This window comes from Frondihabitans peucedani (assembly GCF_039537585.1).
Lineage (GTDB): Bacteria > Actinomycetota > Actinomycetes > Actinomycetales > Microbacteriaceae > Frondihabitans > Frondihabitans peucedani.
Window position 1 is genome coordinate 168,864 of sequence record NZ_BAABAU010000003.1, and the last position, 111,664, is coordinate 280,527.

The 111,664-nt window shown below is 71.1% G+C and carries 106 protein-coding genes, 4 tRNA genes and 1 riboswitch (2 of these 111 only partly in view); of the genes, 39 read left to right on the forward strand and 71 right to left on the reverse strand.

Annotated features, from left to right (window positions below; all coding sequences use genetic code 11):
• Positions 1-333, reverse strand: partial view of a response regulator transcription factor gene (locus tag ABD733_RS12225; protein WP_344797031.1) — the 5' portion only. It extends 306 nt beyond the left edge of the window; only the first 333 of its 639 coding nucleotides appear in the window; its start codon is at positions 331-333; the stop codon falls past the left edge of the window.
• Between the two features lie 45 nt (positions 334-378).
• Positions 379-1,845 carry a sensor histidine kinase gene (locus ABD733_RS12230; RefSeq protein ID WP_344796580.1) on the reverse strand — a complete coding sequence of 489 codons (1,467 nt, stop codon included), beginning with the start codon at positions 1,843-1,845 and terminating at the stop codon, positions 379-381.
• A gap of 225 nt (positions 1,846-2,070) precedes the next feature.
• Between ABD733_RS12230 and ABD733_RS12235 the strand changes: the two genes are divergently transcribed.
• Positions 2,071-2,556 carry a Dps family protein gene (locus tag ABD733_RS12235; protein WP_344796582.1) on the forward strand — a complete coding sequence of 162 codons (486 nt, stop codon included), beginning with the start codon at positions 2,071-2,073 and terminating at the stop codon, positions 2,554-2,556.
• A 108-nt stretch (positions 2,557-2,664) separates the two neighbouring features.
• Here ABD733_RS12235 and ABD733_RS12240 read toward each other — a convergent pair whose 3' ends face one another.
• From ABD733_RS12240 to ABD733_RS12260, 5 genes are all read right to left on the reverse strand, one after another.
• Positions 2,665-4,125, reverse strand: a complete 1,461-nt coding sequence (locus ABD733_RS12240) for an amidohydrolase (RefSeq protein WP_344796584.1) — start codon at positions 4,123-4,125, stop codon at positions 2,665-2,667.
• Positions 4,122-4,736 carry an FMN-binding negative transcriptional regulator gene (locus ABD733_RS12245; protein ID WP_344796586.1) on the reverse strand — a complete coding sequence of 205 codons (615 nt, stop codon included), beginning with the start codon at positions 4,734-4,736 and terminating at the stop codon, positions 4,122-4,124. The genes ABD733_RS12240 and ABD733_RS12245 overlap by 4 nt, the downstream gene beginning before the upstream one ends.
• 4 nt (positions 4,737-4,740) lie before the next feature.
• A complete protein-coding gene (locus tag ABD733_RS12250; RefSeq protein ID WP_344796588.1) occupies positions 4,741-5,808 on the reverse strand; it encodes an Fpg/Nei family DNA glycosylase in 1,068 nt (355 codons plus the stop codon).
• Positions 5,808-6,293 carry a ribose-5-phosphate isomerase gene (locus ABD733_RS12255; protein WP_344796590.1) on the reverse strand — a complete coding sequence of 162 codons (486 nt, stop codon included), beginning with the start codon at positions 6,291-6,293 and terminating at the stop codon, positions 5,808-5,810. Before ABD733_RS12255 ends, ABD733_RS12250 begins: the two co-directional genes overlap by 1 nt.
• Positions 6,294-6,371: 78 nt before the next feature.
• Positions 6,372-6,992, reverse strand: a complete 621-nt coding sequence (locus ABD733_RS12260; protein WP_344796592.1) for a mycothiol-dependent nitroreductase Rv2466c family protein — start codon at positions 6,990-6,992, stop codon at positions 6,372-6,374.
• Between the two features lie 54 nt (positions 6,993-7,046).
• On the opposite strand from ABD733_RS12260, the gene ABD733_RS12265 reads away from it, so the two are divergent.
• From ABD733_RS12265 to ABD733_RS12285, 5 genes are all read left to right on the forward strand, one after another.
• Positions 7,047-8,528, forward strand: a complete 1,482-nt coding sequence (locus ABD733_RS12265) for a purine-cytosine permease family protein (protein WP_344796594.1) — start codon at positions 7,047-7,049, stop codon at positions 8,526-8,528.
• On the forward strand, positions 8,525-9,085 hold the full coding sequence (locus ABD733_RS12270) for a cysteine hydrolase family protein (protein WP_344796596.1): 561 nt from the start codon (positions 8,525-8,527) through the stop codon (positions 9,083-9,085). Before ABD733_RS12265 ends, ABD733_RS12270 begins: the two co-directional genes overlap by 4 nt.
• 93 nt (positions 9,086-9,178) lie before the next feature.
• A complete protein-coding gene (pepN, locus tag ABD733_RS12275; RefSeq protein WP_344796598.1) occupies positions 9,179-11,746 on the forward strand; it encodes an aminopeptidase N in 2,568 nt (855 codons plus the stop codon).
• A gap of 177 nt (positions 11,747-11,923) precedes the next feature.
• Positions 11,924-13,039 (forward strand): mechanosensitive ion channel family protein, encoded by a 1,116-nt coding sequence (locus tag ABD733_RS12280; protein WP_344796600.1) that lies wholly within the window; start codon positions 11,924-11,926, stop codon positions 13,037-13,039.
• Positions 13,036-13,521, forward strand: coding sequence for a globin (locus ABD733_RS12285; protein ID WP_344796602.1), 486 nt, complete (start codon positions 13,036-13,038; stop codon positions 13,519-13,521). The genes ABD733_RS12280 and ABD733_RS12285 overlap by 4 nt, the downstream gene beginning before the upstream one ends.
• A gap of 10 nt (positions 13,522-13,531) precedes the next feature.
• Here ABD733_RS12285 and ABD733_RS12290 read toward each other — a convergent pair whose 3' ends face one another.
• Both ABD733_RS12290 and ABD733_RS12295 read right to left on the reverse strand, forming a co-directional pair.
• The gene (locus ABD733_RS12290) at positions 13,532-14,389 is read right to left on the reverse strand and encodes an NAD-dependent epimerase/dehydratase family protein (RefSeq protein WP_344796604.1); all 858 of its coding nucleotides are present in this window, start codon (positions 14,387-14,389) and stop codon (positions 13,532-13,534) included.
• Between the two features lie 82 nt (positions 14,390-14,471).
• Positions 14,472-15,149 carry a DUF8185 domain-containing protein gene (locus ABD733_RS12295; protein WP_344796606.1) on the reverse strand — a complete coding sequence of 226 codons (678 nt, stop codon included), beginning with the start codon at positions 15,147-15,149 and terminating at the stop codon, positions 14,472-14,474.
• A 21-nt stretch (positions 15,150-15,170) separates the two neighbouring features.
• Between ABD733_RS12295 and ABD733_RS12300 the strand changes: the two genes are divergently transcribed.
• Complete coding sequence (locus tag ABD733_RS12300) at positions 15,171-16,070, forward strand: acyl-CoA thioesterase (RefSeq protein WP_344796608.1); 900 nt, start codon at positions 15,171-15,173, stop codon at positions 16,068-16,070.
• Positions 16,071-16,114: 44 nt separating this feature from the next.
• On the opposite strand, the gene ABD733_RS12305 is transcribed toward ABD733_RS12300, so the two are convergent.
• The 6 genes from ABD733_RS12305 to msrA form a co-directional block, all read right to left on the reverse strand.
• Positions 16,115-16,588 carry an acyl-CoA thioesterase gene (locus ABD733_RS12305; RefSeq protein WP_344796610.1) on the reverse strand — a complete coding sequence of 158 codons (474 nt, stop codon included), beginning with the start codon at positions 16,586-16,588 and terminating at the stop codon, positions 16,115-16,117.
• A 2-nt stretch (positions 16,589-16,590) separates the two neighbouring features.
• Positions 16,591-18,273: an energy-dependent translational throttle protein EttA gene (gene ettA, locus ABD733_RS12310; RefSeq protein ID WP_344796612.1), complete on the reverse strand. Its 1,683-nt coding sequence runs from the start codon at positions 18,271-18,273 to the stop codon at positions 16,591-16,593.
• Positions 18,274-18,378: 105 nt separating this feature from the next.
• Positions 18,379-18,882, reverse strand: a complete 504-nt coding sequence (locus tag ABD733_RS12315; protein ID WP_344796614.1) for a DUF6993 domain-containing protein — start codon at positions 18,880-18,882, stop codon at positions 18,379-18,381.
• A 44-nt stretch (positions 18,883-18,926) separates the two neighbouring features.
• Complete coding sequence (gene ssb, locus ABD733_RS12320; protein WP_344796616.1) at positions 18,927-19,514, reverse strand: single-stranded DNA-binding protein; 588 nt, start codon at positions 19,512-19,514, stop codon at positions 18,927-18,929.
• 91 nt (positions 19,515-19,605) lie between these two features.
• A complete protein-coding gene (locus ABD733_RS12325; protein WP_344796618.1) occupies positions 19,606-19,818 on the reverse strand; it encodes a methyltransferase in 213 nt (70 codons plus the stop codon).
• Between the two features lie 46 nt (positions 19,819-19,864).
• Positions 19,865-20,392 (reverse strand): peptide-methionine (S)-S-oxide reductase MsrA, encoded by a 528-nt coding sequence (gene msrA, locus ABD733_RS12330; protein WP_344796620.1) that lies wholly within the window; start codon positions 20,390-20,392, stop codon positions 19,865-19,867.
• A gap of 55 nt (positions 20,393-20,447) precedes the next feature.
• Here msrA and ABD733_RS12335 point away from each other — a divergent pair, with 55 nt between their 5' ends.
• The gene (locus ABD733_RS12335) at positions 20,448-21,467 is read left to right on the forward strand and encodes an aldo/keto reductase (protein WP_344796622.1); all 1,020 of its coding nucleotides are present in this window, start codon (positions 20,448-20,450) and stop codon (positions 21,465-21,467) included.
• Between the two features lie 101 nt (positions 21,468-21,568).
• Here ABD733_RS12335 and ABD733_RS12340 read toward each other — a convergent pair whose 3' ends face one another.
• Positions 21,569-23,251: an alpha-keto acid decarboxylase family protein gene (locus ABD733_RS12340; RefSeq protein WP_344796624.1), complete on the reverse strand. Its 1,683-nt coding sequence runs from the start codon at positions 23,249-23,251 to the stop codon at positions 21,569-21,571.
• Between the two features lie 105 nt (positions 23,252-23,356).
• Here ABD733_RS12340 and ABD733_RS12345 point away from each other — a divergent pair, with 105 nt between their 5' ends.
• Positions 23,357-23,806, forward strand: coding sequence for an Lrp/AsnC family transcriptional regulator (locus ABD733_RS12345; protein WP_344796625.1), 450 nt, complete (start codon positions 23,357-23,359; stop codon positions 23,804-23,806).
• Positions 23,807-23,872: 66 nt separating this feature from the next.
• On the forward strand, positions 23,873-24,175 hold the full coding sequence (locus ABD733_RS12350) for a hypothetical protein (RefSeq protein WP_425552915.1): 303 nt from the start codon (positions 23,873-23,875) through the stop codon (positions 24,173-24,175).
• A 31-nt stretch (positions 24,176-24,206) separates the two neighbouring features.
• On the opposite strand, the gene ABD733_RS12355 is transcribed toward ABD733_RS12350, so the two are convergent.
• From ABD733_RS12355 to ABD733_RS12375, 5 genes are all read right to left on the reverse strand, one after another.
• Positions 24,207-24,279, reverse strand: a tRNA-Arg gene (locus ABD733_RS12355).
• A 117-nt stretch (positions 24,280-24,396) separates the two neighbouring features.
• Entirely contained in the window at positions 24,397-26,523 is a 2,127-nt protein-coding gene (locus tag ABD733_RS12360) for a glycosyltransferase family 39 protein (protein ID WP_344796627.1), read from the reverse strand.
• A complete protein-coding gene (locus tag ABD733_RS12365) occupies positions 26,520-27,860 on the reverse strand; it encodes a bifunctional glycosyltransferase family 2/GtrA family protein (RefSeq protein ID WP_344796629.1) in 1,341 nt (446 codons plus the stop codon). The genes ABD733_RS12360 and ABD733_RS12365 overlap by 4 nt, the downstream gene beginning before the upstream one ends.
• 141 nt (positions 27,861-28,001) lie before the next feature.
• On the reverse strand, positions 28,002-28,271 hold the full coding sequence (locus ABD733_RS12370) for a thioredoxin (RefSeq protein WP_344796631.1): 270 nt from the start codon (positions 28,269-28,271) through the stop codon (positions 28,002-28,004).
• Positions 28,272-28,350: 79 nt separating this feature from the next.
• Positions 28,351-28,632: an oligoribonuclease gene (locus tag ABD733_RS12375; protein WP_344796633.1), complete on the reverse strand. Its 282-nt coding sequence runs from the start codon at positions 28,630-28,632 to the stop codon at positions 28,351-28,353.
• Between the two features lie 79 nt (positions 28,633-28,711).
• Here ABD733_RS12375 and ABD733_RS12380 point away from each other — a divergent pair, with 79 nt between their 5' ends.
• The 5 genes from ABD733_RS12380 (at position 28,712) to ABD733_RS12400 (ending at position 32,001) form a co-directional block, all read left to right on the forward strand.
• Positions 28,712-29,149 (forward strand): MarR family winged helix-turn-helix transcriptional regulator, encoded by a 438-nt coding sequence (locus tag ABD733_RS12380; protein WP_344796635.1) that lies wholly within the window; start codon positions 28,712-28,714, stop codon positions 29,147-29,149.
• Positions 29,150-29,253: 104 nt separating this feature from the next.
• Positions 29,254-30,456: an MFS transporter gene (locus ABD733_RS12385; RefSeq protein WP_344797034.1), complete on the forward strand. Its 1,203-nt coding sequence runs from the start codon at positions 29,254-29,256 to the stop codon at positions 30,454-30,456.
• A gap of 238 nt (positions 30,457-30,694) precedes the next feature.
• Positions 30,695-31,318, forward strand: a complete 624-nt coding sequence (gene orn / locus ABD733_RS12390) for an oligoribonuclease (RefSeq protein ID WP_344796637.1) — start codon at positions 30,695-30,697, stop codon at positions 31,316-31,318.
• 58 nt (positions 31,319-31,376) lie between these two features.
• Positions 31,377-31,449, forward strand: a tRNA-His gene (locus ABD733_RS12395).
• Positions 31,450-31,719: 270 nt separating this feature from the next.
• A complete protein-coding gene (locus tag ABD733_RS12400) occupies positions 31,720-32,001 on the forward strand; it encodes a metallopeptidase family protein (protein WP_425552922.1) in 282 nt (93 codons plus the stop codon).
• Positions 32,002-32,017: 16 nt separating this feature from the next.
• Here the strand turns inward: ABD733_RS12400 and ABD733_RS12405 are convergent, their stop codons facing one another.
• From ABD733_RS12405 to ABD733_RS12420, 4 genes are all read right to left on the reverse strand, one after another.
• Complete coding sequence (locus tag ABD733_RS12405) at positions 32,018-32,632, reverse strand: nucleoside/nucleotide kinase family protein (RefSeq protein WP_344796641.1); 615 nt, start codon at positions 32,630-32,632, stop codon at positions 32,018-32,020.
• Positions 32,625-33,419 carry an energy-coupling factor transporter transmembrane component T family protein gene (locus ABD733_RS12410; protein ID WP_344796643.1) on the reverse strand — a complete coding sequence of 265 codons (795 nt, stop codon included), beginning with the start codon at positions 33,417-33,419 and terminating at the stop codon, positions 32,625-32,627. Before ABD733_RS12410 ends, ABD733_RS12405 begins: the two co-directional genes overlap by 8 nt.
• The gene (locus ABD733_RS12415) at positions 33,416-34,966 is read right to left on the reverse strand and encodes an ABC transporter ATP-binding protein (protein WP_344796645.1); all 1,551 of its coding nucleotides are present in this window, start codon (positions 34,964-34,966) and stop codon (positions 33,416-33,418) included. Before ABD733_RS12415 ends, ABD733_RS12410 begins: the two co-directional genes overlap by 4 nt.
• A 2-nt stretch (positions 34,967-34,968) precedes the next feature.
• Entirely contained in the window at positions 34,969-35,619 is a 651-nt protein-coding gene (locus tag ABD733_RS12420) for an ECF transporter S component (protein WP_344796647.1), read from the reverse strand.
• Positions 35,612-35,720: riboswitch (TPP riboswitch) on the reverse strand. It overlaps the preceding gene by 8 nt.
• Positions 35,721-35,771: 51 nt before the next feature.
• Here ABD733_RS12420 and ABD733_RS12425 point away from each other — a divergent pair.
• Entirely contained in the window at positions 35,772-36,938 is a 1,167-nt protein-coding gene (locus ABD733_RS12425; protein WP_344796649.1) for a BPSS1187 family protein, read from the forward strand.
• On the opposite strand, the gene ABD733_RS12430 is transcribed toward ABD733_RS12425, so the two are convergent.
• Positions 36,922-37,884 (reverse strand): NAD-dependent epimerase/dehydratase family protein, encoded by a 963-nt coding sequence (locus tag ABD733_RS12430; RefSeq protein WP_344796651.1) that lies wholly within the window; start codon positions 37,882-37,884, stop codon positions 36,922-36,924. The genes ABD733_RS12425 and ABD733_RS12430 overlap by 17 nt on opposite strands.
• 97 nt (positions 37,885-37,981) lie before the next feature.
• On the opposite strand from ABD733_RS12430, the gene glgX reads away from it, so the two are divergent.
• From glgX to treZ, 3 genes are read left to right on the forward strand one after another with little or no spacing between them, the layout of a single operon-like run.
• The gene (gene glgX / locus ABD733_RS12435) at positions 37,982-40,099 is read left to right on the forward strand and encodes a glycogen debranching protein GlgX (protein ID WP_344796653.1); all 2,118 of its coding nucleotides are present in this window, start codon (positions 37,982-37,984) and stop codon (positions 40,097-40,099) included.
• Entirely contained in the window at positions 40,096-42,456 is a 2,361-nt protein-coding gene (treY, locus tag ABD733_RS12440; protein WP_344796655.1) for a malto-oligosyltrehalose synthase, read from the forward strand. The genes glgX and treY overlap by 4 nt, the downstream gene beginning before the upstream one ends.
• Positions 42,456-44,204 (forward strand): malto-oligosyltrehalose trehalohydrolase, encoded by a 1,749-nt coding sequence (gene treZ / locus ABD733_RS12445; protein WP_344796657.1) that lies wholly within the window; start codon positions 42,456-42,458, stop codon positions 44,202-44,204. The genes treY and treZ overlap by 1 nt, the downstream gene beginning before the upstream one ends.
• A 51-nt stretch (positions 44,205-44,255) precedes the next feature.
• Here treZ and ABD733_RS12450 read toward each other — a convergent pair whose 3' ends face one another.
• From ABD733_RS12450 to ABD733_RS12475, 6 genes are all read right to left on the reverse strand, one after another.
• Positions 44,256-44,918, reverse strand: a complete 663-nt coding sequence (locus tag ABD733_RS12450; protein WP_344796659.1) for a lysophospholipid acyltransferase family protein — start codon at positions 44,916-44,918, stop codon at positions 44,256-44,258.
• 44 nt (positions 44,919-44,962) lie between these two features.
• Positions 44,963-45,673, reverse strand: a complete 711-nt coding sequence (locus ABD733_RS12455) for a sortase domain-containing protein (protein ID WP_344796661.1) — start codon at positions 45,671-45,673, stop codon at positions 44,963-44,965.
• A gap of 1 nt (position 45,674) precedes the next feature.
• A complete protein-coding gene (locus ABD733_RS12460; protein WP_344796663.1) occupies positions 45,675-46,880 on the reverse strand; it encodes a family 8 glycosyl hydrolase in 1,206 nt (401 codons plus the stop codon).
• A 6-nt stretch (positions 46,881-46,886) separates the two neighbouring features.
• A complete protein-coding gene (locus tag ABD733_RS12465; RefSeq protein ID WP_344796665.1) occupies positions 46,887-47,753 on the reverse strand; it encodes a DUF4397 domain-containing protein in 867 nt (288 codons plus the stop codon).
• 103 nt (positions 47,754-47,856) lie between these two features.
• A complete protein-coding gene (locus ABD733_RS12470) occupies positions 47,857-49,851 on the reverse strand; it encodes a glycosyltransferase family 39 protein (protein ID WP_344796667.1) in 1,995 nt (664 codons plus the stop codon).
• Entirely contained in the window at positions 49,848-51,395 is a 1,548-nt protein-coding gene (locus tag ABD733_RS12475; protein ID WP_344796669.1) for a glycosyltransferase family 2 protein, read from the reverse strand. The genes ABD733_RS12470 and ABD733_RS12475 overlap by 4 nt, the downstream gene beginning before the upstream one ends.
• A gap of 236 nt (positions 51,396-51,631) precedes the next feature.
• On the opposite strand from ABD733_RS12475, the gene ABD733_RS12480 reads away from it, so the two are divergent.
• Together ABD733_RS12480 and ABD733_RS12485 are read left to right on the forward strand one after the other, a co-directional pair.
• On the forward strand, positions 51,632-52,636 hold the full coding sequence (locus ABD733_RS12480; RefSeq protein ID WP_344796671.1) for an aldo/keto reductase family protein: 1,005 nt from the start codon (positions 51,632-51,634) through the stop codon (positions 52,634-52,636).
• 121 nt (positions 52,637-52,757) lie between these two features.
• Positions 52,758-53,315 carry a YceI family protein gene (locus ABD733_RS12485; RefSeq protein ID WP_344796673.1) on the forward strand — a complete coding sequence of 186 codons (558 nt, stop codon included), beginning with the start codon at positions 52,758-52,760 and terminating at the stop codon, positions 53,313-53,315.
• 1,234 nt (positions 53,316-54,549) lie between these two features.
• Here the strand turns inward: ABD733_RS12485 and ABD733_RS12490 are convergent.
• The gene (locus ABD733_RS12490; protein WP_344796675.1) at positions 54,550-55,668 is read right to left on the reverse strand and encodes a hypothetical protein; all 1,119 of its coding nucleotides are present in this window, start codon (positions 55,666-55,668) and stop codon (positions 54,550-54,552) included.
• Between the two features lie 97 nt (positions 55,669-55,765).
• Between ABD733_RS12490 and ABD733_RS12495 the strand changes: the two genes are divergently transcribed.
• Positions 55,766-57,640 carry an adenylyl cyclase gene (locus ABD733_RS12495; protein WP_344796677.1) on the forward strand — a complete coding sequence of 625 codons (1,875 nt, stop codon included), beginning with the start codon at positions 55,766-55,768 and terminating at the stop codon, positions 57,638-57,640.
• Here ABD733_RS12495 and ABD733_RS12500 read toward each other — a convergent pair.
• The 3 genes from ABD733_RS12500 to ABD733_RS12510 all read right to left on the reverse strand — a co-directional run bounded on the left by ABD733_RS12500 (position 57,627) and on the right by ABD733_RS12510 (position 59,172).
• Complete coding sequence (locus ABD733_RS12500; protein ID WP_344796679.1) at positions 57,627-58,196, reverse strand: P-loop NTPase family protein; 570 nt, start codon at positions 58,194-58,196, stop codon at positions 57,627-57,629. The genes ABD733_RS12495 and ABD733_RS12500 overlap by 14 nt on opposite strands.
• A 53-nt stretch (positions 58,197-58,249) precedes the next feature.
• Positions 58,250-58,537, reverse strand: a complete 288-nt coding sequence (locus ABD733_RS12505; protein WP_344796681.1) for a putative quinol monooxygenase — start codon at positions 58,535-58,537, stop codon at positions 58,250-58,252.
• Between the two features lie 173 nt (positions 58,538-58,710).
• Positions 58,711-59,172 carry a GNAT family N-acetyltransferase gene (locus ABD733_RS12510; RefSeq protein ID WP_344796683.1) on the reverse strand — a complete coding sequence of 154 codons (462 nt, stop codon included), beginning with the start codon at positions 59,170-59,172 and terminating at the stop codon, positions 58,711-58,713.
• Between the two features lie 177 nt (positions 59,173-59,349).
• On the opposite strand from ABD733_RS12510, the gene ABD733_RS12515 reads away from it, so the two are divergent.
• From ABD733_RS12515 to ABD733_RS12525, 3 genes are all read left to right on the forward strand, one after another.
• Complete coding sequence (locus tag ABD733_RS12515; protein ID WP_344796685.1) at positions 59,350-59,907, forward strand: TIGR03086 family metal-binding protein; 558 nt, start codon at positions 59,350-59,352, stop codon at positions 59,905-59,907.
• Between the two features lie 86 nt (positions 59,908-59,993).
• On the forward strand, positions 59,994-61,712 hold the full coding sequence (locus ABD733_RS12520; protein ID WP_344796687.1) for a long-chain-fatty-acid--CoA ligase: 1,719 nt from the start codon (positions 59,994-59,996) through the stop codon (positions 61,710-61,712).
• Positions 61,713-61,804: 92 nt separating this feature from the next.
• Positions 61,805-62,293 (forward strand): Rho termination factor N-terminal domain-containing protein, encoded by a 489-nt coding sequence (locus tag ABD733_RS12525; protein ID WP_344796689.1) that lies wholly within the window; start codon positions 61,805-61,807, stop codon positions 62,291-62,293.
• Here ABD733_RS12525 and ABD733_RS12530 read toward each other — a convergent pair.
• A complete protein-coding gene (locus ABD733_RS12530) occupies positions 62,290-63,231 on the reverse strand; it encodes an oxygenase MpaB family protein (RefSeq protein WP_344796691.1) in 942 nt (313 codons plus the stop codon). The genes ABD733_RS12525 and ABD733_RS12530 overlap by 4 nt on opposite strands.
• A 35-nt stretch (positions 63,232-63,266) precedes the next feature.
• Positions 63,267-64,088, reverse strand: a complete 822-nt coding sequence (locus tag ABD733_RS12535) for an SDR family oxidoreductase (protein ID WP_344796693.1) — start codon at positions 64,086-64,088, stop codon at positions 63,267-63,269.
• Between the two features lie 97 nt (positions 64,089-64,185).
• Between ABD733_RS12535 and ABD733_RS12540 the strand changes: the two genes are divergently transcribed.
• Positions 64,186-65,868, forward strand: coding sequence for a long-chain-fatty-acid--CoA ligase (locus ABD733_RS12540; protein WP_344796695.1), 1,683 nt, complete (start codon positions 64,186-64,188; stop codon positions 65,866-65,868).
• Here the strand turns inward: ABD733_RS12540 and ABD733_RS12545 are convergent.
• The 4 genes from ABD733_RS12545 to ABD733_RS12560 are packed head-to-tail and all read right to left on the reverse strand — an operon-like array spanning position 65,843 to position 69,365.
• Positions 65,843-66,439: a hypothetical protein gene (locus ABD733_RS12545; RefSeq protein WP_344796697.1), complete on the reverse strand. Its 597-nt coding sequence runs from the start codon at positions 66,437-66,439 to the stop codon at positions 65,843-65,845. The genes ABD733_RS12540 and ABD733_RS12545 overlap by 26 nt on opposite strands.
• 9 nt (positions 66,440-66,448) lie before the next feature.
• Entirely contained in the window at positions 66,449-66,889 is a 441-nt protein-coding gene (locus tag ABD733_RS12550; protein WP_344796699.1) for an SRPBCC family protein, read from the reverse strand.
• Positions 66,889-68,352, reverse strand: a complete 1,464-nt coding sequence (locus ABD733_RS12555) for a phytoene desaturase family protein (protein WP_344796701.1) — start codon at positions 68,350-68,352, stop codon at positions 66,889-66,891. The genes ABD733_RS12550 and ABD733_RS12555 overlap by 1 nt, the downstream gene beginning before the upstream one ends.
• The gene (locus tag ABD733_RS12560) at positions 68,349-69,365 is read right to left on the reverse strand and encodes an SDR family oxidoreductase (RefSeq protein WP_344796703.1); all 1,017 of its coding nucleotides are present in this window, start codon (positions 69,363-69,365) and stop codon (positions 68,349-68,351) included. Before ABD733_RS12560 ends, ABD733_RS12555 begins: the two co-directional genes overlap by 4 nt.
• Positions 69,366-69,537: 172 nt before the next feature.
• Here ABD733_RS12560 and ABD733_RS12565 point away from each other — a divergent pair, with 172 nt between their 5' ends.
• Positions 69,538-69,858 carry a DUF7882 family protein gene (locus ABD733_RS12565; RefSeq protein ID WP_344796705.1) on the forward strand — a complete coding sequence of 107 codons (321 nt, stop codon included), beginning with the start codon at positions 69,538-69,540 and terminating at the stop codon, positions 69,856-69,858.
• Between the two features lie 24 nt (positions 69,859-69,882).
• Here ABD733_RS12565 and ABD733_RS12570 read toward each other — a convergent pair whose 3' ends face one another.
• Positions 69,883-70,275 (reverse strand): DUF3054 domain-containing protein, encoded by a 393-nt coding sequence (locus tag ABD733_RS12570; protein WP_344796707.1) that lies wholly within the window; start codon positions 70,273-70,275, stop codon positions 69,883-69,885.
• Positions 70,272-70,937: a spermidine/putrescine ABC transporter substrate-binding protein gene (locus tag ABD733_RS12575; RefSeq protein ID WP_344796709.1), complete on the reverse strand. Its 666-nt coding sequence runs from the start codon at positions 70,935-70,937 to the stop codon at positions 70,272-70,274. The genes ABD733_RS12570 and ABD733_RS12575 overlap by 4 nt, the downstream gene beginning before the upstream one ends.
• 118 nt (positions 70,938-71,055) lie before the next feature.
• On the opposite strand from ABD733_RS12575, the gene ABD733_RS12580 reads away from it, so the two are divergent.
• Entirely contained in the window at positions 71,056-71,232 is a 177-nt protein-coding gene (locus ABD733_RS12580; RefSeq protein ID WP_344796710.1) for a hypothetical protein, read from the forward strand.
• Positions 71,233-71,252: 20 nt separating this feature from the next.
• On the opposite strand, the gene ABD733_RS12585 is transcribed toward ABD733_RS12580, so the two are convergent.
• The 3 genes from ABD733_RS12585 to ABD733_RS12595 form a co-directional block, all read right to left on the reverse strand.
• A complete protein-coding gene (locus ABD733_RS12585; RefSeq protein ID WP_344796712.1) occupies positions 71,253-72,500 on the reverse strand; it encodes an MFS transporter in 1,248 nt (415 codons plus the stop codon).
• A gap of 13 nt (positions 72,501-72,513) precedes the next feature.
• Positions 72,514-73,095, reverse strand: a complete 582-nt coding sequence (locus tag ABD733_RS12590) for a helix-turn-helix domain-containing protein (protein ID WP_344796714.1) — start codon at positions 73,093-73,095, stop codon at positions 72,514-72,516.
• Positions 73,096-73,201: 106 nt separating this feature from the next.
• The gene (locus ABD733_RS12595) at positions 73,202-73,624 is read right to left on the reverse strand and encodes a VOC family protein (protein ID WP_344796716.1); all 423 of its coding nucleotides are present in this window, start codon (positions 73,622-73,624) and stop codon (positions 73,202-73,204) included.
• 170 nt (positions 73,625-73,794) lie between these two features.
• On the opposite strand from ABD733_RS12595, the gene ABD733_RS12600 reads away from it, so the two are divergent.
• Positions 73,795-74,964, forward strand: coding sequence for an SGNH/GDSL hydrolase family protein (locus ABD733_RS12600; RefSeq protein WP_344796718.1), 1,170 nt, complete (start codon positions 73,795-73,797; stop codon positions 74,962-74,964).
• A 273-nt stretch (positions 74,965-75,237) separates the two neighbouring features.
• Here the strand turns inward: ABD733_RS12600 and ABD733_RS12605 are convergent, their stop codons facing one another.
• The 8 genes from ABD733_RS12605 to mnmA form a co-directional block, all read right to left on the reverse strand.
• Positions 75,238-76,050: a DUF3097 domain-containing protein gene (locus ABD733_RS12605; RefSeq protein WP_425552923.1), complete on the reverse strand. Its 813-nt coding sequence runs from the start codon at positions 76,048-76,050 to the stop codon at positions 75,238-75,240.
• Between the two features lie 82 nt (positions 76,051-76,132).
• Positions 76,133-76,714 carry a hypothetical protein gene (locus tag ABD733_RS12610; RefSeq protein WP_344796722.1) on the reverse strand — a complete coding sequence of 194 codons (582 nt, stop codon included), beginning with the start codon at positions 76,712-76,714 and terminating at the stop codon, positions 76,133-76,135.
• Between the two features lie 34 nt (positions 76,715-76,748).
• A complete protein-coding gene (gene gatB / locus ABD733_RS12615; protein WP_344796724.1) occupies positions 76,749-78,257 on the reverse strand; it encodes an Asp-tRNA(Asn)/Glu-tRNA(Gln) amidotransferase subunit GatB in 1,509 nt (502 codons plus the stop codon).
• Positions 78,257-79,801: an Asp-tRNA(Asn)/Glu-tRNA(Gln) amidotransferase subunit GatA gene (gene gatA, locus ABD733_RS12620; RefSeq protein ID WP_344796726.1), complete on the reverse strand. Its 1,545-nt coding sequence runs from the start codon at positions 79,799-79,801 to the stop codon at positions 78,257-78,259. Before gatA ends, gatB begins: the two co-directional genes overlap by 1 nt.
• Complete coding sequence (gene gatC, locus ABD733_RS12625; protein ID WP_344796728.1) at positions 79,798-80,097, reverse strand: Asp-tRNA(Asn)/Glu-tRNA(Gln) amidotransferase subunit GatC; 300 nt, start codon at positions 80,095-80,097, stop codon at positions 79,798-79,800. The genes gatA and gatC overlap by 4 nt, the downstream gene beginning before the upstream one ends.
• A 209-nt stretch (positions 80,098-80,306) precedes the next feature.
• Positions 80,307-81,830, reverse strand: coding sequence for an alpha/beta hydrolase (locus ABD733_RS12630; protein ID WP_344796730.1), 1,524 nt, complete (start codon positions 81,828-81,830; stop codon positions 80,307-80,309).
• 130 nt (positions 81,831-81,960) lie between these two features.
• Entirely contained in the window at positions 81,961-84,219 is a 2,259-nt protein-coding gene (gene ligA, locus ABD733_RS12635; protein ID WP_344796732.1) for an NAD-dependent DNA ligase LigA, read from the reverse strand.
• 8 nt (positions 84,220-84,227) lie between these two features.
• Complete coding sequence (gene mnmA / locus ABD733_RS12640) at positions 84,228-85,373, reverse strand: tRNA 2-thiouridine(34) synthase MnmA (RefSeq protein ID WP_344796734.1); 1,146 nt, start codon at positions 85,371-85,373, stop codon at positions 84,228-84,230.
• A gap of 38 nt (positions 85,374-85,411) precedes the next feature.
• Here mnmA and ABD733_RS12645 point away from each other — a divergent pair, with 38 nt between their 5' ends.
• From ABD733_RS12645 to ABD733_RS12655, 3 genes are all read left to right on the forward strand, one after another.
• Positions 85,412-86,677, forward strand: coding sequence for an MFS transporter (locus ABD733_RS12645; protein ID WP_344796736.1), 1,266 nt, complete (start codon positions 85,412-85,414; stop codon positions 86,675-86,677).
• A 34-nt stretch (positions 86,678-86,711) separates the two neighbouring features.
• Positions 86,712-86,793: transfer RNA gene (locus ABD733_RS12650), tRNA-Leu, on the forward strand.
• 114 nt (positions 86,794-86,907) lie between these two features.
• On the forward strand, positions 86,908-87,600 hold the full coding sequence (locus tag ABD733_RS12655) for a DedA family protein (protein ID WP_344796738.1): 693 nt from the start codon (positions 86,908-86,910) through the stop codon (positions 87,598-87,600).
• Positions 87,601-87,699: 99 nt separating this feature from the next.
• Here ABD733_RS12655 and ABD733_RS12660 read toward each other — a convergent pair whose 3' ends face one another.
• The 3 genes from ABD733_RS12660 to murI are packed head-to-tail and all read right to left on the reverse strand — an operon-like array spanning position 87,700 to position 89,963.
• Positions 87,700-88,332: a non-canonical purine NTP pyrophosphatase gene (locus ABD733_RS12660; RefSeq protein ID WP_344796740.1), complete on the reverse strand. Its 633-nt coding sequence runs from the start codon at positions 88,330-88,332 to the stop codon at positions 87,700-87,702.
• Positions 88,332-89,084, reverse strand: a complete 753-nt coding sequence (gene rph / locus ABD733_RS12665; RefSeq protein WP_344796742.1) for a ribonuclease PH — start codon at positions 89,082-89,084, stop codon at positions 88,332-88,334. The genes ABD733_RS12660 and rph overlap by 1 nt, the downstream gene beginning before the upstream one ends.
• Positions 89,085-89,111: 27 nt before the next feature.
• Complete coding sequence (gene murI, locus ABD733_RS12670) at positions 89,112-89,963, reverse strand: glutamate racemase (protein ID WP_344796744.1); 852 nt, start codon at positions 89,961-89,963, stop codon at positions 89,112-89,114.
• Between the two features lie 75 nt (positions 89,964-90,038).
• Here murI and ABD733_RS12675 point away from each other — a divergent pair, with 75 nt between their 5' ends.
• Entirely contained in the window at positions 90,039-91,295 is a 1,257-nt protein-coding gene (locus tag ABD733_RS12675; RefSeq protein ID WP_425552924.1) for a nicotinate phosphoribosyltransferase, read from the forward strand.
• A gap of 13 nt (positions 91,296-91,308) precedes the next feature.
• On the opposite strand, the gene ABD733_RS12680 is transcribed toward ABD733_RS12675, so the two are convergent.
• From ABD733_RS12680 to ABD733_RS12690, 3 genes are all read right to left on the reverse strand, one after another.
• Positions 91,309-91,584: a DUF3039 domain-containing protein gene (locus ABD733_RS12680; RefSeq protein ID WP_344796748.1), complete on the reverse strand. Its 276-nt coding sequence runs from the start codon at positions 91,582-91,584 to the stop codon at positions 91,309-91,311.
• A 111-nt stretch (positions 91,585-91,695) separates the two neighbouring features.
• Positions 91,696-93,261, reverse strand: coding sequence for an ABC transporter permease (locus ABD733_RS12685; RefSeq protein ID WP_344796750.1), 1,566 nt, complete (start codon positions 93,259-93,261; stop codon positions 91,696-91,698).
• The gene (locus ABD733_RS12690; RefSeq protein ID WP_344796752.1) at positions 93,237-95,189 is read right to left on the reverse strand and encodes an ABC transporter ATP-binding protein; all 1,953 of its coding nucleotides are present in this window, start codon (positions 95,187-95,189) and stop codon (positions 93,237-93,239) included. Before ABD733_RS12690 ends, ABD733_RS12685 begins: the two co-directional genes overlap by 25 nt.
• A 355-nt stretch (positions 95,190-95,544) precedes the next feature.
• On the opposite strand from ABD733_RS12690, the gene ABD733_RS12695 reads away from it, so the two are divergent.
• The 5 genes from ABD733_RS12695 to ABD733_RS12715 all read left to right on the forward strand — a co-directional run bounded on the left by ABD733_RS12695 (position 95,545) and on the right by ABD733_RS12715 (position 99,145).
• Complete coding sequence (locus ABD733_RS12695; protein ID WP_344796754.1) at positions 95,545-96,237, forward strand: phosphocholine cytidylyltransferase family protein; 693 nt, start codon at positions 95,545-95,547, stop codon at positions 96,235-96,237.
• A gap of 94 nt (positions 96,238-96,331) precedes the next feature.
• The gene (locus ABD733_RS12700) at positions 96,332-97,144 is read left to right on the forward strand and encodes an ABC transporter permease (protein WP_344796756.1); all 813 of its coding nucleotides are present in this window, start codon (positions 96,332-96,334) and stop codon (positions 97,142-97,144) included.
• On the forward strand, positions 97,144-97,905 hold the full coding sequence (locus tag ABD733_RS12705; RefSeq protein WP_344796758.1) for an ABC transporter ATP-binding protein: 762 nt from the start codon (positions 97,144-97,146) through the stop codon (positions 97,903-97,905). The genes ABD733_RS12700 and ABD733_RS12705 overlap by 1 nt, the downstream gene beginning before the upstream one ends.
• A gap of 10 nt (positions 97,906-97,915) precedes the next feature.
• Positions 97,916-98,740: a hypothetical protein gene (locus ABD733_RS12710; protein WP_344796760.1), complete on the forward strand. Its 825-nt coding sequence runs from the start codon at positions 97,916-97,918 to the stop codon at positions 98,738-98,740.
• A gap of 111 nt (positions 98,741-98,851) precedes the next feature.
• The gene (locus tag ABD733_RS12715) at positions 98,852-99,145 is read left to right on the forward strand and encodes a hypothetical protein (RefSeq protein ID WP_344796762.1); all 294 of its coding nucleotides are present in this window, start codon (positions 98,852-98,854) and stop codon (positions 99,143-99,145) included.
• Positions 99,146-99,219: 74 nt separating this feature from the next.
• Here the strand turns inward: ABD733_RS12715 and ABD733_RS12720 are convergent, their stop codons facing one another.
• The 6 genes from ABD733_RS12720 to ABD733_RS12745 form a co-directional block, all read right to left on the reverse strand.
• Positions 99,220-99,528: a helix-turn-helix domain-containing protein gene (locus ABD733_RS12720; RefSeq protein WP_344796764.1), complete on the reverse strand. Its 309-nt coding sequence runs from the start codon at positions 99,526-99,528 to the stop codon at positions 99,220-99,222.
• 123 nt (positions 99,529-99,651) lie between these two features.
• A complete protein-coding gene (locus ABD733_RS12725) occupies positions 99,652-100,938 on the reverse strand; it encodes a CDP-glycerol glycerophosphotransferase family protein (RefSeq protein ID WP_425552917.1) in 1,287 nt (428 codons plus the stop codon).
• A 69-nt stretch (positions 100,939-101,007) separates the two neighbouring features.
• Complete coding sequence (locus ABD733_RS12730; RefSeq protein ID WP_425552925.1) at positions 101,008-101,862, reverse strand: glycosyltransferase family 2 protein; 855 nt, start codon at positions 101,860-101,862, stop codon at positions 101,008-101,010.
• 23 nt (positions 101,863-101,885) lie between these two features.
• Positions 101,886-102,695, reverse strand: coding sequence for a CDP-alcohol phosphatidyltransferase family protein (locus tag ABD733_RS12735; protein WP_344796768.1), 810 nt, complete (start codon positions 102,693-102,695; stop codon positions 101,886-101,888).
• A gap of 2 nt (positions 102,696-102,697) precedes the next feature.
• On the reverse strand, positions 102,698-103,741 hold the full coding sequence (locus tag ABD733_RS12740) for a glycosyltransferase family 2 protein (protein WP_344796770.1): 1,044 nt from the start codon (positions 103,739-103,741) through the stop codon (positions 102,698-102,700).
• Positions 103,742-103,815: 74 nt separating this feature from the next.
• The gene (locus ABD733_RS12745) at positions 103,816-105,483 is read right to left on the reverse strand and encodes a S1C family serine protease (RefSeq protein WP_344796772.1); all 1,668 of its coding nucleotides are present in this window, start codon (positions 105,481-105,483) and stop codon (positions 103,816-103,818) included.
• Between the two features lie 162 nt (positions 105,484-105,645).
• On the opposite strand from ABD733_RS12745, the gene ABD733_RS12750 reads away from it, so the two are divergent.
• A complete protein-coding gene (locus ABD733_RS12750) occupies positions 105,646-106,845 on the forward strand; it encodes an aminotransferase class I/II-fold pyridoxal phosphate-dependent enzyme (protein ID WP_344796774.1) in 1,200 nt (399 codons plus the stop codon).
• On the opposite strand, the gene ABD733_RS12755 is transcribed toward ABD733_RS12750, so the two are convergent.
• From ABD733_RS12755 to ABD733_RS12770, 4 genes are all read right to left on the reverse strand, one after another.
• Positions 106,842-107,657 carry a carbon-nitrogen hydrolase family protein gene (locus ABD733_RS12755; RefSeq protein ID WP_344796775.1) on the reverse strand — a complete coding sequence of 272 codons (816 nt, stop codon included), beginning with the start codon at positions 107,655-107,657 and terminating at the stop codon, positions 106,842-106,844. The genes ABD733_RS12750 and ABD733_RS12755 overlap by 4 nt on opposite strands.
• Before the next feature lie 20 nt (positions 107,658-107,677).
• Positions 107,678-108,694: a glycosyl hydrolase family 18 protein gene (locus ABD733_RS12760; RefSeq protein ID WP_344796777.1), complete on the reverse strand. Its 1,017-nt coding sequence runs from the start codon at positions 108,692-108,694 to the stop codon at positions 107,678-107,680.
• A gap of 156 nt (positions 108,695-108,850) precedes the next feature.
• Positions 108,851-108,924 (reverse strand) — tRNA-Met (locus ABD733_RS12765).
• A 59-nt stretch (positions 108,925-108,983) separates the two neighbouring features.
• Positions 108,984-111,664, reverse strand: the 3' portion of a protein-coding gene (locus ABD733_RS12770) for a UPF0182 family membrane protein (RefSeq protein WP_344796779.1). 196 nt of this gene lie beyond the right edge of the window; the window shows 2,681 of its 2,877 coding nt (coding positions 197-2,877); its start codon lies beyond the right edge, outside the window; the stop codon is at positions 108,984-108,986.

Below are 111,664 nucleotides of genomic sequence, written 5' to 3' on the forward strand. Positions count from 1 at the left end.
GGTCACCCGGTCTTTCAGCAGGTACCCGACGCCGTCCGAGCCGGCGCTGAAGAGCTCGCGGGCGTACGCCACCTCGACGTACTGCGAGAGCAGCAGGATGCGCGTGGCCGGCAGGATCCGCCGCAGCTCGATCGCCGCCCGCACCCCCTCGTCGCGGTGCGTCGGCGGCATGCGGACGTCGAGCACGGCCAGGTCGGGCCTCACCTCCTGCGCCTCGCGGAGGAGCGAGTCGGCGTCGCCGTAGGAGCCGACGACCTCGGTGCCGAGCTCGTCGAGCAGACGCACGAGCCCCTCGCGCAGGAGGACGGAGTCGTCGGCGACCACCACCCGCATGCGGTCGGGTCGCGGCTCGAGGGGCGCTGTCGTCACGCGTCGAGCCTAGGACGCGCTGTCGCGCGTCGGCGCGGCGGCTTCCGGGGCTGTCTCGGGCACCGCATCCGCCTCGGGCACCTCCGCAGGATCGCGCTCCCCGTCCGGCTCCCCCTCGGCACCGCCTTCGCCCGCCGGCGGGGTCACCGGGATGCGCACCGCGACGTGCGTCGGTCCTCCCGCGGGACTCCTCAGCTCGAGCGTGCCGCCGAGCCCGGTGAGCCGCTGCTCGATGCCGGCGAGGCCGTGACCGTCGCTGACGGTCGCGCCGCCCGCGCCGTCGTCGGTCACGACGACGACGAGCTCCCTGCTGCCGCCCAGAACGGGCGCGGACAGGATCAGCTCCGCGCGCCCGGCCCCCGAGTGCTTGGCGACGTTGGTGAGGAGCTCGGCGGCGATGAAGTACGCGTTCCGCTCGATCTCGACCGGGATCCGGACCCCCTCGGGGAGTTCGTCGGTGAACCGGGTGGCCACGGTCGACCGGTCGACGACGGCGTCGAGGGCGGCGGCGAGTCCCCGGTCGAGGAGGAGGGGCGGAGCGAACCCGCGCGACAGCGCCCGCAGCTCCTCGAGGGCGTCGCGGGACTGCTGGATCGCCTCCTCGATCAGGGCCTTGCCGCGGACCACGTCGGTGTCCACGGCCCGGGACGCCGCGGCGAGGTCCATCTGGATGCGGATCAGCCGCTGCTGCGGGCCGTCGTGGATGTCGCGCTCCAGCCGACGGAGCGCCGTGCCCTCGGCCGAGACGGCGGCGCTCCGGGAGACCTCGAGCCCGGCGACCTCCGCCTGGAGCTGCTCCGACCGGAACCCGCCGAGGAGCGGCCGTGCGACAGCACCCATGAGCTTGACGCCGCCGCGTGTCAGGAGCGGCAGGAGGGCGAGGAGCGCGAGGCCGAGAACGACCGAGACGGCGCCGAAGAGGCGGAGGTTGTCGAAGAACCAGGGCTGCTGCGTGAGGGCGCGCCACAGGTCGGAGCCCGGATCGGCTCGGGCGACCAGCAGCACGATCCCGACGGCGATCCCCGCCATCCCGCCGAAGACGACCGAGCCGATCAGACCGACGACGAAGCCGCCCAGGATCGGGAACACCACGGCCAGGTAGAGGAGGTAGAGCCAGTAGTGCGGGTCGGCCGCGACCTCGAGCAGGCGCACGAAGCGGTTCGTGGCCGTCAGCCGCCGCCAGACGACGGGCCGCGGGGCGGGCTCCCGAGCCCAGCCGAGCCGCAGGATCTCGAGGCGGCCGAACTGCTTCGCGAGATACAGGGCGGCGAGCACCAGGATCGCGAAGAGCACGAGCGACCCCAGTGCGTCGCCGAACCCGGACACCATCGATCCTGCGGTTCCGTACAGCGAGCCGGCGACGAGCGCGAGTACGCCCGTCAGCGCCAGGTAGCCGACGTCGCGGGGGAAGGCCCGCCAGAGGCTCCCGTAGAGGGAGCGCTTCTCGTCGGCCATGGGACTCGTCTCGGTGGTCATGCGTCCAGCCTGCCGGGAGCGGCCGCCGCGGCCCATGGTGCCACCGACCGGACCGCGCCGGGGGTTATCCCCACCCGGCCGGGTCCCGTGATCCTGCCGCACAGGAGCGAGGCCAGCCTCACCTCAGTGAGCCCAGCCTCAGCTTGCTTGCGGAATTATCCGAGACGTCTAGCGTTGGGTGCATCGAGTCGCCCACCAGGGCTTCGCAGAGGAAGGACCACCCGCATGTCCGAGACAGTCGCCATCACCCAGAGCTCCGTCGACCCCGACGTCGCAGCCGCCACCGCCCAGTTCCTCACCCCGATCGTGACCAACCTCACCGCCCTCGCCGTCAACGGCAAGCAGGCGCACTGGCACGTCCGCGGCATCAGCTTCATCGCCGTCCACGAGCTCCTCGACCAGGTGGTCGAGCACGCGCAGGGCTACGCCGACACCGCCGCGGAGCGCATCGTCGCCCTCGGCCTCCCCGTCGACGGCCGCCTCGAGACGGTCGCCGCCACCACGACGAACCCCGTCCTGAAGGCCGGCTTCCAGCAGATCGACGCGACCATCGCCGGCATCGTCGCCCAGATCGACTCGGCTCGCGCCTCCGTGCAGACCGCCATCGACGAGCTCGGCGAGATCGACGCCTCCAGCCAGGACGTCGCCATCGAGATCGCCCGCGGCCTCGACAAAGACCGCTGGTTCCTGACGGCGCACGTCAGCCAGTAGCACCCGCCCTCTCTGCCGCGAAGCCGCCGCCTCCTCCGGGAGCCGGCGGCTTCGTCGCGTCCGGGGCGGCCCGTGCGCCTCCCCCGTGCTCCTCCCCCATGACGCCCGTCAGAGGGCGCGGTGGGTGAAGCGGCCTCCGAGCAGCGTCGCCGCGACGGGCATCGAGCGGAGGTCGACGCCCGGCTCCAGCGGGTCGCGGTCGAGCACGACCAGGTCGGCGACGCTCCCGTGCAGGATCGCGGCCCTCCCGTCGGTCGAGGCCTCGAGGGCCACCGCCGCCGGCAGCCGCTGCTCGGGGTGCCACGGCTCGCGCCCGTCGCGCGACCTCGTGACCGCGGCAGCCATCGCGACCCACGGATCGAGGGGCGCCACCGGGGCGTCCGACCCGAGGCGCAGCCGCACGCCGGCCCGGGCGAGCGCCTCGAGCGGGAAGGCCCGGTCGGTGCGGCCCTCCCAGTAGACCTCGGCGACGTCGCGGTCGTCCATGGCGTGCTCGGGCTGGACGCTCGCGGTCACGCCGAGGCGGGCGAAGCGCTCGACGTCGCTCCGGCGGAGGAGCTGCGCGTGCTCGATCGATCCGGAGCAGCCGGCCTCCTCGAACGCGTCGAGGGCGATCGTGTTCGCGTGGTCGCCGATGGCGTGGACGGCCGGCGTCAGACCGGCGTCGCTCGCCCGGCGCAGGAGGGCGACGAGCTCTGCCGGCGTGAAGACGGAGACGCCGACGCCGACGCCGTCCGGGTAGGGGTCGTGGCAGTACGCGGTCCGGGTGTTCAGCGACCCGTCGGTGATGACCTTCGCCGGACCCATCGTCACCAGCCCGCGGCCCCCGGGGATGTCGTCGCCGCTGCGGAGGCCGCGGGCGATCACCTCGTCGAGATCGCGCGGGTACACGCCGGCCCGGACCCGGACGCTGTCGGCGCCCTTCTCGACGCGAGCGACCCAGGCCTCGAGGGAGAGGGTCATCTCGAGGTCGACGACGCCCACGACGCCGCGCTCGGCCGCCGCCCGCGTGGCATCGACGACCCACTCGTCGATCCTGCCGCTGTCGACCGACGTGATGATCGCGCTGGCGTCGAAGGCGTCCTGCTCCCGGAGGAGCCCGGTCGAGTGCTCGGGGGCGCCGACGAGCGCCAGGCCGGTCGTGTTCAGCCAGACGGCGTGGAGGTCGGAGCTCACCAGGGCGACGGGGATCGAGCCCGCCGCGTCGAGGAGCGCGGCCGTCGGCTCGTCGGGCCACAGGGCGTCGCGGAAGCCGTAGCCGACCAGCAGGTCGCGGTCTGCGGGACGGCCCTCGGCGACCCTGCGCCGGACCAGGTCGACGGCCTCGAGCGCGGATGCCGCCGCGGACACGTCGAGGCGCTGCCGGACGAGAGCCCACTGCTGCATGTGCGTGTGGGCGTCCCAGAGGCCCGGCGCCAGGAAGCGGCCGTCGAGGTCGACGACCTCGGCGCCGCCCGGAGCGATGCCGGAGACGATCGCCGAGACGAGCCCGTCTTCGAGCAGGACGTCGGTCGGCTCGCCGTCGCGACCGACCAGCCGGGCGTTCTGGAGCAGCACCGGGGATGTCATCGGTGCAGGCGCCGCATCACATCGGCGAGAGCGGGGCTCGCGTAGGCGCCGTCGCCGTCGAGGGCCTCGATGATGCGTGCGACGACCTCGGGCGCCTTGTTCTGGCTGAGCTTCGCGCGAGCGTCGAAGCTCGTCACGCGGAGCCGGATGCCGACGGTGCCCTTCGCCGCGCGGCGCGAGCCCTCCTCGTCGAGGTCGAGCGAGACGGGCTCCGGCATGCGCTTCTCGAAGTGGTCGACCAGCTCGCGGAGCACCCGGAAGTTCTCGTCGTCGGAGAGGATCTCGGGGGTGCCGTACAGGTGCGCAGTGACGTGGTTCCAGGTCGGGACGATCTGCTCGGCGGGGTACCAGTTCGGCGAGATGTAGCCGTGGGGGCCCTGGATGACGACCAGGATCTCGTGCGCGCCCAGCTCGTGCGCCTGCTCGTCGGGGCGCCCGACGTGGCTGACGATGCTGATGACGTCGTCGGGGGTGTCTTCGAGCACGACCGGGTAGTGCGACGCGACGAGCCCCTCGGACGTGTTCGACACGATCGTCGCCCACGGGTGCTCGGAGATCAGGCGCTTGACCTCGGCGACGTCTTCGAGCAGGAAGTGCGGTGTTCTGCGCATGCGGCTAAGCCTGGCAGACCGGGCACCAGTAGAGCTTCCGGCCCGCGGCCTCCTCCATGAGGATGTTCGTGCCGCAGACGCGGCACGGAAGGCCCTCGCGGTGGTACACCCAGTGCCGGTCGTCGCGGCTGCGGAGCGCCTGGGCGTAGGCCTTCTTCGACAGGCGGTCCATCGTCATCATCTGACCGAGCTCGACACCGCTCTTGAGCAGCTTCGTCCAGTCTCTCCAGAGGGCACGCACCGTCTCTTCGGGGACCTCGTTGCCCGGCGTGTGCGGGTTGAGACGGGCCCGGAAGAGCATCTCGGCCCGGTAGACGTTGCCGATGCCGCTGACGACCGACTGGTCCATCAGCAGGAGGCCGATCTTGGTCTTCGTCTTGTGGACGCGCTCGAAGAAGCGGTCGGAGCCCTTCTTCGGCGAGTCGACCAGCGGGTCGGGGCCGAGCTTCGCGATCACGGCATCGACCTCGGAGGCGTCGAGCACCTCGCACTTCGTCGGGCCGCGGAGGTCGGCGACGACGTCGGGGGCCAGCAGCCGCACGCGGACGGCGCCGACAGGATCGGGCGGGAACGCCTCGGTGTCGATGTCGTCCTCGCGCTTCTCGGACTCGGCCATGCGGAGCCGGGCCGCGCTGAGCGGCTTGCCGACGCGCATCATCCTGGCCTTGCGGGGCGCGCCGATGCTCTTCCAGGAGTCCTCGCCGGCCGAGTCGACAGGCCCGGAGTCGCCGTCCGCGCCACCGGCCTGGTCGTCGTCGGTGTCAGGATCGGTGCCCCGCTGGTTCGTCTGACCCATGCGGCCGTTCGCGCTCTTCGTCGTGGGATCGAGCGAGAAGTCGCCCGCGAAGTCCCACGAGCCGTAGAGGCCGAGGTGGACGTGGAGGTAGAGGCCGTTGTCGAACTCGACGAACATCTGCTTGCCGACGGCCTTGGCGCCGACGAGGACGGCGCCGTCGATCCGCTTCGCCCCCTCGGCGAAGCGGCCCTGCGGCGACGAGACCTCGACCCTCTGACCGAGGAAGCTGGCTTGGAACTGGTTGGCGATGCGGTGGACGGAATGACCCTCGGGCATCAGTCGACCGGGTGGCCCTGGATGCGGCCGGTGGTCTCGTACTCGGCGAGCTGGGCGATCCTGCGCTCGTGACGCTCCTCGAACGAGAAGGGTGTCTTGATGAACTCGTCGATGAGGGCGATCGCCTCGTCTTCGGAGTGCTGGCGCGCGCCGATCGCGACCACGTTGGCGTCGTTGTGCTGCCGGGCCAGCTGCGCGGTCGAGGTGTTCCAGGCGAGCGCCGCGCGGACGCCCTCGACCTTGTTCGCCGCGATCTGCTCGCCGTTGCCCGATCCGCCGAAGACGACGCCGAGGCTCTCGAGGCCCTCGCTCTGGTCGCGGACCACGGCACGCGCCGCGGCGATGCAGAACGACGGGTAGTCGTCGAGAGGCTCGTAGGTCTTCGGACCGTGGTCGGTCACGTCGTGACCCTGGTCGGAGAGGTGGCGGATGAGGGTCTGAGCGAATTCGAGGCCGGCGTGGTCGGTCGCAACGTGGATGCGCATAGCGCCAATCCTAGAGACGACCGCTGACACCCGGACGCCGCGCCCGGCAGCCGCCGGACCGCGCTCCCGGAGGCCGCGTCAGTCGAACTGCGGGCCGCGGGTGCGGCTGCGCTTGAGCTCGAAGAAGCCGTCGTAGGAGGCTGCTGCGACCACTCCGTCCCAGAGGGTCAGAGCCATCTCGCCCTTCGGCGCCGGCGAGATGACCGGGCCGAAGAAGGCGGTGCCGTTCACCGCGATGACGGGAGTGCCGACGTCCTGGCCCACGCGGCCGATGCCGTCGTCGTGGCTCGCGCGCATCTGGGCGTCGTACTCGTCGCTGTCGGCGTACGAGCGGAAGTCGTCGGGGAGGCCCACCTCGGCGAGCGCACCGGTGATCACGGCGTCCTGGTCGCCCTCGGCCTGCACGTGGATCCGGGTGCCGAGCGCGTCGTAGAGCGGCTTGACGATCTGCTGGCCGTGGAGCTCTCCGGCGGCCGTGACGAGGCGCGTGTAGCGGCGCAGCTTCGTGAAGGCCTCCTCGGAGAACCCGTCGTTGTGCTCGTTGAGGAGCGCGAGGCTCATCACGTGGAAGGTCACGTCGAGGTCGCGGTGCGAGGCGACCTCGTCCATCCAGCGGCTCGTCATCCATGCCCACGGGCACGACGGGTCGAACCAGAAATCGACGGCGGTGGACGTCTCGGAAGCTACTGTGTCGGTCATGGGTCGAGCCTAGGACCCGAGGCCTCACAGAACCCGGCAGAACGAGAAGAGCCCATGTCGATCAAAGAACCCACCGCCGCCCCCGACGCCGCTCCCCGCGGCGTGGAGGCGAACGGCGTCAACGTCATCGACGAGAGCGAGCGGAAGGGGTCGCCGAGGCAGCTCTTCTGGCCGTGGTTCGCGGCGAACGTGTCGGTGCTCGGCATCGGCTACGGCGCCTACCTGCTCTTCTTCGGGGTGTCGTTCTGGCAGGCCGTCGTCGTCGGAGTCCTCGGAATCGTCGTCTCCTTCCTCTTCTGCGGTCTCATCGCCCTCGCCGGCAAGCGGGGCAACGCACCCACGATGACGCTCGGTCGCGCGGCGTTCGGCGTGAACGGCAACAAGGTCCCGTCGGTCATCTCCTGGGTCCTCACGGTCGGATGGGAGACCGCCCTGACCTCGCTCGCGGTCCTCGCCACCGCGACGGTGTTCGAGAGGCTCGGCTTCGGAGGCGGCGTGGTCACGAAGGTCGTCGCGCTCCTCGTCGTCGCCGCCCTGGTCGTCTTCGGCGGGATCCTCGGCTTCGACTTCCTCATGCGCCTCCAGAAGTGGATCACGATCGCCGGCGGGGTCCTGACCGTCGTCTACATCGCCCTCACGGCCCACCGCATCGACTTCGGCGCCGTCTCGGCGCTGCCGCCGGCCGCTCTCCCCGCCGTCATCGGCGGCTTCGTCTTCATGATGACGGGGTTCGGCCTCGGCTGGGTCAACGCGGCCGCCGACTACTCGAGGTACCTCCCCCGCAGCGCCTCGAGCCGCGGCGTCGTCTGGTGGACCACCTTCGGGGCTGCCGTCGCCCCCGTCATCCTGCTGGTCTTCGGGCTCCTCCTGGCCGGCAGCTCGAAGAGCGTCTTCACGGCCATCGCCGCCGACCCGATCGGTGCGCTGGCGAAGCTCGTGCCGACCTGGTTCCTCATCCCGTTCGCGGTCGTCGCGATCCTGGGCCTGGTCGGAGGCTCGGTCATGAACATCTACTCGTCCGGCTTCTCGCTGCTGAACGCGGGCATCCGGATCCCCCGCTACGCCGCCGCCTCGGTGGACGGCGTCGTCATGATCGCGGGCACCGTCTACGTCGCCTTCTTCGCGACCGCCTTCGTCGTCCCGTTCCAGGGCTTCCTGATCACGCTCGGCGTCCCGATCGCTGCCTGGGCCGGCATCTTCCTCGCCGACCTCCAGCTCCGCAGGAAGGACTACGCGACGGCCGAGCTCTTCGACCGCAGGGGCCGCTACGGGAACGTCCAGTGGGTCACGATCGGACTGATCGCGCTCGGCACCGCCATCGGCTGGGGTCTCGTCACGAACACCTACGCCGACTGGCTCGGCTGGCAGGGCTACTTCTTCGGCGACGCGAAGAGCGCCTTCCGCACGACCTGGAGCGGCGCGAACCTCGGCGTCCTCGCGGCTCTCGCGATCGGCTACCTGGGCACGCTGCTGTTCATGGGCCCGGTGATCCGCCAGCAGGAGGGCGCGGTCTTCCTCGACCGCGACGTCGCGTGAGCCTCGCCTTCGACACCAGCCCCTGGCTGATGGTCGTCGACATGCAGCGCGTCTTCGGCGAGCCGGGCAGCGACTGGTTCACCCCGGGCTTCGCCGAGGCGAGCGCAGGATCCCTGCGCCTCCGCGAGGCGTTCGGCCCGCGCACCGCGCTCACCCGCTTCGCAGCCCCGGAGGAGCCCCGCGGAGCCTGGGTGCCCTACTACCGCGACTGGCCCTTCGCGCTCGTCCCGGAGTCCGACCCGCTCTACGAGCTCATGCCGGAGTTCCCGGTGCAGGATGCCCGGGTCGTCACCCGCACGACGTTCGGCAAGTGGGACTCGGGCACCGCGGAGGAGCTCGGCGACCCGCTCGACATCGTCCTCTGCGGCGTCTCCACCGACTGCTGCGTCCTGTCGACGGCCCTCGCCGCCGCCGACGCCGGAGTGCGGGTCCGCGTCGCCGCGGACGCCTGCGCCGGCCTCAGCGAGCTCGACCACCAGCGTGCCCTCGACGTGATGAGCCTCTACGCGCCGCTCATCGAGATCACCTCGGTGGACGAGATCCTGGACTCGCTCTGACGCCTGTGGAGAGCCCGGGCGGACCGGCGCGCCACCGCTAGGGTTGACGAGGGCCACGAGCCCCACCACATCAACGAAGGATGGAGACGTTCAGTGCCAGGAGAGAACCTCACCCGTGTCGAGGCGCAGGAGCGCAAGAGCATTCTCGACGTCCAGTCGTACGAGGTCGATCTCGACCTGACGCGGGGCGCCGAGGTCTTCGGCAGCACGACCACCGTGACCTTCACCGCGACCGAGGGCGCGTCGACCTTCATCGACGCCTTCACCCGCACGGTGCACTCCGTGACGCTCAACGGCGAGTCCCTCGACCCGGCCGCGGTGAGTGACGGCGTCCGCATCCAGCTCGACTCCCTGGCCGCCTCGAACGTCCTCACCGTCGTCGCCGACGCCGAGTACACCAACACCGGCGAGGGCCTCCACCGCTTCGTCGACCCGGTCGACGACGAGGTCTACCTCTACTCGCAGTTCGAGGTGCCCGACAGCCGCCGCGTCTTCGCCGTCTTCGAGCAGCCCGACCTCAAGGCGACGTTCCGCTTCACGATCACCGCTCCCGCCCGCTGGGAGGTCGTGTCGAACCAGATCACGCCGGAGCCCGTCGTCGACGGCGACGTCGCGACGTGGTCGTTCGAGCCCACCTCCGTCATGTCGAGCTACATCACGGCGATCGTCGCCGGCCCCTACGACGTCGTGCGCTCGTCGCTCACGTCGTCCGACGGCCGCGAGATCCCGCTCGGCATCTTCACGCGCAAGTCGCTCTCCGAGCACATGGACAGCGACTACATCTTCGAGAAGACCCGCCAGGGCTTCGCCTACTACGAGGAGAAGTTCGACTACCCGTACCCCTTCGAGAAGTACGACCAGCTCTTCGTCCCCGAGTTCAACGCCGGCGCGATGGAGAACGCGGGCGCGGTGACCTTCACCGAGACCTACGTGTTCCGCAGCAAGGTCACCGACGCCATCAAGGAGCGCCGGGTCGTCACGATCCTGCACGAGCTCGCCCACATGTGGTTCGGCGACCTCGTGACCATGAAGTGGTGGAACGACCTCTGGCTGAACGAGTCGTTCGCCGAGTGGGCGTCGACGATCTCGACCGCCGAGGCGACCGAGTGGACGGAGGCCTGGACCACGTTCCAGGCGATGGAGAAGAGCTGGGCGTACCGGCAAGATCAGCTCCCCTCGACCCACCCGGTCGTGGCGACCATCAACGACCTCGAGGACGTCCAGGTCAACTTCGACGGGATCACCTACGCCAAGGGCGGATCGGTGCTCAAGCAGCTCGTCGCCTGGGTCGGCATCGACGCGTTCTACGCCGGCGTCGCCGCGTACTTCAAGAAGCACCACCACTCGAACACCGAGCTCAGCGACCTCCTCACCGAGCTCGAGACGACCTCCGGCCGCGAGCTCACCAGCTGGTCGAAGCTCTGGCTCGAGACCGCTGGAGTCAACACGCTGCGCCCCGAAATCGAGACCGACGCGGACGGGATCATCACGTCGTTCGCCGTCGTGCAGACCGCGCCCGCCGACTACCCGACGATCCGCCCGCACCGCCTCGCCATCGGCCTCTACGAGCTCGAGGTCACCGACCTCGAGGGCGGCGACCCCGCCAGCGCCGAGCTCGTGCGCGTGCACCGCGTCGAGATCGACGTCGACGGCGAGCGCACCGAGGTCCCGGAGCTCGTCGGTCTGGCGAAGCCCGCCCTCGTGCTGACGAACGACGACGACCTCGCGTACGCCAAGGTCCGGCTCGACGACGACTCCCTGGCCACGGCCATCGAGCACCTCTCGAAGATCCAGAACCCGCTGGCCCGCGCGATCGTCTGGGGCTCGGTCTGGGACGCCACGCGCGACGCCGAGACCCCTGCCTCGAGCTACGTCGACCTGGTTCTGGCCAACATCGCCAGCGAGACCGAGTCGACGACGATCCGCACCACGCTCTCGCAGCTGACGCAGGCCGCCCGCAGCTACGTGGCGCCCGAGCGACGCGCGGCGACGATCGAGCGCGTCGGCGACGAGCTCTGGGCACTCGCCCAGGCGGCCGAGGCGGGGTCCGACGCCCAGTTCCAGTTCGTGAAGTTCTTCGCCAGCATCCCGTCGACCGACGCCCACGCCGAGATCCTGCAGGGTCTCTCCGACGGCAGCGAGAAGCTCGAGGGGCTCGAGATCGACACCGACCTCCGCTGGGAGCTCCTCGAGGGCCTCGTGCTCGTCGGCAAGGCCGGCGAGACCGAGATCGACCAGGCGCTCGCGGCCGACAACACCGCGAACGGCGCCCAGGCTGCCGCTCGTGCTCGCGCCGCCATCCCGACGACCGAGGCGAAGCTCGCCGCGTTCTCGTCGGTCGTCGACTCCGACGAGCTGCCGAACGCCATCGTCCGCGCGACGGCGATGGGCTTCCAGCACACGAACGACCCGGCGATCCTCGCCCCGGTCGTCGAGCGCTACTTCTCGTCGCTCGCCGGCATCTGGGAGTCGCGGAGCTACCACATCGCCGACACGCTCGTCTCGGGTCTGTACCCGGCCGGGCTCGCCGACGAGTCGCTCGCCGCGGCGGCGACCACGTGGCTCGAGGCCAACCCCGAGACTCCTGCGCTCCGCCGGATCGTCACGGAGAGCCTCGCCGGCACCGATCGCGCGCTGCGGGTCCAGGCGGCCGACGCCTGATCGTCGGCACTCGCTAGAACACGCGGCGGCGGCCGGGCTCACAGAGCCCGCCGCCGCCGCTTCGTCGGTCTCGCGCCCCACACCTCCGGTGCGCCAGCCCAGGTCTGATCGAGGCCACACGGTCTTCATGGCCGCGCCTTCAGAAAGCTCCACGTCGTCGCCCCTACCATGGTCGCGATGATTCTCTCCCTCCTCGCAGCAGCCACGCCCACCCCCACGACCGGAGCCGTCGCCGAGATCGCGAAGGGCGCCGACGCGTTCTGGAGCATGTGGGGGAAGCCGATCGGGGTGCTGGCCGTGATCGTCGGGGCGATCCTGCTCCGGGTCGTCATCCACTTCGTGATCCGCCGCGTGGTCGCTCAGATCGTGAACGGCGTCAAGAAGAAGCAGAACGTCGAGGACACCCAGGCGCTGAACTCGCCACTCCAGGCCGTGCGGGTCGTGCAGCGCACCCGGACCCTCGGCAGCGTCCTGAACAACGTGTCGTCGGTGATCATCATCGTGGTCGCGATCGCGGTGATCCTGAGCGTGCTGGACGTCAACACAGTGGGCATCGTGAGCGGTGCGAGCGTCATCGCGGCGGGCCTCGCGTTCGGCGCGCAGAACATCGTGAAAGACATCCTGAGCGGCATGTTCATCGTCCTCGAAGACCAGCTCGGCGTGGGCGACATCGTCGACGTGCAGCTCGCCACCGGAGTCGTCGAGAACGTCGGGATCCGGGTGACCCAGGTCCGCGACGTCAACGGCACCCTGTGGTTCGTCCGGAACGGCGAGATCCTGCGCGTCGGCAACATGTCGCAGGGCTGGGCTCGCGCCATCATCGACACCGCGGTGCCCTACGACACCGACATCGACGCCGTCGAGCAGACGATCCTGAAGGTCGCGGAGGGGCTTCAGCAGCAGCCGCGCTGGCGCACCCGGGTGCTCGAGAAGCCCGAGATCTGGGGCCTGCAGTCGATCTCCGACTCGGCGATGGTGATCCGTCTGGCGGTCCGCACGCGGTCGTCCGAGAAGGACAACGTGGCGCGGGAGCTGCGGGTCCGGCTGAAGAAGGCCCTCGACGAGACGGGCGTCACGCTCCCGTCGCTGAACAGCGTCGTGCTCCAGGGCTTCGACGAGGCCAACTCGATCAAGGGCGCCCGCCCGGTCGAGACGGCGCCCACGCCCGTGCCGAGGGGACGAGGCGCCAAGGGAGCTCAGCGCCCGAGGATCTCCGTTCCTCCGCCCGGGGCTCCCGGGCCGCAGGCCCCGCGAGGCACCACCCGCGACACCCCGGGGGACGACGAGGCATGACCGACGCGACCGAGGGCGATCCTGCTCCGACTCCTCCCACTCCCCTGGCCGCCCCGTCGATCCAGCCGATCACGGTGCGCCGGGGTCTCGGCGACGACGCCGCGCAGGGCAACTTCTGGCGCGAGGTCGGCGGCAGGCCGACCTTCGAGCGCCTGGTGCGCCGGTTCTACGAGGGCGTGCGGCACGACGACGTCCTCTGGCCGATGTATCCCGAGCACGACCTCGAGGGGGCGATCCAGCGGCTGACCGGGTTCCTCGAGCAGTACTGGGGCGGCCCGACCGACTACAGCGACGAGCGGGGCCACCCGCGTCTGCGGATGCGTCACCAGCCGTTCAAGGTCAATCCGGCCGCGCGCGACCACTGGCTCGCGCACATGCACGAGGCCGTCGACTCGCTGGAGCTCTCGCCCCTTCACGAGGCGACCCTCTGGGGCTACCTCGAGCGGGCCGCCCACGCGATGGTGAACACCTTCGACGAGTAGCCGGAGGGGCTCAGCCGACGTAGCTGCCCGACTCGAACTCCTCGACGAGCGAGGGCCGCGACGGCGACCAGCCGAGGGCCTCGCGCGCGTGGGCTCCGGTGGCCCGCTGGTCGAGCAGGAGGGCGTCGGCGAAGGCCTCGCCGAGTCGTCCGCGCGCCGAGTCGGTCGTCTCGGGGACGACCGGCCAGCTGCGTCCGCGCGCGGCGGCCTCGCCGAGCTCGAGGACCGTCGGGTTCTGGCCCGAGACCCCGAGGTAGTACTCGTCGGCTGCGGCCGCGTCGAGCGCGAGGACGTACAGCTCGGCGAGGTCGTCGACGTGGACGGTGGTCCAGTGCTGCGAGCCGTCGCCGACGAGCAGCACCTCTGCCCCGCCGAACAGCGTCGCCGGGATCCCCGAGCCGTTGCCGTAGACGATGGCGGGCGCGACGACCGTCGTGCGGACGCTGGACTCGCGGAGTCGACGCTCGATGTCGAGGCGCCAGGCGGTGATGGGGAGCGGCTGGAGGGGGCTCTCCTCGGTGAGGTCGTCGCCGTTCCCGAAGACCCAGACGCCGCCGGAGTGGACGTAGGGGGTGTCGGTGCCGTCGAGCGTGCGGATGACGAGGTCGGCGAGGGCCGAGTCGACCGCAGCGCTGGTGTCGTCGCCGGGCGATGCCGTGTGGATGACGCCGTCCGCGCCGACGAGCAGCGTCTCGAGGAGCTCGAGGTCGGTGATGTCGCCGACGACGGGCCGCGCGCCGAGCGCGGAGACCGCCGCGGCCTTCTCGTCGCTGCGGACGAGGGCGGTGACGTCGTGGCCGGTGGCGACGAGGCGTGTGAGGACGGCGGACCCGATGAGACCGGTGGCACCGGTGAGGAGAATCGACATGCTCCGGACGCTACCCGGGTGGTCTGACCGGCTGCTCAGCGGCCGGTGGCGAAGCCGGTCGCGAGACAGGCGGGCGGCGAGGCTAGAGCAGCCCGCGCCGCTTCACCAGGACGTGGCCTCGGCTCGTGCTGAGCCTGGTCCACGCTCCGGCCGTGAACACCCGAGCGGCCTCGTCGGGCGCCAGGAATCCGAGCGTGAGAGCCGCGAACGCCGCACCCGCCGGCACCTGATCGGCGCCCTCGACGGGGCGCGACCACACCTCGGAGCGGACGCGGTGGACGATCTGCTCGCCGGTCCCCTCGGGGATCACGCGCGCCACCTCGTCGATGCCGCTCTTCGCCGTCGCCTCGAGCTGAGCGGACTCGACCGAGGTCACGGTCGACCAGCCGCCACGGGGCGGGGAGATCGCAGCCCAGGATGCCGCGACGGTCGCCGGGGGCAGCGGCACCGCCACCGGGGAGGTCGGGTCGACGACCTCGTTCTGCAGCCGGGTCAGTCGCTCCTGCATCGCGCGGAGGGCGACGACGCGGTCGAAGGGCGCAGGATCGGCGTCTGCGGCCAGAGCGTACGTGCGGAGCCCGAGCACCGTGGGGCTCGAATCGAGGAGGCCGGCGGGAGCGAGGACACCGACGTAGGCTGCGAGGACCCCACCGCCGCCGATGAGGCGGGTCGCCCCGTCGTCGACGGCCGTGGCGCGGGCGAGGAAAGTGTGGAGGTCGTCGAGCGAGAGGGAGTCGGGAAGACGGAGTTCGGTAGTCATCGGCCCTCTAAACTACCGCTGATGAACCTCGACCCATCGCGCGCCGCCGCACCCGACGACCCCCTCGACGACCTCCTCCGGGCCCTCGAGCTCGTCCCCGGGGCGGAGGCCGACACGTTCTCCGGCCCCAGCCAGTGGATGCCGAACGGAAGGGTCTTCGGAGGCCAGGTCCTCGCCCAGTCGCTCGTCGCCGCCCAGCGGACCGTCCCGGCCGAGAAGGCCGTCCACTCGATGCACGCGTACTTCCTGCGCGCGGGCAGGGTCGAGCTCCCGGTCGACATCCGGGTCGACCGCAGTCACGACGGAAGGTCGTTCGCCTCCCGACGCACCGAGGCGCTGCAGGACGGCGTGCCGATCATGACGACGATGGCGTCGTTCCAGACGCACGACACGGGAATCGACCACCAGGCGGCGATGCCCGAGGGGCTCGCCGAGCCGGAGTCTCTGCCGACGATGGCCGAGGTGCTGGCCGGGATCGAGCATCCTGCGGCCCAGTTCTGGGCGCACGGGAGGCCGTTCGACATCCGACACGTCTCGTCGCCGGTGTTCCTCCGGGTCGAGGGCGAGCACGTCGCCCACCAGGCGCTCTGGATGAAGACCGTCGGCGCTCTGCCCGACGACCCGGGCGTGCACCGGGCAGCGCTCGCGTACGCCAGCGACCTCGGGATCCTCGAGCCGATCCTCCGGCGCCACGGTGTCGCCCTGTCGAGGCCCGGCATGAAGATCGCGAGCCTCGACCACGCCATGTGGTGGCACCGTGACGGGCGCGCCGACGAGTGGCTGCTGTACGCGATGGAGTCGCCGTCCGCGCAGGGCGGCCGTGGGCTCGCCACGGGGCGCTTCTTCGACCGCGGCGGACGCCTCCTCGCAAGCGTCGCCCAGGAGGGCATGACGCGCGTCCCGGGCGACGAGGGCGAGTAGCGGCGCCGGAGAGTCAGCGGCGGACCGTCAGCGGCGCCTGAGACTCAGCGCCGCCTGAAGGTCAGCGGCTCGTCGACGTAGGGCGCCCAGGCGGCGCGCTCCGACTCGGCGATTCGCCGCGGCCGCTGCGTCGTGGCGTCGACCAGCACCAGGGTCGACGCGGCCCTCGTGTGCAGCACGCGCGGCTCCACCCCCACCGGCGAGAAGACCTCGTAGAAGATCTCGAGGCTCGCGCCGCCCATGTGCCCGATCCAGAGCTGGATGTCGAGCGGGAGGCGCGTGTACGCGATCGGCGCCAGGTACTCGACCTCCTGCCGCGCGATCAGCGACCAGGTCTGGGTGTCGGGCCGGCTGTCGAGGATCGCGGTCGCCGACGAGTCGCCGGACTCCTCGCCCGCCGACCAGAACGCCTGGATGCGCGCCTCCTCGAGGAGGTGCAGCATCTCGGCGTTGTTCACGTGCCCGTAGGCGTCGAGATCGCCCCACCGGAGGACGGTGGGGACGTGGAGCCGCGCCACGCCTAGTCTCTCGTGAGCTTGCGGTAGGTGACCCGGCTGGGCTTCGCCGCATCGGCGCCCAGTCGCTCCACCTTGTTCTCCTCGTACGCCTCGAAGTTGCCCTCGAACCAGTACCAGTTGGCCGGGTTGTCGGGGGTGCCCTCGTAGGCCAGGATGTGGGTCGCGATCCGGTCGAGGAACCACCGGTCGTGAGTGATGACCACGGCGCAGCCGGGGAACTCGAGCAGAGCGTTCTCGAGGCTGCCGAGGGTCTCGACGTCGAGGTCGTTGGTGGGCTCGTCGAGGAGCAGCAGGTTGCCGCCCTGCTTGAGCGTCAGCGCCAGGTTGAGGCGGTTGCGCTCTCCACCGGAGAGCACGCCGGCCTTCTTCTGCTGGTCGGGGCCCTTGAAGCCGAACTGCGAGACGTAGGCCCGTGAGGGGATCTCGGTCTTGCCGACCTGGATGTAGTCGAGACCGTCGGAGACGACCTCCCAGAGGTTCTTGTTCGGGTCGATGCCGCCGCGGTTCTGGTCGACGTAGGAGATGTCGACCGTCTCGCCGACCTTCAGGTCGCCGCCGTCGAGGGGCTCGAGGCCCGTGATGGTCTTGAACAGCGTGGTCTTGCCGACGCCGTTCGGGCCGATTACGCCGACGATGCCGTTCCGCGGGAGGGTGAACGAGAGGCCGTCGATCAGCACGCGGCCGTCGAAGCCCTTCTCGAGGCCCTTCGCGTCGATGACCTGCTGGCCGAGGCGCGGGCCGACGGGGATCACGATCTCCTCGAAGTCGAGCTTCTTGGTGCGCTCGGCCTCGGTGACCATCTCCTCGTAGCGGGCGAGTCGCGCCTTCGACTTCGCCTGGCGGCCCTTGGTGTTGCTCCGCACCCAGTCGAGCTCCGACGAGAGGCGCTTGGCGAGCTTGGCGTCTTTCTTGCCCTGGATGTTGAGGCGCTCGCCCTTCTTCTCGAGGTAGGTCGAGTAGTTGCCCTCGTAGGGGTAGAGGCGGCCGCGGTCGACCTCGGCGATCCACTCGGCCACGTGGTCGAGGAAGTACCGGTCGTGGGTCACGGCGAGGACGGCGCCGTGGTACTGCTTCAGGTGCTGCTCGAGCCACAGCACGCTCTCGGCGTCGAGGTGGTTGGTGGGCTCGTCGAGGAGCAGCAGGTCGGGCTTCTGCAGGAGGAGCTTGCAGAGGGCGACGCGCCGCTTCTCACCACCGGAGAGGTTGGCGATCTGAGCGTCGGCGGGCGGGGTGCGGAGTGCGTCCATCGCCTGCTCGAGCTGGGAGTCGAGGTCCCAGGCGTCGGCGGCGTCGATCTCCTCCTGGAGACCGCCCATCTCTTCGAGCAGGGCGTCGAAGTCGGCGTCGGGCTCGGCCATGGCGGCGGAGATCTCGTTGAAGCGGTCGATCTTGCCCTTGATCGGGCCGACCCCCTCCTGGACGTTCTCGAGCACGGTCTTCGACTCGTCGAGCTCGGGCTCCTGCATGAGGATGCCGACCGAGTAGCCGGGCGAGAGCTTGGCCTCGCCGTTGGACGGCGTGTCGAGGCCCGCCATGATCTTGAGGATCGTCGATTTGCCCGCGCCGTTCGGCCCGACGACGCCGATCTTGGCTCCGGGGATGAACGACATGGTCACGTCGTCGAGGATCAGCTTGTCGCCGACCGTCTTTCGAGCACGGACCATCGAGTAAATGAATTCGGCCATGGTTCCAGTCTATTCGGGGGTTCGGAGGAGGAGGTGCGCCCTCGGCGAGCGGCCGAGCCGGTGCGGGCACGGCGTGCGACGGCGTCGCGCCGCGCCGCGACCGCGCTACCAGTCGATCGTGCGCGTGGCGCCGACGAGGCACTTGCCGGTGCCGAGCACCGGGGCGGAGGTGCTCGAGAACCCGGCCGAGCCGACCTGCCCGACGAGGCAGTCCTGCTTCTTCCAGAGCACCGAGAACTCGATCGAGTCGACGTTCCGGTCGAGCGTCGTCTCGTCGGGCGTCAGCTCCATCGCCTTCTTGTCGAAGCCCGCTGCGACCAGGGCGTCGACGACGTCGCGGCCGTGCGGCTGCGGGTCGCTCGCGAGACGCTTCTTGACCACGGCGGTGAACTCGGCGAGGGCGTCGGACGTCGAGGCGTCGGCGTCGAAGGAGGGGGCGGGAGCCGGAGACGCCGAGGTCGCTGCCGCGGGCGACGGGGCCACGGGAGACGCCGAGGACGCGACCGGCGACGGCGACGACCCCGTGCATCCTGCGAGCGCCACGGCGGCCGTCACGGCGACGAGGAGGACCCCCGCCGCGCGACCGGGACGGTGAGCTCGGAACGACACTCGACGAGTCTACGGTCCGCCGCCGCCGCCGCCCGGCAGGCCCGTCAGAACGGCGTCTCCTCCGAGCCGGTGTGCCACCCCGACGGAGCTCCGAGGCCGGGCGACGCCGCGCCGAACGACGCCCCGCCGACGCCGGCCCCGACCAGCTCCCGCCGGGGCTCGGGCTCGGTGCCGCCGGTCGCCTGCCCCGGGACCGGGCCGTCGGGAGCGGACGGCGGCGGCGACTGCTGGCCCGGGGTGGCCGGCCCGGGATCCTGCGCGCCCTGATCGACCCGAGGGCTGACCCGGGTGAACGAGGTCGTGCCGAACAGGAGGTCGGGGCCGAGGGAGTCGGCGTCGACCTCGACGTTGGTGCCGGAGCGGTCGCCGCTCTCCCAGGCGCGGACGCGGAGCCTGCCGGCCACGACGACGCGGTCGCCCTTGGAGAGCGAGGCCGCCGCATTGTCGGCCAGCTGCCGGAACGCGGTGACGGTGTACCAGTTGGTCTCGCCGTCGACCCACTCGTTCTTCGCGCGGTCGTACCGCCTCTGTGAGGAGGCGAGCCGGAAGCTCAGGATCGAGAGGCCCGAGGGCGTGTGCATGCTCTTGGGAGGCGTCGCGACGACTCCGACGAGGGTGATGTTGTCTGTCATGCCGCGAGTGTGTCGCGACCGACAGCGCCCCGAGAGCGCCTCTCGACGACCTGTGGAGGACGAGCGGCGGGGCCGACCTGGGGAGGAGCGGTCAGTGCTCGATGAAGTCGGGTCGGTCGACACCGGGCCCGAGCGCGGCGTGGAGGGCGCTCTTGGCGACGTCGAGGGTCGGGAAGTCGCCCCGGTACTCCGTCGCCGCGCCGACCCGGATCGAGAATCCGTCGCCGGTGCGGAGGATCGACCCCACGGTTCCGGACGGGCCGCTGGCGACCCAGGTCTTGGTGATGGTTGCGTCGTTGCTCATCGTCGAGCTCCTCTGTCGGTGGGTGGACCCGGTGGTCGACCGGGGGTCAGGAGGCGAGCACGTACTTTCCGTACGACTTGCGGATCTTGTTGACCTTGGGCAGCGCCACGGCCAGGCAGTAGCCCTGACCGGGGTTCTTGGCGAAGAAGTCCTGGTGGTACTCCTCGGCGTCGAACCACTCGCCCAGCGGCTCGATGGTCGTGACGATCGAGCCGTCCCAGTAGTCGGAGGCACGGTCGCGAGCAGCCTCGAACTCGGCCTCCTGCGCCTCGTCGACGAAGAACATGGCCGAGCGGTACTGCGTGCCGACGTCGGCGCCCTGCCGGTTCAGCTGGCGGGGGTCGTGGAGGGTGAAGAAGACGTCGAGGATGACGTGGGCCGGGATGACCGCAGGATCGAAGGTCACCTGCACGGCCTCCGCGTGCCCGGTCGTGCCGGTGCAGACCGCTTCGTAGCTCGGGTTCGAGACGGCGCCGCCGGTGTAGCCGGACACGACCTCGGAGACTCCCTGGAGGGTGCGGTAGACCGCGTCGAGGCACCAGAAGCATCCGCCCGCGAGCGTGAAAGTCGTCATGACGGCAACTGTACGCTCGGTGATCCTGCGTGAACGCTCACGCTACGCTGAATGCATGACCTCGCCCTTCACGCCGTACGTCGCGGACGCCGCGCGCTACGAGAAGCTGCCCTACGACCGGATCGGCCGCTCGGGCCTCCGCCTGCCGCGCATCTCGCTCGGTCTCTGGAACAACTTCGGGTCCGACCGCTCGCTCGAGACGCAGCGCGACATCCTGCTCCGCGCCTTCGACCGCGGCGTCACCCACTTCGACCTGGCGAACAACTACGGCCCGCCCTACGGCTCGGCCGAAGAGCAGTTCGGGCGCGTGTTCCACGCGAACCTCCGGCCCTACCGCGACGAGCTCCTCATCTCGTCGAAGGCCGGCTACGACATGTGGCCCGGCCCCTACGGCGACGGCGGCTCGCGGAAGTACCTCCTGTCGTCGCTCGACGCCTCGCTCGGCCGCCTCGGGCTCGACTACGTCGACATCTTCTACTCCCACCGTCCCGACCCCGAGACCCCGATCGAAGAGACCATGGGGGCTCTCGCGACGGCCGTCCGCCAGGGCAAGGCGCTCTACGCCGGCATCTCGAACTACGGTCCGGCCGAGACCGAGGCCGCCATCGAGGCGCTGAAGGCGGAGGGCGTCCCGCTCCTCATCCACCAGCCCCGCTACAACATGTTCGACCGGAAGCCCGAGCAGGGCCTCTTCGACACCCTGACGGCCAACGGCGTGGGCTCGATCGTGTTCTCCCCGCTCGCGGGCGGGCTCCTCACGGGCCGCTACCTCGACGGCACGGCGCCCGCCGGATCGCGCGCCGCCGAGGGCCGCTGGTTCACCGAGGAGGTGCTCTCCGACACCTACCTGTCGCGGGCGCACGCCCTGAACGACATCGCCTCCGCCCGGGGGCAGTCGCTCGCGCAGCTCGCCTTGCTCTGGGTGCTCCGCCAGGAGGCCGTGACCTCGGCGCTGATCGGCGCCTCGAGCGTCGCCCAGCTCGACGACAACCTCGACGCTCTCGACGGCGCTCCGCTCGGCGACGACGAGATCGCCGCGATCGAGCCGCACGCGGTCGACGGCACCATCCGCTAGTCCTGCGCCGCAGCGTCGCTCAGCCATGGGCGGCATCGCTCGCGACACGCAGAACGGCCCGAGACACCCCGCACGACGGGTGTCTCGGGCCGTTCTGCGTGTCAGCTCGCCTTCCCGCCGGCGATCGCCCCGAGCTTCGCCAGGAGCGGCGGCGCATCATCCGGGTGCAGGTGCGCCTCGATCAGCACCGCGCGGTCGGTCGCCCGGGCCGCCGCCTCGAGCGCTTCCTGCAGCTCGGCGGGCGTGCTCACCTCGGCGGTCAGCACCGGCACGTCGGGCGCCAGAGCGCCGGGCAGGGCGGCCCAGTTCCAGCGCGTGATGTCCTGGTAGACGGCCCTCGGGCTCTGGATGACCCGCTCGATCGTGTAGCCGTCGTTGTTGATCAGCACGATGATCGGCGTGAGCCCCCGGTGCAGGATCGTGCTGAGCTCCTGCGCCGTCAGCTGGGCGGCACCGTCGCCGATGAACAGGATGCTCCGGCGGTCGGAGGCGAGCGACGTGCCGAGGGTGGCGGGCAGCGTGTAGCCGATCGACGACCAGATCGGCGACGCGAGCAGGTCGGTCCCGGCAGGCATCTGGAGCTCGAGCGCGCCGTACATCGCCGTCCCGGCGTCTGCGATCGCGATCGACCGGGTGGGCAGCCACTCCTGGACGATGGCCCAGAGGTCGTGCTGCGTCAGCGGCTCCGGTCCGGTCGATGCCGCGGAGACGCGGTACGGCCAGCGCGCCTCGATGGGGGCGGAGACGGGGCGGGGCGATCCTGCGACGATCTCCTCGAGCACGGTGAGGCTGTCCTCGAGCCGGACGTCGTGGAACGTCACCGCTCCCACGCGCGCCGACGTGATGCCGAGCTCGACGCTCGCCTCGAGGTCGAAGCCCATGCTGTAGAAGCCGGTCAGCACGTCGCTCAGGACCGTCCCGGCCAGGATCACGACCGGAGCCTCGTCGACCGCGGTCCGGGTCGCGGGCGAGGGCGTCATCTGCCCCATGTAGACGCCGATGCTCGCCGGGTGCGTCTCGGGCAGCATCGACTTCGCGCTCGCCTGCGTCGCGACGCGGACCCCGTCGTGGCCCGCGATCGCCTCGAGGAGGTGCTCGGCCCTCCGACGGTGGATCCGTGGGCCGGCCAGGATCGTGACGGCGTCGAGCCCCGCGAGCGCCTCCCCCAGCGCGGTCCGCAGGTCGTCGACCGCGACCGGGTCGGACGGCGTCGCCCTGAGCGGCCTCCGCAGCGGCGCCGACGACACCGGGGCGGCCGCGATGTCCATCGGGATCCCGAGGTAGACGGGCTTCGACTCGTCGAGCGCCGCCCGGAGGACGCGGTCGATCTCGCGCGAGGCGTCGGCCGGACGCAGGATCGCCCCCGCCACCGTCACCTCCCTGTAGGCGCGGAAGAAGTGGTCGTAGTCGCCGTCGACCAGGGTGTGGTGCGACAGGGCGCCGGAGTTCCTCGCGGCGGTGGTCGGCATCCCGGTGATCTGCACGACCGGGACGTCCTCGGCGAAGCTCCCGGCGATCCCGTTGATCGCCGACAGCTCGCCCACGCCGTAGGTGGTGACGAGGGCTGCCACGCCCCGCGTCGTGCGCGCGTACGCGTCGGCGGCGTACGCGGCGTTCAGCTCGTTCGTGTTGCCGACCCAGTCGATCCCGTCGACTGTCAGCATCTCGTCGAGCAGCGTCAGGTTGAAGTCTCCCGGCAGTCCGAACACGTGCGGACCCCCGAGCTCGACGAGGCGGTGCGCGAGGTACTGACCGACGGAGACGACATCCGCAAACTCATTCATGGGCCAAGCTGAGCAGACATCCGCATTCTGATCAATCTGACAGCGTGACACTGATCGATATGATCAGAAACCGCCCGCAGGATGCACGGAGAACGGTGGAAACGCATGCTCGATCCCACAGACCGACGGCTCCTCGCCGCGCTCGACCGAGGTCCGCGTGCGGCGATCGCCGCCCTCGCCGACCAGCTCGGCCTCGCGCGCGGCACAGTGCAGCACCGGCTGGAGCGCTTCGCCGCCGGCCGTGACCTCCGCCCGCACTCCACCCGGGTGAGGCCGGCCGCGCTGGGGCTCCCGCTGCGCGCGGTGGTGACTGCGACGATCCTGCAGTCGGAGCGCCTCCGGACGATGGCGGGCCTCGCGGCGATCCCGCAGGTCGTCGAGTGCCTGGCCGTCACCGGGTCGGACGACCTGCTGCTCCAGGTGGTGGCCCGCGACACCGACCACCTGCGCGAGGTGGGCCTCGCGATCCTCGCCGTTCCGGGGATCGAGCGGACGTCGACGTCGGTCGTGCTCGAGGAGCCGCTGGCCTACAGGATCGCGCAGCTCCTCGACTGAATGTCGGTGGTCGCACCTATGTTCGAACCGTTCCCAGAGATCGGCCGGAGACGAACAGGAGAGATCGTGCCCACGATGACGCCCACCCCCACCCGTGTCCTCACCCCCGCACCCGCTCGTGCCCAGGCCCCCTCCCAGGCGCCAGCGGTCGACGAGATCCGGGGCGGGCTCCGGCTCGTCCAGCTCCACGACGACCTGGCGCGGGTCACCCTGCCCTCCGGCGAGGTCCTCGGCTACGTCGAGCGCTTCGACGACCCGCGCGGCGAGCGCTTCCGCGCCAAGCGCTTCCTGCCGAGGCAGCGGCGCTTCGTCGAGATCGGCGAGTTCTGGTCGAGGGCCGACGCGACCGACTGTTTCCGCTTCGCCTGAGGCGGAGAGCTCCGCGCGGAGTCATTTCCGGTGCCCTCGGCAGGAATCGAACCTGCGACCAAGAGATTAGAAGGCTCCTGCTCTATCCGCTGAGCTACGAGGGCGACTCGACCACGATACCGTGCAGCGCCAGGGGCCGGTCTCCGAGGAGACCGGCCCGTGGCGAGACCGGGCGCCCGCTGAGCGAGCGCCCGGCCTGACGCCGCTGCCGGCCAGCGGCCCTACTGGCTGACGGTGCTGGTCAGGTCGTACACGGTCACTCCCCCGACCGTCTGCGAGGCGAAGTTCGCGGTCACCCAGGCGGAGATCGCCGACGACGCGTCGCTCCCTCCATTCGAGCGGCCCACGGAGCCGCCGATGAAGTAGTGGATCTCGCCCTTCGCGACGTACGCCTTGAACTGGGCGAGCGTCGGCGAGGGGTCGCTGCCGTTAAATCCGCCGACCGGCATGACCGACTCCTCCGTGGCGAGCTGATAGGTCGCCGCCGTGTCGGAGCCGATCGCCGCCGCGACCCAGGTGTAGTCGCTCGAATCCGCCAGCAGGAGCTTCTTCAGCGACGAGCTCACGGTCGACGTGCGGCCGAAGAGGCCGCCGCCGCCCATCCGGCCGCCGGCTGCGGTGCCGCCGCCGGTCGCAGTTCCGCCGGTCGCGGTGCCGCCGCCGGTTGCCGTCCCGCCGGGCGCCGTGCCCCCGAACCCGCCGGGCGGCGTTCCGGTGCCCGTTCCCGTCCCGGTCCCCGTGCCCGCTCCGGCGCCGGGCCGCCCGGCGAAGCCGCCGCCCCCGAAACCGCCGCGGCCTCCGCCGCCCCCGAAGCCGCCCATGCCACCAGACACCGTCGGCCCCGCCGACGGGATCGACCCGGTGTGCGCCGTCGTCGCCGTCTCGATCGAGTAGGCGAGGGGTCCGAGGAGTCCGCCGACGAGCATCAGCGACACGGTGGCCGCAGCGAGAGCGCGGGCCCGCCGGCGGATGAGCGGCAGGACGAGCAGGAGCCCGGCCCCGAGGACGGACGCGACGACCACGACGACCTTGAGCCACGGCAGCCAGCCGGTGGCCCGCTCGAGGAGCACCCACGACCAGACGGCGGTCGTCAGCGACGCCGCGGCGAGGACGATCCTGGGCCACCAGCGGGCGCGGGCCTTCCAGAGAGTCGTCGCACCGATGGCGAGGGTCCCGGCGAGCGGCGCGGCGAGCGCGACCGTGTAGTACGGGTGGAAGATGCCGCCGGCGAAGCTGAAGACGAGGCCGGTCACGACCAGCCAGGTGGCGAAGAGCAGGAGGGTCGCTCGACGCACGTCGATCCGGTGCCGCCTCCCCATCAGCACGAGGGCGCCGACCATGACGATGAGCGCGGCGGGCAGGAGCCAGGTGATCTGGCCGCCGATGTCGGAGCCGAACAGGCGGGTGAGCCCCGTGGAGCCCCACGATCCTGCGCCGGCCGTCGTCGTTCCGCCGGTCACGCTCCCGGTCTCGTTGCCGGTGAGGCGCCCGAAGCCGTTGTAGCCGAAGGTGAGCTCCAAGAAGGAGTTGTTCTGCGAGCCGCCGATGTAGGGGCGCGACGACGCGGGCCAGAGGGACACGATCGCGACCCACCAGCCGGCCCCGACGACGACCCCGCCGACCGCTGCGAGCAGGTGCCCGAGGCGGGCACGCCACCGGACGGGTGCCGCGAAGAAGTAGACGGCGGCGAGCTCGGGCAGGATCACGAACGCCTGCAGCTGCTTGGTGAGGAACCCGAAGCCCACCACGACCCCGGCCCAGATCACCCAGCGGATCCTGCCGCTCTCGATACCGCGGAGCGTCAGGTAGACGGCCAGCGTCATCAGCAGGAGGAGCATCGCGTCGGGGTTGTTGAAGCGGAACATCATCACCGCGACGGGCGTGAGGGCGAGGGCGCCGCCGGCGAGGAGCGCTGCTCCGGCCGAGAAGTGCCGCCGGACGATCACGTAGACGAGGAAGACGGTGGCGACGCCCATCAGCGCCTCGGGCAGCAGGATGCTCCACGACGACAGCCCGAAGAGGCGGACGGAGAGCTCCATGATCCACAGCGACGCCGGCGGCTTGTCGACCGTGATCGAGTTCGCCGCGTCGGACGACCCGAAGAAGAAGGCCTCCCAGTTCGTCGACCCGGCCTGCACCGCAGCCGAGTAGAACGAGTTCGCGTAGCCCGAGATGGCGAGGTTCCAGATATAGAGGACGCCCGAGAGCAGGATGAGGGCCCAGAGGGCAGGGCGCTCCCACCGGGGTGCGGTGGTCGGCCCCAGAGCGAGGCGGCGGGCCGCTATGCGGAACCGCGACGGGGGCTCGTCCCGGAGGACGGCGGGCTGCGGAAGGGTTGCGGTGCTCATCGTGAGGTCGCTTTCGTGAGGCTCTCGGAGGTCGAGGGGTCGGACGGGACGGAGGGGTCGGACGTTTCGGACAGGTCGGGCGAGGCCGACGGGACGGACGAGTCCGGCGGCGCAGTCGGGTGAGAGGTCGCGGGGTGCGAGGCGTCGGCCGGGCGGGCGTGCCTCCGGAACACCCACGTCCGCAGCAGCACGAAGCGCACCACCGTCGCGACGAGGTTGGCGACGGTCAGCACGACGAGCTCGAGGTGGGGTCCGGCGTCGGGCGCGACCCGGTGGAGCCCCAGCAGGGAGCCGGCGGTGATCAGCCAGGCGACCCCGAAGACGACGAGGCCCTGCGCCTGGTGCTTCGCCGCGCCGCCCTGCCCGCGCACGCCGAAGGTGAACCGGCGGTTGGCGGCGGTGTTGCCGATCGTCGTGAGGAGGAGCGCCAGGAAGTTGGCGGCCTGCGGCGGCACGACCTGCTCGAAGAGGAGATAGACGAGGGCGTAGGCGGCGGTCGAGAGCACTCCCACGACTCCGAACCGGACGACCTGGCCGAAGAAGGTGGGGCTGGCGGGCGGGGAGTACGGGTGGCGGCCGATCTCGTCGTAGACCGCGGCGACCGGGATCCTGCCCCGCGCGATCCCGGTCGCCACCCGCACCATGCCCCTGAGGTCGGCGGTCGCGGTGGCGACGATGTCGACCGAGGAGTGCGGGTCGTCGATCCAGTCGACGGGCACCTCGTGGATCCGGAGGCCCGACCGTTCGGCCAGGATGAGGAGCTCGGTGTCGAAGAACCAGCCGGTGTCCTCCACGAGCGGGAGCAGGCGCTCGGCCACGTCGCGGCGGATCGCCTTGAACCCGCACTGGGCGTCGCTGAACGAGACGCCCATCGTCTGCCGGAGCAGCAGGTTGTAGGTGCGGGAGATGAACTCGCGCTTGCCGCCGCGGGCCACCCGCGACGAGCGGTCGAGCCGGGTGCCGATCGCGAGGTCGGAGTGGCCCGAGAGAAGGGGCGCGACGAGCGGCCCGAGGGCTCGGAGGTCGGTCGAGAGGTCCTCGTCGAGGTAGACGAGCACTCGGGCGGGCGAGGCCGACCACACCTGCTTCAGCGCGCGACCGCGGCCCTTCTCGGCGAGGTGCACGGCCGTTACCGAGTCGAGCTCGCGGGCCAGCCGGTCGGCGAAGGGTCCGGTCGCATCGGTCGAGGCGTTGTCGGCGATCGTGATCCGCCAGGTCTCGCGGACCTGATCGGTGAGGAAGCGGTGCAGGGCGCGGACGCTCTCGACGAGCGTCTCCTGCTCGTTGTAGACGGGCACGACGATGTCGAGGTCGAGGATCTCAGGCGAATCGGACATGCGCCCACGATGCGTGGCGCCCCGATGAGCGGTCCTGGCGAGCCCGATGAGGGCGCTATGAGATGCACGGCGTCCGCTGTGAGCACGGCGTTCGCTGTGAGCACGGCGTCCGCTGTGAGAGTCGCGCCGCCGGGCTGCGGGTCAGGCCGCGGGGAGGTGCGCGGCGATCGCGTGGAGGAGCTGAGGCACCGTCGGAGCCCCCGCGGCACGGAAGAGCTCGGAGCCCTCGTCGTCGGTGAGCACGATCGTCGGAGTCGAGACGATGTCGCGGGCCTCGGCCCGGTCGGGGTCGGTCGCCACGTCGACGTCGACGTGCTCGAGCCCCGGGACGAGCCGCTCGGCGTCGCCGACGGCGGCGCGCGCCGCATGGCACGCTCCGCAGAACGCCGACGTGTACAGCTCGAGCCTCATGGTGCCTGGAACGCAGGATGCCACGATGCCATTCCCGAGGGAACGGCCCGTGGCATCCTGCGTGCGCCGGGAGACGGGGTCAGTTGACCTCGTCGTTGCGGTCTTCGGGGTCGGGCACGGGGTCGCTGTCGCTCGAGTCGAGCGAGTAGTGCACCTGCAGCTGCTCGCCCATCATGTGCGCCCGCGTCGCCTTGTAGACGATACCCGTCTCGGTGCCCTCGATCAGGACGTAGTCGGTGATCTCGTCGTCGTACGACCCGTCGGTCGACACGCGCGTGTCGGTGCGGCCGTCGCTCGGGCCGCCCTCGAAGAACACGACGTACTCGGCGCCTTCGGCGATGGTGGGTTTCTCGTCAGTCATGGGTCCTGTCTACCAGTGGCGACTGGACACCGCTCCGGCATAGCCAAGTTATATACTTTGGCTATACACTTGGAGGACCATGAGTTCCCAACCGACCGACATCCTCGAATCCCTCATCTCGTCGACCACGCGACTGGTGCGCTACGCAGCTCAGGCGTCGGGTCGCAACATGTCCTCCGCCACCGCGCGCACGCTCTCGATCCTGAGCGCCGAAGGCCCCCTCCGCACCGGCGACCTCGCCCGTGCCAGCCGGATCAGCCAGCCCGGCATGACCAAGCTGCTCCGCACCATGCAGGGCGACGAGCTCGTCTCGCGCATCGCCGAGGTCGACGACGCTCGCGCCTGGCTGATCCAGATCACCCCCAGGGGCCGCGCCGCGCTCGTCGAGTGGCGGAGCGTCCTCGCCACCGAGATGAGCCCGCTCTTCGGCGACCTCGACGAGACCGACTGGCAGACGCTCGAGGCGGCCGCGACGCTCCTCGAGGAGCGCAGCCGCCGGGAGGTGGTGTTCGCGTGAGCGGCAACGGCACCGGCACCGGCACACCGTCCCGCGCTTCCGCGCACGCTCCCGCTTCCGCGCACGCTCCCGCTTCCGCGCACGCTCCCGCTGAGAGGCAGTCGATCCTGAAGCAGCCGACCGCCGTCTGGGCCATCGCGTTCGCGTGTGTCGTGGCCTTCATGGGCATCGGCCTCGTCGACCCGATCCTGCCGACCATCGCCGCCTCGCTCCACGCGACGCCAACGCAGTCGGAGTACCTCTTCACCAGCTACCTGCTCGTGACCGGCGTCGCCATGTTCTTCACGAGCTTCGTGTCGTCGCGCATCGGCCCGAAGAAGACCCTCATGATCGGCCTCGCGCTGATCATCGTCTTCGCCCTGCTCGCCGCCACGTCGGGCAGTGTCCAGGAGGTCATCGGCTTCCGCGCGGGCTGGGGCCTCGGCAACGCGCTCTTCATCTCGACCGCCCTCGCCACGATCGTCGGTGCCGCGTCGGGCGGAACGGCCAGCGCGATCATCCTGTACGAGGCGGCACTCGGTCTCGGCATCGCGATCGGTCCGCTCGTCGGCGGCCTCCTCGGATCGGTGTCGTGGCGCGGACCCTTCTTCGGCGTCTGCGTGCTCATGGCGATCGCCTTCATCGCGATCGCGGTGTTCCTCCGCGGCGAGACGGCCAGGCCCGCCCCGTCGAAGCTGTCGGCGCCGTTCCGCGCCCTCGGGCGGCCCGCTCTCGCCACGCTCGCGGCGACCGCGCTGTTCTACAACATCGGCTTCTTCGTCCTGCTGGCCTACACGCCCTACCCGCTCGGCTTCGGCGCCCTCGGGATCGGCCTGACCTTCTTCGGCTGGGGCGTCGGCCTCGCGATCACCTCCGTCTTCGTCGCGCCGCGCCTCACCGCCCACCTCAAGCGGACCACCGTGCTCAGGATCGCGCTCCCCCTCCTCGCCCTCGACCTCGTCGCGGCCGGCGTGTTCGTCCACGTGCAGGCCGGGCTCGTCGTCTGCGTCGTCATCGGCGGTCTGGTGCTCGGCATCCTGAACACGGTGCTCACCGAGTCCGTCATGGAGGCGACCGACCTGCCCCGGGCCGTCGCGTCGTCGGCCTACTCGGCCGTTCGGTTCATCGGCGGGGCCATCGCGCCGCCCGCCGCGACAGCCATCGCCGACGCGGTCAGCCCGTCCGCCGCCTACTGGTTCGCCGCGGTCTCGGTCGCCGTCGGATTCGTGATCGTCGTCGTCGCCGGCCGGAACCTCCGCCGCATCGACGACGGCCCCGAGCCGGAGCCCGTCGAGGCCCGCGCGATCGTGGTCGGTGGCGCTGCCTGATCCTGCTGCTGTTGGTGGTCCTCCTGGTCCTGCCCCTGCTCTGTACATATGGACGGAGATTCTCGGACGATGCCCCTCCGATCCCCATGAAGTCGGCGGAAAATCGAGGATCTCCGTCCATATGTACGGACAGGACGTGCAGGATGAAGGATCTCCGTCCATATGTACGCGGGGTAGGAGACAGGCACAGAAGTGACGCCCAGCAGGGGCCGTCGGAGGCACTCGCTAGACTCGGCGCATGGCATCAAGCGCTGACAGACTGGTCTGGATCGACTGCGAGATGACCGGGCTCGACCTCGGCATCGACGAGCTCGTCGAGGTCGCCGTGGTCATCACCGACTTCGATCTCGTCCCCGTCCACCCGGGGTTCGACATCGTCATCAAGCCCGACCAGACCGCCCTCGACAACATGGGCGACTTCGTCACGCAGATGCACACGCACTCCGGGCTCATCACCGAGATCCCGAACGGCAAGAGCCTCGCCGAGGCCGAGTACGAGGTGCTGAACTACATCCTCGAGTACGTCCCCGACGCCGGCCAGGCGCCCATCGCCGGCAACACCATCGGCACCGACCGCACGTTCCTCGCCAAGTACATGCCCCGCGTCGACGGCCACCTCCACTACCGCAGCGTCGACGTCTCCAGCATCAAGGAGCTCGCCCGACGCTGGTTCCCGCGGGTGTACTACAACGCCCCGGCCAAGAACGGCGGCCACCGCGCCCTCGCCGACATCCTCGAGTCCATCCGCGAGCTCGAGTACTACCGGCTGGCTGGCTTCGTCGCCGAGCCCGGGCCCGCCACCGAAGACGTCCAGGAGATCTCGAGAGCAGTCGTGGACAAATGGGCTCCGCGAGTGGGATAGACTCGTCGGGTTGCTTCGTTCGTCACGCTCTCGCCAGCGCGGCGGGCGAAGTCGCATGGTGGGTATAGCTCAGCTGGTAGAGCGCCTGGTTGTGGTCTAGGAGGCCGCGGGTTCAAGCCCCGTTACTCACCCTGAAGGAGAAGGTCCTGCCCCGGTCGGGGTGGGGCCTTTTTCCGTTACCGCACGTCCGTTCTCGCGCGCCCCGACCCCCAGCAGGATCGCGTCGCTCCGCAAAACCCTCGCGATCGGCTAGCGCGGTGGTCCTAGGACCACCGCGGCGGCCGATCGGGAGGGTTTAGGGCAGGGGCGGGGGCACGTGCCAAGCTGACCGGGTGGACGATGTCACCGCAGCGGAATTCGAACGACTCGTGATCGACGAGCTCGATCTACTCCCCGACGACATGGTCGACGGCCTCGAGAACGTCGCGTTCATCACCGAGGACCGGCCGGAGGACGGCTCGCTCGACCTCCTCGGACTCTACGAGGGCATCGACCTGACCGAGCGCGGCCAGTACGGCTTCGGCGAGCTCCCCGACCGCATCATCCTCTACCGCGAGCCGCATCTGGCCGCCGTCGACACCCTCGACGACCTCCGCGGCGAGATCCACGTCACCCTCGTGCACGAGATCGGGCACTACTACGGGTTCGACGACGACAAGCTGCACGAGCTCGGCTGGGCCTGAGCACCGGCACCGGCGACTACCTCGCCACGACGACGTCGGCGAGCGAGCGCGGGTCGGCCACGCGCAGGTGGTGGTCCTCCTGCTCGGCCCACATCCGCCACCAGGGCGCGTACGCGTCGGCGTCCGAGCGACCGGCCACTCGTGTGCGGCGCGTCTCCTCGTCGAGCTCGACCCAGATCCGGAACGTGGCGAGCGCGGACGACGCGGGGGTGAGCGATCCTGCGCCCTCGACGACGAGGGGCCGCGACGGGTCGAGGCTGCGCCAGGTCGAGGCCTCGGCCAGCTCCCAGTCCCAGCGCCGGTAGCCGGGTTCTGCGGGGCGCAGGATCGTGGTCACCACGGCCTCCGACGCCGCGGCCAGCCCGTGCCACCCGGGGTAGACGTCGTCGAGCCCGACCAGCTGGGCGTCGCCGACGAGCGGCGCCAGCGCCTCGCCGAGCGTCGTCTTGCCGGACCCGGAGCGCCCGTCGATCAGCACCACGGGCCGCCGCGCCGCAAGGCGCTGCCCCGCAGCCGACGCAGCCGCAGCCGCAACCGACGCCGACGCCGACGCAGCCGACGCGGCCGAAGCCGACGCCAGCGCCCGCGCGGCGAGCTCCCGCAGCAGCCCCGGATCGACGAGCTCAGGCAAGGACGAAGCTCCAGGTCCCGGCTGCGACGGCCACGGCGATCGAGACGCCGGCGATGACGACTCCGATCCCGATGAGCACCCACTCGGCGCGGCCGAACGTCGACGGCCTCGCCCAGGTGCGCGGGAGGTCGCTGCCGAAGCCCTTGGCCTCCATCGCGGTCGCGAGCTTGCTGCCGCGCCGCACCGAGAGCACCAGCAGGGCGAACGCCATGCCGGCGCTCCGGCGGACGGCGCCGACGAAGCCGCCGCTGTCGGCGACGCCGCGGGCCCGACGCGCGAGACCGAGCTGCCGCCAGTCGTCGACGAACAGCCCGACGAGCCGGATGCCGGCGAGGGCGCCGAGCACGAACCGGGCGGGGAGCCGCAGGATCTGCCCCAGCCCGTCGGCGAGGTCGGTCGGGTCGGTCGTGGCGAAGAGGACGATCCCGGGGATGCCGACGGCCAGGATCCTCAGTCCGATGGCGAGTGCCAGAGCGACGGACCCCTCGGTGACGGTGATGAAGCCGAGCCGCAGGAGGACGCCGCCGGAGTCCTGCCCGTAGAGCGACGTGGCGACGACCGACACGGGAGCGGCTATCCAGAGAGCGAGGGTCCGTCGCCAGAAGGCCCGCCAGCCGAGGCCGGCCCAGGCGAGGAGCACCGCCTCGAGCACCAGCGCGACGCCGGCGGACACCCAGTCGATCGACAGCAGCAGGCTGAGGCTCAGGATCACGGCCGCCCCGAGCTTCGCGACGGGGTTCACCCGCCCGACGGCGCGGGTGGTCTCGACCGGTGCGAGCAGCGTCACGAGAGGGCTCCGGCCGCTCGCGACGCCGAGGTGCGAGCGGCGGCGACCGCGTCTCCGGAGCCGCCGAGCACGAGGACGTCGTCGGCGAGCACGTCGACGAACTCGGCATCGTGTGTGACGGCGACGAGGGCGCTGCCGGCGTCGAGCAGCTCGGCCGACAGGGCGACGAGCTCCCGCCAGGTGCGGGCGTCCTGCCCGAAGGTGGGCTCGTCGAGCACCAGGATGCCAGGCCTCGCCGCCAGCACCGTGGCCACCGACAGCCGCCGCTTCTCGCCTCCCGACAGGGTGAACGGATTCGCACCGGCCAGGTGGTCGAGTCGCAGCCGCTGCAGGAGGTCGTCGACGCGTCGGGTGGTCTCGGCCTCGCCGAGCCGCAGCGCTCGCGGCCCGACGGCGAGCTCGTCGCGGACTCTGGAAGCGAGGAACTGGTGCTCCGGGTCCTGGAAGACGGTGCCGATCCTGGTCAGGAGGTCGCGCGACCGCCAGCGGATCGGGGAGGGCCCGGCGCCTTTCGCGAGAGCGGGGGACGCCGCGAGGGATCCTGCGACGGGCGGGAAGAGGCCGGCGAGGGTCAGGGCGAGGGTCGACTTGCCGGCGCCGTTCCGGCCGGTGACGGCCAGAGCGCGACCGGCGGCGACTCGGGCCTCGATGCCGGAGGCGACGGCGCGGCCGCTCCGCCCGACGGCCAAGCCGTCGGCGCTGAGCAGCCGGTCGGCAGCGAGCGGGGCCCCGGACGACGGCCCCGACGGCACGCGGACCGGCAGGAGCGGCGGGCGGCCGGGCACCCACACGCCGGCCTCGGCGAGGGCCGCGCCCTGCGCCTGGAGCACGTCGTCGGGGCGTCCGTCGGCGAGGACTCCCCCGCCGGCCGCCAGCACGACGACGCGGTCGACGAACGGGAGCCACACCGATACGCGGTGCTCGACGACGACCAGGGTGGCGCCGGTCTCGGCGACGGCGCGGCCCACCGACCGGCTGACCTCGGCGACGCCCTCCGGATCGAGGTTCGCGGTGGGCTCGTCGAGGAGCAGGAGGCCCGGCCGGAGGGCGAGCGCACCGGCGAGCGCGAGGCGCTGCTTCTGGCCGCCGCTGAGCGCGGAGGTCGACTGATCGAGCGGCAGGTCGAGGCCGACGGCGCGGAGCGACTCCTCCACGCGACGCCAGATCTCGTCGCGCGGGACGCCGAGGTTCTCCGGACCGAACGCCACGTCGTCGCCGACGCGCGCGAGGACGACCTGGGAGTCGGGATCCTGCAGGACGAGGCCGACGCGGCCGCGGACGCTCGCGGGCGGCACCCCGTCGACGAGGAGCTCCCCCCGGTCGTCGCCCTCCTCGTCGCCGCCGAGGACGCCGGCGAGGCCGGCGAGCAGGGTCGACTTGCCCGCGCCGGAGGCACCGAGCAGGAGGACGCGCTCGCCGGGCCCGATGTCGAGATCGAGGTCGGAGACGGCAGGACGGAGGCGGCCGGCGTGACGCCACGACCAGCCTCGCGCCCGGACGCTCGCGCCGGCGGTGCCGTGAGCGCCCCGGTCTGCCAGGGCGCTCACGGTCAGACCCGGGTCTGGGCGGCGCGCCCGGAGGCGAACCGCGACAGGGCTCCGGTCCGGGCGAGGCCGCGGACGGCGAGCCAGGAGAGGAGGCCGGCGAGGAGGACGCCGGAGGCGACCGAGCTCACGATGTAGACGGCCTTGTAGGAGGCGGCGAAGGCGGCGATGCTCGAGAAGTTCGTGTCGAGGAGCCCGGTCACGAGCCCCGCGCCCGCACCGGCGAGGAGGGCCGTGCCGAGCCTCCACGACCTGTAGAGGAACAGCGCCAGCACGATCTCGGCGCCGAGGCCCTCGAGGATCCCCCAGATGAGAGTGGAGAAGCCCCACTGGGTGCCGACGAGCATGGACACGACGGCGGCGACGATCTCGGTGTAGAGGGCGGCACCGGGCTTCCGGATGACGAGCCCGCCGAGGACGCCGGCGAACAGCCAGCCGCCCGAGAGGAGCCCCTCGAGACCCGGCGAGAACGACAGGAGCCCGCTGAGCGGGGTCCAGGCGAGGCCCCACAGCCAGAAGATCACTCCGGCTGCGACACCGAGAACCGACGCGGTGACGATGTCGACCACGCGCCAGCGGCGGGTCGACGGGCGGCCCGACTCTCGGGGGGCACGACTCGACTCCGACGTTCCGGAGGGCTTGACGGACGTAGACATGTTCTCTCCTCCCTGCGCTGGCATTACCCAGATCAGGTTCGACGGTCGAAGCGTGGTTCGCTTCCTCTCAGCCCGGCTCACCGGACTCCCGTGTGTTGTGGCTCGAGTGTAGCGCTCGCTGATCCTGCATGTCCCTGTGCTAAGCACGCTGCATGAAGTTCCGGAGGTGGCCGCACGGTCTCGCTGCGCTCATCGCCCTCTGCATCGCGGTCCTCGTCCTGGTCTCCGTCGAGACCGGCTCGGTCACCCGCCCCACGGCCGCGACCACGACCCGCCCGCTGCCCGGCCTCTCCCCGACGGAGCCGCCCGTGCCGGGGTCGAGAGGCGGTGCCGGGCGCGAGGGCGAGGGGCACCAGGCCGCGACCGGGGGCAGCGGCGTGGTCGCGGGGGGCACCGATCCTGCGTCCCGAGACCTGACGATGAACCCGTTCAACTTCCGGCTCGGCCTCATCAACGGCACGGTCGTCAAGCCCGACGCCCGCGACTGGGCGGCCCGCACCGTCGAGACGGGCCCTCTGCTGCTGTTCCTGCCCGCCACGGGGCACGTGCCGAACAACTACCGGAAGTTCCTGACCGTCGCCGCCGAGCAGGGCTACCACGTTCTCGGGCTCGACTTCTGGAACCAGGGGAAGTCGGTCGCGAAGACGTGCGGCGTCGACGCCCGGTGCTACACCGAGGTGCAGCGGAACCGGTTCAACGGCTACGGCCCCTCGCGATTCAGCAAGGTCGACGAGGCCAACTCGGTCCTCGCCCGCCTGCACGCCGCCCTCGACTACCTGGTGAAGCACGATCCCGACGGCGGCTGGGACCAGTACACGACGGACGAGAGCATCCACTGGAACAGGATCGTCGTCGCCGGCCACTCGCAGGGCGGCGGCGAGGCGGCCTACATCGCCCACCGCACCCGGGTGCTCGGTCAGCTGACCTTCGCGTCGCCGATCATCACGGACGAGGACACCCGGGCGTCGTGGCTCCGCCAGAAGGGGAAGACGCCCACCAGCGTCATGTACGGCTTCGACGACCGGGACGACATCTACTACCCGCGGATCGAGGCCTCGTGGCGCGAGCTCGGCATGGGCCGGCACCCGTTGACCGCCCGGGTCCCGGTGCCGTCCGCCACGACCGCGAAGACGGTCCACACGCTCGTCACCACCGCCGACATCGGCGACCCGCACCTGTCGCACCTCCGGACGATCACCGATCTCACGCCGATGACGTCGAAGGGGCGGCCGCTCTTCCTGCCGGTCTGGGAGTGGATGCTCCGCGCCGTCTACCCGACGCCCTCGGCAGACGAGAAGGGCGTCAGCAGGGCAGAGTGACGCGCCCCTCCGCGCGGAGCCACGCGAGGCCGTCGAGGACCGCCTCGACCGTCGTGAAGCGCGGCGCGTAGCCGAGCAGGGTGCGCGCCTTCTCGATCGACATGGAGTGGCTCCTCGAGGCGTGCTGGAACGACGCCTCGGCGCTCTCCGCCGAGATCGCCCCGCGCAGCTCGTCGAACGAGACGAAGCGGAGGTTGGGCTCCTGGCCGTAGTGGCGGGCGATCGCGGTGGCGAAGCCGCGGAGGGTGATCGCGCGCTCCGAGACCACGTGGAAGCTCTGCCCGACGGCCTGCGCCTGGTGCGAGACGGCCCGCTCGAACGCCTGGGCGACGTCGTCGGCGTGCACGTGGTGCACGGTCTCGAGGCCGAGGTTCGGCAGGAGCACCTCGCCGCCGGTGGCGAGGGCCTCCCAGACTCCGAGGTCGAGATTGCCCTGCGGGTTGATCATCTCCCAGCCCGGGCCGGTGATGTGTCCGGGATGCAGGATCACGCTCCGCAGGCCGCCGGGGCGCCTCGCCTCGTGCTGCAGCAGCTCCTCGATCGCGGCCTTGCCGGTGCCGTAGTCGCCGAACGGGGTCCGCTCGGCGTCCTCGGTGACGGGCACCTCGACGCTCGGGCCGTGCACCCAGATGGTGCCGCAGTGCACGAGGAGCTCGACCCGGCCGCGGAGTGCCTCCACGAGCTGCGAGGCCGACTCGGGCGTGAAGCAGACCATGTCGATGACGACGTCGGCACCGAGCTCGGCGATCGCCGGTGCGAAGGTGCCTGCGGCGTCGCCCGCCTCCCGGTCGAGGACGACGCGCTCGACCTTCTCCCACGCGGCGTCGGCGTGGTAGGGCCGACTGGTGCCGCGGCTGACGGCGACGACCTGGTGGCCCTGGCGGACGAGCCTCGGGACGAGGAAGCCGCCGACGTGGCCGGTGGCTCCGATGACGACGATCCGCACGGGTACTCCTTCGAACGAGACGGGGATGCCCCGACCCTACGCCGGACACCCTCAGCCGATCGCCTCTAGGGTGGACCGAGTCCTAGACGGAGGTTCGATGATCACCTGGCCCGGCAACCCGTACCCGCTCGGTGCGAACTACGACGGAAGCGGAACGAACTTCGCCATCTACAGCGAAGCGGCCGAGCTCGTGCAGCTCTGCCTGTTCGACGACGCCGGAGTCGAGACGCGCGTCGACCTCCTCGAGGTCGACGCCTACGTCTGGCACGGCTACCTGCCGAGCGTCCAGCCCGGTCAGCGCTACGGGTACCGCGTCCACGGGTCGTACGACCCGGCGTCCGGGCACCGCGCGAACCCGAACAAGCTGCTCCTCGACCCGTACGCGAAGGCGACGAGCGGCGAGATCGACTGGGACGAGGCGCTGTTCGCCTACAACTTCGGCGCGCCCGATTCCCGGAACGACAAAGACTCCGCGCCGCACATGATGATGAGCGTCGTCATCAACCCGTTCTTCGACTGGCAGGGCGACCGGCCGCCGAAGTACAGCTACGACGAGTCGATCATCTACGAGGCCCACGTCCGCGGCCTCACCCAGACGCACCCCGACATCCCGCAGGAGCAGCGGGGCACGTACGCCGGTGTCGCGCATCCTGCGATCATCGAGCACCTGAAGGGGCTCGGCGTGACCGCCATCGAGCTGATGCCCGTGCACCAGTTCGTGCAAGACAACACGCTCCTCGAGAAGGGCCTCCGCAACTACTGGGGCTACAACACGATCGGCTTCTTCGCGCCGCACCAGCAGTACGCCTCGGTCACCGACCACGGCCAGCAGGTGCAGGAGTTCAAGACGATGGTCCGCGTGCTCCACGACGCGGGCATCGAGGTCATCATCGACGTCGTCTACAACCACACCGCCGAGGGCAACCACCTGGGCCCGACGCTGTCGTTCAAGGGCATCGACAACGCCGCGTACTACCGGCTCGTCGAAGACGACAAGCAGTACTACATGGACTACACCGGCACGGGCAACAGCCTGAACGTCCGGCACCCGCACTCGCTGCAGCTGATCATGGACTCCCTCCGCTACTGGGTGACCGAGATGCACGTCGACGGCTTCCGCTTCGACCTCGCAGCCTCCCTCGCCCGCGAGTTCTACGAGGTCGACCGCCTGTCGACCTTCTTCGAGCTCGTGCAGCAGGACCCGATCGTGTCGCAGGTGAAGCTCATCGCCGAGCCGTGGGACGTCGGCCCCGGCGGCTACCAGGTGGGCAACTTCCCGCCGCAGTGGACCGAGTGGAACGGCAAGTACCGCGACACCGTCCGGGACTTCTGGCGCGGCGAGCCGGCGACGCTCGGCGAATTCGCCTCCAGGATCACGGGGTCGGCCGACCTCTACGAGCGCGACGGCCGCCGCCCGGTCGCCAGCATCAACTTCGTCACCGCGCACGACGGCTTCACGATGCGCGACCTCGTCAGCTACAACGACAAGCACAACCAGCAGAACGGCGAGAACGGCAACGACGGCGAGAGCCACAACCGCTCGTGGAACTCCGGCGAGGAGGGCCCGACGAAAGACCGGGCGATCGCGGAGCTCCGCCGCCAGCGGGTGCGGAACTTCCTCGCGACGCTCCTGCTCAGCCAGGGCGTCCCGATGATCCTGCACGGCGACGAGCTCGGCCGGACGCAGCGGGGCAACAACAACACCTACGCCCAGGACAACCCGATCAGCTGGATCGACTGGTCGAAGGCCGACACCGACCTGGTCGCGTTCACGACGTCGCTCATCGAGCTGCGCCGCAAGCACCCGACGTTCCGCCGCCAGAGCTACTTCGACGGCCGGAGCGTGCGGCGAGGCGTCGGCGACCCCCTGCCCGACATCGTCTGGCTGACGCCCGACGGCGACGCGATGCAGCCCGAGGAGTGGGACTCCGGCTTCGGCCGCTCGATCGGCATGTTCCTGAACGGCAGCGGCATCCACGGGCGCGACTCCCGAGGCGGCCGCGTCACCGACGTCAACTTCGTCCTGTACTTCAACGCGCACGACGACACCGTGACCTTCACCCTCCCCTCCGACGAGTACTCCGAGTGCTGGGAGCTCGTCATCGACACCACCGATTCCCCGAAGCCCGAGCACGTGCTTCACGCCGGCGAGAAGCTCCCCGTGGCGGGCCGCTCGATGGTCGTCCTCCGAGCCGCGGTCGAGGACGACGCATGAGCATCAGCCACCACCCGAGATCCACCTACCGCCTCCAGATCCGCCAGTCGTTCCCGCTGAACGCCGCGGCCGACGTGGTCCAGTACCTCCGCGACCTCGGCGTCGACTGGGTCTACCTCTCCCCCGTCCTCGAGGCGGAGGCCGGGAGCGACCACGGCTACGACGTCGTCGACCACTCGCGCGTCGACCCCGCCCGCGGCGGAGAGGTGGGCCTCGCGACCCTCGCCGACCGCGCGCACCTGTTCGGCCTCGGCGTCCTGATCGACATCGTCCCGAACCACATGGGCGTCGCGACCCCGCACACCAACTCCTGGTGGTGGGACCTCCTGACCCACGGCCGCGAGTCGAAGTACGCCTCGGCCTTCGACGTCGACTGGAAGGCCGGCGACGGCAGGCTCCGGCTGCCGGTGCTGGGCTCGGGCGGCGACGACCGCTTCGACGACCTCCGCGTCGAGGACGGCGAGCTCCGCTACTTCGACAACCGCTACCCGATCGCCCCGGGCACGGCCTCGCCCGGCGACTCGGCCGTCGACGTCCACTCCCGCCAGAACTACGAGCTGGTCTACTGGAAGCGCGCCGACAGCGAGCTCAACTACCGCCGGTTCTTCGCCGTCAACACGCTCGCCGGCATCCGCGTCGAGGAGCCCTGGGTCTTCGACGAGTCGCACGCCGAGATCGCCCGCTGGTTCCGCGACGGGATCGCCGACGGCCTCCGGATCGACCACCCCGACGGCCTGGCCGACCCCAAGGGCTACCTCGACCGCCTCCGCGAGCTCACCGGCGGGGCGCACGTGCTCGTCGAGAAGATCCTCGAGGGCCCCGAGGAGCTCCCCCACGACTGGGCCGCCGACGGCACCACCGGCTACGACGCCCTCGGCGAGTTCGACCGCGTGCTCACCGACCCGCGCGGCGCCGAGCGCCTCGGCCGCCTCGACGCGGTCCTCCGCAGCAGCGACGGCGACGAGCACCCCGCCGAGCTCTACTGGCACGACATGATCCACGGCTCGAAGCGCGAGGTCGCCGACGGCATCCTGAACAGCGAGGTCCGCAGGATCGCGCGCCTGCTCACCGACGGCACCGAGCCGCCGCGCGACGAGACCGTCGACGCGATCGCCGAGCTGCTGACGTCGTTCCCGGTGTACCGGAGCTACCTCCCGCTGGGAGCGGAGCAGCTCGCGAGCGCTGCCGCCGCGAGCCGCGAGGCCCGCCCGGAGCTCGGCGACGAGATCGACCGGGTCGTGGCGGTGCTCCGCGACCCCGCGCATCCTGCGGCCGTCCGCTTCCAGCAGACGAGCGGCATGGTGATGGCGAAGGGCGTCGAGGACAGCGCCTTCTACCGATACAGCCGCCTGGTCTCGCTCAACGAGGTCGGCGCGGAGCCGGGTGAGTTCTCGCTGACGGCCGACGCGTTCCACGCCCGGCAGCAGCGGCGCCTCGCGACGTTCCCCCACGCGATGACGACGCTCTCGACGCACGACACCAAGCGGTCCTCCGACGTCCGCGCCCGCATCGCCGTCCTCGCCGAGGTCGCCGACGAGTGGGCTGCGACGCTGTCTCGGCTCCGCGAGCTCGCGCCGGTGGGCGACGGACCCTTCGAGAACCTGCTCTGGCAGAGCATCGTCGGCGCCTGGCCGGCCTCGCGTGAGCGCCTCCACGCCTACGCCGAGAAGGCGTCGCGGGAGGCCGGGCAGTCGACCACCTGGACCGAGCCCGACGAGGCGTTCGAGAACAGGATGCACGCCCTCGTCGACGCCTGCTTCGACGACGACGCCGTGGCGAGCGAGCTCGAGCGGATCGTCGACGTGGTCCGGCAGCCGGGCTGGTCGAACTCGCTGTCGCTCGCGATCCTGCAGCTCACCGGCCCCGGCGCGCCCGACGTCTACCAGGGCACCGACCTCTGGGACTACTCCCTCGTCGACCCCGACAACCGCCGCCCGGTCGACTTCGCCCTGCGGAGGCTCTACCTGTCGGCGATCGCCGAGGGCGCCCTGCCGGAGGTCGACGAGACCGGTGCGGCGAAGCTCCTGGTCACGCAGCGGGCGCTCACGCTCCGCCGCGACCGGCCGGAGCTCTTCTCCCGGTACGCCCCGCTCCCCGTGTTCGGCGAGGCGGCCGACTCGGCCGTCGCCGTCGACCGCGGCGGCGCCGTCGTCGTGGCGACCCGCTTCCCGGTCGCTCTCGCCGAGGCCGGCGGCTGGCGCGGCACCGAGGTCCACCTGGCCGACGGCGCCCGCGTCGACGTCCTGACGGGACGCCGCTTCGACGGCTCCTCCCTCCGCCTCGCCGAACTGCTCGACACCTACCCCGTCGCGCTCCTCGTCCCCGCAGAACCCGACTCCACCCCCGAAAGCGACTGATGACCCTGTACGACGTCTGGGCCCCGATCCCCGCACGCGTCCGCCTGACTCTCGACGGCGACATCCACGACCTCACCCGCGACTCCGACGGCTGGTGGCGCGCACCCGACGACCTCGACCGAGGGCCGGGCCACCGCTACGGCTTCCTGCTCGACGACGACGAGACCCCCAAGCCCGACCCGCGCTCGCTCCGCCAGCCGGACGGCGTCCACGGCCTCAGCGAGACCTACGACCCGGCCGCGTTCGCCTGGACCGACGCGTCCTGGCGAGGCCGCCCCCTCGCCGGGGCCGTGATCTACGAGCTCCACATCGGCACCTTCACCCCGGAGGGCACCCTCGACTCCGCGATCGACAGGCTCGACCACCTCGTCGACCTGGGGATCGACTTCGTCGAGATCCTGCCGGTCAACGGCGTCAACGGCACGCACAACTGGGGCTACGACGGCGTCGACTGGTTCACCGTCACCGACAACTACGGCGGGCCCGAGGCGTACCAGCGCTTCGTCGACGCCTGCCACGCGCGCGGACTCGCCGTGGTGCAGGACGTCGTCTACAACCACCTCGGCCCCTCCGGCAACTACCTGCCGACCTTCGGCCCGTACCTCACCGACAAGCACGCCAGCACCTGGGGCATCGGTGTCAACCTCGACGACGAGGGCTCCGACGAGGTGCGCTCGTTCATCCTCGACAACACCGAGCTGTGGCTCGACCAGTACCACGTCGACGCTCTCCGCCTCGACGCCGTCCACGCGCTGGTCGACGACTCCCCCGTGCACCTGCTCGAGCAGATGGCCATCCGTGCGGCACGGCTCAGCGCTGTGACCGGCCTCCCGAAGACGCTCATCGCCGAGAGCGACAAGAACGACGCCTCCCTCGTGACGCCGCGCGAGGCGGCCTCGCACGGCGGCAGCGCGTTCGGCATCGACGCGCAGTGGAGCGACGACTTCCACCACTCCGTCCACGTCTCGCTCACCGGCGAGACGAGCGGCTACTACGAGGACTTCGCCCACCTCGACGCCCTCCACAAGGTGCTGACCCGCGGCTTCTTCCACGACGGCACCTGGTCGTCGTTCCGCGAGACGTACCACGGGCGCCCGATCGACACCGAGCGCATGCCCGGCTGGCGGCTCGTCGTCGCCAACCAGAACCACGACCAGATCGGGAACCGGGCCACCGGCGACCGTCTCGCGGCGACCCTCGACGACGGCCAGCTCGTCATCGCCGCCGCCCTGACGCTCACGGCGCCGTTCACCCCGATGCTCTTCATGGGCGAGGAGTGGGCTGCGTCGACGCCCTGGCAGTTCTTCACGTCGCACCCCGAGGCCGACCTCGGCAAGGCGACCGGCGAGGGCAGGATCGCGGAGTTCGCCAAGATGGGCTGGGATCCTGCGGTCGTCCCCGACCCTCAGGATCCTGAGACGTTCACCCGCTCGAAGCTCGACTGGAGCGAGACCGCCGGCGGCCGTCACGCGCTCGTGCTCGACGCCTACAAGCGCCTGATCGCGCTGCGGCGGTCGGAGCGGGAGCTCCTCGATCCTGCGCTCTCGAACGTGTCGGTGGAGCACTCGGAGGAGGACCGCTGGCTGGTTCTGACCCGCGGCACGATCCGCGTCGCGGTGAACTTCGCCGCGGAGGAGCAGACGCTCGACGTCGCGAGCCGCGAGGTGCTGTTCGCGAGCGACGACGCGGTGGTGGCTGGCGGCGCGTCGCTGACGCTCCCCGGGCACTCGGTGGCGGTCGTCCGCTAGGTCGCGTCGCGCGGCTCTGGCGGTCTGTGGGGCCGCCCTTTCGGCGCGGAGCTAGGCGCGGGAAGAGGACGCGTACGCGTCGACGTACTCCTGGCCGGACATCGCCCGGACGGTCTGCATGATCTCGTCGGTGACGGCCCGGAGGCGCGGGGCGTCGTAGTCGCCCTCGACGGTCTCGAACTGCAGAGGCCGGCCGAGCTCGACGGTGATGCCGCCGCGACGCGGGAGCCGCTTGCCGGGCACGAAGATGCGGTCGGTCCCGGTGACGGCGCAGGGCACGACGGGCACGCCCGACGCGAGGACGAGCCGGGCCACTCCGGTGCGACCGCGGTGCATCTTGCCGTCTCGCGAGCGCGAGCCCTCGGGGTAGATCCCGATGAGGCCGTTCTCGGACAGCACCTGGAGCCCGGTCTCGAGCGACGCCTTCGAAGCGGAGCCGCCGGAGCGGTCGATCGGCAGCTGCCCGATCTGCCGCAGGAACCAGCCGAGCAGCCGCCCGCCGAAGCCCGACTTCTCGTAGTACGTGCTGGCGACGAGGTAGGTCATCGGCCTCTTCACGACCCCGGGGATCACGACCGAGTCGATGAACGCCAGGTGGTTGCTCGCCAGGATCACGGGACCGCGCTTCGGCACGTTCTCGAGCCCCACGACCTTGACGCGGAACCACCAGAACAGGACGGGGCGCACGACCAGCGCGCGGAAGAACGCATACACGACAGTCAGCGTACGGGGTCGGCAGCGCGGCGGGCAGCGCGGTGTCAGTGGGTGGGCTTCGTCGCCGATGTCAGGTCGGCCGAGACGATCAGGTTCTCGTCGTAGTGCCCGATGGCCGGGTTGAACACTCCCCCGCAGGTGATGAGCCGGAGCGTCGGCGTCGGGGTCGTCCCGTAGACGTCGCTGGTCGGGAACTGCGACTTCAGGGCGCTGCGGCTCCCGCTCACGGTGAACGTCTCGACGGCGCCGGAGGACAGCGTCACGCGGACGGTGTCGCCGGGCTTCAACTCGTGCAGGTGGAGGAAGACCGCCGGGCCGGTGGGCGAGTCGATGTGTCCGGCGATGATGGCCGGGCCGACGGCGCCGGGGACGACGCCCTTCGCGTACCAGCCGGCCGAGAGCCACGCCTTGGGCGGGTCGAGCTCGCCCTGGGGGCCGATGGCGAGGTCCTCGAGGCCGCTCGTCACGCCGATGGCCGGGATCTCGACCTTCACGGGGACGACGCCGGCGGTGGGGACGTCGCCATAGCTCGACGTGTCGGGATCCTGGATGCCGGAGGCCGCCCCGGGGCGCGGGGTCGGCGCGGCCGACGACGACTGCTTCGGTTCAGCGTGGGGCTCTGCGGCCCGCGAACCGCTGCCCGAGCAGCCGGCGAGACCGGCGACGAGCAGCCCGGCGACGATCGCGGCCACGGCGGCGGAGGCACCGGAGCGGGCGCGCCGGCCGAGACGGCGGCGGAGCGGGAGACGCGTCATGTCACTGCCCCTTCGGCGAGGCCTGCGAGGCGAGCGGCGAGCACGAGCCGAGCGAGTCGGTCCGCAGCTGGAGGGCGCCGAGGGCGTCCCAGGCGTCGCCGTAGTAGGTCGGGGTCGAGCGGGCGAGGTCGTCGGCCTTCCGGAGGTCGGACTCGGCCGCCTCCTGCTGACCGGAGGCCGCGCGAGCGGCCGCCCGGGCGACATACCCGAGGGGGTTCTGATCGCCGTTCGTCGCGGTGCCGCCGAGGTCGAGCTGCATCGGCAGGGGGTCCTTGCCCGCGAGGGGCGCCGCGAGATCGGCGGCGAGCGCCACGTCGGTGCTCGAGCACGACTCGGCGTAGCGGACGGCCAGGCGTCCGGCGTCGTAGCCGTACTGGACGGTCCCCCCGTTCCCGGTGGCGCTCGGCAGCGGCACCACGGTCCCGTCGAGCCGCACCTGCGCCCAGTCGCTCGGAAGAGCAGCACCGCGCAGGATCTTCGCGGTGACGGCCCGCGAGCCGGTCGCGAGCTCTGTCCACCTCGGGTCCTTCGTCGTGCGGGCCATCAGCGCGAAGGTGGCCGGGGCCGCGTACGAGGGGTTGTACGACCAGGGGCCTGCGCCGTCCGCCCAGGGTCCGGGGAGCAGGATCCTGCCGTCTGGGGTCTCCACCGTCATCTCGTCGAGCAGGTCGCTCCCGAGGGCGGTGCCCGCCTTCGTGAAGGCAGGATCGCCGAACGCCGTCCCGGCCAGGACGAGCGCGCGGGCCGCGTCGAGGTCGGCGTCGGAGGCCGGCATGTCGTCGACCACCTTCCCGTCGTCCCATCGCCAGGCGAGCAGCCCGTCGGAGCGCTGCAGGTGCTTCCTCGTCCAGGTCCAGATGCTGCGGAATGTCTTCTCGTCGCCCGTCCCGACAGCGACCAGCATCCCGTAGGCCTGGCCCTCGCTCACGGTGTCGCCGCCCTGGTCGCGTCGGACGACGCGGCCGGCTCCCGAGCCGGAGCGGTCGACGTACTCGGCGAGGAACGCCCGGCCGATCGCCGTCGCCGAGCGGACCGTCGTCGCCCCCGCGCCCGACGTGGGCGTCGAGGACGCGGCGGGGTCGCCGATTGCGGCGGGGTCGGCGGCCTCGCGGTGCGGGAGGCCGATGGCGAGGGCCGCGACACCCGCGGTCACGAAGAGGGCGAGGACGACGGCGAGGACGGTGAGGGTGCGGATCCGGGTGGTCATCGCGCCCTAGCGGCGGAGCTCCGGGAAGAGCGCCGGGGTCGGACCGACGAGGTCGAGGCCCGCGCGCGTGGCCTCGTAGCCGCCGCCCGTCTGGACGCCGCCCTTCGGGGTCGTCGTCGTGGCCGCGCTGTCGACGGCGGGGACGATGGTGATGCCGCCCTTGGAGTTGTCGAGGATGAACAGCGTGTTGATGCTGCCGGAGGCGAGGGTGAGGCTCTTCGTGGCCGTCGCCGCCTTCTTCTTGCCCTGGAGGTCGAGGGTCCACTTGCCGGCGTCGACGGACGCGTAGCCGGAGGCGCTGCCGTAGGGGGCGTTCTCGGCGATCGGCGTGCCGGTCGTCGTCTCGACGCTGACCGACTTCGAGACGGTGGCAGCCTGCACGAGGCGGATGCGGGCCTTGTCGTCTGCCGGCTTCGTCAGGTCGTCCTCGAAGACCGTCGTCTTGAGGTCGGCGTTCTTGCCGTAGGCGACCACGGTGATCGGCTTGCCCGAGGCGACGGTCACGGAGGCCGAGATCACCGGGGTGGAGGTGACGGCGGCGCCCGCGGGGACCATCGACACCGAGTAGGTGCCGACCGGCAGCCGCTTGTAGGGGCTCACCTGCCCGTAGGTGACGTCGTCGAGCTCGTAGGCGACCTGGCCGCCGGAGAGGGCGGTGAGCCGCACGTCGACGCTCTTCGTGTCGGGCGAGAGGTGACCGACGCGGACCCAGCCGGTCGCGGATCCTGCGGCCTCGGCCGACGGAGCGTGGAGGACGCCGGCGCCCACCGCGAGGACGGCGGCGGCAGCGACGGCGAGGACGACGCCGAGGCGGGCGGGGCCGCTCCGGCGGGTGCGGGGAGCCTTCGTGGACTCCGGGGAGATGGTGGACATGGTGATTCCTCTCGGGCGGGACTTCGGGTGATCGGGTCGTTCGGGTGCTGCGGGTCGTTCGGGTGATCGGGTCGTTCGGGTGCTGCGCGCGCTGCCGGCCGGGTCAGCCGGCGAGCCCCGCGGGTTCGACGGCGGGGAACAGGATCGTGGTCGTGCCGCCCCGCTGGGTCACGGACGACGGCGCGTAGGTCGGCCCGACCTTCTTCAGCCAGGTCACGAGGCGGCTGCCGGGCTCGCCGGCACTCCTCGTCACGACGATCTGCCGGAAGGCGGAGCCGTCCTCGCCGGGGAGGGCCCGGAGCTCGTCGACGGCCACTGGGCCGGTGGCGAGGAGCTGCCCGAGGATCAGGCTGCCGCGCGCGTCGAGCTGGCCGGCGCGGAGCTGCTTCTTCAGGGCGGCCGAGCCGACGAGGTTCGGGTTGTCGGCGAGCTGGGTGCCGGCGGCGATCAGCGAGGCCTTCTCGTCCGCGGCCTGCGCCTTGGCCGCTCGGGCCCCCTCCGGGTGGATCTGCCGCACGTCGACCAGCTGGTCGGCGGTGCCGAACGACGCCACGATCGTGGAGTTGGCCAGAGCATCCTGGACGTCACGGCTGCCCCGGGCGGAGGTCCGGACGGAGTCGGTCGTGATGATGTAGTCGCTGTCGCGCCAGCCGTTCGGCGACTGGGCCTCGACGGCCCCGTCGGTGTCGATCTTGTAGAACCAGATGACGTTGTCGCGCGCGAAGCCGTCCTTGACCAGGTCGACCCACATGGAGTCGTCGACGAGCAGGCGGCTGTCGTGGGGGACGTTGTCGTCGACCCACTTCTCCGCGCTCACCATCGGGGAGTCGAGGTCCGACAGGAGGAATCCGCGCAGCTGGACGGTCCAGAGCGGGACGAGGGCCGCGATCGCGACCGCGGAGAGCACGAGCCAGGCCGTGGCGCCGGTGCGGCTGAGGGCCGTGGTGACCCTCCCCGCGCGGCGAGCGCGGAAGGCCTTCACTGCGATGTCAGCGACTCCTGCGACGAGCAGGGCTCCGAACGGGATCAGCATGATCACGTACGGCACCGGCACATAGCTGTTCGGGCGGAACATGATGGCGACCGAGAACAGCACGAGCACCGCGAACGGGCGGAGCCTCGTCAGGAAGAGCCCGACGACGGCCGCGACCAGGGTCATGACGATGAAGACCTGGTCGAGGTTCCACCACTGGTCGACGACCTTGAAGAAGAGGCTCTGCGGGTCGAGGATCGAGCCGCTCGCCGCTCGCGTGCCGAGCTGGAACGTGAGGCCGCCGATGAGGCTGGTGTGGCCCTTCCCCGGGACGAGCTCCCCGCGGACGGCCGCGAACACCACGTAGCCGAGGCCGACGAGAGCGAGGACCGCCCCGGAGGTCGCGAGCGTGTAGCGCCGGGTCGACCGGTCGGAGTTGCGGATCATCGTCCAGGCGAGGAACGGCAGCGCCAGGAGGAAGGTCTCCTTCGACAGCACCGCGATCCCGAACGCGAAGGCCGAGCCGATGAAGCCGGCCAGCTGGGCCCGCCGACTGAGGGCCAGGAGGAACGCCAGGAGCAGCCACGGGACCGCCACGTTGTCGAGGTAGACGGTCCGGTGGAACTGGACCGCGAGGGGCGAGACGCCGAACACCAGGGAGGCGACGGCGGCGGCCGGGCGGCTGAGCCCGATCCTGCGCGCCAGGAACCACATCAGGACCGTCGCGACCAGCGCGAAGAAGAGCATCGCCTCGCGCCCGGCCATGACGGCCTGGTCGTAGCGGCCGAACGCTCCGGTGGCCCCGGTGTAGCCGGCGATCTGCAGCCAGCCGAGCGGCGGGTGGTCGTACCAGTAGGTGTAGTGGGTCAGTTCGCCGAGGTGGCCGATCGCCCAGGCCTGGGCGGTGTAGGTGCCCTCGTCGTCGATCCGCTGCGGCGACCCGGCCATGTTGATGCGCTGCACGACGCCGACGACGGCGAGGACGGGCAGCAGGATCGCGAGCGTGCCCCCGTGAGCGCGGAGCCACGTGGCGATCCCGGACGGACGGCGCCCGGAGTCCTGCGGCGTCTCCGGGGCGGAGGAGCGCGGCGGCGCCTTGACGGGGCGTTCGATCGTGGAGGTCATCGCTCGTCTCCCGACGCGAGGAGGAGGGCCGGTTCGGGCTGGAGGGCCGGCTCGGGCTGGAGGGCCTTCTCGGGCTGGAGGGTGCGGGCGGCACCGATCGGGGTCACGGTTCCGGTCTCGACCGGCGCCTCGGCGTCGCGGTGCGCGCCGGTGTGCTCGGTCTTCTCCCAGCCGTTCTGCCCGCGGAGCTGCCGGTAGACGGCCCGCACGGCGCCGAGCGCGAGGAAGATCTGGTACGGGATGAGCCCCCAGATCAGGCGGAAGTAGTCGAGCGCGCGGACCTTCGTGCCGTAGGTCCGGCCGAACTCGGCGAGGCCGGTGATCTCGACGGCCAGCAGCACCAGGGTCGGGGCTACCGGGATGAACGTGATGAGCGCGATCCCCGTCGGCACCTTGACGGTGAAGATCAGGAGGACGGAGACCGGGATCAGGAGGCCGGTGACAGCCTGGATGAACGGCATCGTCAGCAGGTAGCGGGCGTAGAAGCGCTGACGGAACGTCGGCAGCTTCTTCCACTCGCCCTTGCCGAGGACCTGCATGAAGCCCTGGTTCCAGCGAGTGCGCTGCTTCAGGAGCGACGTGAACGACCCGGGGGTCTCCTCGCGGGTGACGACCTCGGGGCTGTAGGCCACGACGACGTTCGCGCCGGCGCTCGAGAGTCGGACGCCGAGCTCGCAGTCCTCGGCGAGGCATCCTGCGTCCCAGCCCTCCGACCAGTCGAGCCACTCCTTCGTCACGAAGACGGTGTTGCCGCCCAGCGGGATGAACTTCGACTTCGCGTGGAAGTGCAGGCGCGAGCGGAACCAGAAGTAGTACTCGAGCACGTTGCGGAGGCTCCACCACGACGTCTGGAAGTTCATCAGCTGCACGCCGCCCTGCACGACGTCGGCGCCGGTCTCGGTGAACTTCGAGTCGACCAGGCTGAGGAGGCGCGGGTGCACCTCGTCCTCGGCGTCGAACACGCCGACGATCTCGCCGGTCGCGGTCTTCAGGGCGAGGTTCAGCGCCTTGGGCTTGTTCTTCGGCACCGAGTCGTCGACGATCACGCGGATGAGCTCAGGATGACGCGCGGCCGCCTCGCGGGCGACGCGCTCGGTCCCCGGGTCGTCGTGACCCACGATCGCGATGATCTCGAAGCCCGGGTGATCCTGCATCGCCAGCCGGTCGAGGGTCTGGCCCATGACCTCCTCCTCGTGGCGGCCCGGCACGAGGAGCGTGAAGGTGTGCGACGGAGCGAGGGGCTGCTCGCTGAACGACGTGCCCTTCAGGTTGTCCTTCGAACGCCACGCGTGGAGCATCCACCAGAGAGTCGACACCGCCACGGCGGTGAGCAGGAGGCTGACCAGGACGAGGGCGGAGTAGCCGAGCCACTCGCCGAGGGTCCAGGCGGGGAAGTGGAAGCCGAGAGCCTCCCCGGCGCCGCCGGTCGAGAATCCGCGGTTGGGGATCACTCCGCCGTCGGCGGGCGCCTGGGGAGTGAGGAGAGGTGCGGGTTCGCCGGCCGCCGTGAGGGTGTGGGCGGTCGACATCGGGTTGGGTGACACGGGTGACTGGCTCCTTCGCAGGATGGAAACGGGGTAAGCGCCGTTGCTCAGATCGGGTGCTTCGGGTAGCACCGGTCGGTCGGACCCCCCCGGACGAGGGTCGGCGGACATACCCAGCCTTCGTCGTCCTGGGCGTGAGCGTTTGCCTCGGGTACAGGCATTTCCGCAAACTGCCAGGGTACGGACACGTCTCGTTCACACGAGACGGGCTGTCGGGGGACGAATACAGTGGCGTCATGGAATTCAGACACCTCGGCAACTCAGGGCTCAAGATCTCCGAGATCACCTACGGCAACTGGCTGACGCACGCGGCCCAGGTCGAGAACGACACCGCGACCGCGTGCGTCCGGGCAGCGCTCGACGCGGGGATCTCCACCTTCGACACCGCCGACGCGTACGCGAACACCGCCGCCGAGAAGGTCCTCGGCGACGCTCTCAAGGGCGAGCGCCGCGAGTCGCTCGAGATCTTCACGAAGGTCTACTGGCCGACCGGGCCGCGCGGCCACAACGACGTCGGGCTCAGCCGCAAGCACATCCTGGAGTCGATCGACGGGTCGCTCCGCCGCCTCGGGACCGACTACGTCGACCTCTACCAGGCGCACCGCTACGACAGCGAGACGCCCCTCGAAGAGACCATGCAGGCCTTCGCCGACGTCGTCCGCCAGGGCAAGGCCCTCTACATCGGCGTCTCCGAGTGGAACGCCCAGCAGTTGAAGGCCGGGCACGACCTGGCGCAGAGGCTCGGCATCCAGCTCATCTCGAACCAGCCGCAGTACTCGATGCTGTGGCGCGTCATCGAGCAGGAGGTCGTACCGGCCAGCCACCAGTACGGCATCTCGCAGATCGTCTGGTCGCCCATCGCCCAGGGCGTCCTGACCGGCAAGTACAAGGCCGGTCAGCCGCTCCCGGCGGGCTCTCGCGCCACCGACGAGAAGGGCGGCGCCAACACGATCAAGCGCTTCCTCACCGACGAGGTGCTGACGGCCGTCGCCGAGCTCGAGCCGATCGCGCGCGACCTCGACCTGTCGATGGCGCAGCTCGCAGTCGCCTGGGTGCTGCAGAACAAGAACGTGGCCTCGGCGATCATCGGCGCCTCCCGCCCCGAGCAGGTCTTCGACAACGTCAAGGCCGCCGGGGTGACGCTGCCGGCCGAGGTCCTCTCGCGGATCGACGCCGCCGTCGGGCACCTGGCCGAGCGCGATCCTGCGAAGACCGTCTCCCCCGAGAGCCGACCCGCCTAGTCCACTCGCCGTTCACATCTCGATTGCCGGGAATAGCCGGCAAGTAGATACGATTGCATCAACCGTAGGTCGGTGTCATGTCATCGACCTGACCGACCGTCACGACCTCTTGGAGACAACAATGGCAATCAGCACCGCAACCATCCCCGGCTACGTCGCAGGCACCTGGACCCTCGACCCCGCTCACTCCGAGATCACCTTCTCGGTCCGCCACCTCGCGATCTCGAAGGTCAAGGGCAAGTTCGAGTCCTTCGACGTGAACGTCACCACCGGCGAGAGCATCGTCGACTCGACCATCAAGGCGACCATCGACGTGGCCTCCGTCACCACCGGCAACGCCGACCGCGACGGCCACCTCCAGTCGGGCGACTTCTTCCTGACCGAGGAGCACCCGCAGCTCGTCTTCCAGTCGACCAAGATCACTGAGGACGGCGACGACCTCCTCATCGACGGCGACTTCACGATGCGCGGCGTCACCAAGCCCGTCACCCTGAAGGCCGAGTTCGGCGGCATCGTCACCGACGGCTACGGCCAGACCAAGGCCGGCTTCTCGGCCAAGGGCAAGATCGACCGCACCGAGTTCGGTGTGAACTTCAACGCCGCCCTCGAGACCGGCGGCGTCCTGCTGTCGAACGACGTGGCGATCGACATGGAGATCCAGCTGGTCCTCGCCAAGTAGCACCCTGTTCTGCCGAGGGGCCCGTGCCGTGTGGCGCGGGCCCTTCGTCGTGCTCGCTGCCGGTACTCGGTCGCGGCGGCCGTGCCGCCTGCATTCGACGCCCGAGAGCCCCGACAGCGAGGCTCACGACCGGCCGCGCCTGCGACTGAGGTGGCGCCGTCTACGCGCAAGTCGAACGGTGAGCATCAGTCGTCTCCTCACCGACTGGAGCCGCTCCCGGAACAACCACGCGGCGGCGAACGCCAGGAGCGCGAGGGGAAGGAGCTCCGGCGCGAGAAGGAATGCACCGAAGACCACCTCGGCCATCTCGAATCCGATGAACGACAAAGCCGCGACCCAGACCCAGCCGCTGAACAGGGTCGAGCGTCGCGAGGCCTCTCGGCGAAGGCGTCGGCATCGCGTGAGGAGGACGCGGGCACGGCGGAGCGCAGGATGCCAAAACCGCGGGGCCGGGCGAAGTCGCGTACGTGGACGGAATGGCGCGAAAAAAAGGCGAGGCAAGAAGGGTCTCCGAAAGTCGACGGGATCAACTGGCATCCGTCGCACCGAGGGCGGACTCTTTGCCGACGCCGCAGACTGGCGAGCGAGCGAGCGAGCGAGCGAGCGGATCGGTCTAGGGCAGAGAAAGAGCGGCAGCCCCGGTCGACGGCGCGGTGACTCCCGGCGCGCGAGCCCCGTGCCCGCTGGCCAACAGCACGCTCTTCGGACCGCCGACGGAGCCCCGTGCCCGGACCCGCAGTCGCGCAGGCGCAACGCGGCAGAGTGGTCGGAGGAGCACGACTCGAATCACTCGATCGAAGGCTGCCACCGAGAGGAGGAGCGCGGCTGCCCCGAGCAGAGCCGCCGTCACGTCCGCGGTCGTCGCGAGAGGGACCAGGTGCACCCACGTGTCGAGCGCCACGGCGTAGGGAAGGCAGAACCAGGCCAGCGAAGACACGGACGCCCCCCTTCTCACTCCCGCTCCGTCACGCTCATGCTAGGGCTTCACCGCGAGGCGCGCCCAGGGGGGGGCGCTACTCACGACCGAGGAAGCGCCTCCGCGATGCGCTGCGCCACCTCGGGCGGAGACAGGTGCGAGGTGTCGACGACCTGAGCCTCGTCGTGAAGCCAGGATCGCGCGGCCTGGGAGTAGACATCTGGGCCCCGTTGGCTCTGCCGGCCGTCGACCGCAGGATCATGAGGACACACGTCCCCTGGCTCGGGGTCTGCCCGGCCACTGTCCCCGGCTAGACGTCTAGAAGGCGCCCCGGAGACCTCGCCTCAGGCATCCGACCACGAAACCGAGCCACACCACGCTGAGAGCACCCAGCACCACGCCCGCCTGCAGTGCCACGTTCCCCAGAGGCTGTGGCTCTGGATTGATCGCGATCACGAACGAGGACGACTCCGTGTAGACACTGTCTCCTCCGGACGGTGCGGTCCGAGGCACTCCGCCGACGAACAGACCGTGGCGCGCCGCCCCGATGAGCGCGATCCCGACCGCGGTCGTGACGAGCGCCACCACCACGCGGCGCACCGTCGTCGAACCCGCCCCGCGGAGGAACGCCAGAATCACGAGACCCGCGACCACCAGCACCACGCCGACGTCGACCTGCGGCTCGGCGAACGCAGGGACGGCGGGCCCGGCGGCAGGACCGCGGACAGGCGAGTACGGGTACCAGCCGGGAGCGTCGGCGGACGCGTGCGACCAGGCGACGAGAGCCACGGCCGCGACGAGCAGCAGGACCGCGGCGACGGCCGAGGTCGTGACGCGCTCGGTGATCCTGCGCGCGTCGGGGTTCCGGCCGAGGCCTGCGGTGACGCGGCCGGCCCGGAGTGCGAGCGTGCCGAGACCGACCGTCAGCAGGACGAAGGCGAGCACGGTGAGGAGCGCCACCGCCGTCGGAGAGAGGGTCGCCCCGGCGATGAAGGCGAAGTCGGTCGGAGGCTTGCCGGAGAAGGCGGAGCCGTAGAAGACGTCCTGGCGGAGGCCAAGAGGCAGCGTCGGCCCGACCAGCAGCGCCAGCCCGGCCAGCACCGCCGTGACGGCGAGGGCGAGGAGCCCGGCGCGACGGCGCAGGAGAGCCCGCGGACGGCGCCGCAGCCCGAGACCCCGGAGCGTCCCGGCCCAGAACGCGCCGACCACGAGTCCGAGCGCGATGAGCCCCGCGCTCGGCAGGGCGCTTCCGCCCGGGCCGGGGGTGAACACGGTGTCGCTGAGCGGCGCGTAGGCGAACCAGCCGTAGGAGGTCTGCGCGGTCTGCGCGACGACGAGCAGGACACCGCCCACCAGGATCGCGACGGCCGCCGCCACCAGGACGGCGCGCCGTGGGCGAGCCGCCGGCTCGCCAGCCGCTCCCCCGCCCGCGCTCATGTCAGAAGTGTGGCATAGCCGCGGGCGGCGGTCCGGAGTTAGAGTCGAGAGCGTCGGCAGGGGCCGACCACGATCACGAGACCAGGTACAGACGATGATGTCTTCCCGCTTTCGACGCGCCCTGACGGCTCTCGCCGCCGCAGCGCTCGTCGCCACCTCCGCGACGGGTCTGGCGCAGGCCGCCTCGGCCGCTCCGGCACCCGCGCACGCTGCGCATCCCGGGCACGCCGCGCATCCTGCGCCCTCGCGTGCGCCGGACCTCGGCCCGAACGTCCACGTCTTCGACCCGAGCATGTCGACCGCCTCGATCCAGGCCGAGGTCGACGCCGTCGCCGCGCAGCAGATCGACTCCGAGATGGGCACCGGACGCGTCGCCCTCCTCTTCGAGCCCGGCACCTACGGGACGGCCGCCGATCCGCTGGTGTTCCAGGTCGGCTACTACACGGAGGTCGCCGGCCTCGGCCAGTCGCCCACCGACGTCACCATCAACGGCGCGGTCAACGTCTACAACCGCTGCCTGACGGCCGACAACTGCATCGCGCTCGACAACTTCTGGCGGTCGATCTCGAACCTCACGATCAATCCGACCGGCGGCACCGGCTGCCGCACGAACACGGAGTTCTGGGCCGTGTCGCAGGCCAGCCCGATGCGGCGCGTCAACATCACCGGGCAGCTGAGCTTCATGGACTACTGCACCGCCGGACCGCAGTACGCGAGCGGCGGATTCCTCGCCGACTCGAAGACGCAGGCCGTGACGAACGGCAGCCAGCAGCAGTTCCTGACCCGCAACAGCCAGATCGGCTCGTGGTCGAACGGCGTCTGGAACCAGGTGTTCGCGGGCGTCGAGGGCGCTCCGGCGCAGTCGTTCCCGAAGCCCGACCCCTACACGACCCTCGCCGCGACTCCGGCCAGCCGGGAGAAGCCCTACCTCTACGTCGACGCGAAGGGCTCCTGGCGGGTCTTCGTCCCGACGGCGCAGACGGACTCGTCGGGCACGACCTGGGCCGACGGCCCCACGGCCGGGCGCTCCCTGCCGCTCAGCGCCTTCTACGTCGCGTCGCCCTCCGACTCCGCCAAGAGGCTCGACTCGCAGCTCGCCCGCGGCAAGAGCCTGCTGCTGACGCCCGGCGTGTACTCGATCGACCGCAGCCTGCACGTCCGTCGTGCCGACACCGTCGTCCTGGGACTCGGCATCGCCACGCTGACCGCCGAGCGGGGAGCCGTGCCGCTCGTCGTCGACGCCGACCGCGGCGTCGACATCGCCGGCATCATGATCGACGCCGGCGCGACGAACTCGCCCGCGCTGCTCCGCCTCGGGGCCGCGAAGCCCGCCCACACCCACCGCTCGCCGGTGCAGTCGGCTCGCGCCGCAGCCGACCCGGTGGCCCTGCAGGACGTCTTCTTCAGGATCGGCGGACCCCACGTCGGGCGCGCCACGGTGAGCCTCGAGGTGAACGCCGACCACGCGATCCTGGACGACATCTGGGCCTGGCGGGCCGACCACGGCCAGGGCGTCGGCTGGACCTCCAACACCGCCGACACCGGCGTCGTCGTGAACGGCGACGACGTCACCGCCACCGGCCTGTTCGTCGAGCACTACCAGAAGTACAACGTCATCTGGAACGGCGAGCGCGGCCGCACGGTCTTCTTCCAGAACGAGCTGCCCTACGACGCGCCCTCGCAGGCGGCGTGGCAGCACGGCGGCGTCGACGGCTGGGCCGCGTACAAGGTCTCCGACCGGGTGAAGACCAACGAGCTCTGGGGCGGAGGCTCGTACATCTTCACGAACGTCGACCCGAGCCTCCACGCCACGCGCGGCTTCGAGGTGCCGGTGAGTCCCGGGGTGCGGCTGCACGACATCCTGACGGTCAACCTGGGCGCCGGCACGCTGGACCACGTCGTGAACGACACCGGGGATCCTGCGACGGTCGCGAACACCGGCACGCCGGTCTCGCTGGTCAGCGGGCCGTAGCCGCCTCCGCGAGGGTCGCCACCCAGGCCTCGATGTCGCGCTGCGAGCGCAGGCGGACGATCCGCAGCGCAGGATGCTCGCGCTCGGCATCGAGGACCCTGGCGGCGATCGTCCGGCGGCTCTTCCAGCCCCAGCGGATGATGTGCTCGGGGTCGGTCAGGATCGTGCGGAGCGGCGGCTCGACGTTGCCGTTCCAGAGCTCGGTGCGGCGGAAGCGCCTCGAGAGGGTCCGCCGCACCAGGCGCGTCATGTGCGTCGCCGCACGGAGGTCGAGCCAGACGACCGTGTCGGCCCGGCTCGGCAGCAGGTCGCCGAGCTGCGACGCGTACTGCCACTCGGTCACCCACGCGGGCGCCGCCGTGAAGGCGTCGACCTCCTCGACGAAGCCGGGCAGGATGCTCCACTCCGGCCCGTGGAACAGCGCGTCGATCTCGGTGTGCGGCAGGCCGAGCACCTCGTCGACGCGTCTGCCGAGGGTGGTCTTGCCCGTGCCCGACGCGCCCGCGACGAGCACGCGGCGCGGCGTCGGGACGAGCGGGTCGCGGGGTCCGAGCATCCTGCCAGCCTAGGCGGCGGGCCCGCTCGGACCTCTCGCGGCCCCGTCTCCGATCAGATGTCGAGGGTCTCGCTGAAGATGCGCTTCACCGGCGGGGCCGCGACGATCTCGCCGAGGCGGTTCTGGCCCTCGGGGGTGGTCCGCCACTCGGCGTAGGCGGCGTGGTGGGCGGTCGACTCCCAGGTCTCGACGACGACGAGCTTGGCGCTGTCGTCGTCGTCGACGAGCACCTCGATGCCCTCGTTGCCGCTGTAGGCGCGGGTCTGGGCGAGGGTCTCGCTGATGATGCTCTGGGCCTCCGTCGCGTCGGGTCGGAGGGTCATCTCGAGCAGAACGGTCATCGACATTCGTCGTCCATTTCTTCAGGCGCCGCCGTGGTGCGGGCGCTCCTCCATCATGGCCCCGCCGCAGGCCGCTCGTGCTGCTCGCTCGCAGGGGGTCGGCGGGGCGTGTCGGCAGCGGCACCGCGCCGCGGCGCGGTGCCTGCGCCGACGCGCGGCGCCGTGCTCGACCGTCAGAGCCGGAGGACGCGATACGTCTCGTCGACGGCGAAGCCGGACCGCGCGTAGAGCGGCACGGCTCGCGCGCTCGAGTGCACGCGCACATACTGGCAGCCGTGACCGCGCGCGTCGTCGATCAGGGCTGCGAGCAGGCGCGATCCTGCGCTCTCCCCACGGAGCTCCGGTACGACGTACACGGACTGCACGTCAGCAGAGAAGCGCCCGAGATCGTTCGGCGTCGGCGGGCGGTCGGTGTAGGCGATCCACGCCATGCCGACGATCTCGCCGTCGTGCTCGGCCACGAAGCAGCGGTGGGACGAAGGATGCGCTGCCCAGAACGCCACTGTCGCGTCGCGGTAGCCGACCGGATCCGTCACGGGCCGTACACCTGCCTCATCGACGCTCCACCGCCAGCGGAGGTCCGCCACCGCCCCCAGCTCGTCGGATCGGGCCCGACGGATCACGAGATCGTCCATTCGACCACTCTGTCACTCCGCGCCGGATCACTCGTGGGCCAGCAGCGGGGCGCATCGGCAGCGGCACCGCGCCGCGGCGAGGTGCCTGCGCCGACGCGCGGCGCCGACGGGCGCCGGGAACAACCCGAGCACCCCGACAGTTGTCGCAAGCCCACGCCCCACCCCGAGAGGATCCCCATGCCCGAGAACTGGATCGCCCTCCTCCGCACCGCCCACACCGAGTTCGCGGCGCGCATCGCCGCCGTCGCCGACTGGGACGCCCCGACCCCCGACACCGAGTGGACCATCCGCGACCTCGTCGCCCACGTCACCGAAGACCAGCAGTGGGTGCCCGAGCTCCTCGCCGGCCGCACCACCGCCGAGGCCGAGCTGAAGGTCACACCCCTCGGCGACGACCTCGCCGCCGAGTGGCGGAGGCACGCGGCCGCGGCCCTCGCCGCATGGGAGGCAGCCGACCTCGACGCCTCGGTGCACCTGTCGTACGACACGGTCCGGGCCGCCGACTACCTCGCCGAGCAGGTCGGCGACATCACGATCCACACCTGGGACCTCGCCCGGGCCACGGCCACCAGCGAGGAGCTCGACGACGACCTCGTCGACGCCGTCTGGAGCGTCTTCGAGCCGCAGGCCGGACTCCTCGAGGCGAGCGGCCTCTTCGCCCCGGCCGTGAGCGTGCCGGCCGACGCGTCGCTCCGCGTCCGGCTGCTGGCGCTGACCGGGCGCGACGCCGGCTGACGCAGCAGCAACTCAGCCGCACGCAGCACCACCCCAGCAGCACCAGCCGGTCGCGCGCGCGAGCGACCGCGTGGAAAGCTGGTCGCATGTCCGATGACGTACAGAGCCCTCCGTCCACCCGTCCCTGGTCGTCCAGCTACGCCGAGGGGGTGCCGCTCGACATCGAGCCGGTCACGGGCACCCTGGTCGACCTGATCGACGAGGCCCGGGCGGCCTACCGCTCGCACGCAGCGCTCGAGTTCTTCGGACGCACGACCAGCTACTCGAGCCTCCACGACCAGATCCTTCGCGCCGCGGAGGGCCTCCGGAGGCTCGGCGTGAAGCACGGCGACCGCGTCGCGCTCCTGCTGCCCAACTGCCCGCAGCACGTCGTCGCGTTCTACGCGATCCTGCGCCTCGGAGCCGTCGTCGTCGAGCACAACCCGCTCTACACCGACCGCGAGCTCCGCCACCTCTTCGAGGACCACGGCGCGCGGGTCGCCGTCGCCTGGGACAAGCTGGTCGACCGCCTCGCCGAGATGCCCCGCGACATCCGCTTCGAGGCCGTGGTCAGCGTCGACCTCACGCGCGAGATGCCATTCGGCAAGCGGGTCGCCCTGCGGCTCCCCCTCGGGCGAGCGCAGGATGCCAGGTCCGCCCTGACCACGCGCGTCGCGAAGCACCGCACCCTCCGCGTCGTGCCGTGGAAGCACGTCGTCGGGGCCCGGCCCCTCCGCGCCCGCCACGAGCGGCCCGCCCTCGACGACGTCGCCCTGCTGCAGTACACCAGCGGCACGACCGGCCTGCCGAAGGGCGCGATCCTGAGCCACCGGAATCTGCGGAGCAACGTCGAGCAGGCGCGGGCCTGGGTGCCGGGGCTCGCCGACGGCACCGAGACGTTCTACGGGGTCCTGCCGTTCTTCCACGCGTACGGGCTCACCCTCTGCCTGACGGTCGCGATGCGGATCGGCGCTCGAGTGGTGCTGTTCCCGAAGTTCGACGTCGACCTGGTGCTCGGCGCGGTGAGGAAGAGCCCGCCGACGTTCCTGCCGGCCGTCCCGCCGATCTACGAGCGACTGGCGGAGGCTGCCAAGAAGCGGAGGGTCGACCTGTCGAGCGTCCGCTTCGCGATCTCGGGGGCGATGAACCTGCCGCCGTCGGTCACCACGGCCTGGGAGGAGGCGACCGGCGGCATGCTCGTCGAGGGCTTCGGACTCACCGAGACGTCGCCGATCGCCCTCGCGAACCCGGTGGGCTCGACCCGGCGCCCCGGCACGGTCGGCGTCCCGTTCCCGTCGACGGAGGCGAAGGTGGTCAAGCGGAAGCACCCCGACGTCGAGGTGGCGCCCGGCGAGAAGGGCGAGCTGCTGCTGCGCGGCCCGCAGGTGTTCCAGGGCTACTGGAGGCGGCCGGACGAGACGGCCGCGGTCCTGATCGAGGGCGGCTGGTTCCGCACCGGCGACGTCGTCACGATGAGCGCCGACGGCTACATCACCATCGTCGACCGCATCAAGGAGCTCATCGTCACCGGCGGCTTCAACGTGGCCCCGTCCGAGGTCGAGGAGGCGGTGCTCGGCGTCGCGGGCGTGGCGGAGGCCGCCGTGGTCGGCGTGCCGCGAGACGCAGGAGGCGAGGACGTCACGGCGGCCGTCGTCCTGAAGCCCGGGGCGCGCTTCGACGAGGAGGAGGCCCGCGCCCACTGCAGGGCGCACCTCGCCGCCTACAAGGTGCCGAGGCGCTTCGTCGTCGTCGACGAGCTGCCGAAGAACCTCATCGGGAAGACGCTCCGCCGGAAGATCCGGGAGTCGCTGATCGCGGCGGAGTGACGCCGGCTCGGGCGCGCTCTCGGTCGCGCGTTCACCCGCGCGTGGAATACTCGGGCGTTCAGAATTCCGCACTCTCGACGAAAGGCGACCCGATGGCCGGCCAGAAGAAGCTCGAAGCGTCCGCGAAGAAGGCCCTGAAGAAGGCGAAGGAGGCCGTCGGCGAAGCCGAGGCGAAGGCGAAGAAGGCGAGCAAGCAGCGCAGGATCGCCGCGGCCGACCTCCGATCCGACCTCCAGAAGACCGTGGCGAAGGCGAAGCTCGAGAAGGCCCAGCTGAAGGACGCGAAGCAGGCGGTCGAGAAGAAGACGGCCGTTCTGAAGAAGACGTCGTCGAAGAAGGCGAAGGCGGCCGAGGCTCTGGCCGACGTCCCCACCCCGCCCGCCGCCTCGGCGTCGACGCGCGACCTCCCGCTCCCCCACGAGGTCACCGTGGACGTCCCCACCGCCGACGGCCGTTCGGCCGCCGCCGACCTCTCGTCGCTCACGATGATCCAGCTCCGGCACCTGGCACGGGAGAAGAAGATCCCCGGCTACTCGCGCCTGTCGAAGGCGACGCTGGTGGAGCGTCTGCAGGAGGCCTAGGCCGCCGGCTCGTCGACGACGCCGAGCCGGGCCCGCCGCACCTTGGCCGCCTTGGCTGCCGCCGGCTCCGGCCCGAGCAGCGCGCCGATGCCGGCGAGCATCACGGAGGTGGCCGGCCTCGTCGGCAGCGTGATCGGGCCGAGGTGCGGCAGCTCCAGGCCGAGCAGCTCGCGGTGCCGCGGCGTCAGCGTGCCGACGGCGCCGTCGAAGAGCACCGGGTAGCCGGCGCGCAGCACGGGGAAGAGCGGCGGGCGCTTCAAGAACCGCACCACCTCGTCGGTCCGGGCCGAGCGCTCGAGGACCCCGTCGGAGTCGTACGCGTCGAGCTGGGCGCGGAGGGCGGCGGCCGACCGGGGCGGATCCTGCACGCCCATGAGTTCGCCCGCGATCGCCCACTCGCGGACGTAGGCGTCGGCGCCGCCCGGGATCGGCGTTCCCCACGCCAGCGCCGTCGCCAGGAACGAGTCGGCGAATGCCAGGTGCACCCACCTCAGGAGCGCCGGATCGTTCGCCGCGTACGGGTGCGTGACGCCGTGCCGGTCGTCGTAGCTGCCGGTGACCTTCTCGTGGAGCCGGAGCACCCAGTTCGAGGCGTGAGTCGCGGCCTCCTGACTGCCGTACGAGACGGTGAAGATCCAGCGGATCGTGCCGGCCAGGCGCCCGAGGGGATCCTCCCGGTAGCGGGAGTGGTCGTGGACACCGGCGAGAGCACCCGGGTGGAGGGCCTGTACGAGGAGCGCCCGCACTCCCGCAGGGATCGTCGACATGCCGCCGTGGACCGCCCAGACCGCCGACCCGGGGCCGAAGAAGCCGGGGTCGTCGCCCTTCTCGAGGTCGCTGACCCACTCCGGGATGCCCGTCCTCTGGCCGTTGAACGTGTACTGGAGGCGGGCCCGGATCGGTTCGGTGAGCGCCGGGAGGAGCGCGGTGGCTGGCATCTGTCCAGTAGATGCCAGCCACCTGGAGAAGTGCCCTACTCTCCCTGTGCCTCGAGAGACACGTCGTGCCACTCGTTCCAGAGGGCCAGGCGCGACTCGTAGTCCTTCGTCGCGATCTCGAGCGGGGCCGCGCCGAGGAAGATCCGCAGCGGCGGGTTCTCGGCGTCGACGATCTTCAGGATCGGGCCGCGAGTGGCTCCCGGGGTGCCTCGCTTGGCCGAGACGCTCGGGCGGTTCTTCATCGCCTCGTGCGCCGCCTCGTACGCGGGGAGCTCGTCGCTGTGCTTGGCCGACGGGCCCGCCCAGTCGGTCGAGAAGCCGCCGGGCTCGATGGTGGTGACCTTGATGCCGAAGCCCTGCACCTCCTGCGCCAGCGACTGCCCGAGAGCCTCGAGCGCCCACTTCGACATGTGGTAGGCGCCGATCCCGGGGAAGGCCGAGATCCCGCCGATGCTCGAGACGTTGATGATGTGGCCGGACCCCTGCTCCCGGAGGAACGGCAGCGCGGCCTGGGTGACCCAGAGGGCGCCGAAGAGGTTCGTCTCGAGCTGCGCGCGGACATCCTGCTCGCTCAGCTCCTCGATCATGCCGAAATGGCCGTAGCCGGCGTTGTTGATGACGATGTCGAGCCGTCCGAAGCGCTCGTGCGCGGCCTTCACCGCTTCGAAATCGGCCTCGCGGTCGTCGACGTCGAGCTGCAGCACCAGGAGGGTGTCCGGGTACTGCTCGGCCAGATCGTCGAGCGCCTCGGGCCTCCTGGCGGTCGCCGCCACGCTGTCGCCGCGCTCGAGGGCGGCCTCCGTCCACTCGCGGCCGAAGCCCTTGGACGCTCCTGTGATGAACCAGACCCTGCTCATGCGGTGTTCCTCTCTCGTGATGATCCCGGATCAGCCAACTCCCCGGCTGGCCGGGACGCACGAGAACTTGCGCTGGCGAACCTCCTAGAGTGGTGAGGTGACCATCGACACCGAACGTCCCTGGCTGGCCTCCTACGCTCCGGGCATCCCCCACGACATCGAGCCCGCCACCGGCTCGCTGATCGACCTCGTACGACTCACCGCCGAGAAGTACCCGAAGGCGACGGCGCTGGAGTACTTCGGCGCCGAGACCAGCTACGAGAGCATGGTCGAGCAGATCCAGCGCGCCGCCGAGGGCCTCCGCGCGCTCGGCGTCTCGAAGGGCGACACCGTCGCCCTGATCCTGCCGAACTGCCCCCAGCACGTCGTCGCGTTCTACGCGGTCCTGCGTCTCGGCGCGATCGTCGTCGAGCACAACCCGCTCTACACGCCGCGCGAGCTGCAGCACCAGTTCGAAGACCACGGGGCCCGCTTCGCGATCGCCTGGGACAAGGTGGTGAAGACGATCCAGGGCTTCCCCGCCGAGGTGCCGATCGACGGCATCGTCTCCGTCGACGTCACGAAGGCCATGCCGCTGTCGATGCGGATCCAGCTGCGACTGCCGGTCAAGAAGGCCCGCGAGTCGCGTGACCGCCTGACCACGCAGGTCACCGGCACGACGCCGTGGGAGAAGATCGCAGGATCGTCCAGGATCGTCGCGTCGCACCCCCGCCCCGCCACCGACGACCTCGCGCTGATCCAGTACACCTCGGGCACGACCGGCAGCCCCAAGGGCGCGATGCTGTCGCACGGCAACCTGATGTCGAACGCCGCGCAGTGCCAGGCCTGGATCCCGCAGATCAAGGAGGGCTCGAGCGTCGTCTACGCGATCCTGCCCATGTTCCACGCGTACGGGCTGACGCTCTGCCTCACCTTCGCCATGCGCATGGGCGCCCGCCTGGTGCTCTTCCCCGCCTTCGAGCCGTCGCTCGTGCTGACCGCGATGAAGAAGCACCCGCCGACATTCCTCCCGGCCGTGCCGCCGATCTACCAGCGCCTCCAGCGCGCCGCCGACGACGCTGGGGTGTCGCTGAAGGGCATCGACATCGCGATCTCAGGAGCCATGCCGCTCTCGGCCGCGGTCGTCGAGCCGTGGGAGGAGCGCTCCGGCGGCTGGCTCATCGAGGGCTACGGCCTGAGCGAGACCTCGCCGGTCCTGATGGCCAACCCGGTGTCGGACGCGAGGCGCGCCGGCACGGTGGGGCTGCCGTTCCCGTCGACCGAGGCCCGCGCCGTCGACCCCGACGACCCGACCAGAGACGTGCCGCGCGGCGAGCCCGGCGAGCTGCTCGTGCGTGGCCCGCAGGTGTTCTCCGGCTACTACCACCGCCCCGAGGAGACCGCCGAGGTGCTGATCGAGGGCGGCTGGTTCCGCACCGGCGACATCGTCACCATCTCGGACGACGGCTTCGTCGCGATCGTCGACCGGATCAAAGACCTCATCATCACCGGCGGCTTCAACGTGTCGCCCTCCGAGGTCGAGGACACGCTGCGCCAGTTCGACGGCGTCGAGGACGTCGCGGTGGTCGGACTCCCGAGCGCGTCGGGCGAGCAGGTCGTGGCCGCGGTCGTCGTCGAGAAGGGCGTCGAGCTCGACCAGTCGGCGCTCCGCGAGTTCGCGCGCGAGAACCTCGCCGCCTACAAGGTGCCGCGCCGGATCGTCGTCGTGAACGAACTCCCGAAGAGCCTCATCGGCAAGGTCATCCGCCGGAAGGTCAAGGAGCAGCTGCAGAAGAAGTGACCCCGAGGTGCTCGGCGACCGCGTCGTAGACGCGCTGCTGAGCCGCGAGCGACTCCCGCCAGCCTCCGGGCACGAGCAGGCCGTGGTCGCCTCCCGGGACAGTCACGACGCGGGCGTCCGTTCCCTCGAGGCGCTCCGGACGCCAGAGGTCATCGGCCTCGCCGCCAACCACGAGGTCGTCGCGGGTGGCGGCTGCGAGTGCCTGTGCGACCGGCTCGTCGGTCAGGATCGGCGTGAGCCACACGCCCCGCACGCCCTCGCGCCCCGCCCACGGCGCAGCCAGGGTCCCGAACGACTTCGCCACGACGAGCCTGCGGCCGGCCCCGGGAGTCGACGGCTCCGCCGCAGAGAATCCGTCCTCGACGGAGCGCTCCACGAACTCGACGGGCGTGACATCGGCTCCGCCGCCCTCACCCCAGGTCGCGACGCGGACCTGCCACCCGGCCCCCTCGAGGAGCCGAGCGCACCAGTAGAGGAGCGGTGCCTGAGCGGTGTAGCCGGAGCCGGGCAGGATCAGGGCCACGTCGGCCGAACCCTGGCCGGCGACCGTCTTCCAGGTCGTCGCGATCATGCCGGAACGCTACTCCGCCGCGCCGCCCTCGACCAGCCAGGCGAGCCGCTGCAGGGCCTCGCGGTTGCGGACGTTCAGCACCGGCTCCATCAGGAGCGGCGGCACGAGTGTGCCGGGCCCCGACCTCGCGTACTCGGTCATCGTGACGAAGCAGCCGCCGGAGCGATCCTGCACCTCGATGGTGACGTCGGCCTCGCCGAGCGGCCAGCCGCGGGCGACGAACTCGGCCCGGACGGGCGGGCTCCAGTCGACGACGGAGGTGGAGTCGTCGATCACGACGGGCCAGACGCCGAACGAGTGGTGGATCTTCGAGTCGACAGCGGGCCACGCCTCTTCGACGTCGCGGATGCGCGAGGCACCGACGACCCAGCTCGGGAAGAGCCAGCCGTTGGCGAGGACGGCGAACACCTCGTCGGGGGTCGCTTCGATGAATCGGTGGATGGTCGACATCAGACTCCTCCTTCGGATTCGGGCGAGAGGTCGGGAAGGCTGTGGATTCCGAACTCGTGGCGCAGGGCGCTCCGCGCGGCGTAGGCCCCGCCGAGGCCGTGCACGCTCGGGCCGGGCGGCGCCGACGAGGAGCCGAGGTAGACGCCCTTCGCCGGAGTGCGCCACGGCTCGACGTCGACGACCGGACGGGCGATGAGCTGCTTGACGCTGGGGGCGCCGCTCGCGATGTCGCCGCCGATGTAGTTCGGGTCGTAGTTCTCGAGGTCCTTGGCGGTGCGAGCGGACGAGGCCAGGATCGTGTCGCGGAACCCGGGCGCGTACCGCTCGATCTCGCGGATGATGACGTCGGTCTGGTCGATGTCGGAGTCGCGCGGCACGTGCGTGTAGGCCCAGAGCGTGGCCTGCCCCTCCGGTGCCCGGGTGGGGTCGATGGCGCTCTGCTGCACGGCGAGGACGAACGGGTCCTCTGCGTGGCGACCGCGGGCCACCTCGCGCTCGGCGGCGGCCACCCGTTCGCGCGAGCCGCCGAGGTGGACGGTCGGCGACCCGGCGATCTCGGGGTTCTTCCACGGCACGGGCTCCGACAGGGCGAAGTCGACCTTCGACGCCGCGTTCCCGTACTGGAACCGCCGGAGCGCCCGGGAGTACCAGGCGGGGAAGCGGTCGCCCGCGATGTCGGCCATCGCCCGGGCGCTCACGTCGAACACCGCCGCCCGAGGCGAGCCCAGCTGGTCGAGCGAGGTCACCTCGACGCCGGTCTCGATGACGCCGCCGTGCGCCCGGACGTCGTCGGCCATGGCGTCGACGATGCTCTGGCTGCCTCCGCGCGGGACCGGCCAGCCTCGCGCGTGCGCGTGCACGGCGAGTGCGAGCCCGGCGGCTGCGGCGGACAGGCTCGGCATCGGCCGGATCGCGTGCGCCATCACGCCCGCGAGCATCGCAGGCGCCTCCTCGCCGCGCCACCGCTCGTTCCACCAGGGGCCGCCCTGATCGAGCATGGCGAGGCCGAACAGGGCGATCGTCGCCGGGTGCCTCGGCACCTGCAGCAGCGACGAGAGGCTGAACTGCGCCAGCTCCGCGTCGCGCTCGACCAGGTCGCGGAAGAGCGTGTCGTACGACCGGCCGTCGCGGCCGAGGCGCGCCACGGTCCGGTCGAGGTCGCGGAACGCGATGCCGGCGCGGCCGTCGGGCAGAGGGTGCGCGTAGGAGATGTCCGGGGTGAGCATCTCGATCCTGCGCTCGAGCCCGAAGGAGCGGAAGAACCCGGAGACCGCGCCCATCGGGTGGACGGCCGAGCAGATGTCGTGCAGGAAGCCGGGGAGGGTCAGCTCGGCGGTACGGGCGCCGCCGCCGATCGTGTCCGCCTTCTCGAGCACGCGCACGGAGAGTCCGGCGCGGGCGAGCACGACGGCCGCCGCGAGCCCGTTCGGGCCCGCGCCGACGACGACGGCGTCGTCGGTCATCGCCGCCGGAGTCCGGCCGTGAGGGCTGCGACGCCGCCCAGCAGGGCGCCGGCCGCGGCCGCGTAGCTGACGCGCCGGTGCTGGGTGTACCAGATCTGCGGGCTGGTCTCCTTGGCCTTGTCGCTGAAGATGCCCCGCGACCCGTGGTCGCCCTCGACGGGCGCGTAGAGGTTGTCGGGCAGCATCGGCTGCTTCTTGTCGGGCGCCTGCTGCCCCGAGTACCCGGTCTTGGCCAGGTACACGTCGAGGAACGGGGCGACGAAGCGGTTGCCGAGGACGGTCATGACCGTGGGCTCCCCGATCCAGCTGCGGCGACGCGGGTGGTCGGCCACGTCGGCGACGGCGCGGGCGCACGTCTCGGGCTGGAAGATCGTGGGCACCGGCTGCGGGTGGTGCGGCAGCTGCGACTTCACCCAGTTGAACTGGATGGTGTTCATCGCCGGCATGTCGACCTGCGAGATCTTCACGTTGCTCTTGTTGTGGAGCAGCTCCGTCGTCACCGACTCGGTGAACCCGGTGATCGCGTGCTTCGAGGCGCAGTAGGCGGCCTGCAGCGGGATGCCGCGGTGCGCGAGTGCGGAGCCGATCTGGATGACGTGGCCGCTGTCGCGCGGCACCATGCGCTTGAGGGCCGCGCGCGTCCCGTTCACGAAGCCGAAGAAGTTGACCTGGGTCGCCCGCTCGAAGTCGCCCGGCTCGGTGGTCAGGAACTCGCCGAAGACGCCGACCATGGCGTCGTTCACCCAGAGGTCGATCGGGCCGAGCTCCTCCTCGACGCGCGTGGCGGCCGCCTCGACGGCGGCGTCGTCGGACACGTCCGTCGAGATCGGCAGGGCGCGCCTGCCCGCCTCGGTGACGTCGCGCGCGGCCCCCGCGAGGCCCTCCTCGCCTCGGGCGAGGATCGCGACATCCCAGCCCCGGGCGGCGAGTTCGCGGACGATGGCCCGCCCGAGTCCGGCGGTCCCTCCGGTGACGACGGCGATCCTGTCAGGCACGTGGCTCTTCGATGGCATTCGGCTCCTCAGCTCGGACGGCCGCGCTCGGCGGCCGAGTGGCCCACGCTAGTCGCGCCACGCTCCACATGTGCTTCCGCGCCGTGCACACGGCGTACCCCGCTACGAGGTAATCTCATACCGCTGGCCCGGTTCCCTGACCCCGGATCGAGCCCGGAGACGTAGGAGAAAAATGGGATCCCTGATCTATGGCTCGACCGCCATCGAGATCGAATTCGAAGATCGCACCCTCGAGCACCTTCAGATCGTCATCGCGACGAAGCTGCGCCGGCGCGAATCGTTCTTCTTCTCCTGGCGCGACCCGCAGAAGGTCGGCGACGGCCGCTCGAGTCTCTGGATGGACGCCAGCATCCCGCTGTACTTCAAGTACAACGGCGGGCGCGTGCCGACCATCAGCCGGTCGTGGCTCGCCGAGCTCACCAACAGCGCCAACAGCTCGTCCGGCCTGGTGCTCACCGACGAGCCCGCGCTCGACAACAGCGCCAAGCCCTAGGCGCGGCGGCGACGGGAGCCGGCGCTAGGCGCGGGCTGCCCTCCGGCGCTTCGCCAACAGGATCGCGAGGGCACGCCAACCGATCAGGAAGACCGCCAGCACGACCGTCGCCACGATCACGAAGCTCACGGCGACGCCCTGGTCGCTCGAGTGGCGGAGCAGCATGCCGACCAGCACGGTCACGACCGTCACCACGGCGCCCGACAGCACCGTGACGAAGGGCCAGCGGAAGCCGACCAGCACGAGCCAGCCCAGCACGAGCCCGGAGACGAACGGCCAGGCGGTCGTCAGGATGCCGGTCAGCGCGTCGGACTCGTCGTGACTCCGCCGCCCGATCAGGACGAACGCGAGCACGAGCACGAGGTCGAGAACGAACGACCACCACGGCGTCCTGCCGAACACGGTCTTGGGGATCACGAGCGCGACCTCGGATTCTCGAGGGCCTGCGAGAGCTCGCGGAGCAGCTCGTCGATCTGCGGCTCGACCAGGCGGTCGACAGCGTCGGCGATGCGGCGGCGGTGCTCCACCAGGGCCAGGCACACGGTGGTGCCGACCGTCCGCGCGTGGTCGTCGGCCAGTTCGAGTTCTCGGCGCAAGGCTGCCTTCGCTTCGTCGGAGTAGGTGGTGGGCGGCGCAGGATCGGCCGGCACCTCGGCGGGCTCCACCGAGCGGCGGTCCTCCTCGGCGAGCTCCTGCAGAGTGAAGAGAAACGGCTGCCCGGGCTCCGGCTCGGGATCGATCTCGAGCCCCTGGAACTCCAGAGCCAGGCCCTCGTCGGGGCGGTAGCCGTGGTGGTGGTCGGGATGCGCCCTGGCGAGCTCACGGCTGACCATCGGGAGGTTCCTCGCCGTGTACTCGTCGACCGCCTCGTCGACGATGACGCGCATCCTGCTCAGGAGAGCGTGCTGGACCGCGTGCGGGACGTCGTGGTCGAACCCGGCGGCCGTGGCGACCGGCGACCCGAGGCAGAGGCGGCAGACACGAGTGCGGGCCTTCGAGGTGCCGAGCTGCCACCTCGGGAGCCAGCGCAGGAAGGCGTCGACGGACGAGCGCACGCGCCCCTCGATCGAATCGGCCATGCCTCATTTTAGGTCGCCCGGGGTCGGAATCCTGGGTCCCCGCGCCGGATCCGGGGGTAGCTTGCAGGCGAGACGGGCGCCGGTGGCGACCCGCAGCACCGACGACGAGGAGCACCCCATGACCGATCACCCCGACGACGTCGAGGCCCTCGACTCCGAGCCCGACGCCGAGGCCCGCCGCGGCGACTCCGCGGACGAGGTCGCGCAGACCGACCACGACATCACGAACCCCTCGAACAACCTCCCCGAAGAAGAAGTGAACGACCTGCTCGGCGGGAGCTTCCCGCTGCGCTGACCGGCGCTGGAGGGCGGCCGTCAGGCCAGGACGCGGTCCTTCTGGATCGCGTCCTTCTCCATGAGGCGCCACCGCCCGCCGCTGAGCGGGGCGAGGCAGACCCCCACGTAGATCACCCCCACGATGCCGAAGGTCGTCGAGACGCCCCACGCCGAGGCGGCGAAGCCGCCGAGCAGCCCGCCGAGCGGCACGCCCGCCCACGCGGCAGCGGTCAGGAGCCCGAAGACGCGCGCTCGGAGGTGCTCCGGGATCCGCTCGAACTGGACCGCGCCGAGGATCGGGTTGAGCGACCCCGCGGCGAGGCCCGACACGACCATCCCCGCGATCAGCCACGGCACCGGGAGCCCGAGAGCGAAGACGCAGAGCGACGGACCGCCCGCCAGGACGAAGCACACGGAGAACGTGACGCGCCGCGGAACCCGGTGCGCGACGAAGCCGAACAGCACGGACCCGACCAGCGCGCTGCCGCCGAAGCAGGCGACGATCCAGCCCAGCGCTCCTGCCCCGCCGAGCCGCTGGTCGGCGTAGAGCGGCAGCAGCGTGTTGCTGCGGGCCGCGTCCAACAGGTTCGTGACGAGCACCAGAGCGACCAGGATGCGGAGGAGGGGGTCGTGGACGACCGCCCGGAACCCCGCGCGGAGATCAGCCCAGTAGCCCTCCTGCACCTCGTCCGAGGCCGTGACCGACACGGGCGCGTCGACGAGGAGGACCGTCACCAGGGCGGAGAGGGCGAATCCGGCGGCGGTCGCGTAGAGCGCCTCGAACGGCCCGAGAGCAGCGACCAGGATGCCGGCCAGCGGTGCGCCGATCAGCCCCGACAGGCGGGTGGCCGCGTCGATGAACCCGACCGAGCGCTCGAGGCGCACGCCGGCGAGACCCGAGATGTCGGGGACGAGCACGCGTCTCGCCGTCTGACCGGGGGTGTCGAGCAAGCCGCCGACGAAGACGAGCCCCAGCAGCGCCCAGAACGGCAGGCCGACCGTGACCGCCAGGATCGGGATCAGGACGATCGCAGCCCCGTTCACGACGTCGGCCAGGATGCTCGAGCGCTTGTAGCCGATCCTGCCGACCAGGACTCCCCCGAGCGGGCCGCCGATCACGATCGGGACCGTCGCGACGAACGAGGCCACGCCGACCTGGACGGGGCCGCCGCCGGTCGCGAGGACCGCGAACGGCACGGCGAAGAGCGTGACGACGTTGCCGGTCTGCGACAGCGCGTGGGCCGTCAGGAGAGCGGCGAGGGAGCCGACGGCGCGGCGGCGGGTCACGATCGCGCGCCGGTCATGCGCGACGGTGCATCGTCGTCAGCAGGGCGACGGTCTCGGCGCCCGGGGCGTCGGGGGCGCTGTCGGCGAGCTCCTGCCAGCGGTCGCCGAGCGCGAGGAGCTCGTCGCGGAGCTCGGCGGCCTGCTCGGGAGTGAGCCGCAGGAGTCGGTCGTACGCGACGGCGGCGGAGCGCCACTCCGGCGGCTGCTGCGGCAGCGAGTCGATGAAGCGGTCGTACGAGTGAGCCCAGGCCTGCGAGAACGCGCGCTCCAGCACCAGGGCCGAGGCGAACTTCTCGGGGTCGTCGACGAGGCTCGCAGGATCGACGCTGGTCGTCTCGTGCGCGGCCCGCCACCAGCGCTCCCGGCCGTCGGTGCCGTGATCCTGCGCCTCCTCGATCAGCCCGGCCGAGGCGAGCCGGCCCAGGTGGTAGCTGACCGTGCCCGGAGCCTCGTCGACCACGTCGCCGAGCAGGGCCGCCGTCTGCGGGCCGCGCTCCCGGAGGAGGCCGAGGAGCTCGAGGCGGGTCGGGTGGGCGAGGACGCGCATGCGGGCGGCGTCGTCGAGGGTCACGGTGGTGCGGCGGCGGGCTGGCATGGAGCCATGCTAGATGCACAAGAGTCGTTGTGCAAGAGCTGTTGTGCAATGCTTCTTGTGTACTGCGTCTTGCGCAGTGCCTCGCGTGCTTCGCGCTCTCTCGGGTTCAGGCGGCGGGCGGCACCGAGTTGACCATCCACTCCACGCCGAAGCGGTCGGTGAACATGCCGAAGCGGTCGCCCCAGGGTGCGACCTCGAACGGCATCGTGACGTTCCCGCCGGCGGAGAGGCCGTCCCAGTAGGCCGCGAGCGTGTCGGCGTCGTCGCCGGAGAGCGAGACGGTGACGTTGTTGCCGACCTCGACGGGCATCGTCGACGGCGCGTCGGAGCACATCAGGGTGAGGCCGAGGGGCGTGCTCAGCTCGCCGTGCATGACGAGGGAGCCGTCGTCGTCGGGCAGGTGCTCGGCCATCCCGCCCTCGGCGAAGGTCGTGACGCGGGGCTCGCCGCCGAGGACCGACGCGTAGAACGCGATCGCCTCCCTCGCCTCCCCGCGGAAATTCAGGTACGGGTTGAGTGTGATCGACATGGAGCCTCCTCGATGAGCCTTCGCGTGCGGCCAGTCTGGACCGCCGGGAGGGCCACGGCAAGAGCCACGTACGATGGACCGATGTCGAGAACACCGCGGGAGTCGTCCTGCTGATCCTGCGTGCCCGTCTCGTCGGGGCAGCCCTCGTGGCCGTCGCGGGCCTGAGCGGGATGTCGATCGGCCCTGCTGCTGCTGCTGATGTTGGTGCTGGTGCTGGTGCTGCAGCCGCTTCTGCGCCGTCGAGCGCTGCCGACTCGAGGGCCCCTGCCGCCGGCCTCGACTACGTGGCGCTCGGCGACTCGTACGCTGCCGGCTTCGGGCTCGGCGACCCGACCGGTCGACCCGTCGGAGCGTGCGCGCAGTCGGCCGAGGACTACCCGCACCGGGTCGCCACGGCGCTCGATCTCGACCTCACCGACGTCAGCTGCTCCAGTGCGACGACCGCGAACGTCGTCGACACGAGGCAGTCGGGAGCCGCACCCCAGGTCGACGCGCTGGGGCCCTCGACGAGGATCGTCACCGTCTCGATCGGCGGGAACGACGCGGACGTCTTCGGCACCGCGGCATCCTGTATCGCCCTCGGGCGCACCGGGCCGGTGTTCGATGCGAAGGCGACCACCCGATCCTGCAGGGAGACCCTCGACGCCGGCGGCGACGACAGGCTCACGCGGGCGATCGACAGCACGACCGCGACCGGCCTCCGCCGGGCGTTCACCGCCATCCGCGCCCAGGCGCCGAATGCGCGGGTCTTCGTCGTCGGGTACCCCGCCGTCTTCCCCGATGCAGCGCACACGCCGGTATCGGGCTGCTTCCGGCCCGTCATCGACGGCACGAGCCTCAGCGAAGGACTCCCCCGCAACGGATTCCCCTTCACCGACGTCGACGTCGCCTACCTCTCCGGAGTCCAGGCGCACCTCGACGCCGTGCTGAAGAGGGCCGCCGCCGCCGCGTCGTTCACGTACGTCGACACCCTGCCCGGGTCGCAGGCGCACTCCGCCTGCTCGAGGGCCGACCCGTACATCGAGGGCGTCTCCCTCGTCGCGTCGGCCGGCTTCACGAAGATCAGCCTCGAGCCCGGCGCTCTCCACCCGAACGCCCGCGGCGCCGCCTACCTGGCCGACCAGACCGCCGCCGCCATCACGAGGTCGCTCGCGTCGACGCCTTCCGCTGGTGCTGGTGCTGGCAATGGCGCGGGCGCGGGGGTTGCTTTCGGGCTGCCTGTCGCCGTGTGGCTCGCGCTCGGGCTGGGGCTGGCGCTTATCGCGGCGGCGGTCGTCGCGCTGCTCGTCGCTCGTCGTCGTCGCGGCCGTCCCTCCCCCGACGCGCGCGACACCCCCTAGCGCCGCCTCTGCGCCGCCACCCGCCGGGTCGCCGAGATCGCACTACCCGTCGCCTCGAGCCTCCCCCACCCGACACCTACTGCGATCTCGCGGCCCGGGTCGCCGAGATCGCACTTCGACACGCCTCCCGCTCCCCGACCCCTGTCCAACCGCGATCTCGGCTGCCCGACCTGTCCGGCCTGGGCCCCGAGATCGCACTAGCCGTCGCCTCGAGCCACCCGCACCCGACATCTACTGCGATCTTGCACGCACGACACCGCGCGACACGAGCAACTACGGGGCAGTCACGAAGTCGATGAGCTCCTCGACGCGCCCGAGGAAGGCGGGCTCGAGGTCGGCGAAGGTCCGGACCTGACCCAGGATCCGCTGCCACGCCCGCGCGATGTCGGCCTGCTCGGCGTGCGGCCAGCCGAGCGCCTCACAGATGCCTTGCTTCCACTCGATCGACCTCGGGACGACCGGCCACTCCTTCATGCCGAGGCGGGCGGGCCGGACGGACTGCCAGACGTCGACGTACGGGTGCCCCACGACGAGCACGGAGCGGCCGAGCGGGGAGGTCGCGATGGCGTCGGCGATCCTGCTCTCTTTGGAGCCCTTCACCAGGTGGTCGACCAGGACTCCGACGCGGCGCTCGGGCCCCGGACGGAACTGCCGGAGGACCGCCTCGAGGTTGTCGACGCCCTCGAGGTACTCCACGGCGACGCCCTCGATGCGGAGGTCGTGGCCCCAGACCTTCTCGACCAGTTCGGCATCGTGGCGGCCCTCCACGAAGATGCGGCTGGGCAGGGCCGTCCGGGCCTGGGCGTCGGTCACCGCGAACGAGCCGGACGCCGAGCGGAGGCGACCGGCGGGCGCGGCCCGAGGGAACTGCAGCCGGACGGGCTCGCCGTCGATGGCGAACGACGCCGTCAGCGGGAACGCCCGGACCCGGTCTTTCCAGTCGACGAGCTCGACGGTCTGGGCCTCGACGCGGACGATCGCGCCCGTGAACCCCGACACGGTCTCTTCGACGACGAGGTCGCGCACGGCGTCGACGAGGCGGGGCGGCGGCTTCCGGCCGGCCTTCTTCCAGTCGCCCGAGAGCACGTCGCCGGCGTACCGGTCTGCACCGAACCCGGCTGCACCAGGCCCGGCACCGTGCCCAGCGGCACCGAACCCGGCCCCGCGGTCAGCGCCCGGCACTGCCCGCCGCCCTCTGCGCGGCCTGTCGCTGCGGCAGCCGGAACCCGTCGGCGAACACCCACACCGCGAACACGAGCAGGATGACGACGAACAGCAGCGACACGACCACCGGGAACCACGGGATCTCGAGGAGCCCGTTCCGCTGCGAGACGATCGCGACGACGACCTCGGCCGCCACGAACCAGTAGGTGATGCCGATCGCGCGGGAGAGGTAGGTCGCGTAGCGTCGACGCATCTCGGCGGTGCGGCCGGGCGCCTTCCAGTAGGCGGCGTTCGGGACCAGGAGGTGCCGTGTCGGCATCAGCGTGAGGAAGAGCCCCGCGACGATCCAGACCGCGAAGACCACCAGGCCGATGATCAGGATGCCGATCTCGAAGTCGCTCCGGGAGGCGGCGAGGCCCCGCTTGCCGACGGCGGACCAGATGACGATCGTGTGCTCGGGCAGCGTCTTGGACGCGACGAACGCGGCGACGGCGAGAGCCGCCATGCCGAGGAGGAGCGGCCGGAGGGGCGTCAGCCACCAGCCGACCCCGCGGGGCGGCTGCTGGGAGCGTGTCTGCGCGTTCACGGTCGGGGAAGCCGAGACGGTGCCGGAGGCCAGATCAGGCCTGCGCCCGCTCGAGGACCAGTTCGCGCACGCGAGCCGCGTCGGCCTGGCCCTTCATGGCCTTCATGACCGCTCCGATGACCGCACCGGCCGCCTGGACCCTGCCGTCGCGGATCTTCTCGAGCACGTCGGGCTGCTGGGCGAGCGCGGCGTCGATGGCCTCGATGAGGGCTCCGTCGTCGGAGACGACCTTGAGGCCGCGCTTCTCGACGACCTCGGCCGGGGTGCCCTCGCCGGCGATGACGCCCTCGAGGACCTGGCGCGCGAGGCGGTCGGTGAGCTCGCCGGAGTCGATCAGGGCGATCAGCTCGGCGACCTGCTGCGGGGTCACGAGCGACGAGGGCTCGACGTCGGGCCCGGCGAGGTTCGCGAGGCGGGCGATCTCGCCGGTCCACCACTTGCGGGCGGCCTGCGGGGAGGCGCCGGCCGTGACGGTCCCGACGATCTCGCCGAGGAGCCCGGCGTTCTTGACGTCCTGGAACTCCAGGTCGGTGAAGCCCCACTCGCCCTTGAGACGGCGCCGCATGACGGCGGGCGACTCGGGCAGCGCGGCGCGGAGCTCCTCGATCAGCCCGGTCGACGGCTGCACGGGCAGCAAGTCGGGCTCGGGGAAGTAGCGGTAGTCGTCGGCGTCGCTCTTCGGACGGCCGGCGGAGGTGCGGCCGGTGTCCTCGTGCCAGTGACGGGTCTCCTGCGTGATGGTGCCGCCCTTGGCCAGGATCGCGGCCTGCCGCTGGATCTCGTAGCGGATGGCGCGCTCGACGGCCCGGAACGAGTTGACGTTCTTGGTCTCGGTGCGCGTGCCCAGCTTCTCCTGGCCCCGGGGGCGGAGAGAGATGTTGGCATCGCAGCGGAGATTGCCGCGCTCCATGCGGGCCTCGGAGATGCCGAGGCCGCGGACGATGTCGCGGATCGTCTCGACGTACGCGGCACCGAGCTCGGGCGCGAGCGCCTCCGCCCCGATGATGGGGTGGGTGACGATCTCGACGAGCGGCACACCTGCGCGGTTGTAGTCGACCAGGGAGTACTCCGCGCCCTGGATGCGGCCGGTCGAGCCGCCGACGTGCGTCAGCTTGCCGGCGTCCTCCTCCATGTGCGCACGCTCGACAGGCACCGTGAAGGTGTCGCCGTTCGGGAGCTCGACCTCGACGCTGCCCTCGAACGCGATCGGCTCGTCGGACTGCGAGATCTGGTAGTTCTTCGCCAGGTCGGGGTAGAAGTAGTTTTTCCGGGCGAAGCGCGACGACCGAGCGATCGAGCAGCCGAGCGCGAGGCCGAGGCTGATCGCGTACTTGACGGCCTCGCCGTTGACGACGGGGAGCGAGCCGGGCAGACCGAGGTCGACCGGCGTGATGTTCGTGTTGGGCTCGCCGCCGAACTCGTTGGGGGCGTCGGAGAACATCTTTGTCTTGGTCGACAGCTCGACGTGGACCTCGAAGCCGACGACGGGCTCGAACATCTCGAGCGCCTTGTCGTAGTCCATCAGTTCTGGGCGGGCGGCCATCAGACGACTCCCTCGGTTGCGGCGGACTGTTCGGTGACGCTGAGGCTCGGCGCCCGCGAGATGAGGGTGTGGCCCCAGGAGCTCTCGAAGAGCTGCTCGAGCGCGGCGCCGTAGGTGTACAGGCGGGCGTCTTCACGGGCCGGGGCCATCAGCTGGATGCCCGTGGGCAGGCCGTCTTCCTCGGCCAGGCCCATGGGGATCGAGATGCCCGGGATGCCGGCGAGGTTCGCCGGGATCGTGGTGAGGTCGTTGAGGTACATGGCCAGCGGGTCGTCGATCTTCTCGCCGATCGGGAACGCGGTCGTGGGCGCCGACGGCGAGATCAGGATGTCGACCTCGTCGAACAGGCGGGCGAAGTCGCGCTGGACGAGCGTGCGCACCTTCTGCGCGCTGCCGTAGTAGGCGTCGTAGTAGCCGGCGCTCAGCGCGTAGGTGCCGAGGATGATGCGGCGCTTCACCTCGGGCCCGAAGCCCTGCTCGCGCGTGGCCGCCATGACCTGCTCGACGGTGCCGCCGCCCTCGGGGTTGACCCGGAGGCCGAAGCGGACGGAGTCGAACTTGGCGAGGTTCGACGATGCCTCGGCCGGCAGGATCAGGTAGTACGCGCTGATCGCGTACTCGAAGCTCGGTGCGGAGAGCTCGACGATCTCGGCACCCGCGCCCGAGAGAAGGGCGACCGCCTCGGCGAACCGGCCCTTGACGCCGGCCTGGAAGCCCTCGCCGTTGAGCTCGGTCACGATGCCGACCTTGACCCCGCGGAGGGAGTCGGGAGCGAGGCCGGCGCGCGCGGCGTCGGCGAACGAGGGCCACTCGTCGGTCAGCGAGGTGGAGTCGCGCTTGTCGTGCCCCTTGATGACGTCGTGCAGGAGGCCCGCGTCGAGCACCGTGCGGGTCACCGGGCCGACCTGGTCGAGGCTCGACGCGAGTGCGATCGCGCCGTAGCGGCTGACGGAGCCGTAGGTCGGCTTCACGCCGACGGTGCCCGTGACGGCGCCCGGCTGGCGGATCGAGCCGCCGGTGTCGCTGCCGAGGGCCAGGGGCGCCTCGAACGCGGCCACGGCTGCGGCCGAGCCGCCGCCCGAGCCGCCGGGGATGCGGTCGAGGTCCCACGGGTTGTGGGTCGGGCCGTAGGCGGAGAACTCCGTCGACGAGCCCATCGCGAACTCGTCCATGTTGGTCTTGCCGAGCGGCACGAGGCCTGCGGCGCGGAGCTTGGCGACGACGGTCGCGTCGTAGGGCGGGATCCACCCCTCGAGGATCTTCGAGCCGGAGGTGGAGGGCATGTCGAGGGTGCAGAGCACGTCTTTGATGGCGATCGGGACGCCGGCGAGAGCGCCCAGCTCGTCGCCCGCAGCCCGGCTGGCGTCGATCGCGGCAGCGGTCTCGAGAGCCGCGGCGTTGACGTGGAGGAACGCGTGGACGTCGCCGTCGACGGCGGCGATCCGGTCGAGGTGGGCCCGGGTGGCCTCGACGGCCGACACCTCGCGCGAGGCGAGCTTCTCGGCCAGGTCTGCGGCGGACAGGCGGATCAGGTCGTCGCTCACTGCTCTTCTCCCAGGATCGCGCTCACCTTGAAGCGGCTGCCGTCGTGCTCGGGTGCGCCGGCCAGCGCCTGCTCCTGCGTGAGGGTCTCGCCCACGACGTCGTCGCGGAACACGTTCGCCAGCGGGATCGGGTGGCTGGTCGCCGGGGTGTCGGCCGACACGGCCTCGGTCACCTTCGCGATGCTGTCGACGATGTGGCCGAGCTCGCCCGTGAGCTTGTCGACCTCGTCGGAGGTGAGGGCGATGCGGGCGAGACCGGCGAGGTGCTCGACCTGCTCGCGCGTGATTTCAGACATGCGGCTCCGTCACGTGTTCTGTCGGGGGTACCCCGAGAGTCTATTCGGGTGCCGCCTGGGCCGATGCCCGACGCCGCCGTGCTGTGGAGAAGTCGGTGCCGTGCAGAAGTCAGTGCTGTGGAGAAGTCGGTGCTGCGGAGAACTCGCTGCCGTGGAGGACGGAGCGCAGGATCCGGGCCCGACCGGCCACAGCATCCTGCTCTCCCCGCTCAGGCGCCCAGCGACTCCCGGTTGACGTCCTGCGGGCGGACGAGCGCGAGGGTCGGCTGGTCGGTCGGCTGCGGCCCTCCCGGGATCGGCTGCCGCCCCTCGGCGAGGTCTCCGTGGCCCGTGCCGATGAGCGCGAGGTTGCGCATCGACTGGCTTCCGGGCGTGAAGTAGCGGTTGTGGGTCAGGACGGCGGACAGGGACTGCTCGGTGAAGGGGTCGGTGCCTCCGGCCACGTCGAGGAGGGTGGCTCCGTAGAGGGTGGATCCGGGGTCGGCCCCGAAGAAGCCGCTGCCGGCGACCGGGTCGAGGGCGGCGGCCGCGGCGTAGACCTGGCCGCGGGTGACGGCGAGGTCGCCGGCCTTCGCGACCACGCTGCCGGGCGACCCGAGTGCCACGAACGAGTCGACGTGGATCTTCCCGGAGGTGAGGGCGATGCTGGCGGTCGTGGAGCCGTAGGAGTGCGCGATCAGGGTGACGTGCGGCTCCGATCCTGCGCGCGCCGCCGTCAGCCCCTGGACGGCGTCCTCCAGGTGCACGGCGCCCGCCTCGGCCAGCGACAGGCCGAGGACGTTGGTCAGGTCGGGCGTGCGGTAGCCCATCCAGGCGATCGTCGCGTTCGTCGCGGCCGAGGCCGTCGCATCGGTGGCGAGCGTGCTCGACCAGAAGTCCTGCGCGGAGTGGAGGTCGGCGGCGCGGTCCGTCCACCAGGTGATCTGGTTCGACACCGTGTAGAGCATGCCGGGGACCATCATCGTGACGTTGTCGGCGGTGTCGACGTCGCCGACGGCCACCGCGGCCTTGCCCGGGAACACCGTGTCGAGCGACAGGAGGCTCCGCTTCGCGTCGTCGCCCTCGCGTCCGCGGTCGAGCGCGATCTCGACCTGCTGCAGCATGACGAGGCGCCGCGAGTCCGCGGACGCCCCGAGGAACCCGCTGCCCTGGGCATCGACCTCGCCGCGGAGGTGCGCGACCGTGGAGCTGAGCGTGAGCCGGTTGGCGAGGTCGCGGGTGTCGTAGGGGACGCCCTCGAGGTTGCCGACGACCGAGGGGAGGTCGGCGACCAGCTCGGTCTGCCGCGCTGCGGTCAGGTCGTGCCACCAGACGCTCGTCGCGGTGGCCGACCCGCGCTCGCCGAGCGCCGTCGCGAAGGTCACCGCCGACGAGTCGTCGGAGTCGAACGAGCGAGCGAAGCGGCCGAGGACCGCCGGCTCGACGTCGGCGAGCTGCGACAGGCAGGCCGACGCCCGGATGTCGCCGGACGTCGTCGCGGCCAAGGCCGTGCCGTCGACGGCTCCGCAGGAGGAGAGGTCGGTCGAGCTCTCGGGGACGCCCTCCACGGGCGCGGACAGCTCGACGGCGGTCGAGCGCTGCGGGAGGACCTCCGCGCGGCGGACTGCCGACACGAGAGAGACGGTCACCGGAGGCGCGTCGGACACCGCCTGGTGCACCGGCACGGCAGGCGACCCGGCCACGCCGAACACGTGGACCGAGGAGTACAAGATGGCTGCGACAACTAACAGCACGTCGGGAATCCCCTACTAGCGCACCTGGGTCTCGTACCCCTACAGACGAGATCGATGCGCTAGCACACAGCTTAGGGAGCCGCGTGTACCCCTGACCAGCCCAGGGCCGGATCCATCAGAAACTGTCCCCCTAAATGGGGGCCGCCTCATCCCCCGCACTGGGGGCGTCGAGAGCGTCCGGCCCGTCTTTCACGAGGATCGCGAACTGCGCCGCGTCGATGATGCGTACCCCGAGCGTCTCGGCCTTCGTGAGCTTCGATCCGGCCCCCGGACCGGCCGCGACGAAGTCGGTCTTCTTGCTGACACTGTTGCCGGCCTTGCCACCGGCCAGCAGGATCGCCTCCTGAGCGCCCTCGCGGCTGAAGCCCTCGAGCGATCCGGTCGCCACGACCGTCAGCCCGGCGAGCACTCCCCCGGCCGCCTCGGCAGCGCCCGGCCCCGGGTGGCCCGGGGTCGAGAACTGCACGCCGGCCGCCGTCCAGCGGTCGATGATCTCGCGGTGCCAGTCGACCTCGAACCAGTCGAGGAGGGCGTCGGCGATGATGCCGCCCACGCCGTCGACCGCGGCCAGCTCGTCGCGGGAGGCCGCGCGGATCGCGTCGAGCGACCCGAAGTAGTCGGCCAGAGCACGCGCGGCGACCGGCCCGACGTGGCGGATGCTCAGCCCGACGAGGATGCGCCAGAGCGGACTCGTCTTCGCCTTCTCGAGGTTCTCGAGGAGCACCTCGGCGCGCTTGGACGGGACGGGCGACCCGTCTTCTCGCGTCTTCGACACCCGGAACGGCGTCATGACCTTCGGCCGGTCGCCGTCGAGCTTCTCGAGGCCCGTCTCGGAGTCGCGGACGACGACCCGGATGGGCAGGATGTCGTCCATCGTCAGATCGAACAGCCCCGCCTCGGTCGCGAGCGGCGGCTCTGCCGGCTCGAGCGGCTGGGTGAGGGCGGCGGCCGCGACCTCGCCGAGGCCCTCGATGTCGAGGGAGCCGCGGGACGCGATGTGCTCGACGCGCCCGCGGACCTGCGCCGGGCAGCTCTTCGCGTTCGGGCAGCGGAGGTCGATGTCGCCCTCTTTCGCCGGAGCGAGGCGCGTGCCGCACTCGGGGCAGTCCTCGGGCATGACGAACTCGCGCTCGGTGCCGTCGCGGAGCTCGATGACCGGCCCGAGCACCTCGGGGATGACGTCGCCGGCCTTGCGGAGCACGACGGTGTCGCCGATGAGCACGCCCTTCGCCTTGACGACCTGCTGGTTGTGGAGCGTCGCCTGCCGCACCTCGGAGCCCGCGACCTCGACCTTCTGCATGACGGCGAACGGGGTCGCTCGCCCGGTGCGGCCGACGCTCACGACGATGTCGAGGAGCTTCGTGTTGACCTCTTCGGGCGAGTACTTGAAGGCCGTGGCCCAGCGTGGGGCGCGGCTCGTCGAGCCGAGCTCCTCGTGGAGGCCGAGGTCGTCGACCTTGATGACGATGCCGTCGATCTGGTGCTCGACCGAGGAGCGCTGCTCGCCGTAGCGGGTGATGAAGGCGTCGACCTCCTCGACCGTCTCGAAGACGCGGAAGTGCGTCGAGATGGGGAGGCCCCACGTCTCGAGGAGGCCGTAGATGTCGGACTGGCTCGTGACGCCGGTGGAGGCCTCCAGCTCGGGGACCGGCCAGGCGCCGATTCCGTGCACGAGCATCCTGAGCCCGCGCAGCCGCTTCGTCATGAGCGCGAGCCGCTCGGGGCTCTTGCCCTCCTCCTTCTGGCGGAGGGAGCCGGCGGCGGCGTTCCTGGGATTGGCGAAGAGCCGCTCGCCGGCGGCCGCCTGAGCCGCGTTCAGGGCGTCGAACTCGGCGACCGGGAAGAAGATCTCGCCGCGGACCTCGACGAGCGGCGGGTGCCCCTCGCCCTTCAGGCGGTCGGGGATGGTGCCCATCGTGAGGACGTTGCCGGTGACGTCTTCGCCGACGACCCCGTCGCCGCGGGTCGCCGCCGTGACGAGCACGCCGTTCTCGTAGCGCAGGTTGATGGCGAGGCCGTCGATCTTGAGCTCGGTCAGGAACCGGACGCGCTCGGCGCCGGCGTCGCGCTCGACCTTGCCCGCCCACTCGGCGAGCTCGTCGAAGCTGAAGACGTTGTCGAGGCTCAGCATGCGCTCGGCGTGCTCGACGGGGGCGAACTGGGTGGTCTCGGCGCGGCCGCCCACGGTCTGCGTGGGGCTGTCGGGCTTCTGCAGCTCAGGATGCTCGCGCTCGATCTCGTCGAGACGCCGCACCATCGCGTCGTACTCGGCGTCGGACACCGTCGAGCCGTTGCCCTCGTAGTACTGGTCGCGCAGCTCGAGGATGCGGGACGTCAGGCCGGCAGCCTCGTCGCGCGCCGCCTCCAAATCGGATTCAGAGGTGGTCATGCTGGCTCCTAGAGAGAGGGAACGGGGACTGCGGCCGGCGCTGGGGCTGCCAGCGCGCTCACGGTGCGGTCGATCGTGCACTGCCCGAGCACCCGCGTGCCGACGTAGACGACCGCGGTCTGCCCGGGAGCGACCCCGTTGAGAGGCTCGCGCGGCGTGATGACCAACTCAGTTCTACCGTCGACCACCGACACTCGGGCCACCGCGTCGACAGGATCGGCGTGCGCGCGGATCTGCACCTGGCAGTCGAAGGGCTCCGTCGGGTCGAGAGGGGCGATCCCTGCCCAGCTGAACGTCGATCCTGCGATCTCGGCGATGTCGAGAGCCGCCTTGGGGCCGACGACGACCGTGTTGTCTCTCGGCCGCACCTCGAGCACGAAGCGGGGCTTGCCGTCGTCGGACGGGAAGCCGATGTTGAGGCCCTTGCGCTGACCCACGGTGAAGGCGTGCGCACCCTCGTGCCGACCGATGACGGCGCCCGTGCGGTCGAGGATCTCGCCCTGCTCAGCGCCCACGCGGTCGGCGAGCCAGCCGCGGGTGTCGCCGTCGGGGATGAAGCAGATGTCGTGGCTGTCGGGCTTCTGCGCGACGGTGAAGCCGCGGGCGGCCGCCTCGGCGCGCACCTCGGCCTTCGAGGGGGTCGCCCCGAGAGGGAACATCGAGTGGTCGATCTGCTCTTTGGTGAGGACGCCGAGCACGTACGACTGGTCTTTCGCCCAGGCGGCAGCCCGGTGGAGCTCCTTGTTGCCCGCGGAGTCGGTGACGATGGAGGCGTAGTGGCCGGTCGCGACGGCGTCGAAGCCGAGTGCCAGCGCCTTCTCGAGGAGGGCGGCGAACTTGATCCGCTCGTTGCAGCGCATGCACGGGTTGGGGGTGCGGCCGGCCTGGTACTCGGCCACGAAGTCGTCGACGACGTCGAGCTTGAAGCGCTCGGAGAAGTCCCACACGTAGTAGGGGATGCCGATCATGTTGGCGGCCCGCTGGGCGTCCATCGAGTCCTCGATGGTGCAGCAGCCGCGGCTGCCGGTGCGGAGCGTGCCGGGCATCCGGCTGAGCGCGAGGTGGACCCCGACCACGTCGTGACCGGCGTCTTTCGCACGCGCCGCGGCCACGGCGGAGTCGACTCCGCCGCTCATCGCTGCCAGGACCTTCATGCGTCCAGTGTAAACGAGCCGGGTTTAGGCTCGATCCGATGACTTCTCCGGCCGCCTCCTTCTCGCTGCGGTCCGTCGCACTCGCCGCCTTCCTGCCCGCCGCGCTCTTTGCGATCGGCGAGGGCGCCATCATCCCGATCATCCCGGTGGCGAGCGACAACCTCGGCGCCTCGCTCGCGATCTCGGCGTTCGTCGCCTCGCTGATCCTGGTGGGCGAGCTCATCGGCGACATCCCGAGCGGCTGGCTGGTGTCGCGCATCGGCGAGCGGACGGCGATGATCGGCGCGGCGCTGATCAGCGTCGTCGGGCTGCTGGTGAGCGTCGCGGCGCCGAACGTCTGGATCCTGGCGCTCGGCGTCTTCCTGATCGGCCTGTCGACGGCCGTCTTCGCCCTCGCGCGGCACGCCTACATGACGACCTTCGTCCCTCCCGAGATCCGGGCGCGCGCCCTGTCGAGCCTCGGCGGGGTCTTCCGCTTCGGCTACTTCGTCGGCCCGTTCCTCTCCGCCGGTCTGATCCACCTCACCGGCTCGGTGCAGTCGGCGTTCTGGATCCACATCGGCGGCTGCCTCGCCGCGGCCGCCGTCCTGATCTTCATCAAGGACCCGGGCCTCGGCAGCACTCCCACCCGGTCGCTCGCTCGACCCGCGGCGCCGCGCTCAGCGGGCGAGGCGGAGGTGGCGCAGGAGGCTCAGGGCCTGTTCCCGACGCTGTGGAAGTACCGCGGGGTGCTGGTGAAGCTCGGCAGCGGCGCGGCCCTCATCGGCGCCATGCGCGCGGGGCGCCAGGTGATCCTGCCCCTCTGGGCCGTCTCGATCGGCATCGGCTCGTCGCAGACCGCCCTCATCATCGGCATCGCCGGCGCCATCGACTTCGGCCTCTTCTACACGAGCGGGCAGATCATGGACCGCTGGGGCCGGATGTGGAGCGCGATGCCCTGCATGGTCGGGCTCGGGATCTCGTACGTCGTGCTGTCGCTGACGCACGATCTGCCGACGAGCGTCACCTGGTTCATCGGCGTCGCCATGTTCATGTCGGTGGCCAACGGGATCGGGTCGGGGATCCTGATGACCCTCGGCGCCGATCTGGCCGACAAGGCGAACCCCGCCCCGTTCCTCGGCGCGTGGCGCTTCACCGGCGACTTCGGGAGCGCCGCCGCACCGCTGCTGATCTCCGGCCTCACGGCCCTCGTGTCGATCTCGCTCGCGAGCGGCGTGATGGGCATCCTCGGCTTCGTCGGGGCCCTGATCCTGCTCCGCTACGTGCCGCGGTACAGCCCGCACCAGCCGCACCTGAAGCGGTAGGCCGCCCGGGGCCGCCGCTACACTCGTCGGTGTCGCGGGAGTGGTGGAATCGGTAGACACGCAGGATTTAGGTTCCTGTGCTTTCGAGCGTGAGGGTTCAAGTCCCTTCTCCCGCACTCCCCTCGAGCACTCGGGTCAGCCCCACTGTGGCGGCCTCCGCGGTCCGTTAAGCTGGCCGGGATCACAGGCTCTCGAACGACAGCTGCGAATCGATCACCGGAGAACTCCTGATGCTGCCGCTGGCCACGCTTTCCTTCCTCGATCCCGAGGCTCTCATCCACGCTTTCGGCGCCTGGGCGGTGCTCGGCATCTGCGCGATCATCTTCGCCGAGACGGGCCTGCTCGTCGGCTTCATCTTCCCGGGCGACACCCTGCTGGTGCTCGCCGGCGTCATCGCCGCCAAAGACTCGTACGGCCTCGGGCTGCCGATCTGGCTGATCGCCCTGTGCATCGCCGTGGCGGCGTTCCTCGGCGGCGAGCTCGGCTACCTCATCGGCCACAAGATCGGTCCGCGCATCTTCGAGCGGAAGGAGAGCGGCCTCTTCTCGTCGGAGAACGTCAAGCGCACCAACGCGTTCTTCGAGAAGTTCGGCTCGTTCGCCGTGATCCTGGCCCGGTTCGTCCCGGTCGTCCGCACGTTCACGCCGATCGCGGCGGGCGTCGCCCACATGCACTACCGGAAGTACTCGCTGTACAACGCCATCGGCGCGGTGGCCTGGGGCTTCGGGATCACGATGCTCGGGTTCGGCATCGGGCACATCCCGCCGGTCGCGAAGTTCGTCGAGGACTACATCGACCTGATCCTGCTCGGGGCCGTCGTCCTCTCGGTCGTACCGGCTCTGCTGCAGGTCTTCCGCACGAGCCGCAAGGCGAAGCGCGCCGCGGCCGCGGACGCCGACGGCACGTCGCCCGCTCAGCCGTAGCGGGAGCCGCGCCGCAGCCGCAGCGCAAGCCGCGCCGCAGCCGCACCGCAGCCGCAGCGCAAGCCGCGCCGCAGCCGCACCGCGACTGCCGGCGGCGGGCTACTCGGCCGACGCCAGCGCCGCGATCCTCGGCGCGAGGGCCCGGAACGCCTGCGACCGGTGGCTCGTCGCGTCTTTCTCGGCGACGGTCAGCTCGGCCGCCGAGCGGTCGGCGTCGTCGGGCCGGAAGACGGGGTCGTAGCCGAAGCCGCCTGATCCTGCGGGGGCTGTCAGCACGACCCCGGGCCACTCGGCGAGCTCGACCGACTCGTCGCTCTCAGCGGCCTCGGCGGGGCCGTCGGGCCCGACCGCGCCCACGGGCGGCGGCACGACGAGCGCGGCCGCGCACACGAAGGTCGCTCGCCGGTCGGTCGCGTCGCCCAAGTTCTCGAGCAGGAGGCGCAGGTTGTCGCCGTCGTCGCGGGTGCCGGCGTAGCGGGCCGAGTGGATGCCGGGAGCGCCGTCGAGAGCCGCGACCGCGATGCCCGAGTCGTCGGCGATGGCGGGCAGCCCGGTGTACGCGGCGGCCGCCCGGGCCTTGATCAGCGCGTTGGCCTCGAAGGTGTCGCCGTCTTCGACCGGCTCGGGACCCTCGTACGTCACCAGCTCGATCCCCTCGAGGGCCTCGCCCAGGATCCGCCTCAGCTCGTCGACCTTGTGCGCATTGTGCGTGGCGAGCACCACCTTCACCATCAGGCGCCCGCGCCGTCGAGAGCGGTGGCCTCGAGGGTCGCCCGCTGGATGCCTGCGAGGTCGACGGCGCCCGCGAGCGCCAGGTCGAGCAGGAGGTTCAGCTCGTCGCGGTCGAAGGGGGCGCCCTCGGCGGTCCCCTGCACCTCGACGAACTTGCCGCTGCCGGTGACGACGACGTTCATGTCGGTCTCGGCCCGGACGTCCTCGACGTAGGCGAGGTCGAGCATCGGCTCGCCGTCGATGATGCCGACGGACACGGCCGAGACGCTGTCGAGCAGCGGCGTCGCCTTCTGCCCGATGAACTTCTTCTCGCGGCCCCACTCGATGGCCTGCGCGAGGGCGACGTAGGCGCCGGTGATGGCGGCCGTCCGGGTGCCGCCGTCGGCCTGGAGCACGTCGCAGTCGAGCACGATCGTGTTCTCGCCGAGGGCCTTCATGTCGACGACGGCGCGGAGGCTGCGGCCGATCAGACGGGAGATCTCGTGCGTGCGCCCGCCGATCTTCCCCTTGACGCTCTCGCGGTCGTTCCGGGAGTTCGTGGCCCGCGGCAGCATCGCGTACTCGGCGGTGACCCAGCCTTTGCCCTTGCCCGTGAGCCAGCGCGGCACGCCGTTGGTGAACGAGGCGGTGCAGAGCACCTTCGTGCTGCCGAAGCTGACGAGGGCGCTGCCCTCGGCCTGGGCGCTCCAGCCCTTCTCGATGGTGACGCGGCGGAGGTCGTCGGCCTGGCGGCCGTCTTCGCGAGTGGTCATGGTGTCTCCTTGCGTCGGTGCTGTGGTTCAGCGGTGCCCGCGGGCGAACCCCGCGGGAAGATCGATCGTGCCCGTCTCGAGGTGGCTGACGGCCTGGACCTCGGGGCCGAGGAAGCGCTTGGCGAGCCGGATGAAGCCGGCCTGGTCGGCTCCGGTCGCCTGGAAGTCGTAGCCCGGCGGCTCGGGGCTCTCGCGGAGGAGGTCGTGCGCCACCAGGGTCGAGTAGACGTCGGCGGCCGTCTCCTCGGCGCTCGACACGAGCCGGACATCGGGCCCCATCACGTACTGGATCGCAGCCGACATCAGCGGGTAGTGCGTGCAGCCGAGCACGAGGGTGTCGACGCCCGCGTCGCGGAGGGGCGCCAGGTACTCCTCGGCCACCGCTCGGAGCTCGGCGCTCGAGGTGTCGCCGGCCTCGACGAACTCGACGAATCGGGGGCAGGCGCGCGTCAGCAGCTCGAGGTCGGGAGCGGCCGCGAACGCGTCCTCGTAGGCGCGCGACCGGATGGTGCCGGCGGTGCCGATGACGCCGACGCGCTGGGTGCGGGTCGCCTTCATCGCGGCGCGGACGGCGGGCTGGATCACCTCCACGACGGGGATCCCGTGCGGGCCCGTGTAGCGCTCGCGCGCGTCGCGAAGCACCGCCGCGGAGGCCGTGTTGCACGCGATGACGAGGAGCTTCACGCCCTGCGCGACGAGGTCGTCCATGACGGCGAGCGCGTACTCGCGCACCGCGGCGATCGGCTTCGGCCCGTAGGGCGAGTGCTCGGTGTCGCCGACGTACAGGATCGACTCGCGCGGGAGCTGATCGATGATCGCCCGGGAGACGGTGAGCCCGCCTACTCCCGAGTCGAAGACTCCGATGGGTGCGTCCGTCACGGTGCTCAAGCCTACCCGGCGGCCTAGGCTGGTCGGGTGACCAGCGCGCTCCTCACCGACCGGTACGAACTCACGATGCTCGACGCGGGGCTCCGCGACGGGACCGCCCTCCGGCGGAGCGTCTTCGAGGTCTTCACCCGGCGCCTCCCGGCCGGCCGTCGCTACGGCATCGTCGCCGGCACCGGCCGGTTCCTCGAGCAGCTCTCGCGCTTCCGCTTCGGCGACGACGAGCTGGCGTGGCTGGCCGAGGCCGACGTCGTCGGCAGCGAGACGCTCGACTGGCTCGCCGACTACCGCTTCACCGGCGACATCCAGGGCTATCGGGAGGGCGAGGTGTTCTTCCCGAACTCGCCCCTGCTGGTGGTGGAGTCGAGCTTCGCCGAGGCCGTCCTGCTCGAGACCCTCGCCCTGTCGGTGTTCAACTACGACTCGGCGGTGGCGAGCGCCGCCGCCCGCATGGTGTCGGCCGCCGACGGCCGCCCGCTGGCCGAGATGGGCTCCCGCCGCACGGGCGAGTGGAGCGCCGTCGCTGCTGCGAGAGCCGCCTTCATCGCAGGATTCGGCGCGACCAGCAACATGGAGGCCGGGCGCCTGTGGGGCGTCCCCACCATGGGCACCGCGGCCCACGCCTTCACGCTGCTCCACGACTCTGAGGAGGACGCCTTCCGCTCCCAGGTCGACGCCCTCGGCCCCGGGACGACGCTGCTCATCGACACCTACGACATCCCGAAGGCCGTCGAGACGGCGGTTCGGGTCGCCGGGCCCGAGCTCGGCTCCGTCCGGATCGACTCGGGCGACCTCCCCCAGCTGGTCGCCGAGGTGCGCGCCCAGCTCGACTCGCTCGGTGCGACCGGGACGAGGATCACGGTCACGAACGACCTCGACGAGTTCACCATCGCGGCCCTCCGCGCGGCACCCGTCGACAGCTACGGGGTCGGGACGAGCGTCGTGACCGGCTCCGGGCATCCTGCGGCGTCGATGGTCTTCAAGCTCGTGGCGCACCACGACGCGGACGGCCGCTGGGTCTCGGTCGGCAAGAAGTCGGCCGAGAAGGCCACGGTGGGCGGGCGGAAGTTCCCGGTGCGAGCGCGCCGAGGCGGCATCGCCTCGGCGGAGATCGTCCGGGTCGGGAGCCAGGAGGTGGGTGCCTCGGAGCGCACCCTGCTCGTGCCGCTCGTGACGGGCGGCGAGATCGACCCGCGCTGGCTGGGCCCGGAGGGCGTGCTCGCCGCTCGGAGCCACCGGGAGGCCGCCGTCGGCGAACTGCCGCCGGCCGCGTTCAGCCTGGGCCGCGGCGAGGCGATCATCCCGACGCGGTACGAGGTGGTGTGAGAGGGCCCGGGCCCTACTCGCCCTTCATCTTCTCGTAGATCTCTTTGCAGGTCGGGCAGACGGGGAACTTCTCGGGGTCGCGCCCCGGAGTCCACTTCTTGCCGCACAGCGCCTTGACGGGCTTGCCGCTCAGGGCCGACTCCATGATCTTGTTCTTCGGCACGTAGTGCGAGAACCGCTCGTGGTCGCCGGGGTCGATGGACTCCTCGTTGAGGAGCTTCTCGAGTTCGCGGTCGAGCACGTCCGTGCCGCCGCCCTGGACGTCGCCTCCGATACCTGTGTCGCTCATGCCCCCATGGTACGCCGGTCGGTGGCGCGGGCCGAGCGGCGGGGCGCGTCGGCGTCGGCACCTGTCCGCGGACCGGTGCGGCTGCCGTCGTACGGCGCCGACCGGCCGCAGCTAGCTGCGGAGCGCGAACGCGAGCAGCTCGGGCGCGCGGTGCGCGAAGATCCTGCTCCCGATCAGGATCCCGGCCACCAGCACGACGACACCGGTCGCGAGGCCCGTCAGGAGTGCGAGCGCGGTCAGGCCGACCCGGCCGTCGATCGCTGCCATCACGGCCAGCCACCCGGTGGGCGCCGACAGCAGGACCGCGCCGCCGAACATGATCGACTGCGACCAGCCCGGAGCCGACCCGGTCGTCTGCGGCTGCTGGAACGGGTCGTCACCGGGGCGCACCGCCGCGTACGGCAGGGCGGCCGACAGGATGCTCGACAGCCCGAGACCGCTGAGCAGCAGGGCGAACGAGACTCCGAACTCCGCGCCGAACGCGCCGAAGTCGCCGTGCAGCCAGACGGCCACGAGGCTCCCGACGACGCTGAGCGGGATGCCGATGACGAGCGGCGGCGCGATCCTGCCCACCCGGTCGGGAAGACCGCCGGTGTTGGTGGCGATGTGCAGCCAGAGGGCGGTGTTGTCGTACGACACGTCGTTGTGCGGGAGGAAGCCGAGCAGCAGGCACATGAGAGGCACCGGCACGAGCGCGAGCATCGACCAGTCGATCCCGGCGATGCCGAGCGGCACGACGAGCAGCGGAAGGAACGGCAGGATCACGAGAGACCACCGGTAGCGGGCGTCTCGCGCCCAGTAGGTCAGGCTCCGCGCGGCCACCGCTCCCGTGGGCGTGCCGAGGGTGAAGTCGAACCAGCCGAGGCCGACGCGCTCTCCGCTCACAGCCGGTGCCGGGGTGCTGTGGAGGGCGCGCTCGACGAGGGAGCGCCAGGCCCACCAGAGCAGCCCGATGCTCGCGAGGGCGACGACGAGGCCGCCGATCACCCGGCCGGTGTCGCCGGTCGCCGCGTGCGCGGGAAGAGCGAGGGCGGCGCCGAAGGGCGTCCAGCCGAGGGCCGAGGTCCAGAAGCTCGAGCCCGGGTATCCGCCGGGCAGCAGCACCCGCACCAGGTCGACGACGAGGGGCACGAGCAGGATCGCGAGGACGATCCCTCCGGCGACGAGGAGGTCGCGCGAGCGCCGGGTGGTGCTCATCGCCGACAGCGTCGACGCCACGAGCGCCAGCAGGAGCGCCGTGACGCCGGCCAGCACGGACGAGACGACGGCGAGCCAGGCGATGCCGGTGCCCTCGCTCCACGACCGCACGTAGCCGGTGGCCAGGATGACGAGCGCCAGCGCCGGCAGGCCGATCGCGCCGCCGAGGGCGAGCCCCGCGGCAGCCCGGTCGGTGGACACGCCGTAGCCGAAGAGGCGCCGCGGATCGCTCCACGCCGGCCTCGAGGCGGCGAAGGGGGCCACGAAGAAGGCGACGAGCAGGAGCGAGCCCGCGCCCGTCGTGAGCGCCTCGACCTCGCCGAGCGGCGCGAACCGCAGCTGACTGGCGAGCGCGGCGACGACGAGAGACGCCACGAGCGCGACGAGCAGGATCACGACGGTCCAGAACGCGGGCCTCAGCCCGAAGCGCAGGCGGTTGCCGATCCCGACGATCCTCAGTCGGAGAAGCTGTGCAACCATTCCATCCCCTCCGTCGCCGCTTCGCCGCCCGCCAGCTCCACGAACCGCTCCTGCAGGCTCCGGCCGGCGCGCACCTCGTTGACCGTGCCCTGAGCGAGGACGTGCCCGTCGACGATCACGGCGACCGAGTCGCAGATGCGCTCGACGAGGTCCATGCTGTGGCTCGAGAGGAGCACGGTGCCGCCGCCACGGACGTAGCGCTGCAGGATCTCGGTCACCGTCGCCGCCGACACCGGGTCGACCGACTCGAACGGCTCGTCGAGCACCAGGACCCGCGGCGAGTGGATGATCGCGGCCGCCAGAGCGACCTTCTTCGTCATGCCCACCGAGTAGTCGCTCACGAGGCGCCCGAGGGCGTCCTCCAACCCGAAGGCGGAGGCCAGGTCGGCGGAGCGCTTGCGGGCAGTGGCGGCGTCGAGGCCGCGCAGCAGCCCGGCGTAGTAGAGGAACTGCGCGCCGGTGAGCTTGTCGAACAGCCGCAGCCGGTCGGGCAGGACTCCGAGGGAGCGCTTGGCCTTCGCGGAGTCCTTCGTGTCCCAGACATCGGTGCCCAGGATCGTGACGCTCCCGGCATCAGGGCGGAGGAGCCCGGTCGCGATCGACAGCGTGGTGGTCTTGCCGGCGCCGTTCGGGCCGACGATGCCGTAGAACGAGCCGGCCCGGACGTCGAGGTTGACGCCCTCGACGGCGGTGGTCGAGCCGTAGCGCTTCACGAGGCCCGAGATCGACAGGACGACGGGGGCGTCGGCCGGGACCTCGGAGTCGGAGGGGACGCGGGCTGCGGCGGGCTCGGGAGTGGTGGCGCTGTCGACGACGGCGGCGGGCGCTGCTTCGACGGCGGGTCGGGGAGCCTCGGCGGGTCGGGGAGCCTCGGCGGGACGAGCTGCGCGGGCCTCCTCGAGGCGCGCCGTGACGCTGGTGCGCGCAGACCTCCACCACGACGACACGCGGCTGGCGGCGTTCGACACCCCGGACGGGCCGGCCTCGACGGGTTCAGAAGCCTGGACCGGCGCAGGATCGGGCGCCTCGGTCTCCGTCTCGACGGTCTCCGCCGCAGCCGTCTCGGGCTCAGCGGCCTCGGGCGCGTCGGCCTCGGGTGCAGCCGTCTCGGGCTCAGCGGCCTCCGCCTCGACGACCTCGGGCTCGGGCTGGGGCTCGGGCTCGGGGACTGCGGGCGCGACGACCACGGGCGCAGTGACGACTTCGGCAGGCTCGACGGGTTCGCCGACCTCCGGCTTCGGCGACGCCGACGGGGAGGTGCGACGGCGGGTCGTCGCGGGCTTGCGGGTCGTGGTCCGCGGGGTCGGGCGCGTGACCGCGCCCTCTGTCGTCGTCGGCTCCCCGCCCTCGCCAGCGGTCGTGCCCTCAGCAGCGGTCGCGTCCTCGGCAGCGGTCGCGCGCGGAGCGGTCGCCCGCGGGGTCGTCGTGCGCGGGGCGGAGCCGGTCGTGCGGGCGGCGCCGCTCTTCGCAGCGCCCGTCTTCGCAGCGCTCGTCCTGGCGGCCGTCGTCTTCGCGGCGGTCGTCTTGGCGGCGGCGGTCTTCGCAGCGCCCGCCTTCGCAGCGGCCGTTTTCGCAGCCGCGGTCTTCGCAGCCGCAGTCGCCCCTGCCTTCGCGGCACCGGGCTTCGCAGCGCCCGAGCTCGGTGTCTTCCGCGCGGGTGCCTTGCGCGGCGTCGGCGTCGTGCTGGCCGCCGTCTCGGGCTCCGCTGATACCGCGCTCCCCGATCCGGATCCCGCGGTCTCGGTCTCGACTTCGGCTTCCGCCTGGCCCGTCGTCTCGTCGGTATCTGTCACTTCGTCCCCCTGCTGCGCCGCCGCGAGTCGTTCCTCGCGGGCGGCAGTCGTGGACGCGTCGTGGTCGCTGCGCGTCCGCCCGAGCTCGTCCGTCTGCGTGGGCCCCTGCCCACCGGAAGTCTCGGACTCGGTCATCGTCCAACCGTACCAATTGTCCCCCGGTCCACCCGGGCCGCGGTCACCGATTCGCGGCCGATCCGAGGTCGCACCTGATGAGGGCGCGTCACATTAAGGACACGACTCCCTGTCAATCCGTCCCCCGGTTCGGGGTTGTCGCGTAGGCTCGGGATGCACAGCGACGTGTCCGATACCAGAAAACCGTCGGGTCGGCCTCTCCGAGGTTCGCAGACGAACCCGAACAGCGGGTGAACAGACGATGCAGTCTCCGGCTCGAAGCCGGGACAGCCAGCACCGTCAGACGCAGTCCCGCGAGACGCAGACCGTCTGAAGCAGACCCATCAGACGCAGACCAACCACAAGGAGTCAGACCGTGAGCACCCAGATCGTCATCCTGGCAGCAGGCATGGGCACCCGCCTCGGCCGTTCCCTGCCGAAGTGCCTGACCGAGCTGGCCGACGGCCGCACCATCATGCAGCAGCAGATGGAGAACATCCGCGCCGCCTTCGGTGCCGACGTGAAGATCACCGTCGTCGTCGGCTACAAGTACGAGCACATCGTCGAGGCCTTCCCGACCGCGAGCTTCGTCTACAACGAGCAGTACGACCAGACCAACACCTCGAAGAGCCTCATGCGTGCGCTCAAGGCGACCGGCTCGTCGAGCGTGCTGTGGATGAACGGCGACGTCGTCTTCGATCCTGCGGCTCTCAAGCGCGCAGCGCCGTTCATCGCCTCCGACCAGTCGTTCGTCTCGGTGAACACCTCGAGCGTGTCCGACGAGGAGGTCAAGTACACGACCGACGCCGAGGGCTTCATCGACGAGCTCTCCAAGCAGGTCAAGCACGGTCTCGGTGAAGCCGTGGGCATCAACTTCGTGTCGAAGTCCGACAAGGCGGCTCTCGTGCGGCAGCTCGGGCGCGTCGACAACCAGGACTACTTCGAGCGCGGCATCGAGCTGGGCATCGAGCAGAATGGCCTACGCTTCGTACCGGTGGACATCTCCGACCTCTACGCCGTCGAGGTCGACTTCGCCGAAGACCTCGAGCGGGCGAACCTCTTCGTCTGACTCGGGCGCGGCACCGGCCGCCTCGCACCGCTCCGCTCCGGGAGCTTCGCGAGCGGCCCGGCTCACGGGATGTCCCTGACCGCAGGAGACACCCGTGACCGCAGTTTCTGAGAGAGCCGACACCGTCAGGCGACCCCGCGCGACCGGGTTCAAGCGGTACCGCCAGGTCCTGTGGCTGCTCACCAGCCGCGACCTCAAGGTCCGCTACTCGACGAGCGCTCTCGGCTACCTGTGGTCGATCCTCGACCCGCTGCTGATGAGCGGCATCTACTACTTCGTCTTCACGAAGGTGTTCCACCGCAACGTCGGCGAGACGCCGTACATCGTCTTCCTGCTGAGCGGCATCCTGGCCTGGCAGTGGTTCAACGGCGCCGTCTCCGACGCGACCAAGGCGTTCACCGCCGATGCGAAGCTGGTCCGCTCGACCAAGATCCCCCGGACGATCTGGGTGAACAGGATCGTGGGGTCGAAGGGCATCGAGTTCCTGTTCAGCCTGCCGGTGCTCGCGTTCTTCGCCCTGGTCACCGGCGCCCATGTGCACTGGCAGATCGTGTTCTTCCCGGTGGCGATCGTGCTCCAGGGCGTCCTGATCACCGGGCTCGGGCTGATCATCGCGCCGCTGGTGGTGTTCTTCCGCGACCTCGAGAGGGCGGTGAAGCTGATCCTGCGCTTCCTCTTCTACGCGTCGCCGATCATCTACGGCACCAAGAACCTGCCCGAGTCGTTCCATCTGGCGGCGTCGTTCAACCCCCTCAGCGGCATCTTCGGCCTGTACCGCTCCGCCTTCTTCCCCGACCAGCTCCGGGTGGGCGAGGTCGTGATCGGCGCGATCGTCTGCTTCGTCGTGCTCGCCGCCGGGATCCTGGTGTTCCGAGCCTCCGAGCGCGCCGTCCTGAAAGAGATCTGATGCCGGCGACCACCGTCTCCCCCGTCATCCGCGTCGAGAGCGCGGGAATCCGGTTCCGCCGCAACCGGCGTGCGCGGCGCTCGTTCAAAGACCTCTTCGCCGACAGCAGCCGCCGGACGAGGCCGGGCGAGTTCTGGGCTCTCCGCGACGTGTCGTTCGACGTGCAGCCGGGCGAGGCGATCGGCGTCGTCGGCCGGAACGGCCAGGGCAAGTCGACGCTCCTCAAGCTCGTCGCCGAGGTCGTCATCCCCGACGAGGGCCGGGTCGTGGTCCGCGAGGGCGTCGCTCCCCTGATCGAGATCACGGGCGGGTTCGTCGGCGATCTGAGCGTCCGCGACAACGTCTACCTGACCGCTGGCCTCCACGGGATGAGCCGGGCCGAGATCGACGCCGGCTTCGACGAGATCATCGACTTCGCCGAGATCGAGGCGTTCGTCGACACCCCGTACAAGCACCTGTCGAGCGGCATGAAGGTGCGGATCGCGTTCGCCGTGATCTCGCGCCTCGACGAGCCGATCATCCTGGTCGACGAGGTCCTCGCCGTCGGCGACCGGTCGTTCCGCGAGAAGTGCTACGCCCGCATCGAGGAGATGCTGGCAGGCGGCCGCACGCTGTTCTTCGTGTCGCACAACGAGAAGGACCTCCGCCGCTTCTGCACGCGCGGCCTCTACCTCGACCGAGGGGCACTCGTCTTCGACGGCCCCATCGATGAGGCGCTCGATCGGTACAACGCCGACCTGGCTCCCAAGACGAAGGCGTAGTGTCCGCAGGATGCGACGCCACAAGAACCAGAAGCCGGCCGACGACGCCGCCCGCCCCGGCCAGACCGACCTCGAGAGGGCTCTGCCGCTGCAGGGCGACGAGCTCCGGGCAGTCGGAACGGACCTCGGTCGCGGCGACGAAGACGACCCGCGCTGGCAGCGGAGCCTCAACCGCGTCCTGACCGTGCAGCACCCGGTGGTCGAGGCGCACGTGCGTGCGCTGCGACGCCGTCACCCCGGTCACACCCCGGCGCAGATCCTGCGGACCCTCGAGCGCGAGTACCTGACGGCCGTCACCGCCGGCGGCGCCGCGGTCGGGGCCAGCGCCGTCATCCCCGGCGTCGGCATCGGGGTCTCGCTCGCCCTGTCGGGCGTCGAGACCGCGTACTTCCTCGAGGCGAGTGCCCTCTACGCGCAGTCGGTCACGGAGGTGCACGGGATCGCCGTGTCTGATCCCGAGCGGGCTCGCACGATCGTGATGGCGATGATGCTCGGCGGTCCCGGGGCCGACCTGGTCCGTCAGCTGGCCGGCGAGGCGATCGGCAAGGGCCCGGCGCGCCAGGCCTTCTGGGGAGACCTCGTCGCTCAGCGGCTCCCCAAGGCCGCCATGTCGAGCATCTCGGACATGGTGCGCAAGAGGTTCATCGGCCGCTTCGTGAGGGCGCAGGGCGCCAGCATCGTCGGCCGCGCGATCCCCTTCGGCATCGGTGCGGTGGTCGGCGGGATCGGCAACCACACCCTCGGCCGCAAGGTCGTCTCGAGCTCCCGGTCGGCCTTCGGCCCGGCTCCGACGACGTTCCCCTCCGACCTCCCCCTCCGCGGACCCAGCCGCTGAGCAGACCCGCCTCCCCTCCCCAGGCACCCTGAACGACCCGGTTCTCCACGGTCTTCTCGTCGCTCACAGGCCTGGCGTCGCGACGTCGGACGCCCCTCCTAGGTTCGGGGCATGAGCAGTCACCCGCCGGCCTACGCCGTCCCCTTCTGGATCGATCGAGAGAACGCACCCCGCCTGTATCGCGTGGTCAACCTGGGCGATGAAGACGTCCGCGGCTTCCGCGTGTCGCTCCTCGGGCCCGGCTACCTGGTGCCGGTCTTCATCCCCCTGCTGCCTCCGGGCTCGGCCGCGACGCTGACACTGCTGGGTCTCGAGACCGGCGACGATCCTGCCCGGAGCACGGTCGCCGTCGTCAGCTGGCTCCGACCCGACGGCGAGGAGTACCTGTGGCGGTTCAGCTTCTGAGCCGGGCGCGCCAGGCGGCCGGGCGGCGGCGGCGGGAACGACAGCCGAGGGCGGGCAGGTCAACGCCCGAGGGATCAGCCCCGGCCGAGCCGCCTGCGGCGCTCGTCGACGAAGTCGGCCGCGCTGAACGCCTCCAGGAGGGGCGGCAGAGCGTCCGCTCCGATGCCGGTGACGAAGACGGCGGGATCGACCCCGAGCACCGTTCCGAGCCGCACGATGGTGTGGAGCACGGGGTTCCCGATCCCGCGCTCGATCTTGCCGTAGTTCGAGACGTTCATGCCGGCGAGGTGGGCGACCTCGTCCTGGCTGAGGCCGAGGCGCAGCCGCTCGTCGCGCACGCGCTCACCGAACAGGCGAGCGGCTTCGGAAGACGGCTGAGGCATGCCTCATGGTCGCGCCACAGGGCGCTGCAGGTCCAGACGCTCCGGGCACGGGGTGTTCATGCCTCAGGCCCGCCTGCCTCGCCGACGGCCGGGCCCGCCGAAGACGGCGCCGGGAGCGACGCGTCAGACGTCGGTGTCGTCGATCGCGAGCGTCTCGTCGCTGGCGGCACTCGTCGTCTCGTCCGGGGCGGGGAACCTCGCGTCGAACTCGTGCCAGCGGTCGACCAGGAGTCCGACGGCCTCCTCGAAGCGCTCGGTCGCGCGGCCCCTGGTCGTGTCGCCGAAGTGGTGCTCCGCCCAGAAGTCGAGCCGGGCGCGGGCCTCCTCGTCGCCCAGCACCCGCTCCACCTGCGCGACGACGTCGCCCGCCTCGTCCGCTGTCAGCCACTCGGCGGCACCGAGGTAGCCGCCCTCGTCGACGTCGGCCTCGGGCGACACCGGACGGCAGACCAGCAGCGGCCGCCCGGTCGCGAGGCGGTCGTAGACCATCGCCGAGATGTCCGTGATCGCGACGTCGGCGGCGGCGAGCTGCCAGCCGAGGTCGGGGCCGTCGTCGTAGACGTGGCCCGCCCCCGGATCCCGGCGGTTCGCCTCCTCGAGGGCTCTCACGGTCGCCTCGTGGGCCGCCCGGTACGCCGGGTCGACCACGCCGCTGCGCGGGTGCGGGCGGTAGACGACGCGGTGCCGACCCGTCGCGAGAAGGGCCGGCACGAGGGCTGCGTGGCTGGCGATCGAGCCGTAGGCCGCCGCCGGACGGTCGCCCTCCCAGGTCGGGGCGTACAGCACCACGAGGCGCTCGTCGGGGGTGTAGGGCAGCCTGCCCTCGAAGTGGTCGGCCTGGGGGCGCCCGATCATGATGGCGCGCGTGTCGAGGTCGTAGTCCCACAGCTTCGACCCGAGCCGCTGCAGCGCGGCCTTGCCGGCGACGAAGGCGTAGTCGTACGCCTTGAACTGGTTCGTCGTCATGTACATCTTGTCGCTCTCGCCGTGGTTGACGAACACGTGCCACATGCGGCCGTAGCGCATCATCTGGAAGTTGCGGGAGTTCTGGTTGACGTACAGCGTCATCGCGACGGGGTTCGACTCGACGAACGCCTCGAGGTCGACCACCTGCCGCGCGTACACCACGGGCACCGACGACTCGTCGAGCAGCGCGAGCATGGTCGCGGGGCTCCGGACGACGATCGCGACCGACCTCGTCTTCGCGAGGTGCTCCAGGGGGCCGTACCACTGCCGGATCTGGTAGAGGTTCACCGGCCCGTCGGCGAAGTAGACGGCGACCTGCACCGTGCCGGGCCGTGGCGCTTTGGCGCTCGTGTCGCGCGAGGCCAGGGTGCGGCGGTTGACGCGCGAGGTCCAGGCTCGCTTGACCAGGCCGTAGGCGAGACCGAGGTCACGGGTGAGGGGCACGAGACGTTCTCCGTTCTGAGGGTTCTGCTGCTGGTGTCGAGCGGCGGGGGTGGTCGGCCACCACGACGCTCAGAGCAGGGGCGGTCGTCCTGCCCGAGCCATCCGCACCACTGTGCCCCACCCCATCGAGCGGCGTCCGCCCGGCGATGTCGCCCAGCCCTCCCGGAAGCCCGCGAACCAGGGCCGCAGCCGGTCCGGGCGCCGCGCCCAGCGGAGCACCTGCACCGCTGTCCACGATGCCACGTAGACGGGCACGAGGGGCCAGGGCAGGTTCCGCTTCGCCAGCCAGACGCGGTTGCGGGCGTTCAGCCGGTAGTACTGGCTGTGCCGCGCAGGATCGATCGAGGGGTGGTGCGCGACGAGGTCACCCGCGTACCACACGCGCTTCCCCTGAGCCCACACCCGCCAGGCGAGCTCGATCCCCTCGTGAGCGTAGAAGTACGGCTCGCCCCACCCGCCGCACGCGTCGAAGACAGGGCGCGGGAGGAGCGTCGCCCCCTCCCACACCGAGAAGACGTCGCTCGAGTCGGTCGCCGAGCCCTTGCGGAGGCGCGGGATCCAGCGCCTCGGGTCGCCCGCACCGGCGGGGTCGGTGACCCGCGGCTGGAGCAGGCCGATGTCGCCGCTCGCCACGAGCATCCTGACGGCGTCGGCGAGGAAGGTCGTCGACGCGAGCGCCGCGTCGTCGTCCAGGAAGAAGACGTAGTCGCCCCGCACCTGGTCGGCGCCCCGGTTGCGTCCGGCGGGGATGCCGGCGTTCTCCGGCAGGACGAGCCGCCGCACGCCGGCGGGCAGTGCGCCGGGGTCGGCGCCGTTGCCGACGCAGACGATGTCGAGCTCGACGTCCTCCTGCGCGAGGACCGACGCGATACCGCGGGCGAGGTCGTCGGGGCGGCGCCCCTGGGTGAGACTGACCACGCCGATCGAGGGCCGCCTCGCGGGCTCGGTCAGGAGCGCACCCGCTTCGACGACATGATGGCCACGAAGTGCCCGACCAGCGCCAGGAACGACAGCGGCAGGAGCACGCTGAGCAGGAAGCGGTCGGCCGTGACCTGGCCGACGGCCAGCCCGATCAGCGACACGACGAAGATGATGATCGTCATCTCGACCGAGTGGTACAGCCGGTGGAACGGCACGAAGCGCGCCGCGCTGCGGAGCCGGGCCAGCAGGCGCCCGCTCGGCACCGTCACTCCCCCGCGCTTGTCCTCGAGCTTCGTCAGGCCGGCGTTCGCCCTGGCGACGTGGACCATGTCGTTCAGGGCCTTGTTCAGCACGATGATCAGGGCGAGAGCGAGACCGAGGGTCGTCCAGAGGAAGTCTGCCGGCGTCTGGAACGGGAACCCGGCCGCCCGGATGCCGAGCATGACCGGGATCAGCGCCTCGGTCGTGTAGTGCCCGACCTTGTCCAGAAAGACCCCGGCGGGCGACGACGAGCCGCGCCACCGGGCGACCTCGCCGTCGCAGCAGTCGATGAGCATCTGCAGCTGGCCCAGCACGAGTGCCAGGGCCGGGCCGGCGATGCCGGGGATCAGGAGCGAGAAGGCCGTGGCCCAGCCCGCCAGGATCATGAAGCCCGTCACGCCGTTCGCCGTGATCGACGTCTTCAGGAACACCCAGGTGAGGTACGGCGAGAGGTCGCGCAGGTACAGCGACGCGGTCCAGTGCTCGGCGTTCGCCCTGCTCCGCACCTCCGGCGGCTGCGCGACGCGCCTCAGCTCGGCGATCGAGGAGGGTCGAGTGGTGGTCGGATGGGTCATCGTTACCTTCCGACGTGCTCGGTGATGTTCTTGGTCAGCTTCGAGAAGCCCGCGACGAAGCCGAGGCCCCAGCCGAAGTGGATGCACGGCAAGACTACGAGAAACCACAGCTTGGTCGGGGCGTCTTCGGCGCGCGCCGACGTCACCGTCGCGGCCACCACGAAGAGGGCGTAGACGGCGGGCACGGCGAAGCCGACGAGCAGCCAGGCGAGGCCCGTGCCGAGGACCGCCCCGACGACGCCGACCAGGCCGACGACGAGTCCGAGCCCTACTCCCAGCACCATGACGGGCGGCACCAGGTACCGTAGCGAGTTCGAGAACGCGAAGCGCCGGACGAGCTCGCCCCGCCAGATGCCGGTGGCGACGAACTGCCGGACGAGCTTCTTCAGGCTCGGCCGGGGCCGGTAGGTGACCGTCAGCTCGGGCGTGAACCAGACCGTCCCTCCCGTCGCCCGGAGGCGCCGGTTGAGCTCCCAGTCCTGACCGCGCTTGATGTTCTCGTCGAAGAGGCCGACCTCGATCAGGCGGTGCCTCTGGAAGACGCCGAGGTAGGCCGTCTCGGCCGGGCCCTCCTTGCCGCCCACGTGGTGCGGGGTGCCGCCCAGGCCGACGCGGCTGCCGTACGCGCGGGCGACGGCCTTCTCGAACGGCGTGCGGCCCTCGGCGTGCATGATGCCACCGACGTTGTCGGCGCCGCTCCGCAGCAGGGTCTCGACGGCGATCCGGGTGTAGTCGCGGGGCAGCACCGAGTGCGCGTCGACGCGCACGGTGACCGGGTACTGCGAGGCCAGGATCGCGACGTTCAGGCCGGCCGGGGTCGAGCCGACGGGATTCGGGATGCTCCGGATGCGGTCGTCGAGCGCCGCCATCTCGGCGACCACCTCGTCGGTGCCGTCGATGCTGGGCCCCAGGGCCAGGATGACTTCGAAGGGGCCCTCGTGATCCTGCGCGATGAGGCTCTCGACGGCGGACCGGATGTCGCGCACCTCGTTGAGCACGGGCATGACGTAGGACACACCGACGGTGCGGCTGTCTCTGGAGGTCATGTGATCCTGTGGCGTCGGGAGGGCGGGCGGCCGTGTGCTGGCCGCGGAGATCCGGACGAGCTTACCAGGCCGGATCAGCCCTTCAGGGTGCCCAGGGTCACCGTCGCGGAGCGGGTGCTGCCGTCGCGGATGTACGTGAGCGAGCCCGTCGCGCCGCCCGACAGCGTGCGGACCTGGGCGGTCAGGTCGGTCGCCCCGGTGACCGCGTTGCCGTCGAACTCGGTGACGACGTCGCCGGCGCGGAGACCCGCCCTCTCGGCTGCGCCGCTCGACGTGAGCGACTTGATCAGGGCGCCCGTGTGCGACGCCGTGGTGTCGCTGGTGGCGTCGTCGACCGAGGCGCCGAGGAGGCCGTGGGTGGCCGAGCCGGTCTTCTTGATGTCGTCGGCGACCCGCTTGACGAGGTTCGCCGGGATCGAGAAGCCGACGCCGATGCTGCCCGACTGCGTGCTGCTGTCGCTCGACTGGCCCGCGCTCGCGATGGCGACGTTGATGCCGATCAGCCGGCCCTTCGCGTCGAGGAGCGCCCCGCCGGAGTTGCCGGGGTTGATCGACGCGTCGGTCTGGATGACCGGGAGCGAGATGAGGTTGCTCGTCTGCGGCGTGCTGCCGGAGCCGTTGTCGAAGCTGAACGGGCCCTGGCCGTTGTTGTCCTGGCCGTCGCTCGAGTCGCCGCCGTTGTCGGGCACGGCCGACGAGGCGACCGAGATGCTGCGGTTGAGCGTCGAGACGATGCCGTCGGTGACCGTGTTCGAGAGGCCGAGCGGTGCGCCGATGGCGACGGCGGTGTCGCCGACGTTGAGCTTCGACGAGTCGGCGAAGTCGATCGGCGTGAGGCCCGACGCGTCGATCTTGACGACCGCGAGGTCGACCAGAGGGTCGGTGCCGACGATCTTGCCGGAGTAGATGCGGCCGCTCGAGGTCGTGACGCGGACCGTGCCGGTCGCGCTGGCACCATCGAGGGTCACGACGTGGGTGTTGGTGACGATGTAGCCGTCGGAGGTCAGGACGACGCCGGAGCCGGTGCCGGCGGACGTGCCGGACGACACGTCGATGGTGACGACGGAGGGGGTCGCCTTGGAGGCGACGGCCGTGACGATCGTGGCGTCGTCGTAGTGGCCGATGGTGAGGTTCGACGGGGTGCCGCCCTCGGCGGTGACGTTCCGGCCGCCGAGGAGCGCGTAGCCGCCCGTGGCGACGAGCGCGCCGATGACGGCGGCGACCACGGCGACGGCGACGAGCGCTCCGAGACCGCGGCGGCGGGGCCTCGGCGCGACGGGGGCGGACCACCCGGGTGTGGAGCCGTCTGCGGCGCCGGCCGACGCGGTGCCGTAGCCGTCTCCGGAGCCGTCCTGGCCGTAGCCGCCCTGCGAGAGGCCGTTGAACGCGGACGAGTTCGACCCGGCGTAGGCCGCATGGTCGAGCGACGCCGGAGCGCGACGGAATCCGTCGCCGGTCGCGGTGGAGCCGGTGTCGGAGGCCGCTTCGGCCTGCGACTCGGACAGCGGCACCGGCGCCTCGCTCGGCAGCGGCGGAGCGCCGACCGGAGCAGAGGGGTACGGAAGCGTCGCCTGGGGCTCCGTGGGCTGGGAGTCGGTCGGTCGGGCCTCGCTGGGCCTGGTCTCGGCGGGCCCGGCCTCGGCGGGCTCGACCGTCGGCTGCTCGCCCGTCTGCCGGGAGTCGGCGTGCGGGGCCTGCCAGCCGCCGAAGCGGTCGTCGTCGGTGCCAGGGGTCTCGGTCATGCGCGAGTGCTCCTTCCAAGCCTCACCGTCACTCGCCGCGGCCGGTGAGCCGGTCGGGGAGCCCGGGAGCGATCCGGTCTCACATCATAGGCGGGCACCGTAAGGGGCAGCCGTGAACGGAGGTACGGTGTGAGGACACCCCGCCGAGCGCACGAGGACACGATGACGACACTCGCCCCCTGGGAGCGCGCCGCGCGCGGCGCGATGCTCCTCGACTCCCACGGAACCCTCGCCCCGACGATCTTCGCCGAGATGTCGGCGCTGGCCGCGTCGACGTCGAGCATCAACCTCGGGCAGGGCTTCCCCGACGAGGACGGCCCGGTCGAGGTGCTCGAAGCGGCGAGGAAGGCCATCACAGACGGCGCCAACCAGTACCCGCCCGGGCGGGGCGTGCCGATCCTGCTCGAGGCGATAGCGGCTCACCAGGAGCGCTTCTACGGTCTGCGGCCCGATCCGGGGAGCGAGGTCCTCGTGACGGCCGGCGCGACGGAGGCGATCGCAGCGACCCTCCTCGCGCTGGTCGACGCCGGCGACGAGGTCGTCACGCTCGAGCCCTTCTACGACTCCTACGGCGCCGTCATCGGCCTGGCCCGAGGCGAGCACCGGACCGTGCCGCTCCGGGGGCCGAACTTCACCGTCGACCACGACGATCTGCGGCGCGCGATCACCGACCGGACGCGCGTGATCCTGCTCAACGACCCGCACAACCCGACCGGCACCGTGCTCGACCCGGCCACGAGGGCGCTCATCGTCGAGCTGGCCGAGCGGCACGACGCGGTCATCGTGTCGGACGAGGTCTACGAGCACCTGCTCTTCGACGGCCGGAAGCACGTCCCCATCGCCACCCTCCCCGGCGCAGGATCACGCACGGTCACCATCTCGTCGGGCGGCAAGACGTTCTCGACCACCGGCTGGAAGATCGGCTGGCTCACCGCTCCGGCGACGCTGGTGTCGCAGATCCTGGCGGTGAAGCAGTTCTTGACCTACGTGAACGGTTCGCCGTTCCAGCCGGCGATCGCGGTCGGCCTGGGCCTCCCCGACGCCTACTTCACCGGGATCGCGGCGACCCTCGAGCGCAAGCGCGACCTGCTCGAGTCGGGGCTCCGGTCGGCGGGCTTCGAGGTCTCGCACCCGGCCGGCTCGTACTTCGTCGTGGCCGATGCCGCGCCCCTCGGCTTCGACGACGCTGTCGACCTCTGCCGCCGCCTCCCGGCCCTGGCGGGCGTCGTCGGCGTGCCGATCAGCGCCTTCTGCCACGCCGACCTCGCCGCCGAGCTGCGGTCGAGGGTGCGGTTCGCTTTCTGCAAGCGCACGGAGGTGCTCGAGAGGGCCTCCGCGCAGCTCGCAGCGCTGCGGGCCTAGGCGGACGCGCTGCGCGGCACCACGCCGAACCGCCGCAGCGCCAGCGACGGATTCACCCGGCGGACGCCCTCGAGCCGGTCGCGGCGGAGCTCCGCCACGGCGATCCCCCGCTCGTCGCCGATGGTCGCGATCTCGACACCCGACGGGTCGACGATCATGCTGTTGCCGACCCCGACCGGCGGAGTGTGGTCGGCGGCGGCCACATAGACCGTGTTCTCGATGGCGCGCGCCGTGACCAGGGTGCGCCAGTGGTGCTCCTTGAGCGGGCCGCGCACCCACTCGGCCGGCAGCAGGACGACCTCCACGCCGGCGTCGACGAGCAGCCGCGTCACCTCCGGGAACCGGACGTCGTAGCAGGTCTGCAGGCCGACCGTGAAGCCGTCGACGTCGAAGGTCTCGGGCTGCTCGATCCCGCCCGCCTCGACCCAGTCGGACTCGCGCTGACCGAACGCGTCGTAGAGGTGCAGCTTGCGGTAGGTCGCCTCGAGCGCTCCGGTCGGGGACACGGCGACGAGGGTGTTCGAGAAGCGGTCGGTGCCGGCGACGGCGACGAGGCCCGCGACGACGTGGAGATCGAGGCGCCGCGCGATCCTGCCGAGGCCTGTCACGAACGGCCCGTCGAGAGGCTCGGCCGCTTCGACGAAGCGCGGGCCGAGGTCCTTCTCGAAGAACGACGAGTACTCGGGGAACACCACCACGCGAGCACCGCGATCAGCGGCACGAGACGCGAGCTCGTCGATCGAGGCGAGATTCTCGGCAGGATCGGAGGTGGGCGCGAACTGCGCGACGGCGACCAGGATGCTCTCGCTCATGTCGTCACCCTAACCGCCCGTCACCGGAGCGGGTCGCTCAGGCCGAGGCTCCACACGGCGACGCCCCCGAGGTGCAGCTTCTTCGCGTAGGCCGTGCGGGCGGCGTAGGTCTTCGCGTCGGACCACCAGAGGACGGTCCCGTTCTTCAGGGTCGCGTGCCACTCGAGCTGCCGGGCGTCCCACACCGGGCTCACGTGGTCTCTCGCCGCGAGCGCGCGGGCGCCGGAGTCGGAGACCTGGACGCCGTCGCCGTGCTTCGGCCAGGTGTACCCGTACCCGGCGACGCCGAGCTGGATCCTGCCCGCCGGCACGGCCTTGAGCACCGGCGCGAGCGAGGATGCGACCCACGGCTGCCCGCCGACCGGCCCCGCCGTCGTCCAGGTGGGGCCGTGCTGGTCGTAGGCCATGAGCACGACGTGGTCGGCCGCGTTGGCCAGCCCCTCGAGGTCGTAGCCCTCGGCCGCGTAGTCGTCGGGCGTCGCCATGAGGCAGATCGAGACGCTCTTCGAGGCGCCCAGCCGCCACTTCAGCTTGGCGACGAGGTCGGTGAGCTGAGCAGGATGCCGCGGCGTCAGGCTCTCGAGGTCGACCGTGACGCCGTCCCACCCGTGCGCCTTCACCTCGGACGCGAGCCGGTTCACCACGGTGGTGATGTTCGCGGGCGATCCGAGGAGGCGGTCGCCGATCGCCGGCGAGAAGTCGCCGAGCGCTCCGTCGAAGTTGCCGACCAGGAGCTCCGCCTTCTTCTTCTGCGCGTGGGCGCTCTCGAGGAGCGACAGGGCCTCCGGGGCGACCGGCGTCAGCCCGGAGCCGTTGGACGTGACGTTGATGCCGTCGACGCCGACGGTCGTGACAGCCCTGCTGCTGGCCTGCAGCTGCTTCGCGGTCGTGCTGCCGGCCTCGGCGTAGCCGACGACCTGGAGCCGGGCTTTTGCGGGCGTGGACGGGGTCGCGGCGAGCGCCTGCGATGCGACGAGGCCGCCGCCGAGGAGGGCTGCCGCCGTGATCGCGGCGGTGACGGCGAGACGGGTGCGCATCCGGTCAGCCTACGGCGTGGCGCGGCGTGGTCCGGCGGGCGGTCGATCGGCGGGCGGTCGATCGGCGGCCAGGATCGGCGTGCCTCGCGACCCGGGCGACCCCGGAAAGGCGAAAGGCCCCCGACCAGCAGTTGCTGATCAGGGGCCTTTCTCTTGTTGCGGGGGCAGGATTTGAACCTACGACCTCTGGGTTATGAGCCCAGCGAGCTACCGAACTGCTCCACCCCGCGGCACAAGAAATGACTCTAGCACGGGGTCTCGCCTCGGTCCAATCGAGGCCGATCGGCGCCTACTGCGAGGCCTTCACAGCAGCCTCGAGCGCCGACTGCAGCTTCGCGTCGGCCTCCGCGGCCGCCACGAGGTCGTTCTTCGCGTAGGCGGCCTTGCGCTCCGTCAGGGCCGACTGTGCGTCTGCGAGCGCCTGCTTGAGAGCCGGGCTCTGCGAGCCGGACCCGGTGCTGGTGCCGGTGTTCGTCCCGGTCCCCGTGCCAGAGCCTGTGCCGGTACCGGTGCCGCCGCCGGTCGTCCCGCCGCCGACGCCGGCATCACCGGTCGTCGCCCCCGAGTCGCCGCCGAAGAGGTCGTCGAGGGCCTCCTTCAGGGTGTCCTCGAACGCGATCTTGTCGCCGAACGAGACGAGGATCTTCTGCAGGATCGGGTACGACGTGTCGGAGGTCGACTGGACGTAGACGGGCTGCACGTAGAGCAGACCGCCGCCGACGGGCAGGGTCAGCAGGTTTCCGCGCTTCACCTGCGTGTCGCCGCGCGCCAGGATGTTCAGCACGTTCGCGACCGTGGAGTCGGCGTTGAAGTTCGCCTGCACCTGGCCGGGGCCCGGCACGTTGTCGGTCTTCGGGAGCGTGAGCAGCGTCAGCTTGCCGTAGCTCTTCGAGATCGACCCCTTGGTGTCTCCCGCGTCGGAGTTGGCCGCGAGGTAGCCGGTCAGCACGTTCCGCGGGTTCGACTCGTTGACCTGCTGCGGGATGTACGTCGTGTAGAGCTGGAACGCGGCATCCTGCTTCGGCAGCTTCATCGTGAGGTAGTACGGCGGCTGCAGCGAGGTGTCGCCGCTCGTCTTCGTCGGCTCGTTCGGCGTGGTCCACGCGTCGTCGCCGTTGTAGAAGGAGCCCGGGTCGGTCACGTGGTAGGTGCCGAGGACCTCGCGCTGCACCTTGAAGAGGTCTTCGGGGTAGCGCACATGGCTAAGCAGCGTGCCGCTCATGTCGGCCATCGGCTTCACCGTGGAGGGGAACACCTTCTGCCAGGTCTCGAGGATCGGGTCGGTCTTGTCCCAGGCGTACAGCGTGACCTTGCCCGAGTACGCGTCGACCGTCGCCTTCACCGAGTTGCGGATGTAGTTGATCTGGTCGGTCGCGTACGCCGGCGCCGGCGTGTACGTGTCGGCGATGGACGTCGACAGGCTGCGCTGAGCCGAGTACGGGTACTGGTCGCTCGTCGTGTAGCCGTCGACGATCCAGACGACCTTGCCGTTGACGACCGCGGGATACGGGTCGCTGTCGAGCGTGAGGTACGGCGCGACCTTCTGGACTCGGGTCGACGGGTCGCGGTCGTAAAGGATCTGCGACTTCGAGTTGACCGCGTCGGAGAGGAAGATCTGCTCCGACTGGAACTTGATCGCGTAGATGAGCTTCTTGAAGGCGTTGTCGAGCTTCGGCCCGCCGTTGCCCGCATAGGTGGTCTGAGCGTTGTTGCCGTTGTCGTCGTTGCCGGACGGGTAGTCGAGCTCGACCTTGTTGAGGCCGCTGCCGCCGACGATCGAGTACTGCGGGCCCTGCTCGCCGAAGTAGATGCGGGGCTGGTAGTTCTTCGCGGTGCCGAGCGCTCCCTTGACGGGGATGCCCGACTCGAGGAACACCGGCTGGCCGTCGGCCGAGCGCTGGTTGCCGTAGGCCGCGACGACGCCGTAGCCGTGCGTGTACACGAACGTCGAGTTGTAGGGGTTGTTCGAGGAGCCCAGCCCGGTCTGGTTGAGCTCGCGGACCGCGATCACGACGTCCTGGACCTTGCCGTCGATCTTGTAGCGGTCGACGTCGAGCTTGTCGGGGAACGCGTAGTACTGGCGGTACTGCTGGAGTTGAGCGAAGGCGTCGGTGACGAGCGACGGGTCGATGATCCTGATGTTCTCGGTGGTCGTCGCGTCGTTGGCGAGCGCGCCCTTCGAGGCCGTCGACTTCGCGTCGTAGTTCGACTCCTTGACCTCGGCCACGCCGTACGCCGTTCTCGTCGCCTTGATGTTCTTCTCGATGTAGCTCGACTCGACGCTCTTCGCCGACGGGTCGACGGTGAAGCGCTGCACGATCCACGGGTAGACGGCCCCGATCAGGAGGCTGATCACGATGAGCAGCGCGGTGCCGATGATCGGCAGGCGCCACCGCCCGATGACGGCCGTGACGATGAACAGGATGGCGACGACGGCTGCGGCGTAGGCCAGGATCTGCTTGGCCGGGATGCCTGCGACCACGTCGGTGTAGGTCGCACCGGTCAGGAGCTTGTTGGAGCCGTCGGTCAGGGTCGCGTACTGGTCGAGCCAGAGGCTGACGGCCTGGAGGCCGATGTAGACCGCCGCGGTGACCGCGATCTGGATGCGGGCCACGCGGGAGATCCGCACCTCGCGGCCGGAGAAGCGGAGCGCGCCGTACAGGTAGCTCGTGGCGAGTGCCGCGATGGCCGACAGGAGGACCACGGCCGACGCGAACCCGACGAGCCCCTGGTAGAAGGGCAGCGAGAAGACGTAGAAGCCGATGTCGAGGTGGAACTGCGGGTCGGTCTTGCCGAACGGCGTGCGGTTGAGGAACTGCAGGATCATCGACCAGTGGCTGGACGCGGCGATCCCGCCGAAGAGGCCGAGCACGATCGGGATGCCGAGCATGACCGTGCGGCGGAGGGGCTCGATGACCTGCTGGTAGCGGTCGAGCTGGGAGTTGAGCTTCGCGTACACCGGGCGGAACC

Bases quoted from the DNA above. Each gene is read 5' to 3' on its own strand.
- ABD733_RS12230 (WP_344796580.1), bottom strand. From the start codon at position 1,845: ATGACCACCGAGACGAGTCCCATGGCCGACGAGAAGCGCTCCCTCTAC.
- ABD733_RS12235 (WP_344796582.1), top strand. From the start codon at position 2,071: ATGTCCGAGACAGTCGCCATCACCCAGAGCTCCGTCGACCCCGACGTC.
- ABD733_RS12240 (WP_344796584.1), bottom strand. From the start codon at position 4,125: ATGACATCCCCGGTGCTGCTCCAGAACGCCCGGCTGGTCGGTCGCGAC.
- ABD733_RS12245 (WP_344796586.1), bottom strand. From the start codon at position 4,736: ATGCGCAGAACACCGCACTTCCTGCTCGAAGACGTCGCCGAGGTCAAG.
- ABD733_RS12250 (WP_344796588.1), bottom strand. From the start codon at position 5,808: ATGCCCGAGGGTCATTCCGTCCACCGCATCGCCAACCAGTTCCAAGCC.
- ABD733_RS12255 (WP_344796590.1), bottom strand. From the start codon at position 6,293: ATGCGCATCCACGTTGCGACCGACCACGCCGGCCTCGAATTCGCTCAG.
- ABD733_RS12260 (WP_344796592.1), bottom strand. From the start codon at position 6,992: ATGACCGACACAGTAGCTTCCGAGACGTCCACCGCCGTCGATTTCTGG.
- ABD733_RS12265 (WP_344796594.1), top strand. From the start codon at position 7,047: ATGTCGATCAAAGAACCCACCGCCGCCCCCGACGCCGCTCCCCGCGGC.
- ABD733_RS12280 (WP_344796600.1), top strand. From the start codon at position 11,924: ATGATTCTCTCCCTCCTCGCAGCAGCCACGCCCACCCCCACGACCGGA.
- ABD733_RS12285 (WP_344796602.1), top strand. From the start codon at position 13,036: ATGACCGACGCGACCGAGGGCGATCCTGCTCCGACTCCTCCCACTCCC.
- ABD733_RS12290 (WP_344796604.1), bottom strand. From the start codon at position 14,389: ATGTCGATTCTCCTCACCGGTGCCACCGGTCTCATCGGGTCCGCCGTC.
- ABD733_RS12295 (WP_344796606.1), bottom strand. From the start codon at position 15,149: ATGACTACCGAACTCCGTCTTCCCGACTCCCTCTCGCTCGACGACCTC.
- ABD733_RS12300 (WP_344796608.1), top strand. From the start codon at position 15,171: ATGAACCTCGACCCATCGCGCGCCGCCGCACCCGACGACCCCCTCGAC.
- ettA (WP_344796612.1), bottom strand. From the start codon at position 18,273: ATGGCCGAATTCATTTACTCGATGGTCCGTGCTCGAAAGACGGTCGGC.
- ssb (WP_344796616.1), bottom strand. From the start codon at position 19,514: ATGACAGACAACATCACCCTCGTCGGAGTCGTCGCGACGCCTCCCAAG.
- ABD733_RS12325 (WP_344796618.1), bottom strand. From the start codon at position 19,818: ATGAGCAACGACGCAACCATCACCAAGACCTGGGTCGCCAGCGGCCCG.
- msrA (WP_344796620.1), bottom strand. From the start codon at position 20,392: ATGACGACTTTCACGCTCGCGGGCGGATGCTTCTGGTGCCTCGACGCG.
- ABD733_RS12335 (WP_344796622.1), top strand. From the start codon at position 20,448: ATGACCTCGCCCTTCACGCCGTACGTCGCGGACGCCGCGCGCTACGAG.
- ABD733_RS12340 (WP_344796624.1), bottom strand. From the start codon at position 23,251: ATGAATGAGTTTGCGGATGTCGTCTCCGTCGGTCAGTACCTCGCGCAC.
- ABD733_RS12345 (WP_344796625.1), top strand. From the start codon at position 23,357: ATGCTCGATCCCACAGACCGACGGCTCCTCGCCGCGCTCGACCGAGGT.
- ABD733_RS12360 (WP_344796627.1), bottom strand. From the start codon at position 26,523: ATGAGCACCGCAACCCTTCCGCAGCCCGCCGTCCTCCGGGACGAGCCC.
- ABD733_RS12365 (WP_344796629.1), bottom strand. From the start codon at position 27,860: ATGTCCGATTCGCCTGAGATCCTCGACCTCGACATCGTCGTGCCCGTC.
- ABD733_RS12370 (WP_344796631.1), bottom strand. From the start codon at position 28,271: ATGAGGCTCGAGCTGTACACGTCGGCGTTCTGCGGAGCGTGCCATGCG.
- ABD733_RS12375 (WP_344796633.1), bottom strand. From the start codon at position 28,632: ATGACTGACGAGAAACCCACCATCGCCGAAGGCGCCGAGTACGTCGTG.
- ABD733_RS12380 (WP_344796635.1), top strand. From the start codon at position 28,712: ATGAGTTCCCAACCGACCGACATCCTCGAATCCCTCATCTCGTCGACC.
- orn (WP_344796637.1), top strand. From the start codon at position 30,695: ATGGCATCAAGCGCTGACAGACTGGTCTGGATCGACTGCGAGATGACC.
- ABD733_RS12400 (WP_425552922.1), top strand. From the start codon at position 31,720: ATGGTCGACGGCCTCGAGAACGTCGCGTTCATCACCGAGGACCGGCCG.
- ABD733_RS12420 (WP_344796647.1), bottom strand. From the start codon at position 35,619: ATGTCTACGTCCGTCAAGCCCTCCGGAACGTCGGAGTCGAGTCGTGCC.
- ABD733_RS12425 (WP_344796649.1), top strand. From the start codon at position 35,772: ATGAAGTTCCGGAGGTGGCCGCACGGTCTCGCTGCGCTCATCGCCCTC.
- glgX (WP_344796653.1), top strand. From the start codon at position 37,982: ATGATCACCTGGCCCGGCAACCCGTACCCGCTCGGTGCGAACTACGAC.
- treY (WP_344796655.1), top strand. From the start codon at position 40,096: ATGAGCATCAGCCACCACCCGAGATCCACCTACCGCCTCCAGATCCGC.
- treZ (WP_344796657.1), top strand. From the start codon at position 42,456: ATGACCCTGTACGACGTCTGGGCCCCGATCCCCGCACGCGTCCGCCTG.
- ABD733_RS12455 (WP_344796661.1), bottom strand. From the start codon at position 45,673: ATGACGCGTCTCCCGCTCCGCCGCCGTCTCGGCCGGCGCGCCCGCTCC.
- ABD733_RS12460 (WP_344796663.1), bottom strand. From the start codon at position 46,880: ATGACCACCCGGATCCGCACCCTCACCGTCCTCGCCGTCGTCCTCGCC.
- ABD733_RS12465 (WP_344796665.1), bottom strand. From the start codon at position 47,753: ATGTCCACCATCTCCCCGGAGTCCACGAAGGCTCCCCGCACCCGCCGG.
- ABD733_RS12470 (WP_344796667.1), bottom strand. From the start codon at position 49,851: ATGACCTCCACGATCGAACGCCCCGTCAAGGCGCCGCCGCGCTCCTCC.
- ABD733_RS12480 (WP_344796671.1), top strand. From the start codon at position 51,632: ATGGAATTCAGACACCTCGGCAACTCAGGGCTCAAGATCTCCGAGATC.
- ABD733_RS12485 (WP_344796673.1), top strand. From the start codon at position 52,758: ATGGCAATCAGCACCGCAACCATCCCCGGCTACGTCGCAGGCACCTGG.
- ABD733_RS12490 (WP_344796675.1), bottom strand. From the start codon at position 55,668: ATGAGCGCGGGCGGGGGAGCGGCTGGCGAGCCGGCGGCTCGCCCACGG.
- ABD733_RS12495 (WP_344796677.1), top strand. From the start codon at position 55,766: ATGTCTTCCCGCTTTCGACGCGCCCTGACGGCTCTCGCCGCCGCAGCG.
- ABD733_RS12500 (WP_344796679.1), bottom strand. From the start codon at position 58,196: ATGCTCGGACCCCGCGACCCGCTCGTCCCGACGCCGCGCCGCGTGCTC.
- ABD733_RS12505 (WP_344796681.1), bottom strand. From the start codon at position 58,537: ATGACCGTTCTGCTCGAGATGACCCTCCGACCCGACGCGACGGAGGCC.
- ABD733_RS12510 (WP_344796683.1), bottom strand. From the start codon at position 59,172: ATGGACGATCTCGTGATCCGTCGGGCCCGATCCGACGAGCTGGGGGCG.
- ABD733_RS12515 (WP_344796685.1), top strand. From the start codon at position 59,350: ATGCCCGAGAACTGGATCGCCCTCCTCCGCACCGCCCACACCGAGTTC.
- ABD733_RS12520 (WP_344796687.1), top strand. From the start codon at position 59,994: ATGTCCGATGACGTACAGAGCCCTCCGTCCACCCGTCCCTGGTCGTCC.
- ABD733_RS12525 (WP_344796689.1), top strand. From the start codon at position 61,805: ATGGCCGGCCAGAAGAAGCTCGAAGCGTCCGCGAAGAAGGCCCTGAAG.
- ABD733_RS12530 (WP_344796691.1), bottom strand. From the start codon at position 63,231: ATGCCAGCCACCGCGCTCCTCCCGGCGCTCACCGAACCGATCCGGGCC.
- ABD733_RS12535 (WP_344796693.1), bottom strand. From the start codon at position 64,088: ATGAGCAGGGTCTGGTTCATCACAGGAGCGTCCAAGGGCTTCGGCCGC.
- ABD733_RS12545 (WP_344796697.1), bottom strand. From the start codon at position 66,439: ATGATCGCGACGACCTGGAAGACGGTCGCCGGCCAGGGTTCGGCCGAC.
- ABD733_RS12550 (WP_344796699.1), bottom strand. From the start codon at position 66,889: ATGTCGACCATCCACCGATTCATCGAAGCGACCCCCGACGAGGTGTTC.
- ABD733_RS12555 (WP_344796701.1), bottom strand. From the start codon at position 68,352: ATGACCGACGACGCCGTCGTCGTCGGCGCGGGCCCGAACGGGCTCGCG.
- ABD733_RS12560 (WP_344796703.1), bottom strand. From the start codon at position 69,365: ATGCCATCGAAGAGCCACGTGCCTGACAGGATCGCCGTCGTCACCGGA.
- ABD733_RS12565 (WP_344796705.1), top strand. From the start codon at position 69,538: ATGGGATCCCTGATCTATGGCTCGACCGCCATCGAGATCGAATTCGAA.
- ABD733_RS12575 (WP_344796709.1), bottom strand. From the start codon at position 70,937: ATGGCCGATTCGATCGAGGGGCGCGTGCGCTCGTCCGTCGACGCCTTC.
- ABD733_RS12580 (WP_344796710.1), top strand. From the start codon at position 71,056: ATGACCGATCACCCCGACGACGTCGAGGCCCTCGACTCCGAGCCCGAC.
- ABD733_RS12590 (WP_344796714.1), bottom strand. From the start codon at position 73,095: ATGCCAGCCCGCCGCCGCACCACCGTGACCCTCGACGACGCCGCCCGC.
- ABD733_RS12595 (WP_344796716.1), bottom strand. From the start codon at position 73,624: ATGTCGATCACACTCAACCCGTACCTGAATTTCCGCGGGGAGGCGAGG.
- ABD733_RS12600 (WP_344796718.1), top strand. From the start codon at position 73,795: ATGTCGATCGGCCCTGCTGCTGCTGCTGATGTTGGTGCTGGTGCTGGT.
- gatB (WP_344796724.1), bottom strand. From the start codon at position 78,257: ATGGCCGCCCGCCCAGAACTGATGGACTACGACAAGGCGCTCGAGATG.
- gatC (WP_344796728.1), bottom strand. From the start codon at position 80,097: ATGTCTGAAATCACGCGCGAGCAGGTCGAGCACCTCGCCGGTCTCGCC.
- ligA (WP_344796732.1), bottom strand. From the start codon at position 84,219: ATGACCACCTCTGAATCCGATTTGGAGGCGGCGCGCGACGAGGCTGCC.
- mnmA (WP_344796734.1), bottom strand. From the start codon at position 85,373: ATGAAGGTCCTGGCAGCGATGAGCGGCGGAGTCGACTCCGCCGTGGCC.
- ABD733_RS12645 (WP_344796736.1), top strand. From the start codon at position 85,412: ATGACTTCTCCGGCCGCCTCCTTCTCGCTGCGGTCCGTCGCACTCGCC.
- ABD733_RS12655 (WP_344796738.1), top strand. From the start codon at position 86,908: ATGCTGCCGCTGGCCACGCTTTCCTTCCTCGATCCCGAGGCTCTCATC.
- ABD733_RS12660 (WP_344796740.1), bottom strand. From the start codon at position 88,332: ATGGTGAAGGTGGTGCTCGCCACGCACAATGCGCACAAGGTCGACGAG.
- rph (WP_344796742.1), bottom strand. From the start codon at position 89,084: ATGACCACTCGCGAAGACGGCCGCCAGGCCGACGACCTCCGCCGCGTC.
- ABD733_RS12675 (WP_425552924.1), top strand. From the start codon at position 90,039: ATGCTCGACGCGGGGCTCCGCGACGGGACCGCCCTCCGGCGGAGCGTC.
- ABD733_RS12680 (WP_344796748.1), bottom strand. From the start codon at position 91,584: ATGAGCGACACAGGTATCGGAGGCGACGTCCAGGGCGGCGGCACGGAC.
- ABD733_RS12685 (WP_344796750.1), bottom strand. From the start codon at position 93,261: ATGGTTGCACAGCTTCTCCGACTGAGGATCGTCGGGATCGGCAACCGC.
- ABD733_RS12690 (WP_344796752.1), bottom strand. From the start codon at position 95,189: ATGACCGAGTCCGAGACTTCCGGTGGGCAGGGGCCCACGCAGACGGAC.
- ABD733_RS12705 (WP_344796758.1), top strand. From the start codon at position 97,144: ATGCCGGCGACCACCGTCTCCCCCGTCATCCGCGTCGAGAGCGCGGGA.
- ABD733_RS12710 (WP_344796760.1), top strand. From the start codon at position 97,916: ATGCGACGCCACAAGAACCAGAAGCCGGCCGACGACGCCGCCCGCCCC.
- ABD733_RS12715 (WP_344796762.1), top strand. From the start codon at position 98,852: ATGAGCAGTCACCCGCCGGCCTACGCCGTCCCCTTCTGGATCGATCGA.
- ABD733_RS12720 (WP_344796764.1), bottom strand. From the start codon at position 99,528: ATGCCTCAGCCGTCTTCCGAAGCCGCTCGCCTGTTCGGTGAGCGCGTG.
- ABD733_RS12735 (WP_344796768.1), bottom strand. From the start codon at position 102,695: ATGACCCATCCGACCACCACTCGACCCTCCTCGATCGCCGAGCTGAGG.
- ABD733_RS12740 (WP_344796770.1), bottom strand. From the start codon at position 103,741: ATGACCTCCAGAGACAGCCGCACCGTCGGTGTGTCCTACGTCATGCCC.
- ABD733_RS12745 (WP_344796772.1), bottom strand. From the start codon at position 105,483: ATGACCGAGACCCCTGGCACCGACGACGACCGCTTCGGCGGCTGGCAG.
- ABD733_RS12750 (WP_344796774.1), top strand. From the start codon at position 105,646: ATGACGACACTCGCCCCCTGGGAGCGCGCCGCGCGCGGCGCGATGCTC.
- ABD733_RS12755 (WP_344796775.1), bottom strand. From the start codon at position 107,657: ATGAGCGAGAGCATCCTGGTCGCCGTCGCGCAGTTCGCGCCCACCTCC.
- ABD733_RS12760 (WP_344796777.1), bottom strand. From the start codon at position 108,694: ATGCGCACCCGTCTCGCCGTCACCGCCGCGATCACGGCGGCAGCCCTC.